The sequence below is a fragment of the Pseudonocardia sp. CA-142604 genome (assembly GCF_050948475.1).
Lineage (GTDB): Bacteria > Actinomycetota > Actinomycetes > Mycobacteriales > Pseudonocardiaceae > Pseudonocardia > Pseudonocardia alaniniphila.
The window spans coordinates 3,684,608-3,798,661 of record NZ_CP192045.1 but is presented as its reverse complement, the minus strand read 5'-3'; the positions used below and the strand labels follow the sequence as shown (position 1 = coordinate 3,798,661).

Below are 114,054 nucleotides of genomic sequence, written 5' to 3'. Positions count from 1 at the left end.
TCTGATGCTCGTCGCGATTCCGTCGGTGTCCCACACGGACAGGCCCTCGGTGACGGCCACCACCCGTCGGGGCGCCAGGACGTGAACCTGTGACCCCGTGGTCCCCGGCGAACGGGGGCAGGCCGTGCCGTCAGCGGCCGAGAGCCTTCCGCAGCACCGCTATCGCCTGCTCGACGGCCGCCGTCACCGCGTTGGTGCTGCGGACGGGGTTGAGCATCATGAAGTCGTGGATGGTCCCGTTGTAGCGAACGCTGGTGGTCGGCACGCCGGCTTCGGTGAGCCGGCGTGCGTAGGCCTCGCCCTCGTCACGCAGCACGTCGTTCTCGTCCACGATCACGAACGCCGGCGGCAGGCCCGCGAGGTCGTCGAGGCTCGCGCGCAGCGGTGACGCGGTGATGTCACCGCGCTTGTCCTTCTCCGGCAGGTAGGCGTCCCAGAACCACGCCATCGACTCGGCGGTCAGGTACGGGCCCTCGGCGAAGGTGCGGTAGCTCGCGGTGTCCTGCCCCGCGTCGGTCACGGGGTAGTACAGCGACTGGTGCAAGAAGGTCACGTCGCCCCGCTGCTTCGCGAGGATCGCGAGCACCGCCGTCATGTTGCCGCCGACCGAGTCACCGGCCACGACGAGATTCGACGCGTCCAGACCCTCCGCGGCGCCCTCGCGGGTGATCCATTGGGCCGTGGCGTAGGCCTGCTCGATCGCCACCGGGTAGCGCACCTCCGGGGACCGGTCGTACTCGACGAACACCACCGCCGCATCGGCACCGACGGCGAGCTCGCGGATCAGCCGGTCGTGCGTTGCGGCGTTGCCCAGGATCCAGCCGCCTCCGTGGACGTAGAGCACGGTCGGCAGGGAACCCGTCGTGCCGACCGGCTTGACGATGCGAACCCGCACGTCGCCGACCTCGGCAGCCACAGTGATCCACTTCTCGTCCACCTCGGGCTTGTCGATCGGCGCCGACTGGATGTCGTCGAGCAGCTTGCGCGCGCCGTCGGGGCAGAGCTCGTGCAGGAACGGCGGCTTCGAGGTGGCGTCGGCGATCTCCTGGGCAGCCGGTTCGAGAACGGGCTTGTTCATGTCGAATCTGTCCCTTCGGTTCTCAGCACATGCCCTGCCGGTGGGGCACGACGGTCCGCCCGCGAGATTCGGCGCTGAAGCAGAGGGCGTACAGATCGGCGAGGAAACGTCTTCCTGACCGAGTGACCCCGGTCTACCGCACCGGGCCACCTCGGGCCGGGCGTTTTCTCGTCACCGGGGAGACATTTCCTCCTCGGGGGTTGCGGGAGCGGATCCGGAGTGGCAGTGCTCGCGGCGCCAGTTGCCGGGCGTCATCCCGTAGTACCGCCGGAACGCCCGCTCGAACGTCCTGCGCTCGACGAACCCCACCGCAGCCGCGATGTCGGTGGTCCCGAGCCAGGCGCACCGCGGATCGGCCAGCATCGCCTGTGCGGCGAGCAGCCGTTGCTCGCGCAGGTACGCAGCGGGCGTGGTCCCGATCCGTTCGAACAGGGTGTACACGTGACTCACGGACACGTTGTGCCGCCGCGCCAGCTCCTCGACCTGCAGGTGCGGGTCGGCCGAGTGCTCACGGAGATGCCTGAGCATCATCTCCAGCAGCACCTCCGCAGAGCCGTCGCAGCCCGGTACCGAGGGGACGACGTCCCGCAGCGCCATGGCAAGCAGGTCGATCGCGGCGTGCCCGGCGTCCAGCCGCTGCGGCGCGGTGAGGCCGTCCGCGATCTTGAACAAATGACCGAGGTAGGCGCCCAGCATGTTCGTGGCCGGGGTTGCAGGGTCCATGATGCGCGCACAGGCCTCGGTGATCTCGGCGGTGCGCAGCGGCAGCAGTTCACGGGAGAACGTCAAGGTCAGCTGCCGGTTCTCGGTGTGGGCGGCCCACCTGTATGCGCTACGCGCCTCGGCCAGCACCGCCGTGCCGGTCGCCAGGTCCGCGAAACGGTCGCGCTGAAGCATGTGGCTCCGGCTGGCCACCTGCACGGTGAAAATCATCCGGCTTTCATCGGACGAGTTCGCTGCCATCTGCTCGGTCCGAGCCGCCGATCTCGGCCCCCAGCGCGTCAACGAGAGTGACAGGCCCTTATCCAGCTCCTGCACCGCCACCCGGCCGCGAAAGTCGGGACCGCTCCGGACGATCACCGGTATGAAGAACTCACCGAGGACGTCTTCGAACTCCGCGCCGGAGAACTCGTGAATCCGCACGGGCTCGAGGCTAACCCGAAGCATTGGCCATAGCAATTATCCGCATTCTGACTGGTGTAAACAGCGACAACGATGGACCGTCAATTACACTCCGTTCGGCCCCCGCGTCCGACGCACCGCGTTCCGCCTCCTGGACGTGCTGACCACCCTCCTTGTCACGGCCGCGATGACCGAGCCGATCGTCGTCGTGCTCCACGGCCCGAACTGGGCCGGCGCGGCTACGCTGGTGTCGCTCGAGTTCGACGACCGGAATGCCTGATTCGAGTTCCTCCGAACATCTGCCGAAATCGTACAGATCTACCGCTACTCCCCCAGTCCTTGCGAAATCCCGATGCAGTCCTCGTTACGAGCCTCGGGTCGCCCCCGTCAGCCGACAATAACCCTCAGGGGGCATCTTCTTCAGCTCCCGAGGCATCGGCTCCGGTGCCGTCTGGGCCATGGAGGACATGGAAGACGCAGCCACTGCCCTCGATGACACGTGAAAAATCGCCCGGCGACCACCGGGCCGACGACGGCGGCGGGCGTCCGTCGTTCCGAGCAGTTATCGACGAGGTCACGCCGGCAATCGAATTACCAGGTGCGCCGATCCCCGGGAAGCGCTCAACTTTCATGGCGGCGAGCACACAATTCAAGCCCACCGCTCGGACCGTTTCTTCAACCCTCGAGGAGGGAGTGCCACGGCGCTCGCAGGGCGGGGGGTCCTGCGAGCGCCGCGGTTCACCCGGACGAGCCGCCTCGCGCGTCGGCGGGGATTGCGGTCGATCGCTTCGCGCACATCGAGCACGATCCGCCACGCCGGACGCGGCGTCCGACGACCTGACCGGGAGTGGTTGCCCTCACCGGTCCAGCCACGTCGTGGCGAAGAAGATGTCGCGGCCGATGGTCCGGTCGATCCCCTTCACCTCCGGTTTCGTGATCGTCGACGCATAGCTGCGGCTGAGGAACAGCAGCCCGATGTCCTCGTTGACCAGCCGCTCGACCTCCTGGTACGCCTTCGTCTTCACGCCAGGGTCGAGAGTGGACGCAGCCTCGTCGAGCAGCCGGTCCACCTCCGGGTTGGAGTACTTCCCGAAGTTGATCGCACCGTTCGTTCCCAGCAGGCGCGCGATGGCCGGGAACGGGTAGTCCACCGGGGCGAGGTTGCTGATCAGCTGGAAGTCACCGCCCTGCAGCACCCGGGACGTGAACTCGGCCAGGTCGAAGAACTCCACGTCGACCTGCATCCCGACGGCGGACAGTTGCGCCTGCACGAACTCGCCGAGCGAGACCTCGCTGCGACTGGTCGTGAACGTGATGTGTGGACTGCCGCCGTCGGCCACGTACTCCTGCACCAGCCGGCGAGCCTGCTCCGGGTCGTACTGCGGCCACAGGTCCGACGCGGCTTCGGTGTGATACGGGCTGCTGGCCTCGAAGAGGCTGTCCGAGCCGACCAGTTGGTTGCCGTACTGGCTCGCGGCCAGGGCCCGTAGGTCGATCGCGCGCACGGCCGCCTCCCGCATGCGCCGGTCGTCGAACGGCTTGCGGGCGAAGTTGAAGGTGAAGAAGAACCCCGCGCTTCCCGGCCCGTAGTAGACGGTGAACTTCGGGTCGGCGTAGGCCCGGACCAGCTCGGTGTTGTAGCCCCCGTAGATCAGGTCCACGTCTCCGTTGACCATCGAGGCGTAACGGGTCTCGGTGTCCGACAGCGGCCGGAACTCCAGCCCGTCCAGGCGCGGCAAGCCCGGCTGCCAGTAGTGCTCGTTGCGGGTGAGCTCCATCCGGTTGTCCCGCTGCCAGCTCGTGACCTTGAACGGGCCGGCCCCGACCGGGTGGTTGCCGATGTCGTCGCCGTACTGCGCGAGCGCGGCAGGCGAGATGATCATGCCCAGTGTCCCGGCGAAGATCGACCCGGTGAACACCACCGGGAAGTCTCCGAGCGGCGCCGCCAGCGTGAACTCGACGGTGAGCGGATCGAGAGCCCTCATCGCGGTGATCTGCTTCGCGTACACGGCCGCGGGCGAGGCAGGCGCGTCGATGTGTCGCTGGGTGTTGACGATCACCGCATTGGCGTCCAACGGCGTCCCGTCGGAGAACAGCACTCCCTCGCGCAGGCCCATCACCCAGGTGCGCCCGTCGTCGGTGGTCTCCATCGACTTGGCGAGGTACGGCTCGACCTTGCCCTCGGGTGTCAGCCGCAGCAGCAGGTCGTACACCGCCATGGCCACCGCGTTGCCGTTCTGCACGGTCGGGTCGAAGCTCACGACTTCGCGGTCGTTGCCGATGACCAGGGTGCCGCCGCGGCGGGGCTCCCCCTCGGTGGCAGGGTCGCCGCCGTAGGGGCGCATGGCCTGTAGTGGAGGCCGACCGTCCGCGCCGCCCTGGTTGGCGCCGACCGCCCCACAGGCGGCAAGGACGACCGCGGCCGCCAGCGCGGCGCACGTCCTCAGCGCACGAGATCTCCAGAGCATCGGGTCCTCCTCGTCGAGTCCACCGCGGATCCGTTCCCGAGCGTCCGCCATCACCGGCCGCCTGCCCCAACGGCTGCGCGCACACTTTCCTGGCGATACGTGCGCCCACCGTCCCGTGTCGCGGGCCGAACCGACGCGAACCTGCGGCGAACCCTGGTCGCGACCCTCGACTGTCCGTGCTGAGCGAGGGGCCGCCCAGCGCGGTCCATCAGCGGTTCCTCGGCCGGCGCGGCCGTGAGCGTCCCACCCGCCGGCCGGCCTCTTGTGATCCCCGTCCAGCGGGCGAGGGCTGCAGCACAGGTGGTTGCGGCGACGCGCGCCGGGACCTGGGCGGCCCGGGGGTGATGGCCTGGTAGAACTGTCCGGCGGCGAGAGGGAGAGATGGGGCCTGTGGCGGATTCATTTGTTCACCTGCATGTGCACACCGAGTACTCGATGCTCGACGGCGCGGCGAAGGTAAATGCGCTGTTCGGCGAGGCCGAGCGGCTCGGCATGCCAGCGGTGGCAATGACCGACCATGGAAACATGTACGGGTCCGCGGAATTCTATCGACGCGCGACGAAGAGCAGCGTCAAGCCGATCATCGGTATCGAGGCGTATCTCGCACCGGCCAGCCGCCACATCAAGAAACCCATATTCTGGGGTCAGGCGTCGCAGCGTGGTTCCGACGAGTTCGGCGAGGGTGGCGACGTCTCGGGCGCGGGCGCATACACGCACATGACGATGCTGGCCCGCAACGCCACGGGTCTGCGGAACCTGTTCAAGCTGTCCAGCCTTGCTTCGTTCGAGGGCTACTACCGCAAGCCGCGCATGGACCGTGAGCTCGTCGCGCAATACGCCGAGGGGATCATCGCGACGACGGGCTGCCCATCCGGGGAGGTACAGACCAGGCTGCGTCTCGGCCAGGAGGAAGCCGCGCTGCAGGCGGCGAGCGACTACCGCGACATCTTCGGGGCCGAGAACTTCTTCCTCGAGCTCATGGACCACGGCCTCCCGATCGAGCGCTCCGTCCGCGAGGGTCTCCTCGGGGTCGCAAAGAAGCTCAACCTGCCGCCGCTCGCCACGAATGACTCGCATTACGTCACACAGGATCAGGCCGAAGCGCATTCCGCTCTGCTCTGCGTACAGTCGGGCAAGACCCTCGATGATCCGAACCGATTCAAGTTCGACGGCGACGGCTACTATCTCAAGAGCGCGGCGGACATGCGCGAATACTGGGACAAAGAAGTTCCTGGCGCGGCCGACAGTACGCTGCTGATCGCTGAGCGCGTCGAATCGTACACCGAGGTCTATGCCGAGATCGACCGGATGCCGAGATTCCCTCTTCAGCCCGGCGAGACGGAAGACGATCTGCTGCGCGCGGACGTCGAGAAGTACACGCCGTCGCGGTTCCCCGACGGGTTGACCGCGGAATACAAGGAACGTATCGAGATCGAACTGAGCGTGATCTCGAAGATGGGGTTCCCTGGCTACTTCCTGGTGGTCGGCGACCTGGTTCGCTGGGCCAAGTCACAGAAGATCGCCGTGGGGCCGGGCCGCGGCTCGGCCACCGGCTCGCTGGTCGCCTACATTCTGCACATCACCGATCTGGACCCGATCGAGCACAAGCTCATCTTCGAGCGGTTCCTCAACCCGGAGCGGGTCAGCCCTCCGGACATCGACCTGGACTTCGACGAACGCCGGCGCGGCGAGGTGATGCGCTACACCGTCGACAAGTGGGGCGAGGAGAACGTCGCCCAGGTCATCACCTTCGGCACGATCAAGACCAAGGCCGCGCTCAAGGACTCCGCCCGAGTTCTGCACGGGCAACCTGGTTTCGCCATCGCGGACCGGATCTCGAAGGCACTGCCGCCGCCGATCGCGGCGAAGGACATCCCGCTTTCCGGCATCTTCGACCCGAGCCACGAGCGTTACGCCGAAGCCGCGGAGGTCCGAACCCTCTCCGAGACCGACCCCGAGGTCGGCAGGATCATGGGCACAGCGCGCGGGCTGGAAGGCCTGGTCCGCAACGCCGGTGTGCACGCCTGCGCGGTGATCCTCTCCTCCGAGCCGCTGCTGGATGTCATCCCGCTGTGGAAGCGCGACGACGGATCGGTCATCACCGGATGGGACTTCCCATCGTGTGAGGACATCGGCCTGCTGAAGATGGACTTCCTCGGGCTGCGCACCCTCACCGTCGTCGACGACGCGGTGAAGGCGGTCGCCGCGAACCACAGCACCGAGATCGACTTGCCGACGCTCAAGCTGGACGACAAGAAGACCTACGAGCTCCTCTCCCGCGGTGACACGCTCGGGGTGTTCCAGCTCGACGGCGGTGGGATGCGGACGCTGCTCAAGGCCATGGCGCCCACGCACTTCGGTGACATCGCCGCGGCGCTCGCGCTGTACCGGCCGGGCCCGATGGCCGCGAACGCGCACATGGACTACGCGGAGCGCTCGAACGGCCGACAGAAGATCACTCCCATCCACCCGGAGCTCCAGGACGCGCTCGACCCGATCCTCGGCGAGACCTATCACCTGCTGGTCTACCAGGAGCAGGTGATGGCCATCGCGCAGCAGCTCGCCGGGTACAGCCTCGGCCAGGCCGACCTGCTGCGGCGCGCGATGGGCAAGAAGAAGAAGGAGATCATCGAGAAGGAGTTCGAGGGGTTCAGCGCCGGCATGACCGGCAAGAGCTTCTCGGAGGAGGCGTGCCAGACGCTCTGGGACGTCATGCTGCCCTTCGCCGGATACGCCTTCAACAAGTCCCACACCGCCGGCTACGGCCTGGTCGCCTACTGGACGGCCTATCTGAAGGCCAACTACCCGGTCGAGTTCATGGCCGCCCAGCTGACGTCGATCGGCGACAACAAGGACAAGTCGGCCGTCTACCTCGCCGAGTGCCGCCGGATGGGCATCAAGGTCCTCCCCCCGGACGTCAACGACTCCGACCTGTGGTTCTCCGCGGTCGGCGGCGACATCCGCTTCGGGCTCGGAGCGGTCCGCAACGTCGGCGCCAACGTCGTCGAAGCCATCATCGAGACCCGCAAGAACAAGGGCCGGTTCACCTCCTTCACCGACTTCCTCGAGAAGGTCAGCCTGGTCTGCTGCAACAAGCGCACCATCGAGTCGCTGATCAAAGCAGGCGCGTTCGACTCGTTCGACCAGCCACGCAAGTCGCTGCTCATGGTCCACGAGGATGCCGTCGACGCCGTCACCAACCTCAAGCGCCACGAGGAGCGAGGCCAGTTCGACCTCTTCGGCGGCATGGGTGACGAACCGGCGCCCGCCGAGCACTCACCCCTCGCGCACCTGAAGATCGACGACGAAGAGTGGCCGCGCAAGCAGATGCTCGCCTACGAGCGCGAGATGCTCGGGCTCTACGTCTCCGCGCATCCCCTCGACGGCACCGAACGGATCCTGCGCAAGCACGCCCCCCGGCCCATCGCCGCGATCCTCGACGACCCGCCCAAGGAGGGCGAGGTCGCCATCGCGGGCATGATCGTCTCCGTCGACCGCCGGGTGAACAAGAAGGGCGAGCCTTGGGCGATCGTCACGATCGAAGACCTCGACGCCGCCATCGAAGTGCTGTTCTTCCCGAAGTCGTACCTGGCGATGCACGAGGACCTCGTCGCCGACTCGGCCGTCGCGGTCAAGGGACGGGTGAACATCCGCGACGAGCAGCGCATGTCGATCTTCGCGTCGGGGATCATCACCCTCGACGTCGCCGCCGCGCAGGCGGGCATGGGAGAGCCACCGCTCGTGCTCAAGGCCGACGCTTTGAAGCTGGACCACTCGGTGGTCTCAGAGCTGAAGTCGGCACTCGTCGCACACGCAGGCAACACTCCCCTCACGCTGGTGCTGTGCTACCGGAACCGGGAGACGCCACTCGCGATCGACGGATTCTCGGTGACGGTCTCCTCCGCTCTGCTGGGGGAGCTCAAACACATCCCGGGGATCGCGGTCGCGTCCTAGTGTCGCCGGAGATCGAGGTCGACGTCGCCGGCGGGCGCTGCTGCCACCGCTGCGACAAGCCCTTGATGCTCGTCGCGCGCACATCGCATCCGCTGACCCTCGCTGACGGCTCCCACGTCGAAGGGACCCGCAGCGTGGGGCTGTGCGCCGGATGCGATCGCGACACTCCGAACGCACAGGGCTTGCTGGCCTTCTTCGCCGTCCACGAAACCGTCACCGACGAGACCGTGACCTCGGTGGCCGCGCTCCTCGCGGAGTGGGTCGACCGCGTCGCCCACCAGCCGATCCCATGCGAGCAGGACACCGGCGACGAGATCGACACCTGACTCACGACGTGATCGTGTTCCGTGCCTCCGACGGACCATAGAGCGCGGCGATGTCCTGGGACTCGGCCCACCGGCCGTACGTGGGCCCCTGCGGCCAGCCGTCAGGCGAGTCCTGCCACACCTCCTGCCGCCCGTACGGCAACAGATCGATCAACGCGAAGCTGTGGCTGAGCTGTTCGGTGCCGCGGCCGTTGGTGTGCCAGGTGCGATAAACAGTATCGCCGTCGCGGAGGAACACGTTGACAGCGAAACCGCCGCCCGGCGGTGCGCCCACGTCGGTACCGAACGCACTGTTCGCCGTCGAATACCAGGTCATGGTGTTCCCGACCAGCCGCTTGTACGCAAGTGCCTCGTCGATCGGACCTTGGGTGACGATGACGAACCGGGCGTCGAAGTTGTTCAAGATGTCCAACCGGGTGAACTGCGCGGTGAACCCCGTGCAGCCCGGGCACTGCCACTTCTCACCCGGGAACCACATGTGGTTGTAGACGATCAGCTGCGATGTCGCGCCGAAGATCTCCGCCAGCCGGACCGGCCCCTCCTCCCCCTCCAGGGTGTAGTCCGGCATCTTGACCATCGGCATACGTCGGCGTTGCGCGGCGATCGCATCGAGCTCTCGGGTCGCGGCCTTCTCCCGGGCGCGCAGCACGTCGAGTTCGCGCTGCCACGTGTCGGCGTCGACGACCGGTGGTAATGCGTTGCTGGTCATGGGCTCCCTCACTGATCACGGCGTCTTCCCGGCTCGAGCTGTGCCGGTATAGACCGCGCCCGGAAGACGAACTCATCGGCCGCGGAGTCAGACTCGTCGAGAGAGATCATCGTGATCCTCCTGGAGCAGGCGGGCCTCCAGCGCAGCCACGGTCACGCCTTGGCCGTAGATCGGGTTGATGCCGCACAGGGCGTCTGCGGTGACGAGATAGCCCTCCGGGAACCGCATCGGCATATGCACGAGACAGTTCGCCGCAAGCCGATTGACCAGATCTGGCGCGTCACGGCCGTGGGCGGTCAGCGGGACTTCGTCCGTCGCGGTGCGCCAACTCGTCAGCGGGCCGGCTCCCTCTGGCCAGCCACCTGCAGGCGTTCGAACCGACCGACCAGTCGGTCCGATCAGTGCCGCCCGCCGTCCAGGACCACGCATCGCTGCGCGGGGCACTTGCCGCGGCGGTCGGCGGACGGCCAGGGCAATCCACGCGCGGGGCCGGGAGATCCCGATCGAACGTTCCGATACTGGAGTTGACGATCCAGAATCGGACGGCTAGAAATGGAGTGAGCGATCCAGTCACGATCAGGGGAGAGCATGGACGAGCTGTGCGGTCTCGGCGCCGTCGTGGGGCGAGCACTTCGGTGATCATGCTCGAACCCAGAGCGTCGCCTGGGCGAATGGTCGAGGGCGATCACCATCAATCTCGTGGACTTGCACGCAATGCGTCGTGGCCCTGACCTGGCCACCGGCTCCGGCGTCACCGTCAACGCCTACCGTTCATCGGCCGTCGAGACCGTGACGTGCAGGCTGAATCCTGAACCAGGAGCCGGCAGAGATCGGCGAGAGCCCGCACCAGCGAATCGTTCACGTATACGCCGAAGGCGCACTCGTCACGCCCGAGGGCTCCCCCTCGTCGCGCACCCGTGCCAGCCCCAACGGCGGCCAGATCTGGAAGCTCCCTCGAAGGAGAAGTCATGACCCTGCTCAAACCCGGCGACAAGTTCCCCTCACTGTCGGTGGAAGTCGCCGGAGGCGGCACGCTGCAGCTTCCCGACGCACTGAGCGGCCGTAACGGCGTCGTCCTCTTCTACCGCGGCTCCTGGTGCCCGTACTGCAACGCCCAGCTACGCGCCTTCGAACGGGCCCACGACAGTCTCGCCGAGGTCGACGCCGCCGTCGTCGCGCTCTCGGTCGACGATGAGGCGACCGCTCTGACCCTGATCGACAAGCACCGGCTTCGTTTCCCGATCGGCCACAGCGCGGACGCCTACGCAATCGCCGCAGCGACCGGTGCGTTCGTCAACGAGGAGCGCGGCCACCTCGAGTCCACGGGCTTCGTGCTCGACCAGACCGGCGCCGTCGTCGTCAGCGTCTATTCCAGCAGCGCCATCGGACGGCTGGTCCCCGAGGACGTCGTCGGGCTTCTCCGCTATCGGCGGGAACACGCGGGACGGTTGTGAGCCTCGGCCCGATGGGACGGCGGCCTCCGCCATCAGCCCGGCAACGACAACGCGTACGGGCATCGACGAACGCCACTCTCGACATCACCCCGGAGGCGTTGCTGACGCGCTGCGACCGCTCACCAGGCGACGTCGATGCCCGGGCCGAGCTACCGCGAACGACGTTGTGCTGATGGCTTCCGTGCTCGGCTAGTCCATACCCACATCCGACCAGCGAGTGACCGACGAGCAGCCGCCATACGTCATCGACCGGTCGCCGCCGTTCTCCGCTCCTCGCGGCGAACATTCGAGAGAGGACATCACATCTAGTGGCCACCGTTGTCGCGTTCGACGTCAACGAGACACTGCTCGATCTCCGAGCCCTCGACCCGCACTTCGAGCGACTGTTCGGGTCTGCGGCACTCCGGGCGCAGTGGTTCGCCCAGATGCTGCAGCTGTCCTTCGTCGGCGGCCTGACCGATCAGTACGTCGACTTCAGCACCGCACAACAGGCGGCCATGCGGATGCTGGCCCAACGGCAGGGTGTCGCGGTCTCCGACGAGGACGTGCGGACAATGGTCGGCCGGATGGAGTCGCTGCCGCCACATCCCGAAGTGCCCGCGGCACTGGCGAAGCTGAAGACGTCCGGCCTGACTGCGGTCGCACTGGTGAACTCCGTCGAATCCGTCGGCGAGGCGCAGCTCGCCAACGCCGGCATCCGGGACTACTTCACAGCCGTGATCTCAGCCGACAGCGTGCGCCGACTCAAGCCCGCCCCCGCGCCTTACAACGCGGTAGCGCGCCGGTTCGGCGTGCCGAACTCCGACGTATGGCTGGTAGCCGCGCACTCCTGGGACGTCTCCGGTGCGCTGGCCGCGCACTGCCGGGCAGCGTTCGTCGCCCGGCCCGGCATGGTCATGAGCCCGATCGGGGAGCAGCCGCAGATCGTCGGCAAGGACATCACTGCAGTGGTGGACGAGATCCTCGCCGCCGAAGATCGACCGGTATCGCAATAGGTCGGCGCGTAGCGCGAAGGCGGTGGACAGCGCCGCCATGCCGCGTAGAACAGGTCAACGCTCGGCGCCCCTCATGTAGCGATCAGCCACCTGCCGATGGCTGCGCGGAAGCGGGGACGCCGACGCGTTCCAAAGGGCCGGGCGGCGATCGATCACGCGGCTACGCGTTCCACTGCCACGAAAGGCTGGCAGCCGTGTGGACGCCGTGGCGGGCGGGCTCATCGAACCGGCAATCAGGAGGAGTATTAGCTTTCGGAGAAATCACCTCGAGCGGTTGCCATGATTATCGGCCTCGGGCCCGGCCCGGTTGTGCCTCGAGGAAGTCCTGGCCAGACGGGCGCCTGATCGTCACGAGCGAAAGCGTTGACCCATGCATGACGGCGTGCCAGCATCCCGGAGATGAATCCACATTCGAACAGTCCGAATATTCGCACTGTCGTTCTCGTCCACGGAGCATGGGCCGACGGGTCGAGCTGGAGTCGAGTTATTTGCGATCTTCAGCAATCGGGAGTCGCCGTCACCGCCGCACCCATCCCGTTGACCTCGCTCGACGACGACGTGAACGCGGTGACGCGTGCCATCGACCGAACCGAAGGACCCGTCGTTCTTGCCGGCCACGCCTACGCGGGCGGCGTCATCGGCGCAACAAGTCACCCGCGCGTTCAGGCCCTGGTCTACGTCGCCGCTTTGGCTCCCGACGAGGGCGAAACCGTCGCCGACGTCTTCTACCGCGACCCCCCGCACCCTCAGGCACCAGAGCTCGAACCCGACAACGATGGCTGGATCTGGCTCCCCACCAGCGCCTTTGCCACAGCGTTCGCACAGCACGCAACTGCCCAAGAACATGCCGTGCTAGCCGCGGTCCAGCGCCCCATCGCCGTCGCGTGCATCCAGGAGCCGGTCCCAAGGCCCAGGTGGAAAGACGTTCCCACATGGTTCCTCATCGCCGACGAAGACCGAATGATCAACCCTGACACCCAGAAGTTCATGGCCGAACGCAGTCACGCTCACACCCGTATCCACGAAGTTGACCACGCACCACTGATCACCCGGCCGGAGGTCGTCACCGAGGTCCTCTCCGAGGCCGCCCAGAGCCTCGGACACTGAGGCGCTCCCGGAATGATCGTTGACAACGACATCGCGAGTTGTGCCACGCAACGTGCTGTGGGGCCGTCCCATGGCTGCGGCCTGGCCCTCGTTCTGGCTGCGGGCGCCCCGGCCCGGCTAAGGTCGCGCGCGGATCGGACAGAGCGGAGGAACCGGTGCGCAACACCGAACTCGAGAAGCTCGATGGGCTCGTCGGCCGATGGACGACCACGTTGTCGGACGCATGGTTCCTCGAACCGCCGGGCACCACGGTGCCGGGTATGACCGCGATCGAGTGGCTCGGGGAGTCATTCCTCGTCGTGCGGTCGGAGTTCGGCGGAGGACAGCACGCGCACTCCGAGATGAGCCTTGTCCTCGGACGCAGCGACCCGAACGACCGGTTCGTCGCCCTCTACCACGACGACCGCGGCGTCTGCCGCCAGTACGCCATGACCTTCGATGGTGGGCACTGGACAATGGCCCGCGAGGACCCCGACTTTCACCAGCGTTTCATCGCCGACGTCGACAAGGACCGGATCGTCGGTCGGTGGGAGGCTTCCGAGGACGCCGGCAAGACATGGCGCAAGGACTTCGACCTCACCTTCGAGCGGACCTGAGCCAGCAGCCCCGAACCCGACGACGGCAACCTCGACATCGGCCTACAGCTGCAACGCGTCGGCAACCGACTCCTGCACCGCGAAACCACACCGGAAGCCTCGCCGGCTGCCTGCCGACGCCCGGCATCTGCATCACCACACTGCGGCACCGCCGAGGACGTCCCAGCGGCGCCTCACCGCGGACGAGTTGCGCGTCCCGCGCGCCGTACTCACGGATGAGAGTCGGTGCCGAAGCCCGCACGTGAACGTGCATGGTCCAGGAGTAACAAAGCCGGTACCCTCCGCATAACACTGGGGGGCGCCTACTATGAGGCTGAGAAGGTCGGCGCGGATAACCGTTGCCGGACTGTTCTTGATGGCTTGCATCGGACTATTCGGAGTCGCCGCCTGCGGCGCCTCTCCATATCCGGCAGACCCCTCTGCACAGCCAAGGTCGGATAGTCGCGCACTGAGTGAATTCGTTGAGCAATGCAGGCAGAATGTCGACAGTTGGCAGCGAGGTCAGGCGCTCTATCCAAAGGAGCTCAGCGTCAAGCTGGACGAATCGGTCAGCTATATTGCCGGAATTGATGTCAGCGGCGGATCTCAGCTTCGCGAGCGTCTCCCCGACGGCGTGCCGTATTCCGACGTCCCGCTGGAGGTGCGATGCGGCCTTGGCGCACGGCTCGTGAGCACGACCAGTTCCGCAGAAGTCGACAAGAGCGACTGGCAGCTGCAGGAGTTCGATGAGACAGGCAAGCTTCAGTGGGCGTGGACGGTCACGGGGAAGCAGCCGGGCGACCATGCCCTGAGGCTTGAGCTTCGGCCCGCGGTCGCGGTTGTCGGCGGCGGCTATGTCCTACCCGCCGGCGAGTCACCCGCGTCCCAGGTGGTCATGCTCGAAACGGACCTTCACGTCACCTCAACGTTCCTGCAGAACGTCTACATCTGGTGGGACACCAACTGGGACAAGATCGCTTTGATCGCGGCGGGACTTGGGGCTGCAGTACTTGCAGTGCGACGTTTCCTGAAGAACTTGCGCGATGGGTCCGAGGACACCCCCACATAGGACGGTCACGGCGCGATCCCGGTTCACCTGAACTCCTCCGGCCCAGCCGGCGCCGAAGCCCGCAATGAGCCTGCACTTGCCGGTGACGGGCGGCCGACGACCTCGACACCCACGCCGCGCGAGGCGACCAGCCGACCTTCTCCGCGCGGGCGCGGGCCGGGCCGCGACGCAGATGGTCCCACTTCGCCACCGAGCACGCCCGGGGCGAAGTGCCTTGTCGCATCCGAACCGAGCCCCCTCGTTGATCAATCTTCCCGCCTCTCGACTAACCTGCATACGTCACTCTCGGGACATCCTGAATTTTCGCTGAGTTTAAGATTTCTTTACCTTTTTATGGTGCTACGGTCCCGGCCGTGCATTTGCGGGCGAGACAGAGCACCAACAAATATCCAGTTCGTCGTGAATCGGATGGACTGCTTCTCACGGATCTCCTGATCGACATCGCGACCGTGAGCACGCACCTGCTCGAGCGCCTGGAGCAGAACCAGATCCTGGATGCTTTCCTGCTCTCCGCTGGTGCCGTCCAGATCGTCGAGGACCACCTGCAGCGGGACACTCTGACGCTGCGGCGCGCGGCCGGCGCGATCGGCGGCACAGGATCGTGGGCGCTGCGTGCCCTGGCCGGTGCGGCAGAGCACTTGCGGCGGCCCCGGGAACATGCAGCCATCTCGTGGTGCACGATGGCGCGGCAGCTGCGAGACGATCTGGCCGGCGCTGTGATGGGCGACGGGCTGAGCGAGAAGCACCGGCGGCACGCGGTGACGATGGCGCGGGCGCTGCGCGAACTGATGCCGGGCTTGCCTGCCCGGCTCCGTCGGGAGCTGCTGCGCATGCCTGGGTGCTTCCGGAGCTTCGACATGCAGCCCGCCGACACTGCGCGCCTGGCGGAGGCCTACGCCCCGAGCGTCTCAGGACGGCCGGTCCTCGTCGTCGGTGTGCGCACCTCCGGCAGCTACCTCGCCCCGCTGGTCGCGGCAGCACTGCACGCTCTGGGCACGGAGGCGGTCACGATCACAGCACGTCCCGGCCATCCGCTGCTGCCGGCCGACCGGGGCGCTCTTCGCAGAGTGCTCGCCGCAGGCGGCACGGTGGCAGTGGTGGACGACCCGCCAGGATCCGGGGCCGCGCTCCGGTCGGTGGTCGACCTCCTGACATCCTCTGGTGCACCTGCCGCGGTGATCACGCTGTTGCTGCCACTGTTCGACGGCGCGGTCCCCGGTCCGCTCGCTGACATCGCCCGCGTGGAGCTGCCGTTCACGAGGTGGGCGGTGCACAGGTTGCTCACTCCGGACGCGATCCTGGAGGCGTTGTCCTGCCTCACGGGTGAGACGTTCACCGACGCCGAGCGCCTTCCCGCTGACACCGTGAACGGCTCCGGGCGCAAACACCTCCGGGCGACGTACCGGGTCCGGACCCTCGACGGCGACCAGCGGCTCATCGGCGTGCTCGGCACGGGAATCGGTTACCTGGGGCGCCACGCGCTGGCGGTGGCCGCCGCCGTACCGGATCACGTTCCGCACATCTACGGCGTACGGAACGGGCTCGTGTTCCGCGAGTGGGTCGGCGAGTCCGACCGCGTCACCGTGGCCGATCCCGCCGACGCCCCCGCTTACGCCGCCTACGTCACCGCACGGGCCGCCGCCCTGCCGGCTGTCGCCGATCGCAGCCTCCAGATGTCCGGGAGACAGCCCGTCTGGGAGATCGCGACCCGGCTCCTGTCGACCGGCTACGGGCGGGCCGGCCTCGCGCTGCGCCTGCCCGTACTGGACCCGGCCGTGCGCAGGCTCTGTCGCGCAACCCGGCCGTCGGTGGTCGACGGGGCGACCGGCTTGGATCACTGGTTCCGCGTCGACGGTGCCCTGCAGAAGATCACGGCCGACGTCCGGGCGTTCTCCAACCAGGACCGCAGCTGCTACGACCCCAGCTTCGACCTCGCCGGTGTGGATCCCGGCGGACGCAACGGCACATTCGTCGCGGCGCTGCAGGCTGCCCACCCGGTCGATCCGGAGCGGTTCCTGCTCTACCAGCTGGTACATCTGCAGGATCCGGATTCAGGGAGGACGAGAAACCAGCGGGCGTCCTCACGGGCCGTGGCCCGTTACCTCGCCGAGCGCCTGCCCGCCCTCGGCCCGCCCGCCGACGGTCCGCTGTGCGCCATTGACATCGACGGAGTGCTCGAGGCCGGCGCGTTCGGCTTCTCCGCGATCACCCCCACCGCGGTCACCGCCCTGCGCGCGCTGGCCGCGCATGGTTATCGGCCGGTGCCGGTGACCGGCCGCAGCCTGGACGAGGTGCGCGAGCGCTGTGAGATCTTCGACCTCGCCGGTGGGGTCGCGGAGTACGGCGCCGTGACCTACACCCACCTGGACCGGCACGTCCGATCCCTGCTGCCCCCGGACGACCAGGAGCTGGTCGACCGGCTGCGTGACCTGTTGCGCTCGGCACCGGACGTCACTGTCGACGACGACTTCAGGTTCAGCGTTCGCGCCTACCGCGCTGGAGCACGCCGCGGTCCGGTGCCGGCGTCCACACTGGACACAGTTCTCACTGCTCTCGGGACGGACCGGCAGCGGCTGCGGATCATCCCGGGACTCGGACAGACCGACATCGTCGCCGCCACCATCGACAAAGCCAGCGGACTGGCGCAGCTGGCACGACTGACCGGTGCCGCCCCCGTGCACCTCGCGGTCGGCGACTCGGCCTCGGACGTCCCCATGTTCGCCCTTGCCCGGCATGCCTGCGCTCCCGCCAACGGCGATGACACCGTCCGTGCCGCGGCGGGCGTGCAGGTGCTGAGGTCTGCGTACGCCGCCGGCCTGGCCGAGGCTGCGGCTCGTGTGCTCGGGCACCGGGTCGGTGCGTGCCCGCAGTGCCGACCCGCACCATCGAGCCGGGAGACTGCGACGCTGCTGGCGATCCTCGACGCGCAGAGCGGCGGACGGAGAGGGCTGCCCGGCGCGGTGCTGCGATCGGCGACGAATGCCATCCGGTCCGCGGGGAGCGGGCACCGGGTGACAGATCCATCTGTTCGGCTGATCATGGCGGCCACCGAGCGATGATCACGTCTCATCGATCCCGGACAGATCCTCCGGCACGTCGAGAACCGTCCAGAGCTGATCGAGCTCGGTCACCTCGAACTCCGGCAACTGCTCGAGCAGACGCAACAGCTCCGGACGGGCGTCCGCCGCGCCGGCGGTACGCAGCAGGGTGGCACGGTTGACCGCCTCCCCCACGAAAGCGTCGGCGACGAAATCGAGAACCTCGATGCGCGTCACGGGGACGCTGGACGGATCCGGCAAACCGGAGAAATCCTTTATCAATCCCAATTCAGCCTCCGTGCGCGAACGGCAGCAAGCCGCGCCCATCAGCACCCCAAGTTGCGACGAGCAGCAGGTACAGACCATATTGGCCGCGTGCTGAACGGACGCTGAGGACGTTTCCGGGGCTGGGTCGGGAACCATCTCGTGACCGTTCGATACACGGACCACATCTCCGCGTGTCACGCGGCCTGTGGAGAGCCCGTCTCGGCCAGTACTCGGGTTTGTCGGCGCCGGGTGAAGATCTGGTAGCACAGGCAGATCACCAGAAGGCCGAGCAGTACTGCGGAGGCACCGTAGGTGCCGATGCCCAGTCCGCCCTGGTCGCGCGCCTTGCTCAGGGTGTTGCCTGCGTTGGCGCCGAGTGGCCGGGTCAGCACATAGGCGGCCCAGAAGATCAGGGTGCCGGAGATCGGCGTGAGGTAGTGGGCGCCGAGCAGAACCAGTAGTGCCGCGCTGATGATGACCGTGCTGGTGATGTACCCGGCGCCGAGGCCGCTGTTGTCGTGGGCCAGGTAGTCGCCGGTTGAGGTGCCGAGGGTGTTGGAGATGAGGGTGGCGATCCAGTAGAGCGACTCGTCCTTGCGGGATTCGATTCGCTCGACCTGCATTGTGTCGCCGGTGAACCGCCACACCACCAGCACCACGACCAGGGCGGCGATCAGGATGAGCGCACCGGTCCCGTAGCCGAGTCCGAGGGTGTCGTTGATGTAGTCGGAGATCTCGGTGCCGACCAGGCTGGTGGCCAGAATGACCGCCCAGAACAGGACCGGGTGGAAGGTACGCACCCGCAGCTGTAGTGCCAGCACGATCACGAGGAAGCCGACGAAGATCCCTATACCTGCCAGGTAGCCCAGGTCGAGGGTCTGCCCGACGACGTCACCACCGGTCTCACCGAGCGTGGTGGCGAGGATCTTCATCACCCAGAAAAGGGCGGTGATGAGCGGTAATTTCGCCACGAACGACTCTGGCCGGCACACGTTGATACCCACGTATTACTCCCATGCTCACCCGTTTTCACTTTTTCGCCCACACGGGACATGACGGCACGTCGTGTTCACTCACCCATATCAGCGGGTCGGACAAACGGTGGCCGCGAGGAACACGTCTCGCAATGACGCCCGGAATCAGTGCGGGCTGACCCGACTGCGATATCGAAGCTAGCGGCCCGACGTTAGGAACAGGCAAGGCAGCAGTATCGGCAGGCTAGATCCACCACAATTCCCGCGCCCGGCGGTCTCGCATATTGTCGACTGGAGGCGAAACCGGCGGGTTGAGCACCGTGCGGACCACCGGGACGAACCGCCGGCAGGATGGCCGTGGCCGGCCACGGCGCAGCCAGAAGTCACGGCTATCGGCCCACGCCAAACGCAGGTAAGCGCTGGGCAAGAAGTTCGGTCGAGTTTCCGAGACGCCCAGGCCTGCGTTTGCCGTGGTTAGCTCGCTGTATGGCACGACTGCTTGTGGTGGAGGACGACGAGATGATCGGCCAGGCACTCCAAAGGAGCCTGACCGCGCACGCCCATGAGGTCAGCCTGATGCCGACCGGGAAAGGGGCGCTGCGCGAAGCCGGGCGGAGCAGCTTCGACCTCGTCCTGCTCGACCTGGGCCTGCCAGACCTGGACGGCCTCGCGGTCTGCAGGGAGCTGCGCACCGCGCAGGCCGACGCCGTCATCGTCATGCTGACCGCGCGCGACGAGGAAATGGACGTGATCATCGGCCTCGAAGCCGGCGCCGACGACTACCTGACCAAACCCGTGCGGCTCGCCGAACTGCACGCCCGTATCCGCGCCCATCTGCGTCGCGGGGAGTCGATCGCACACGCCGACGTGAGCGGACCGACCCGGCTGGGTGATCTCGTCGTCGACCACGCCGGCCGCCGCGTCACCCTCGCCGGCCGCGACCTGCCGCTGCGCGCCAAGGAATTCGAGCTGCTCGCCAGGCTCGCGGCCCAGCCAGGTGTTGCCGTGAGCCGGGACACGCTGATGTCCGACGTCTGGGACGAACATTGGGTGGGCTCCACCAAGACGCTCGACGTGCACATGGCGGCGCTGCGCCGCCACCTGTCGACTGCGCCCGAGGGCGCGGATGTCCCGATGATCGTGACGCTGCGCGGACACGGCTACCGGCTCGACGCCCCGCCCACGTCCTGATCCGGGAACAGCTCTGATTTTGCCGGCTGCTTGCCTGTCTGGAGGGCGACCTGAACCTGCAGGTCAGTAGCGTCTCATTCGTGCAGGTCATCGTGCTGTACGCGATTGCGGCGCCCACGAAGGCGCGGCACGGCCAGGCCGCCGCATGACCGTCCATCCGAGTGGAGACGATCAAAGACAAGCGGCCGAACTCGTACGATGCGCCGTCGACGACGGACGTATCGGGGTCCGGGACGCCGGGCGGCTGCTCTCGACCACCTACCGGGCCCGCACCCGCCGGGAACTGGACGGCGTGGTGGCCCTTCTCACCACGCCGGGCCGTGACGTGTCCGATCGAGCGGCCTACCTGCGCGCCGTAGTGCATATCGTGCTGTTCGCGGCTGCAGCCACTGTGCTGCTGATCGCCGCGCTGCACTCCGTCGACCCGCTGAGTCCGCACTGACCGGGTCTCGCAGGCCCTGTGTGTCACCCCGAACACCCCTGGAGGCCGAACGCCCGTGCGGAAACGGATCATCGTCCTCACCCTCGCCGCAGCAGTACTCGCGATCGCACTGTTCGGGTTGCCCCTGGCCGGGGTCGTCGTCAGCTACCTCGCCGACGATGAGCAAAGCGAGCTGGACCAGGTCGCCACCGTCGCCGCTCTCACCGTCGCCGTGGATCTCGCGCGCGGCAACGCACCTCATCTACCGACCTCGTCGGAGCAGGCGGACGTCGCTCTCTACGACCGTTCCGGCCACCGCATCCTCGGCACCGGACCCACCGTCGCCGACAAGTCCGTCTCCGAGGCCCTCGCCGGCACGAGCGCCGACAACGACGACGGCACCGTCGCCATCCAGGTGATCGGCAACGACCCGCGCGCCGGAGCGATCAGGGTGTACAGCTCACCGAGCGAGGTCTACGGGCAGGTCGCGCTGGTGTGGGGAGCCATGCTCGCTCTCGCCGCGACCGCGGTGGCCACGGTACGGGTGGTGGCGCACCGCCAGGCGGGCCGTCTCGCGGGCCCGCTCGAACAGCTCTCCGCTGCCGCCCGCCGCCTCGGCGACGGCGACTTCACCGCACGCGCACCCCGCGTGGGCATTCAGGAGATCGACTCCGTCGGCGAGGACCTGGACACCACTGCCGACCGGCTCGGCAACCTCGTCGCGCGCGAACGTGCTTTCACCACCGACGCCTCACACCAGCTCCGCACCCCGCTCGCCGGGCTCCGGCTCACCCTCGAGTCCGCGCTCGACGACCCGTGCCAGGACTCCCGTGTCGCGATGACGGACGCCGTGCACGCCGCCGAGGGTCTCCAGCGCACGATCGACGACCTGCTGGCGCTCGCCCGCGACACCAGGACCGACCGCGCCGAGCTCGACCCGGACCAGCTCCTCACCGACCTCGACCGGCACTGGCGGCCTGCGCTGGTCAACACCGGCCGGGACATGCTGGTGAACGTCGAGCCCGCGGTACCGGCCGCCGCCGCGTCGGCCGCAGCGGTCCGCCAGGTTCTCACGGTGTTGATCGACAACGCCGTGCGCCACGGCGACGGCGTGGTCTCGGTCGCCGTCCGCGACGCGGGTGGAGCGGTCGCCTTCGACGTCTCCGACCAGGGCAAGGGCATCGCGGTTCCGATCGCCGAGCTGTTCGAGCGCCGGTCCGGCCGGGCGAGCGGGCACGGCATCGGGCTGGCGCTCGCCCGCAGCCTCGCCGAGGCCGAGGGCGGGCGGCTCGCGCTCACGCAGCCCGCACCGCCGACCTTCACTCTCCTGCTACCCGCCGCCGACCACGATCCCGAGACCCCGCGGTCCTCAGCCGAGCCGTCCTACGGCTGATCCGGCCCGTCACGCAGTGATCTCGCCAGGAGCAACGGCGCGGCGGCAACGGTGGACGGCTCGACCACGTCCGAATCGTCTATCGCGCCCAACCGCTCCGCAGGTAGGCCGGTTACCGAGACGAGGGCCGCGAGTCGTCCGTCCTGTCCTCTACCTTCCTCACCCCGCACACGCGCTGCACCTTCTGTTCCCGGCCGCGGCGAGCCAGGCGCGCCGCCAAGCGGAGCGAGCGGCGGGGTAGCTCGAGCAGGGTGACGAGGGACCGGTAAAGGCCGCCCGGAACGCTGAGCGTCCGCTGCTTTCGCAGGTCGCTGAGGCAGCGGTCGACGACGTCGGCCGGTTCCAGCCACAGCGGTGATCTCGACGAGCCCACCGGCCTTCCGGCTCGGAGGTGCCTGCCCGTGCGTATTCGGCCCGGACAGATCGCGATGGCCCGCACGCCCGTGCCGGGCAACGACGCGGCGACGGAGTCGGTGAAGCTCAACACCCATGCCTTGCTGGCGCTGTAGGCCGAACCGGGTGCTCCCAGGTAACCGGCGAAGCTGCCGACGTTGATGACGACACCGTGGCGGCGTCGAATCATGCCGGGCAGTGCCGCACGTGTCAGCTGCAGCACCGCGGTGATGTTGAGATCGACCTCGGCCTGAAGATCCGCAGGGGACGCCTCGTCGAACAAGTCGTGAGTTCCTACGCCGGCATTGTTGACGAGGATGTCCACCGGCTCGCCCATCGTGCCGTCGAGCCGCTGCTCGACGATCGCGCGCTCGCCAGGCACAGCGAGGTCGGCGGGCAGGACCTCCACCTCCACACCGTGCTCGACGCGAAGCCGTGTGGCCACCGCATTCAGCCTCTCCCGGTCACGCGCGACGAGAACGAGGTTGTGCCCCTGGGACGCCAGATGTTGTGCGAAGGCGGCGCCGAGTCCGGTGTTCCCACCCGTGACGATTGCAGTAGACATGACCGGGAACGCTATTGAGGACTCCTGAAACGACACTGAGAAACTGAAAACAAGCTGAAGATCAGGCGGCACGCTCACAAAAATATGTCGAGACACCCGCTCGCTCGGGAACAGTTGACCCTATCGGGCAAGAAATTCTGGCTCGCCGGTCACGCCTCGGCAGGTCGACGGGCTACGCCGATCGTGCTGAGATCACCTCACTGTCACGCTTCACCGGATAGCGTCGTTAGTCTGATTCTCGCGGGCGCCCGCGCCCGAGATCACTCGATCCGACAGAAACGGAGTGCCGGAGTGGGCCTGCGCGAGCACTGGAGGTTCATCCGCAAGTTCGTCCAGCATGCGGCCGCTACCGGCGAGCAGTGGGCAGTGATCACCAGGGTGGGGCGCCGTGCCGCCGGCATGGTCTCGCTCGACCTGGAGATCCACAGTGGTGGGCGGGAGCCGTTCGCCGTCTCAACCATAACGAGCGTGCCGCGGCACGTCGCCCCACGTGTCGGCCAGCACGTCGCATTCTCCATTCCGCCGAGTAGCGACGACCTGCACATCCACTATGAGGTCGCGTGGGACAGGCCGCCACGTTATGGCACGTCACAGGAGCGCGCCGAGCTGCGCGACCAGGTGGCCGGGCTCGTACAGCCTGCGCCGGGTGAATCAGCGGCCACCCACGCGGAGCGGCAACGGCGCGTCCAAGAACTCTTCGACCGTTTGGGGGCCCGTCCCCGGCGGCCACCCCACTGAATTACAGCCTCGCACCGCGGCGGCGGGGCGCATGCCGCGGCGGGAGAAGCATCGCTCGGGTCGATACATCTGCCGGCTACGGCCAGAGCAGACCGCGCCGCCATCCATCGCCGGCACGGGTGTAGACGAGCCGGACGTGCCTGCGCCGCTCCTCGCCCTGCCAGAACTCCACCTCGTCCGCCTCCAGTCTGTACACCGTCCACCCGGGAGCCACATGTGCCGGCTCGGCGATGGCGAGCTCGGTGGACGCGTCGAGTGCGCGGTCGCGTTCGGCGAGGCTCGCCACCGGCTCGCTCTGGTTGCCGAGCAGGCCGACGCCCCGCGCCCCCGCCGAGCGGGCCATGAAGTCCGCCGCGCTGTCCTCGGCATTCGCCACACTCACGAGGCCACGAACCCGGACCTGCCGACCGAGCGATGGCCAGTAGAACGTCAACGCCGCCCACGGCGTGTTCGCCAACTCCTTGCCCTTGCGGCTCTCCGAGCCCGACGCGAACGCCCAATGCCCCGCGTCCAGGTATTTCAGGATCAGCACACGTGCCGTTGGCCGACCCGACGGATCCACGGTCGACAGCGTCATCGCGTGCGGCTCGACGACTCCCGCATCGACCGCCGCCGCCAACCACTCCGCGAACAGCAGATCCGGATCGGGCGGCGCAGCGTCCGGATCGAACACCGGCAACGGCCCGGCAAGTGAAGGTAGGCGCCGCAAGCTCGCGGCGGACGTCATATCCCCCATGGGCAACGACCCTACTGACGGGACACCACTCTGCGACGCGGTCCGGTTGCGGGCCGGCGATGTCGGCTCCTGCGGTGGAAGCGTGGTTCGATCAGGTCACACCGATCGTGCCCGCGGTCGCGTCAGACGATCTTGTGCTCGAGGAGGCTGCGCGCGCAGTCCACGACGACGTCCGCCGCCGGGCGTGGCTGCCAACCCAGGATCCGGCGGGCCTTCTCCGTGCTGTGCCGGTTGCGCCGGCCGAGGCCCGGCATGATCGGCCGCAGCGACCGGTCCACCACCGCCGCCAACCGGACGGCGACGTCGGGAAGCTGGCGGGTCGGCACCCCCGTCCCGGCGTCGCCGAGCCCGGCCCGCAACGCCGCGGCGATCTCCCGCATCCACATGAACTCACCGGTTCCGAGGAACCGCTCGCCTGCCGCGGCGGGGGCGATCATGGCCCGTAGGTGGAGGTCGGCGACGTCACGGACGTCGACCACCTCCAGCCCGATCCGGGGCACCCCGGGCATGCGCCCCTGCAGGAGCCTTTGCACGATTCGCACCGACCCCAGGTTCGCCGTGCTCAGGAGCGGCCCGAACACCGCACCCGGCAAGACCGTCGCCAGTGTCGTGGGTCCGGCGTGACCGGCCATGAAGTCCCAGGCAGCCCGTTCGGCGAGCGTCTTCGAGCGCCGGTACGCCGGCAGCGACGGATGGTCGAGGGTCCATAGTGTCTCGTCGGTGCACCCGTCCGCCGTGTAGGACGCCGGGCTGGCCGCATTGGCAGCCGACGTCATGACGACCCGCCTCACCCCGGCCGCCGTCGCGGCCCGCAGCACGCGCAGCGCGCCGTCGCGCGCCGGGGCGATCAGTCTGTCCGCGTCGCGCGGATTCTCGTCGCCGAGTGGCGACGCGACGTGCAGCACGTGCTCGCACCCCGCGACCGCGCCGCCCCAGCCCGCGTCGGCGGTCAGGTCGGCGACTGCGAACTCCAGCCGGTCCCCCGGGTCGACGATCGTCGACACCCCGTCGCGGACCGCCTGCTCGCGCGCCGCCGAGCGGACAGTCGTGCGCACCCGGTAGCCCTGCTCCAACAACATGGCGATGCACCAACCGGCCAGATAGCCGGTGCCGCCGGTCACGAGGACCCGCTGCTTGACGTCGTTCATGCTGGTGTCATCCCCTGAAAAGGCCATAATGCGGAGCACTCTCCGCGATATCGAAAACTAGCGGAGAGCTCTCCGCGAGTCAATGCGGACCCAACCGCCGGAGCACGGAAGACCGATGAGCACCCGATGACCAGCGACAGCACGCGCAGCACGTACGCGACCCAGCGCCGGGCGGCGGCCCGCAACCACGCGGCGATCCTCGACGTCGCCCACGACCTGCTCGCCGAGTCGCCGACCGCATCGATGAACGAGATCGCCAAACGGGCCGGCGTGGGAGCGGGCACGCTCTACCGCCACTTCCCCACCCGCGAGGCGCTCATCCTCGCCGTCTACCAGCACGACGTGCAGAAACTCGTCGATGCCGTCGACGAAATGATCGCCACCCGCGCACCCGACGACGCGTTCGTAGCCTGGTTCGAGACCCTTGCCCACTACATCCGGCTCAAGCACGGCCTCGGAGAGGCCCTCCACAACGCAGCGATCCAGGACGCGATCAACGAGACCTATGCCCCGGTCGTCGCCGCGGTCGCCAAGCTCCTGGACGCCTGCGTCGCCGCCGGCACCGTGCGAGCCGGCTTCGACCCCGCCGACGTCCTGCTGATCATGGGCTTCCTCTGGCGCGTCGGCCCGGACGAGGACGGCGAGGAACAAGGCCGACGGCTCGTCCGGATCGTCTTCGACGGCATCCGCGGCCACGATCCGGCCTGAGACCCGCGACCGCACACCCCAGCTCCTACGGAGCCGACGGCGGGCGCTGGTGACACGTTCGCCGACCTGCACTCCGTTAGCGTCGGTCCATGCCGATCGCCACGTACAGCCTCACCGCGCTCGACTGCCCTGACCCACGCGCGCTCGCCGAGTTCTACAGCCGGATCACCGGATGGCCGATCACCCCGCAGAAGCACGCCCACTGGGCCCAGCTCGACACGGGAGGCGCCGGCGCCACGCTTGCGTTCCAGAGGATCGAGGAGGGCGAGTACCGCCCGCCGGAGTGGCCCGGCCAGGATCACCCGCAGCGCGCCCATTTCGACTTCGACGTCCCCGACCTCGACGCCGGTGAGCGCGCCGTGCTGGAGATCGGCGCTCGCAAGCACGACCTGCAGCCGAGGCCGCACTCGTTTCGCGTGTTCCTCGATCCCGTCGGCCATCCGTTCTGCCTGGTCAAGGTCTGACGACACCCGGGAGTGCGTTCAGCGCGGATCGCGGAAGAACGCGTGGACGTCGTCGACGACGAGCGTGTCCGGCGAATTGCCCACCGTCGAGGTAGCGCTGAACTGTCCGAGGCGGCGCCGGACACGTTGCGCCGGGCGGCCTCCATCCATCCCATCACCGCCCTGCAGACCGAATGGTCGCTGTGGGCGCGGCAGATCGAGGACCAGATCGTTCCGGTATGCCAGGAGCTCGGCATCAGCGTGGTGCCGTACAGCCCCCTCGGGCGTGGCGCCCTCACCGGTGGGCTCACCTCGCGCAGCCAGCTCACCGAGGATGACGCCCGCCACAGCATGCCGTGGTTCTCCGAGGAGAACTTCGACCGCAACCTCGCCGTGGTCGAGCTCCTGCGCCGCATCGGTGCGGAGCACGACGCCACGCCCGGGCAGGTTGCGCTGGCCTGGCTGCTGGCCAAGTCGCCCGACATCGTCCCGATCCCCGGCACTCGCCGCCTCGCATTCTTCGAGGAGAACACCCGAGCCGCCGAGCTCACGCTCACCGCGGAACAGATCGCGGAGCTCAACAGCATCACGGTGATCGGGGAGCGCGAGCGCGAGTCCGCGATGCAGGCCCGCAACTGGACCGACGGAGTCACCCCGCCACGGTGACCGCGAGCCGCAGGATCAGTGATCGCTCGTGGCCCTTCATCTGTGATTTCGCAGCTGCGAGCGGAGAACCCCTCGACACGCCCCGCTCGCAGCCTCGCTAGGTACCGCAATTGAATGACTCAATCAGACGAGGCTATCGTTCGGACTACTCACGGCTGGGCGCGTTCCAGCACAGCAAGAAACGTCTCCAACTCGATATTGCGGCCGCACAGTACGGCCGCCACCTTCTTGCCACGGTACTGCGCGGCGGATTGGAGCATTCCGGCCACCGCCACCCCGGCCGAACCCTCGATGATCCAGCGCTCACCTTCGGCCACCATACGCATCGCGTGCGCAATTTCCTCCTCACTGACGGTCACCGTCTCGTCGATCACCTCCTGGCAGACGGCAAAGGCCGTCGAACCGGGTTCCACGGCACCGGCCGAGCTCTCGGAAAGAGTTTCACGCGCCGGGGTCTCGACGATGCGGCCGGCATTCAGCGAATCGAGCATCGACGTTGACGCTTTCGGCCAGACACCGACCACACGAGTTGCGAATCCGAGGGCCTTGAGTGCGGTCCCTACGCCGCCGATGAGACCGCCACCGCCCACGGACATGAACACGGCGTCGAGGTCGGGAGCCTGCTCGACCAGTTCCACGCCCAGAGTGCCCTGCCCAGCGATCGTGTCCAGATCGTTGGAGGGCGCGACGTACGGCTTACCCTGGAGCTCCGACTGCCGGCGTGCTTCCTTCTCCGAGTCGAGCAGAGATCCGTCGACCACGACGAGCTCCGCGCCCAGCGACTCGATCGCGGCCATCTTCGACTTCGTGGCCGTGGTCGGAACGTAGACGGTGACGCCAACGCCTGCCAGGACGCCGGCGCGAGCAACGCCGAGCCCGTGATTGCCCGTGGAGGCCGTGATCACCCCTGACTGCCTCGCGGCTGCACCGAGCATGCGGAGCTTGTTCGCAGAGCCGCGGACCTTGAACGAGCCGGTCGGCATCAGGTGCTCCGCCTTCAGCCAGACGTCGCACCCCGACTCACGGGAGAGAAGTGTGCTCTGCACGAGCATCGTCACCGGAACATCGGGGCGAATACCGCGGTGGGCATCCACGATTCTGTCGAAAAGGGTCACAAGAATCAAACTCCTCCGAGTCGACGAACGGAGCGATCATGACGCGCGAGTAGGCGAGTTTCATGCGGGATCACATTCACGACCGTCCCCACGATCCCCACGCCCAGCTCAGCCCTCGGGAGAAATCGATTCGAGGGACAATCCCGTGGTATCCGGACCGAGGGCTGCGATGTCGATGACCAGCAGGGTCATCGCCACGGCAACCACCAGGAACATAGCGGTGGCGCCATAGGCGTCGAGCACGGGAAGGAGCACGTACGGCATCGCGGCCGTCGCGAGCCGGGAGATCGAATAGGCTGAGCCGGCAGCGGTGGCGCGCAACGACGTGGGGAACAGTTCGGCTTGGTAGGTGTGAAACGTGTTGGCGAAGAAGTTGCTGACCGCGGTGTAGCAGAAGCCGAAGACCACGATCCCGGCCTCCGTTGACGAGCAGCCGAACGCGAGGCCGAACACCGCCATTCCGACAGCGCTTCCGATGATGAGCCGGGGCCGCTGAAAGCGTTCCATCACGGGCAGTGACAGCGCCGAACCCACTGGATAACCCAGGAACGTCAGCGCCGTGAACGTCAGCGACTGGGTCAGGTCGAATCCCTTGGCTGTGAGCACGATCGGGACCAGGGATCCGAAACCGTAGTAGCCGAAGGACTGCAGGATGTGGAACACGTACAGCATGACGGTCCGGGTGCGCCAGGGCCGGCTCAGGAGCGCGCCGACCCTGATTCGCTCGGGGCGATCCGCCCGACGTTCGTCGCGCACGTCGCCGCGTTCCGGTTCGTGCACGCCGGCCGATCGTTCGAACCGGCGAACGATGTTCTCGGCCTCGGCACGACTACCCCGTTCGCTGAGCCAACGTGGCGATTCGGGCAGCCCGGTGCGCAGAATCCACACCGCCAAGGAGCCGATCGCCCCCACGAGGAACAACCACCGCCATCCTTCGAGGCCCAACAGGGTACGGCCCACCAGGCCGCGGGCAAGGAAGCCGGCTATCGGGACGCCACAGAAGCCGATGGTGAACGCCCACGCAGTGGCGCGGCCGCGGACACTCGGCGGCACCAGATCCGCGATATAGGCGTCCACGAGTGGCAGCTCGGCACCGATACCCACTCCGGCGAGGAAGCGGCAGACCACCAGCATCCAGATGTCCGTGCTGAATGCGCCCACGAGCGAGAAGACCGAGTAGAAGGCCAGCGACACCAGCAACGCTTTTCGCCGGCCGATTCGATCACCGAGGCGCCCGATCGTCAGCGCACCGATGGACGCGCCGACGAACGCTGAGGCGAGCAGTGGTTTCAGCTCGCTGGCGGAGGCGCCGAAGTCCCTGACGAGGACCAAACTCACAGTGCTGGCGAGAAAGAGGTCATAGAGGTCGAAAAACGTCGCTACACCAACCACCGCGATGACGTACCTGTGATACGAAGTGACCGGGAGCCGATCGAGACGGTTGGCCAAGTCGCTACCGGCGACTGTCATGAACAAAACTCCCTGACTGAGACATCACTATGACTTCGAACGCGTGTTCTCCGCACGAAGCAGCGCTCGGACGACGCGCTCCGCGATGGATCGGTTCGGCGGATCCCGTGCTGAGAACTGATCACCGTGGGGGGTGTTCCACCGGCCGCGGACCAGCAGTAAGCGCGTCGCCCGGCCGCGACGAACTCGTGGCTGGTGCCGAGACACCAGCGCGAATCAGTTCGGCTCCGCGTTCCGCGATCATGATCGTCGGCACGTTGGTGTTCACCGAGACGATGCGGGGCATGACCGACGCGTCGATCACCCGGACGTTCTCGACACCTCGCACCCGCAGGTCCGGGGTGACCACGGCATCGTCTCCAGACCCCATTGCGCAAGTGCCCACCGGATGGCAATACGTTCCCGTGGCGCGTCGGACGAACTGCTCGAGCTCGTCGGCACCTGTTGTCTCCCCGCCGGGATACAGTTCGGCTCCCCGCCATCCGTCGAAGGCACTGTCGGCAACGATCGCGCGTGCTGTCTCGACGCCGTGGACGAGACGGGTGCGGTCATCAACATCGGTCAGGTACTGCGGGTCGATCAGCGGCGACGGAAGCACAGATCACCGCTCGGTACCGACTCCATCCGCCGGAAATAGGGCAGCACGTCGTCGAACGCCCATCCCGTGGCGCCTTGTCGCGCCCACGTGTCGTAGTCGTTGCGATGCCCACGCAGGTAGACCATCGCATTGATCGCACTGCAGCCGCCGACGGTGCGTCCACGCGGCCACGCGACCCGGGTCCCGTTCATCTCGAATTGCGGGGTCGTGCGGTACGCATAGTCGAGGTCGCCACCCAGCAGTGTCGGCCAGGCGGCTGGCGCGCAGATCTCCCGGCGGACGTCACGTGATCCGCTCTCGAGGAGGAGAACGCTCACGTCCGGCTTCTCGGACAGCCGGGAGGCAAGAACGCATCCCGCCGAGCCGGCGCCGACAATGACGTAGTCGAAGGCCAAGGCCATCAGAGCTCCTGAATCTATGATCGCTGTGGCCGGCCCACGGCGAGGCTCGTGAACACTGGCTCCTCACGAGACATGGATGTCCCGGTAGGCCCGACCGAGGCCGCGGGAGGTGCTTCCTGGCGTCGTCCGGATCGACGTCCGCGCCGGCCGGCGCGGACGTGGCATCGGCAAGCTCACGGTGGCCGATCTGCTCGGCCACACAGCAGTGCGCCGAACAGAGCCCGCGGCCTCCACATCGAGGCAGAACCACTACTTTCCGGGCAAGTCGATCTTCACAATCCCGTACTGTTCCCGTCCCAACACCGCGAATCTGCGATCACGACCGATACGCGAACGATGAGGGGCACAGGCTTTCGGCGTCCATACAGGCTGAGAGCGGGTCACTCCGCAAACGCTATGAGGTCACTTCGCATGCGGCCAACGAGAGTTCGGAATTGCTGGTATGCGTTGTCGTCATGGACTTCGGCAACGTCCCGCTGGTCGCGTTGCGAGTGTTTCGCGAGGTGGCCGAGCGGCGCACGCTCACCGCGGCGGCGGCAGCTCTGGGGTACACGCAGTCGGCCGTGTCGCGGCAGATCGCCTCGCTCGAGCGGGCCGCGGGCACGGTGTTGCTCGAGCGGGGCCACGACGGGGTGCGGCTGACCGGGGCGGGGTACGTCGTGCTTCGCCGGGCCGCTGCTGTGCTCGACGAGATCGACGCCACCGCTCGCGAACTGGCCGGCCTGCCGAGTGAGGGGGGTACGGTGCGGCTGGGGTGGTTTCCCAGCGCCGGTCTCATCCTGGTGCCCCGGGCGCTCGCGGCGTTGCGTCGCATGCACCCCGCCATCTCGGTGACCAGCCGGGAAGCCAGCACGCCCGACCTGGTCCGCGCGGTGCGGGCGGGCAGCATCGATCTCGCCGTCGTGGGCTCGCGGCCGCCGTTTCGGCCGCTCGACACCGAGTCACCCCAGCTGGAGGTCGAGACGCTGACCGAACGCTGCCTGTACCTCGCGGTTCCCGCTACGCATCCGCTCGCCGCGGCCGAGGTCGTGGACGTCGGTGAGCTGCGCGGGCAGCGCTGGATCGCAAGCCCGTCCACCAACGACCAGCCGCGTCTGGGGGTGTGGCCCGGCCTGGACGAGCGGCCCGAGATCGCCCACAGTGTCCGCGACTGGATGGCCAAGCTGAACCTCGTGGCCGCCGGGTGCGGTGTGACGACCCTGCCCCGCTCGCTGCTCGAGGCCGTGCCACCGGGGGTACGGGTGCTCACGGTCCACGGTGGCCCGGACGAGCAACGGCGCATCCTGCTGACGCGCCTGCCCCGCCCACTCACCGAACCCGCGGCCCGGCTCGCCGACGCCCTACGAGCCGCAATAGCCGAGATCGGCCCGTCTTTCCGACCGAGCTGATCGACGTCACAGTGACCTCGCCGAGCGTGCCCCCAGCGCCGCTGCCGATGTCAGGCGAGTACGGGAACAGCCCCGCCGCGGAGCTCAGCTCCGGAACTCCTCGAACATGACTTCGTGGCCGTCCGGGTCCATGCCGTAGAAGATCCAGGCCCACCCGACGTCCTCGGGCTCCAGCGTGACCCGCACGTCCCTCCCGACAGAGACACCGCGGTCCCATCGGCCGTTTCGGTGATCAACCCGGCAGCACCTCACGAACCTCCTCACGCAGCTCCTCGAGTGCCCGCTCCGGAACGAGCGGCAACGCACGTCGGACCGCTGCGATCCCCACCGTGGCGAGCACGCCGGCCGCGATGGCGAAAACGACCGTCGCGATCGTGGCTGCCAACGTCGGGGGGAAAACCTTCTCCAGCATGCGCAGGATCAGCACAGTGGAAGTACCGGCAGCCAACCCACCGAGCACGACGGCGACGCCGAGCACCAGCGCCCCCTCGGACGCCACGCGGAACTTGCCGGCCAGCTCCTCCTGCGCGTTGTGCAGCTCATCTTCGAGCAGGTCGCGCAGGTCCTCGACGAAGTCGCGGATCGCTTCGGCACCGGAGTTCTCCGTGCTGGGGCTCCGGAGTCGACCGGAACCTCCGGCACGGGTGCCCACCGATCCGCGTGACGTCGTCATGGAGATCTCCTCGTTTCATGCTGCGGGTCGCTCCGGGCGGAGCTGCTCTTGCCGCGCATCTGGAGTGCCCGCGTTTGCAGTCGACGAACCTGAATGGGCCGCTCGATCCTGTGGTGTGTCTGCAGCCCTCTGAGCCGGCCGGCCTGCTCAGCGGCGCGGCAGCAGCTCGGCCTGCCGGGAGCGCACCTCGGCGCGGATGGCCGCCATGACGGAGGCCGCCGCAGGCCGGCGCAGCCGCCCCGCGGCCAAGCTGGCGTGGTAGGTGGGGACGACCGCCACCTCGTCGAACAGCACGCGGACCAGCGAGCGGTCCCGCTCGGCGACGAACGCCGGTAACAGTCCGATGCCGGCGCCATGCACGGTGGCCTCCAGCTGGACGTGAACGCTGGTCGAGCCGAACGCCGCGTGGCTGTCGGTGCCGAAGCGATCGAGCACGTCCAGATCCTCCACCCGCAGCAGGCCCTCGATGTAGTAGATCAACGGATGCTCGGCCAGCTCCGAGGTCGAGCGGGGTGTGCCCCGCGCCCGCAGGTACTCCCGCGAGGCGTAGAGGCCGAGCCGATAGTCGGTCAGGGCCTCGGCGCCGGCTCGGTTGCGCACCGGGTCGCCGACGCCGATCTCGATGTCGGCGCCCACCCCGTACGGGCTCGGCCGGGTCTGCGTGATGATCTCGATCTGCAATCCGGGGTTCTCCCGGTGAAGCCGGGCCATCACCGGCGTGACGACGAAGGCGCCGAGCGCCTCACCGGTGGCGATGCGGATCAGCCCGTTCAGCTCACCCGGGCCGGGTTCGGGCAGCCCGCTGAGCATGCGGACCCCGTGCACCGCCGACTCCACCTGCTCGCAGGACTTCAACAGCCGCTGGCCCATCGCGGTGAGCGTGCAGCCCTGCACTCCCCGGTGGACCAGCGGCGACTTCAGCTCCCGCTCCAGTGCGGCGACCCGCCGGGACACCGTCGAATGGTCCAGCCCGAGCGCCGCACCCGCCTTCAGGAAGGAGCCGCAGCGGGCGATCTCCAGCAGCACGATCAGATCGTCGGTTCGCAGCGGTGCCTCCTCGAGTCGCCACCCCTGTGCAGCTTTGCACACCCGGTGCGTTGCATCGTGCCTTCCTGAGGCGCTGATCGCGCGTGAAACTCGTGCCAAGCCGGTTCCGGCGAGCGTGCCGGAGCCGGTGACGGCCCGTTTCATTTCCGAGCAGCTTCAGAACGGTCCCCTCTCTGCTCACGGCCGGGGAACCTTCCACGGGAAACCGGATCACAGGGAGCTCGAGACAGGAGGAGCATTTCGTGGACACCACCTGCACCGCAGCACCGCCCGGCTCCTCACCGCCGTCCCGACCGGGTGCGCCCCGGCCCGGGCGGGTGCCGCTGCGCGCGGCCGCAGCTGGATTGCCGGTTTCCTTCATCTTGATCTGGAGCAGCGGCTACCTGGTCGGCGACATCGGAACCAACTCATTGCCGCCGTTCACGCTGCTGTGGTGGCGGTTCGCGGTCGCCGGCCTGGCCGCGTTGGTCGTCGCGCTGATCGGCCGGGCGCGCTGGCCCCGCCGACCCCGGCAGTGGCTGCACCTGATGATCATCGGCATCCTGCTGCACACGGTGCAGTTCGGCGGGGTGTACGTCGGCATGAGTATCGGCGCGCCCGCCGGCCTTTCCGCGCTGCTGGTCGGCACCAGCCCGCTGGTGATCGCTCTGGTCGGCACCTTCGCGTTCAACGAGCGGATGAGCCGAGTTCAGTGGGTCGGACTACTGCTGGGCGTGGTCGGGGTCGCTGCGGCGGTGCAGTCGCAGCTGGGCGGCGGTGTCCCCACGCTCGCGATCCTCGCGGTGCTGGTCGGGCTGGCCGGCATGATTGCCGGAACCCTCTACCAGAAGCACTACGGGCCACCGGTCGACGTGCGCTGCGGCCTGACCATCCAGATGTTCGCCGCCCTCGTCACGACGACCACCGCCACCGCCGTCAACGGCGGCTTCGAACCACCTTCCGGCACCGAGGAGATCACCACCGTCCTGTGGCTCGCGATCGTCTGCTCCCTGGGCGGTTTCGGCCTGCTCTTCGCCCTGCTACGACGGCGCAGCGGTGGCGCGGCCACCAGCTACCTGTTCCTCGTGCCCCCGGTCACCGCTCTCATCGCCGTCCCGCTCTTGAGCGAGCCAGTGAGCACAGGAATGCTCGTCGGAATTGCAGTCGCCGCCTGCGGCGTAACCCTGGTCACCCGTCAACCCACTCCGACGAAGAACGCGATCCGACACGTCAGGAATTCACGTCGTCACTGAGCGCCATCGGGCGTGACCGTGTTACGCAGCTGCCCTTGCGGCAGCCGACAGTTGCGCAGTAACGCACAGGGGCCGGCCGCGGCGAACGGACGACGGCGATCCCGTCGACCGCGGAGCGCGTCCGGACCGCCGGCATCGCGTTGCTGCGGTGGACGCCGGCGCGTCGCGGGTCATCGCGTTGAACCATGGCGGGTGACAGCTCGACGGGGTAGCGACATGGTCGCGGCGCCGGCTCTGTGTGCAACGCCGTTGTGGATCAGCTCGTGCCTCGGCGGGCCGGGCCCGGCGCATCAACCAGTTCGTGCCCGACGCGGTGCCGGCAGCGCTCGCGTCGCACGGCGTAGCAGCGTTGGTGACTTCGGCCCTACTTCCAGCACATCGGCTATCTCCAAGGATGATTCGGGAGGAGCAACATGGTTACGAGCACGTCCGGTGGCTTCCTCCGCACGAGACGCGCATCACTCATGTTGGAGTCGACGATAAGAGAAGGTGACCCCCGAGCCCTGGGAAGAAGAATCTCACGCAGCTCGGATAACATCACTTCGGCGGCCCAGTCAACGTGGCCGCGGCGATACGCGGTGTAGCCCCGGAATGCGGGATGAACGAATGGAGCCAGGTGCGGCGCCATCCGCAGGGACCCGACGTGGTCGTTGAATGGTCAACCGAGGATTGGCCCAATTGTGCCGATGGGTGATCCGCGGCCCGCGAGCCGAATTTCCGGAGATGTCGACAATCCACAAGGGTGAGTACCTCGATGAGCCCCGACCGAAATCAGATCTCAGAATTCCTTGATCTCGTCGAAGAGGAGGGATATTGCGTGTCCATGAGCGGTCAGGCCTCGCTCTCGCTGCGGTCTCGGCCGTCGGGTTCGGCCTGTCAGGGTCCTTGGGGAAGGCGCTGACGGACGCGGGCTGGTCGGCCAGCGGTGCGGTGTTCGTCCGGCTCGGCGGAGGAGCCGTCATCCTGCTCGGGATTCTGGCGTTCGTCCGCCCTGGTGTGGTGGCGGCGATCCGCGTCGACGGTGGGGCTCTCGCTGTCTACGGCCTGCTCGCCGCGGCCGGTGTGCAGGTGACCTTCTTCAACGCCCTGGTCTACGTGCCCGTGACGATCGCGCTGCTGCTGCAGTATCTCGGGTCAATTCTCGTGATCGCGTGGGTGTGGGTGGTCAGGGGGCAGCCACCGGGCCGCCGCACGGTGCTGGGCGCGGCGGTGGCGTTGACCGGCCTGGCGCTGGTTGTACAGGTCTGGAACGGCGGAGGGCTTCGCTGGGAAGGGATCGTGTGGGGCCTCGCCTCCGCCGTGTGCCAGGCGGCCTACTTCCTGGTGGCCGACCGTCCGGGGAGCCAGACCCCGCTGCTGGTGCTGGCCGGCGTCGGCATGACGATAGGCACGGTCGCGGTCGGCCTGCTCGGGATCGCCGGGGTGCTCCGGGTCGTGATCGACACGTCCGCCACGGGCGTGACGCTGGGCGGCGTCGACATCGGGTGGCCGGTTGCCGCGACGCTGCTCGTGGTCGTGTCCTCGGTGATCCCCTACCTCGCGGGGGCGGCCGCGATCGCTCGTATCGGTGCTACGCGCGGATCCCTCGTGGGGTTGCTGGAAGTGGTGACGTCCGCCGTGGCCTCATGGCTGTTGCTCGGCCAGGTACCAACCGCCCCAGAGGTCCTCGGTGGAGCGCTGATCCTCACAGGGGTGGCATTCAGCAACACCGCCCGGCCAGTGAGTGTGGCTGAGCCGGAGTCCGGCGCGCGCTGAGCGAGGCGCCTTACCTGTCAAAGCCCTTTGGCCGGGCCGATTACTGGTCACGAGCAATCATCACTACCTGTGGACGAATCGATGAGTGTGAACGCATCGCCGGCCCGGCCGCTCGTGAACCCGGCCCGCGAGTCCAGCCACGAAAACGATCATTGACCATGACAATCGGCCGTGTCCCTTCGGCCGCGAGCCGCGAGGAGCGTCGGCAATGGATGTTCACGAAGCGCTGTACACCACACGGATGATGCGGCGTCTGCACCGCGACCCGATCTCGCTGGAGACCCAGGCCCGGATCCTCGACGCCGCAATCCGCGCGCCCAGCGGCGCGAACACCCAGCGGTGGCACTTTCTCGCCGTCGACGATCCGGCCACGAAAGCTGGGCTCGCGACCATATATCGCCACTGCCGAGACCGGCTGTACGCCGACATCGAGGCCGGCCTGCTCGCCAAGCCGGTAAGCGACCCGGAAGCGCACGCCGAGACGATGCGCCGGGTCACGGCTTCCGGGGATTACTTCACCGACCACTTCGCCGAGATTCCCCTGCTGCTGTTCGTGTTCGCGATCGACGACCACGGCGGCGCGAACATCTACCCCGCCATCTGGAGCACGCTTCTCGCTGCCCGCGCGGAAGGGGTCGGCGGCACCATCACAACCATGCTGCGCTACGAGGAAGACCGCGTGATGCAGTTGCTCGAGGTGCCCACCGAGGCGGGCTGGCGCATGACCGCGATGCTCGCGCTCGGCTATCCCCGGGGGCGCTGGGGAGTGGCCGCGAACAGGCGCCCCGTGCACGAGGTCAGCAGCCGCAACCGCTGGGGACGGGACTTCGGTGTCACCGTCCCTGCCCCGCTCTGGCCCAACGGGTCGCCCGGGCCGGCGGCACAGCACGACACGAACGTCAGCAGGCCGGCCACGGGCTGAGATCTTCTGCGCGGCAACCGTACTGAGGTGATCTCATCTCTGGTCACCTCAGTACGCCGGAGTCGACAGCTCGGCCACGGCGAGGGGAGGCGGCAGGCCCCCGTAGGCGTGGGTGGCTCAGAGGATGATCGCCACGTCGTTGGCGGGGCGGAGAGCCGTGAGGTCGAGCTCCACGCGCTTGTGGCGGATCATCAACCGACGCCCGGCGACGACGAGGCGGTAGCGGTAGCGGCCGACGTAGTGCACGGCCTGCCGGTTGCGGAAGCGGAACACGGCGAACGCCGCGGTGACCAGGAGCTCGTCGCCCTCCACTGCGCGTAGCCGGATGTTGCTGACCAGGTGGCGGGTGTTGGAGTGGGGGTACTCGCGGTGGGCTTTGCGGCTCTTGAGCCGCTCCACCCGCGAGCGCAGCCGCAGCCCGTCGTCATCGATCAGCATCAGGTTGCTGTCCGGGTTGCCGTCGCGGTCGTCGGTGGCGGGGACGACGTAGCGCGCGTCCGGGGTGTAGAGGCCCGCCCACTCGTCGAGCGCCCAGTCGTCGAGCAGCTCCGCCTCCAGTACCAGCAGGTCCTCGACGTGGGCGCGGGTCGTCTCGGCGAGCGACGCCACCGCAGGTGCCTCGTCGGGCGAGATCACGAGCGGACTCATCGTGAACCCACCGGTGCCCCACGGCGCTCGACCTGGCTGCTCCATCGCCGCCAGAACGCCCTCATCTGTTCCTCGTCGGTCAGTCGCGCATCGCGGGCCATGCCCCGGGAGATGTCGTTCCACTCCACGCCACCGCTGGCGAAGCCCTGCTGGCAGGACTCGAGGGCCTCGATGTCGTCCGGCGTCGCGAACCCACCCGGACCCAGGAACGTCAGGAAGCTGTCCAGACGACGCCGGCGCAGGTCGGGGTGCTCGTTCAGCGGGGCCAGCTGCCATGCGGTGATCTCGGTGCGGTCCGCTGCCGTCGGCATGAACGTCCGAACGGTGACCGCCATGATGTCGTTGACGATCAAGTTCGGGTAGATGAGCAGGTTCCGGCTGGTGTCGGCCATCCGATGGGCGCGCTCGGCACCGTGCCGTGCAGTGAGGTCGGCCCTGATCCGCTCGATCACGACCTTCGCCTGCTCCCCGAAGATCGGTTCCCAGCGCGCCGTCGGGCGTCCCCACGGCGCCTCGCCCTCGACCACCGCATGACCGTTGCCCAGGTCGCGCCCCCGGCCGGAGCCGGTGAGCCGGGACTCGCTGCCGAGCTCGGCGAGGTACTTGAAGTAGGTGTCGTGCACAGGGACCGCGTGGTAGCCGTCGACGCTGTTCTCCACCAGCAGCTTCCAGTTGGCGTCCATGCCGTACTCGTGCGTGCCGGTGATGATCTCGACCCCGTCGACGGCCGCGTCGATGATCAGGTCGAGGTAGTCGGCGGCCTCACCGAGGTACGTGCGCAGATCGACGGCGTCAGGGTCGTAGCAGAGGAACAGGAATCCTCGGTAGCTCTCCAGCCGTGCGACGTGCGCCAGCCCGAGCTCGTCGAAGTCGAGGCCGCCGCCGTAGGCCTCCCGGTCCGGCACCCCGACCAGCTTCCCGTCCGTGTCGAAGGACCAGGCGTGGTAGAAGCACTGGAACACCTTCGAATTGCCCCGATCGCGCCGGCAGACCACCGCGCCTCGATGCGTGCAGGTGTTGTGGAAAGCGTGGATCTCCCCGGTTCTCGCCGAGCGCACCACGAACACCGGCCTTCCACCCACGGAGCGCCGCACGTAGTCGCCCGGTTCGCGGATCTCCGACTCGTGCCCCAGGTAGAGCCAACAACGACCGAACACCCGCTCGAGCTCGGCGGACAGGACGGCAGGCGAGGTCATCGTGGAACGGTGTACCCGGAAACGGCCCCGGTCGAGGTCCTCCTCGATCAGCACCTTCGACGCCGGTGACTCGAACCCTGCGGTGGGTTCACCGGGCAGCGTCATGGCAGGCCTCTTCGAGCGAGCAAGCGACACAGCCTTGTCCATTCACATACGGGGTGGCGGCGTACTCTCGGGGATGCCGCGACTCCTCGCGCTTGCTCATCACTATCTCCTGACCCACTTATCCTGCAAGGTTTCACAATAAGCGATAAAAACACGTCCGAGGCGTCCCTATTCAGCGCCTAGTGTAGGAGCCGACACAGAGGCCTGCAAGCTCAGCAGAACTCTTCGCGACGAAATCCAGGAATACGACGTCAATTGTCGGCGCAAAGGCGACTATCTCCGACACAAGTGATGCACGTCCCGTTCGGAGGAAACCACTCAATTCATCTCCGGCCACAGCAGTGTTCGAGACCCGCTACACGGAATCGCTGATGCCCTCGTCGACCTGACGGAAGATGGAGCGCTGGTACCGGCCCGGGGTCTGGCCGACGAGCGTGGCGAAGATGTCGATGAACGCGCTCGGGTTGGCCCAGCCGCAGGCCACCGCGGTGTCGATGACCGGAACGCCGTCGGCGAGGAGCAGGAGGGCGCGGTGGATGCGCAACTGCGTGCGCCACTGGGGAAAGCTCATGCCGGTCTCGGCCTGGAACAGGCGGCTGAGTGTCCGTTCGCTCGCGCCGACGCGGCGGCCGAGCTCGGCGAGCGTCGCCGGGCTGGACATGTCGTCCGCGACGAGGTGCGCCACGGCCCGCAGGCGGTCGTCGGCGGGTTCGGGCAGGTGAAGGGGTTGTTCTGGTGCGGCGACGATGTCGTCGATCACCACACGTCGTAACCGCGCCCGTGCGCCGGCCGGGCGCGAGACAGGGCCGGTGAGGCTCAGAACCGCTTGCCGCGCGAGGGGAGTCATCACCAGCACGGCCGGGTGGGCGGGCAGCAGCGCGACCAGGCTGGGAGCCATGAAGACGACGCGCATGTCCGTGGCGCCGTGGGCGCGGTGCTGGTGCGCGAAACCCGGCGGAATCCACACGCTGCGGTTCGGCGGCGCGATCCACGAGCCCGATTTCGTCACGAGCGACAGCACTCCGGTCGCCGGGTAGACGAGGTGTCCGCGCGCGTGCACGTGCAGCGGGGTGCGCTCGTCATGCCCGAGCTGGTGGACCTGTTCGGGCTGCGTCGATTCGTGGCGGGTTTTGGGCATCAGTCGTCAGATTAGCAGTTGTTGGCCACCGGGGTGGGCGAGTGAACTCGAGACGGAGCCGGCCGACGTCCGAGGTGGACAACGGAGTGATCGCGGTCACGGCCGTTCGTCCTACCTCGAAAGGAAGCCGTCATGTCGGACCTCGTCCACCCACCGCTCGAGCGACCGGTCACCGGAGACGGCGCGAGGAACCGGTCGTCCGGTCTCGCCACCGCGGTGCTCGCGACCGGGCTGCTCGTGATCGCGCTCAACCTTCGCATCGGCGTCGCCTCGGTCGGCCCGGTGCTCCCGGACATCCGCGCCGGCCTCGGGCTCTCACCGACCGTCGCCAGCCTGCTCACCACCATCCCCGTGTTCGCGTTCGGCGCTTTCGCGTTCCTCACCCCGGGACTCACCCGCCGGCTGGGGATGCACCGGCTGCTGGGCCTGACGATGTTCGCCCTCGCCGCCGGCATCGTGCTGCGCCTCGAACCGGGCCTCACGAGCCTGTTCGCGGGCACGGTCGTCGTCGGGGCCGCGATCGCGGTCGCGAACGTCGTGATGCCCGCGGCGATCAAGCACGATTTCACGCACCGCGCCGGGCTGATGATGGCCCTGTACTCCACGGCGTTGTTCCTCGGCGCCGCCCTCGCGTCCGGGCTCACCGTGCCGCTGCTCGCCGTGGGCGGGACCTGGCGGCCGACGCTGGCGCTGTGGGCGATCCCGGCCGCGCTCGCGTTCGCGGTCTGGCTCCCGCAGTTCGTGCGGGCGCCAGGCCGCACTCGGGTGTCGCACCAGGTCGCCGACGCGCCGCACGAAGCCGGCGAACCGCCGTTCCGCGCGATGCTCACGGACCCCGTCGCACTCGCGGTGACCGCGCTGATGGGCGTGCAGAGCATGAGCTACTACGCGACCCTGACGTGGGTCCCCGCGATCCTGGAGGACCACGGGATACCCGCGCCGGAGGCCGGGTGGCTGCTGTCCTATTCGGCGTTCCCCGGCATCGTGGCCTCGCTGATCGCGCCGATGCTGGCCAAGCGGATCCGCCCGACGTGGCTCCCGATCGCCGCCTCCGGCGTACTCACCGGCGCCGCCTACCTCGGCCTGGCCGTGAGCCCTGTTGCCGGGGCGTACGCGTGGATGACGCTGCTCGGCCTCGGGCAGGGCACGTCGCTCAGCCTGTCGCTGAGCTACATCGTGTGGCGTTCGCCGGACGCGCACCACACCGGCCACGTCTCGACCATGGCCCAGGGGTTCGGGTACCTGCTCGCGGGCCTCGGCCCGATCGGGCTCGGCGCCGTGTACGCCGCCACCGGTGGCTGGACCGTCCCGCTGGCCGCGCTCGGCGGGCTGCTCGTGGTGCAGGTGGCGACCGGGGTCGCCGCGAGCCGCGAGCGCCACGTCCTCGCCGGTCGGCGCCGGATCGAGGTCGGCTGAGCCGTGTGCCGGGCCACGGCCGGAGCGCTCGCCCGTCGTCCCCGCAGGCGCGGGCACGCTCCCACCGAGCTCCGTCCGCGCGCAGGACCGCGGCCCGGACGCCGTCAGTCCTCGCGAAGCCGGATCCCCGGGCGCCATCCGAGCTGCCGGGAGATTCCCAGTCCGCCGGCCACGACCGATGGGAGCGCCGCCTGGTGCTTCACCGAGCCTGAACGCACCACCACGGACAAGGCCGCCACAACGCGGCCGTTCCCGTCGACGATGCGTGTGGCGACCGAGTCGGCGTCCTCGGTCAGCTCGCCCCGGACCGTGGCCGTGCCGGTCCGTCGGCAAGCGGCGATCTGCGAACGGAGCAGGTCGGGGTCCACCACCGTCCGAGAGGTGTGTCGAGGGAGACGGCCGCCGAGCACGTTCTCGATCAGGTCGGCTCCACTGTGGCTGAGCAGCACCTTGCCCACGCCCGAGCAGTGCAACGGCAGCCGGCCGCCGACCTGCGAGACGAGTCCCACCGCCTTCGGTGCCGACAGCCTCTCGATGACCACAGCCTGCTGACCTTCGAGGACTGCCAGCTGAACGTGCTGGCGCAGTGCGGTGGAGAGATCCTCCATGAAGGGCCGTGCCAGCGTCCGCAGCGACTCGGTCAGCGGGGCCAGGGTCCCGAGTTGCCACAGGCGCAGTCCGACGCTGTACCGCCCGTCGCTCCTGCGCTCGAGCGCACCGGCGCCCACGAGTTCCAGGACCAGCCGACGCACGGTGGCGAGCGGGATCCCGGTCTCGTGGGCGAGCTCGGTCAGGCTGAGGTCGCTCTGCTCGGCCCGGAACGCGAAGAGGATCTCCAGGAGGCGTGAGCTCACGCTCCGACCGGGCTCACTGGTGCGGGGCATGGCGCGCCTCCCTCTCTCGCCGGCGATGTTCATTGAATGACAACAGCCGCTCGGTCGCTCGACGGTGCCGACACGATGGCGTCGGCCGCGCCCAGGAACCCGCGGCCGGAAGCGGAGTACGGACAGATGGTCGCTGCGGCAGCCGAGACACCGGAGATCGCGATCGTCGGCGGCGGGATCGGCGGGCTCGCAGCGGCCGCCTTCCTGCACCGTGCCGGACTCCCGAGCACCGTGTACGAACAGGCCTCGGAGCTGAGGGCGGTGGGCGCGGGCGTGGTGGTGGCCCCCAACGCCGCCCGCCTGCTGCGCCGCCTCGGCGTCCTGGACACCTTCCTGGAGCGGGCCGTGCAGCTCGAGGTCGGCTGGGAGTTCCGGCGGTGGCAGACCGGAACGGTCTTGTCTGCCGAGGACCTCGCGGCCGCCTGCGAGCGGCTCTACGGCGAGCACACCTACACCGCGCACCGTGCCGATCTGCTCGACGCGATCGGCTCGGCCGTGCCGGCCGGAACGGTCCGCCTGGGACGACGCTGCGTCGAACTCGACGCCACCGGCCCACGTCCGGTGCTGCGGTTCGCGGACGGCGAGGTGGTCGAGCCGGACGTCGTGATCGGCGCGGACGGCATCCACTCCATGGTGCGGAGCACGCTCGCCGAGCCCTCCCCCGCGACCTACTCGGGTCTCTGCGCGTTCCGCGCGCTGGTGCCGGCCGAGCGCGCGCCGTCCTTCGCCCGCCGGCCGGCCCAGACGCTGTGGATCGGCCCGGATCACCACCTGGTGCACTACCCGATCGCGGCCGGCAGGCTGGTGAACCTGGCGGCCTTCGCACCCGCCGGTGACTACGCGATCGAGTCGTGGACGGCCACCGCCACGGTCGAGGAGTTCCTCACCGAGTTCGCGGGGTGGGATCCGCGGCTGGTCGATCTGATCAGAGCGGCCGGAACACCCGGACGCTGGGCTCTCCTGGACCGCGCCCCGTTGCGACAGTGGAGCGTCGGGCGCACGACGCTCCTCGGGGACGCCGCGCATCCGATGTTCCCGTTCTTCGCGCAGGGCGCGGCGCAGGCGATCGAGGATGCCGCTGTCCTGGCCGCCTGTCTGGCCGAGGACCGAGCAGACCCGGCGCGCAGCCTGCGCCGCTACGAGGAGTTGCGCCGTCCTCGCACGAGCCGCCTGCAGGAGGTGAGCCACGCGCGCTCGTTCGTCAACCACCTCCCCGACGGGCCCGAGCAGGAGGTGCGCGACACGTCCTTCCGCGACGCCGACCCTCTGGTCGCGAACAGCTGGATCTACGAGTACGACCCCGACGCGGCGATGGCCGCCGCGGTGACGGGGGCAGGCGGGTGATGCGGTTCGCCTCGGGCCACGGACCAGCTCGTCGCCGAGGCGGTGGAGCTCGGGGCCCGCGGAGAGATGGTCATCTCCGCCGAGCCGGAGCGGGAGTCGGCGAGCGCTCGCGGCCCCGGACCCCGAGTGCGCTGTCCCCCTGCTTGGTTTGTCTTACACCACCGGGATGATGCCGCCATCGACGCGGAACTCGGCTCCCGTGAGCCATTTCGCGCGGCCGGACGCGAGGAACGCGATCATCTCTGCCACGTCCTCGGGATCGCCGGGCCGACCCATCGGCACCTTCAAGTGATCCACGAGCTGTTGCCGTACCTCCTCCATGCCGACGCCCTGCCGATCGGCCATCCGCTGAAGGTGCTCGACGGCGCCCTCGGTGACCACGAATCCGGGCAGGACACACACCACGCGTACTCCGTGCTCGCCCACCTCGGTGGCCAGCTCACGGCTGTAGACATTGAGCGCCGCCTTCGCCGCGGCATAGGACGCCTCGGTGCGCTGCGGGAACCGGCTCGCAATCGACGAGACGTGAACAACCACGCCGGAACCCCGCTCGACCATCCCCGGAACCAGGGCCCGGTCGAGCCGGACGGCACTGAGCAGGTTGATCTCCAGGTCCGCACGCCACAACTCGTCGGGCCGCTTCAGCGTCGGCACCGGGGCGCTCGCCGCACCCGCGTTGTTGACCAGGACATCCACCCCGCCCACGCTGTCGATGACCCGTCGGCCGAGCTCCTCCGCTCCGCGACTCGTCGCGAGGTCCGCCGGGATGAAGGTGGCCGGCAGATCCTCCGGAGGCGCGTTGCGTGCGGCGGTCAGCACCGTCGCGCCTGCAGCCGCGAATCGACGGGCAGTCGCCTCACCCAGGCCGCGGCTGCCACCGGTAATCAGCACACGAAGGCCGCTGAGCCCCTCTTCCGGGACCGTCATGGGAGCACTCCTCCACTAACATGAACCTGACTCCGGAAACTCTAACTAACATGAACCAGACTCACCTTATGGAGGCGCTGTTGCCGTCGTCACGTCCGCTGCGCGCTGACGCGCGGCGCAACCGCGAGGCGCTCCTGGCCGCGGCACGGGAGGCGTTCCTCGCCGGCGAGGCCGACGCTCACGTGGAAGAGATCGCCCAGCGAGCCGGAGTGGCGGTCGGGACGCTCTACCGCCACTTCGAGACACGCGAAGCACTCGTCCAGGAGGTCTACCGCCAGGAGGTCGACGAGCTGTGCGCCGCACCCACGGAACTCCTGCACCGGCATGCGCCGGACGAGGCGCTGCGACGCTTCCTGCTGTTGCTCGTGGAGCACGCAGCCGTGAGCAAGGGAATGGCCGTCGCGCTGGAGAGCATCATGGCGACGGATTCACCGATCTTCGATGACGCCCGCACGCAGATGGCGCAGGCTCTCGATCAGCTACTCGAAGCGAGTGCAGCAGCCGGCGCCATCCGTGGCGGCGTCAGCGGACGCACGCTGCTGCGCGCGCTGGGAGGCATCTGCGGAATGCACGCCACGGAGGGCTGGCAGGACGAAGCCGTCCGCATCACCGCGATCCTCTTCGACGGCCTGCGTTTCGGTGCACAGAAGGCAGGCTGAGCTACTCGGCGGTCCTCGCTTTGCGTCCGGGTCATACGTTCTTGCCCATGACGCAAAGTGATGGCGACCTGGACAGCCTCGTACGCAAACGCATCCGTGCCGTGCGCGTGGCACAGGGCTGGTCCCTGGAGGAACTGGCCTCCCGGGCCAACCTCAGCCAGTCCACGCTGTCGCGCATCGAGAACGGCCGGCGCCGCCTCGCACTGGATCAGCTGGTCACCCTCGCCCGCGCCCTGGACACGACCTTGGATCAGCTGGTGGAGACCGCCACCGACGATGTCGTCATCAGCCCGGTGATCGATGCCAGGCACGGGCTCATGCGCTGGCCGATCAAGGGTGTTCCGGGCATGAGCGTCGTGCGTCAGCGAATGACCGAGCCGCCGGACGATCCCGCACGGATGCGCGCGCACTCCGGCCGCGAGTGGCTCGTCGTCCTGTCCGGTACCGCGATCCTCGCGCTCGGCCACCGACGCTTCCGCGTCGAGACCAATCAGGCCGCCGAGTTCACCACCATGCTCCCGCACGCCATCGGCACCGAGAGCGGCCCCTGCGAGATCCTGGGCATCTTCGACCGTGACGCTCGCCGCGGCCATCAGCTCGACGGTCGCGACAAGGGCGCCGGTGAGTCGGACGGCCCCGCCACGTGACCTCCCGCCGCGGCGGACGCTTGCGCGGGCGGCACGTCAGACAGCCACCATCTTGCCGATACGGAAAGAGATCGTGCCGCACGCGCATCGTCGCCATAGCGTGCGCACATGACCCACACACACCCGCACACCGCCCGTCACGGCGCGCACCACGTCCTCCAGCACGCGGCCGAGTCCGGCGGCCAGGCGGAGATCCTCGACCTGGACGCGGAAGTCCTCGCCGAGCACATCGCCGCCATCACCGCATGGCTGCCCATCGAGTCAGCGCCACACGAGATCGTGGACCTGGGCTGCGGGACCGGCGCCGGCACCTTCGCCCTCGTCGACCGCTTCCCCGAGGCACGCGTCACCGCCGTCGACTCCTCGGCCGAGCACCTTCACCGCCTGCGAGAAAAGGCGTACGTCGAGGGGGTGCAGGAGCGCGTGCGCACCGTGCAGGCCGACCTCGACGCCGTCGACTGGCCCGACCTCGGCACGCCGGACCTGGTGTGGGCCTCTGCCTCGATGCACCACTTGGCCGACCCCCACCGCGCCCTGCGCACCGTCCACGACATCCTCACGCCCGGCGGCCTGTTCGCGGTGGTGGAGCTGGCAGGCTTCCCCCGCTTCCTGCCCGAGAACGCCCCGGAGGACCGGCCCGGCCTGGAAGAACGCTGCCACGCCACTGGCGAGCGCTACCACGCCGAACACGTGCCCCACCGCGGCGCCGACTGGGGACCCATGCTGACCGCCGCCGGATTCACCGTTGACGACGAACGCACGGTTACCGTCAACATCCCGGGCGACCGCAGCTCGGCCGTCGGCCGCTACGCACTCGGCGCCCTGCAGCGCCTGCGTCACCGTGCGGCTGACGCACTTTCGACCGACGACCTCGCCGCGCTCGACCGGCTGCTCGACACCGACAGCCCGCACAGCATCTTGCGCCGCGGCGACCTCGCAGTCCGCACCGAGCGCACCGTCTGGGCCGCACGCCGCAACGGCTGAACGTGCGTGCTGCTCGATCTCCCGGTCGTGCAGCCCCGATGATTCGGTACACGCGACACCCCGAGACGGCCAGGCCACCGCCCCACTTCGGGCGGTCGGGGCCAGCTGACCCCACACGCAGCCGAGTGCCGGCTTACGCGGGTGTCTGCAGGGACGCCTCCCCTGGCTGCGGTCCGGTCCTCTCCCGCTCCTTCTCACGCCGGATGATCAGCCCCAGCAGCGGCACCAGCGCGAGGCCGACCAGGGATGCGACCGAGATCGTGTAGTACGGCGCCAACAGGCTGCCGGTGGCGCTCTCGATAAGACCGTAGACAAATGGGCCGACGAACCCGCCGACGATCCCGATCATGTTGATGAAGGCGAGGCCGGCCGCCGCCATCAGACCCGACATGCGCGACATGGCGACAACCCAGAACAGCGGCAGGGTGCCCAGGGCGAAGAAGTTGGCGACATAGATCAGGGTCACGCTCAACCCCACGCTCGTGGAGAGGATGAAGGTCACCAGGATGAGCAGTCCGGCGCCGGCGCACACGCCGATGAGGGCGATCTCGCGGCCGATGCGCCGTTGTAGCCATGGGAAGAACAGCACCCCTGCCAGCCCGGCGATGCCACCGCCACCGGCCACGACTCCGATGAGGAAGGGGCTCTGGATGCCGAGCGACTGCACCAGGGCCGGGAAATTGAACCCGATGCCGGAGCTGATCGCCTGATTGATGAAGTAGATCGCGGCCAGGACGATCACGACCGGGCGACCGAACGCGAAGCGCAGGTTCCCGCGAAGGTGCGTCCGCGACGGTGCGTCATGTCCCACCGCCCGTGCCGTGAGCACGGCGGCCTCATCCTTCGTGAGCCAGCCGGCGTCCGCGGGCCGACCGGGCAGGAGGAACCAGACCAACACACCGACCAAGATCGTGATGATCCCCTCGACGAGGAACATCCACTGCCATCCGTGCAGGCCACCGAAGCCGTCCAGCTCCATCAGCGCCCCGCCCAGGGGCGAGCCGATGAAGATCGCGATGCAGGGCGCGGTATAGATCAGGCCCACCACCATGCCGCGGTGCTTCTGCGAGAACCACAGGGTGACCATGTACATCATGGCCGGGAACAGGCCCGCCTCGGCGGCGCCGAGCAGCACGCGCAGGATGTAGAACGACAGCTCGTTCTGCACGAACATCATCGCGGCGGAGACCGCACCCCACGTGACGGCGATGCGAGTGATCCACAACCGCGCCCCGATCCGGTACAGGACGAGGTTGCTCGGTACCTCGAGCAGGGCATAGCTCACGAAGAACAGGCCTGCGCCCAGCCCGTAGGCAGCCGCGCTGAGCCCGATGTCGGCCTCGAGGGCGGTCTTCGCGAGGGCGACGTTCGTCCGGTCGACGTAGGACATGAAGTACGCGATGGCGAGTACCGGCAGCAGCCGCGCCATCGCTTTCCTCGTCGCGAGTTCGTGCAGCAGGTCCGTCGCGCTCGTCATCTGGTGGCTCCGGCTTCGACGTCGATGTGGGATCCGGGGGCGCACTGCCAGTGCTGCCGGCGCGACCGTCACACGACATGGCCAACCACCAGCAATACTACTGAGTATCACGGTAAGATCGTGATCACGTAGTGTCAACCGTTGCGACAGAGGCATGCGGGGATGCACCCCAGGTGCGGGCAGCGAGGAGGAGCCGGTGGACACGAGCCCCGAGGTCGAAGCCAGCGCGCGGAGCAGGATCCTCGACGCAGCGGCGGAGGCGTTCATGCGCAGCGGGTTCGCCACCACCACGATCGATGACATCGCCCACGAGGTGGGGGCCACGAAGGGCCTTGTCTACTACCACTTCCGGTCGAAGTTCGACATCTTCCTCGCTGTGTACGGGGAGGGCATGCGACGCGTCCGGGATCGGGTCGAGCCGCACGCCGAGGGCTCCGGCGCCGGGCGGGACCGACTCGTCGCCATGTCGATCGCCCACCTGCTCAACCTGATGGAGGACCTCGCCTACCACCACGTCGTCCACCAGGCGGTGCGAGGAGAGGCCTTGACCGCGCTCAAGGCCCGTCAGCGCGACACGTTGCTGGCCCTGAACCGGCTCCGCAAGGACTACGAGCAGATGTTCAACCGCGTCGTGACCGAGGGGATCGACGACGGCTCGTTGCGCAGGGTGGACGCGACCCTCGCCACCAGGACCCTGCTGAGCAATCTCAATGCCGTCGACATGTGGTACCGCCGGATCGAGGGCCAGACCGACGACGAGCTGCACGACCTCGCCGGCCGGATCGTCGACCTGCTCATCGTCGGCCTCGCCGGCTGAACGTCGACCGCTGCATCAACGCGCGGAGGGTCAGCCACGGATGACCGCGCTCGACCGCGCACGGGGCCGTCGCTTGCGGCGAGCCGTGTCTCCAGATCGAACGCGATCATCTCGGCGTTCCCGTTTACGTCCCGAACCCGCGACCTCGAGCCAGCGGGGCCGGCCGTCCATGCTGCAGGAGACCATCTCCCGCGGCCCACGGGACCGGAGCGGCCGCGGCGGATCAGCCCCGGGAGGCCAGCCAGACCCGCTCGTACCAGACACCGGAGGTCATGTACCGGTACACGCCGTTGACCTCCTTGCGCGTGATGTTGGACGAATAGTTTCGGCTGTACCACGCGAGCGCGAGATCCTGCCCGGACAGGAGCTCCACTTGCTGGTAGGCCCGGGTACGGGTGGCCTCGTCGGTGGTCACGGCGGCTTCGTCGAGCAGCCGGTCGACCTCCGGGTTGGAATACTTGCCGTAATTGGCACTCCCGCCCGAGTGCAGCATGTTCGCGACCACCGGGTACGGGGTGTCGATCGAGCCGAGATAGGTCGTGAGCTGAAAGTCGCCACCCTGCATCACAGCCGAAGAGAACTGCGCGAGATCGTACTGCTGCACCTGCATGTTGATCCCGATCGCCGCCATCTGCGCCTGGATGAACTCGGCGAACGCCGTTCGGGTGTTAGTCGTCTTGAACGTGAAGTCCGGATCTCCACCGTCGGCCCGGTAAGCGTCGACGAGCTCGCGCGCCTTGGCCAGGTCGAATGTCGGCCACGCATCGGACGCCGCCTGCGTGTGGTACGGGCTGCTCGAGTCGAACAGGCTGTCAGCGGAGATCATCTGACCGCCGTACTGGCTGACCGACAGCGCCCGCAGGTCGATGGCCCGCACGATCGCCTCGCGCATACGCCGGTCGTCGAACGGGGCTGTCGAGTGGTTGAACTGGAGCCGTTCGCCACCGGAGCCTGGCCCGTAGTAGACCTTCAGGTCCGGGTTCTCCAGCGCTCGGCTCAGCTCCTGGTAGTACCCGCCGTAGATGTAGTCGACGTCGCCGTTGGTGATGGAGGCGAAACGGGTGTCGGTGTCCGGGAGTGGGCGGAACTCGATGCCGTCGAGGTAGGGCAGCCCCTCCTGCCAGTAGTCGTCGTTGCGCACGAACGTGATGTGCGAATCGCGCACCCATTCCTCCAGCTTGAACGGGCCGACACCGACCGGGTGCGCGCCGACATCGTCGCCGTACCGCTGGAGGGCCGCCGGTGACACGACCATTCCGAGGGTCCCGGCCGAGTAGCTCAGGGCGAAAACCGTCGGGAACTCGCCCATCGGCTCTGTCAGCGTGAACTCGACGGTGAGCGGGTCCACGACACGCATCGCGCGGATGCGCTCCGCGAAACGGTGCGCAGGCGATGCGGCCCGGTCGATGTGCCGCTGCACGTTCACCACGACGGCGTTCGCGTCCAGGTCCGTCCCGTCCTGGAACCGCACGCCTGGGCGCAGGCCCATCCGCCAGGTGAGGCCGTTATCCGGGCTCTGCATCGACTGCGCGACAAACGGCTCGGCGCGCCCCTCGGGGGTGAGCCGCATCAGCGAGTCGTAGACGACCGACGCCGCCTGGTTCGCGTTCTGCACCGCCGGGTCGAAGCTGACCGCGTCGCGGTCCATCCCGACCCGCAACGTGCCGCCCCGCACTGGCTGCCCTTCGCTCGCCCGATCGCCGCCGTACGGGTTGACGGCGGTGAGCGCGGGCCGGTCCGCCGGATCGTTTCCAGGGGCCGCCCCGCAGGCGCCGGTCAGTATGAGAGCGACGGCCATCAGCGCCGCCAGTATGCACACCCGTCGATTCCGCATCGTCGATACGCCCCCCATTTATTCCGTACCAGCAGATCGTTGTCCGGCCTTCCGCATGCTGCAGTGCTGATCGCGCGAGGTCCGGCGAACCGTCCCTCGCGCGTCAGGATCTCCAGCTCCGCACACACCGGCGGCCGGCTCACGCCCAGCAGTCACAAAGGCCAACCGCTACCGTGCCAGCCACGCGGTGGCCCACATCTGCGGACCAGTGGGGACGTCCAACACGACACCTTTGACGGATTTGTTGGTCAGTATTCCGGTTGAGGCGCGGCTGTACCATCCGATGGCCAAGTCCTGACCTGCGATGAGCTGAACCTGTTTGTAGTCCTCGATCCGTTTCTCCTGATCGGTCGTGCTGACGGCATCCAGGAGGAGGGAATCGACCTGGGGGTTCGAGTAATCTCCGTAGTTTCCGCTTCCGCCGGTGCGTAGCAGCTGCAGCAGGTTCGGGAAGGGATCGGGCCATCCGGAGACCCACGTCGTCATCTGGAAGTTCCCGCCCTGCACCACCGCCGAACTGAAGGTGGCGAGATCCTGCAGGTCCAACTTCACGTTGATGCCCACCGCAGCCCATTGCGCCTGAACGAACTCGGCGAACTGCGCTCGCGTCGGGTTGTTCGCCGAAGACAACGTGAAATTCGGGTCACCGCCGTCAGCCTTGTACTCGGCGATCAGCTGACGTGCGCGCTCGGGGTCGTACTTCGGGTACTGGTCAGCCGCCTCTTGGCTGAAGTACGAACTGTCCGGCGCAAACGGTGTCTGCGCAGGTTCCATGTAGCCCTGGTAGAGGGTTGCGCTCATGGCCTGCGGGTTCAGGGCGGCCAACACCGCCTCCCGCATCCGCCGATCGTCGAACGGCGCCTTCGTGAAATTGAAGTAGAGGTACTCGCCACCGTTGCCCGGATAGTAGTACGTGACCAGATCGGGATTTTTCGAAGCTCGCACCAATGACGTCTGGTACGAGCAGAAGAGCATGTCGATATCGCCGTTCTCCAGCGACGCGTACGCCGAGTCCGTGTCCGGAAGCGGACGGAACTCGATGCCGTCCAGGTAGGGCAGCCCCTTGTCCTTCTGCCAATAGTTCTCGAACTTCTTGACCACGATCCGCGAGTCGGGCTTCCATTCGACGAACTCGAACGGGCCTGCACCCACTGGATGACGCGCGTAGTCGTCGCCCCACTTCTGGATCGCCGTCGGCGAGGCCATCAGGCCGAGTGACCCGTCGTTCGACCGCAGCGCGAACGCGTTGGCGAACGAGCCGAACGCCTCCTGCAGGACGAACTCGACGGTGAGGTCGTCCACCGCGGTCATGGAGGCGATCTGCTTGGCGTATACGTTGCCCGGCGACCGGACCGTGTCCTGCTGTCGCTTGAGGTTGAAGAGGACGGCATCGGCATCGAGCGGTGTTCCATCCTGGAACTGCACGCCCGGGCGGAGCTTCAAGATCCAGGTCTTGCCCCCGTCCGCGGTCGTCATGGACTCCGCGAGGTACGGCACCAGCTCCCGTTTCTCGTTCACCCGCATCAGGGGGTCGTAGATCGCATAGATGGCCTGTTGCGAACCCGGTACGACGGGATCGAGCGCCACCGGCTCCCGGTCCATCCCGTATCGGAGGATCCCTCCGGGGGTGGGCGTGCCCTCTGCGGAGGGGTCGCCGCCGAAGGGTTGCGACGAGTCGAGCGTGGTTCTGCTCGCTCCCCCCGGCGCCGAACCCGCGGGACCGCCACATGCCACGATCAGGATTCCCACACAGGCGATGAGTGCCCAGGTCAACGAGCGCGTACGAGTACGATTACGAATTCCGCACACAGCGTGCTCCTCGCGTTATCGCGGACTGCGTCGGCCGCGGCCGAGGGGTCGATACGGCAGCATCGCGCTGCCGGAAGAAGTGTCAGCGTACTGACCAGGCGCCGATTTTCGGAGTGCAATCAGATTTGTTCATTGGTGGCGAGCATCGCCTCCCGAACCGTCGGGTCGTCGTCGGTACCGAGAATTCGCCAGTCCTCCCCGGGTTCGAGGATCTTCTCCGCCGAGCGGAAGGACGTGAAGTCGTGCCCCTCGACGCCGGCGAGGGCGGGCGGGGTCGTGCCGTCGGCGGCAAGGGCCTTGGCCGCGTCGAGCAGGATCCGCCGCATGCGGATCACCGCACGGTCCGTGGTTCCCAGGTGCTCCTGCGTGCGGTCGTAGATCGGTCCCATCGACTCGGTAGCCATGAGGTCCTGGCCGTTGAAGTCCGGGATCCCCGTGAAGGTCTCGTTACGCTGGACGTCCCGATCCATCTCGTACTCGTTCTCGGCCGTCCAGCGCCGGTTCCGGATGCCGCCGAACGTGCGTTTGACGTATGGGTAGTTGGTGACGTCGAAGAGTTCGTGCCCGCCGCCGTAGCCGTTCGGGTTCCGCGGCGGCTGGGCAACCGCGTTGATACGCCAGGTGTTCTCGTCGTCGATCGGCACGAACATGGACAAGCGGGACCTGAACGGAATGCTCGCGACGGCCGTCATGTACGGGACGCAGAACCCGGTGATCCGCACGTGGGTGTGGCCATTGGGGGTGGTCCGTATGCCGGCGTACCGGTAGCCGTACCAGGTGTCGTGCACCTCGAGGCGCGGTGCGCGGTCGTGGCGCCAGATCTTCCACGACATGTCCACCGACAGGTATCCCGGCTTGTCACTGCCGTCGTCAGGGATGTCGTCGATCGCGTTGAACTGATGCAGCCAGGAGATGTGCGCACTGTCGAGGTTGCCCTCCATCGCCTGCACCCAATTGCACGGCGAGAAGGTCTTCCCGGCCGACACGTACTCCGGGGGAAGCGTGTCGGTCCCGAAATCCCGGAACGGCGTGAGGGTCTCCGGCGCACCCATGTACGTCCAGATCAGCCCCCCGGATTCGTGGACCGGGTAAGCCTTGGCCTTGACCCGATCCTTGAAGGTGCTGGTCGTCGGCTCGGACGGCATGTCGATGCAGTTGCCGTCTACGTCGAACTGCCAACCGTGGTACGGACACCTCAGGCCGCAGACACCGCGGCCGGGGGCCGAGGGAGCATTCGCCGTTCCCTCGTTCCGGCCGAAATAGAGTGATGCCCCACGGTGCGGGCAGTTCTCCTGGATGAGCCCGACCCGCCCGTTCAGATCACGAAACGCGACGAGATCCTCTCCGAGCAGCCGCACCCGGACCGGGTCTCCACCCGGCGTCGACAGCTCGTTAGCCAGCAACGCCGGGGTCCAGTAGCGCCGCAGGAGATTTCCCATGATCGTCCCTGGCCCGACGCGGGTCAGGACTTCGTTGTCCTCGGCCGACAGCATTGTTGAGACCTCTCTCTCGAACCAGTTTCGGCGTGCCGCCGGCAGCTCGGGATGCCGAGCGCCGCAGCGGATACCCGGATGTTCGGAACGCGTGCGGCGCCGACGCCTACACGCGCAACGGTGCCCGCGGTGCGGGGACCGGCCTGCCTTGCTCGTACAGGTCGGTCACGATCTCGACACGCAGCCGTTCGAGGCGGGTCAGCGCCTCGAACGGCGTGCGCCCCTCGGCGACGCATCCGGGCAGCTCGTCGTAGCCGACCCGGCACATCCACTCGCCGTCCTCGCGCTGGACCGCCCGGACGTCGAGCACGTACGGGATCGCGAGCAGTTCCTCCAGGCTCGCGGTCGTGGTGCTCACGCCCCGCCCGCCAGGCTGGGGTCGAGGTCGGGGTGCGCGACGCCGGCCTTGCGCAGCTCGGCAGTGGCTTCCATCCAGTCCGCGTCCGCCGGAAGCACGATCCCGCCGGAACGCTGCTGGTAAGCCTGCGGCGCGTCGACCGCCGGCGGGACGGTGCCGTCGGCGGCCAGCGCGCGGGCGGCGGCCAGCAGCCGGCGACGGACCCGGATGACCATGACGTCCGAGCTACCCAGGTGCTCGCGCGTTCGATCGAAGATCGGTCCCATGCTCTCGGTGATGGCCTGATCCTCGATGTTCACCCCCGCCAGGCCGGTGTAGCTCCGCCCACTGCGCTGCAGTGCGCGATCGATGAGGTGGTCGTTCTCGACGCGCGCGGTGATCCGGAACCGCCCGAACCAGTCACTGGTGTTGGGCAGGAACTCCGTCGCCGTCGCCTCACGTTCGGTGATGCCCACCTTCTGCGAGGCCGGAGCCGTGTACCGGCGTGCGCCCGGCGCGGAATGGAACGCCATGGTGTGCGTGTCGTCCATCGGAACCCACGCCCGCAACTGCGACTTCGTACCGAGCACCCCAGTCGGAACCATGGTGTAGAAGGGGAACAGAAAATGCGCGAAGCGCCAGTACAAGCTATCTTCGGAACCGGCCGGACGGTATGCGCCATACGTCGCACCGAACTCGGTGTCCAGCACTTTGTAGCGTGGAGCGCGGTCTTCGATCGTGTAGCGCAGGAACGACCCCTCCGGAGCGTCCTCGGGATCCGCGTGACCGACGTGCAGGAAACCGAAATGGCTCGTGTCGATGTCACCCTCCAGCGCCTGCAGCCAGTTGCACTCGCGCTGGAACGCCCAGGCCACGCTCGCGCCCTCGGGGTTGTCGAACCACTCGAAGGACGGCATCGTCGGCGGGGTGTGGCGCGGGCCGATGTAAGCCCAGACCAGGCCGCCGGCCTCCGTCACGGGGTAGGTCGGGAGCCGCACCTTGTCCTTGAAGTTGCTGCCCACCGGCTCGTTCGGCATGTCGACGCATGCGCCGGTCCCATCGAACTTCCACCCGTGGTAAACGCAGCGAATCCCCTCGTTCTCGTTGCGGCCGTACCACATCGAGGCACCACGGTGGGGGCATACCTCGTCCATCAGGACGGGCGTGCCGGAAGTCGTCCTGATGGCCAGGAATCGCTCGCCCAGCAGCATGATCCGGACCGGGTCACAGTCCGGCTCCAGCTCGCTTCCGAGGGCGAACGGCAGCCAGTACTCGCGCATCAGATCACCCATCGGGGTGCCCTTGGACACTCGGCAGATGGTCTCGTTGTCGGCATGACTCAGCATCGCGTCCTCCGCGGGTAGACCGGTTCATCGACCGTCATTGCCGCCAAAGCACGTGAAGCCACGCTTGGTCAGCGCGCTTCGTCGCGCGAGTTCGAGCCGAACGCCCGCCGGCGCTCCGTGGTGGGAAATTGGGCGGCAGTGTCTTCAATCTTGAAGCGGAGATCCAGCCGTGTCAATAGAGGGCCGCGACGATCGGCGCGCTCCCCTTCGGTGATCGAGCTGAGCTCGCGTTACCCGGCGACGCGCCGCTCGTCCGGCCCGGAGGGCATGACGTGGCCTCCGACAGCCACCCCGGACCGGCCGCGCAGCGTCGGCCGCAGGAGTAGCTCCCGCAGCCTGGGCAGATCTCTGGCCCGGAGGACGTCCACGATCACGTGCAGACGCTGTCCCGACCGGCCGGGGTCGGCGCTGACATCGACGCTCAGCGAGCGGTACGCGGCCGTTCGTATCCAGAGCCGCTTCACTTCTTCGACGATCAGCTTCTTGGGTGACAGCTCGTAGATCCCCAGGTAGAACTCGGCGAGCTCCTGAAGGGCGATGTCCGGACGGCCCGACCGAGCGTGTTGCTCGATGTCGTCGGCGACGTTCTCGAGCTCCGCGAGCTGGGCGTCGGTGGGCCACTCGATCTCCCCGAGAGCCTCGCGCTCCAGAAGCAGGCGCATCGTGTAGAGCTGCTCCATCTCGTCCCTGTTGAACTTCGCGACGAAGTAGCCTTGATTGAGCCCGTGGACGAGCAGGCCCTCGTTGGTGAGGATCTCGAGGGCCTCCCGTAGCGGCGGCCGACTGACCCCGGTGCGGTCCGCCCACACCTGCTGACGGATCTGCTCGCCAGGGCTCAGCTCACCGCTCAGGATGGCGGTACGCACCGTCGAGAGCACCAGGGCCGTGGCCCGGCCGGCCGGCTTCGTCACTGAAACCCGCGACATCCCCGCTCCCTTCGATCGTGCAGTCCGCCGCACGTGCACCACGCGGCCCGACCACCCGCCCGGCGCGGCCCCGCACCCGCCGAGCCCCCACTCGATCGTCCCGGGGGGTGCCCCGCATCTGTCCTCACCGCGCGGACTCGCATCACGATACCGTCGGCCTCGTCACCGGCGATCGGCGATCATCCCTCCTTTCGGTTGCTTGCTCATGGCGCCGCAGCGATGCCGTTGGACGTGACCCATCCCCGGTCGCCTCAGTCCGTGGGTGTGTCGACGTTGTCGGTGATTTCCCTCCACGAATCGAGCTCGCTGAGACGGAATTCGAGCGCAGCTTGCATGTCCTGGGCGGCGGTTGAGCCGGTTGCCAGACGCAGCGGGGGCCGGTCGGAGTCGACAGCGGCCATGATGGCGGTAACGACTCTGTCCGGCGCGTTGAAGGCTTCGGGAGGCAGGGTACCGATAGAGGTCTGGACTTTGCGGACGGTGTGGTCGTAGGCAGGATTGGGCTCGGCCACGTCAAGATTGGCCAAGAAGGCGGTGGCGGTGAGGCCCGGCTGGACGAGCGTCACCGTGATTCCGAACGGAGCAACTTCGTCAACGAGGGCGTCCGCGATTCCTTCAACGGCGTATTTGGTGGCAGCGAGCAGGCCGACACCGGCAAAGGCGGTCTGTCCCAGGTACGACGAGCTCTGAAGGATGTGGCCGGAATGCTGCTCGCGCAGAACAGGAAGAGTGGAGCGCAACACGTTGAGGACGCCGAACACATTCGTGTCGAAGACTGCGCGCGCCTCGGCGTCAGTAGCCTCCTCGACGGCTCCGAACAGCCCGAAGCCGGCGTTGTTGGCGACGACGTCGATGCGACCGTAGCGCTCGACGGTTCGTTCGACGGCCGCACGTACCGACTGCTCGTCGCGAACGTCGGTCTCGACGACCAGCACCTGATCGGGCCGCTCTTGCGCGAGTTCACGGACCTGGTCGCCGCAGTGCCGCGCAAGCATGGCGACATTGTCACCGCGCTCAAGGGCGGCGATGGCGAGGGATCGGCCGATTCCGGATGTAGCGCCGGTGATGAGCCACGTACGTCGCGTGGGCGGCCGGTTGACGGCAGAAGCCATGATTGAATCCTTTCTGTGCGTTCGTTCGTCAACACGATCCGCGCTTGACGACGGTCTCCACCAAACCGGTGGTGACGTCGTAGACGAGGCCGGAGACGTGGACGCCGGCGAGGCGGGTTTCGGCGCGCAGCGCGGCGACGTCGTGGGCGACAGCGCCCCGCGGATCACCGAGGGATACGCCGGGGAGGTTCTGCTCGTCGATCCCGAAGTACCGGCTGAGCAGATCCGGCTGGTCCTGGATCAGGGTGATGCCGCACTGTGTGTGCTGCAGGACGGCGATCTCCCAGCCTGGGCCGATGTCGGAGCCGTTGGCCTGTGCCACCTGCCGGAGCATGACCAGTTCCATCAGCGTGTGCGGGGTGATGCGCCCGCCGACGTTGCGGATCACGGCGATCTGGCCCTGCTCCGCGCCGAGGACGACGGCCGGGTCGACGCGCGGGTCGAGGCAGCTGATGACGATCGTGGCGAAGCTCGGCCGCATCCCGAGGCTGTCGCGGAACTGAGTCTCGGCGAACCTCCGGTTGCGGTCGATGAGGGTGTCCACAATGCCCATGCGGATGCTGCTCCTTCAGGTCAGAGGCGCTGCTCGCCTATCGCGATGCGAGAGCCGGGTACAGGGCGGTGAGGGGCTGGGAGAGCGCAGCGTGCACGCGCTTGGTCGTCTCGTCGACGAGCACCTCGTGGTGCCCGGCTTCGAGCGCGTCGAAGACAGCGGCGACGACGTCGGCCGGCTTGTTCATCCCGGCCGCGTTGCTGCCCGCTTGCATCGGCGTGTCGGTCGGGCCCAGGTAGGCCCCGAGCACCTGGACCCCGTCGGGCGACAGCTCGAGCCGGAAGGCGTTCGTCGCCATCCACAGTGCCGCCTTGGAGACACTGTGCGCCTTCCCGACGGCGAACCAGCTGAGTACGGAGCCCACGTTGACCAGCGCACCCTTGGCTGAGCGAAGCGCGGGTGCGAAGGCGCGGGTCAGCCGGATCGGACCCATCAGGTTGGTCTCGATGTTCGCCGTGATGTCGTCGAGCGGGGCGGTCAGCAGATCCCCGCGCGGGAAGACGGCCGCATTGTTCACCAGGATCGTGATGTCGCCGGCCCGGTCCCGGGCCCGGTCGATCGCGTCGGGGTCGCTCACGTCCAGTTGCAGCGGCACGACGCGGTCGTCGGCCCACTCCTTGGGATCACGTGCGGCCGCGTAGACAAGGCGAGCGCCCCGCTCCACGGCGGTCTTGACGAACTCGGTGCCGAGCCCGCCGTTGGCGCCCGTCACGAGAACGGTCGCGTCCTTCAGGGACGTCATCTTCAGTTCCTTTCCTTTGACGCTGGTAGTTCCCGTAGCCGAGTCAGGTCAGGGTCACGGAGTGGATGTTCAGGGTGATGAGCTGCCCACCCGAGGTGGTGTTGTCGGATTCGCGGCGTAGGACGTATCGCCGGGTGGGGAAGGCGAATCCGTCGAACGTGCGGTAGTCGGTGGTGTCCGGCCGGGGCCATGGCAGGATTCCGCCGGCCGAGCCGGTGAACCGCACCTGCGTGAGCTGCTGCCACCGTTCCAACCGGCCGTGCGCGTCATACGCGAGTTCGAGCAGGCCCATCATCACTCCACCCTGTTCAGCAGGTCGGAATGCGCGCGGGCGAATTCGCCGACGGTCATCGATCGCCGGCCTGTGAGCTTCTCGATGTTGTTGTCGGCGCCCGACATGCGACCGTTCTGATAGTCGATCAGTGCGCCGCCGACGTGCTGGACGCCGTACGGGGGGACGCCGACCTTCACCAGGTAGGCGACGAACTCCTCCACGGACGGGCTCTCGTAGACGATCGTGCGACCCAGGGCCTCGGACAGCTCGGCCGCCATCTGCTCCTGGCCCAGCTCGACCGGGCCGGACAGCGGGATGGTCGTGCCGAGTGCGAGGTCGAGCAGATCTGTCATCGAGGGTTCCTCGGCTGGGTCCCGCGCCCTGAAGGTCGCGGCCGTCCGGGCTGCCGGCTCTGCTCGGTCATGACATGGACCCTAACCAGCAAGCTTCACTATTGCAAGCAGACTTCATCATGCGATGTACGCATGGAGACCGAAAGTTTGCTACGTTAAACACGTGAAGCGACGTGAGTTCGGCCAGTACTGCGGTCTCGCCCGAGCGCTGGAGCTGGTCGGCGAGCGCTGGGCCCTGCTGATCGTCCGCGATCTCACGGTGCGTCCGCGCCGCTACACCGATCTGCTCGACGGCCTGCCGGGCATCCCCACCAACGTGCTTTCCACCCGGCTGAAGGAACTCGAGCAGGCGGGCATCGTCGAACGCCAGATCGCTCCGGCACCGCAACGCGGGGTCCTCTACACCCTGACCGCCGCCGGCCATGAACTCGAACCGGCCATCCTCGCCCTCGGACGGTGGGGCGCCACCCAGCTGGGTGAGCCCCGGCCGGGAGAGATCGTCACCCCCGAGTCGGTGACCATGACCTTGCGGGCGGTGTTCAACGAGGAAGCGGCGGCCGGGCTCACCGCTTCCTGGGAGATCCGCGCCCCCGGCATGGTGCTGCACGCCGTGGTCACCGACGGCAAGCTCGACGCCGGCCCCGGCCCCGCCCCGGACGACGCCGACCTCGTCATCACCGTCCCGCTGACCGACGAGCTGCCGTCGTATCAGACCCTCATGCAGGCAATCAAATGTGGACTGGTCGAGCTGGCCGGGCGACGCAAGCTGTTGGACACCTTCACACGCCTGTTCTCCCCGCGGTCCGCGTAGCCCGGAACAGCACCCGACTCGTCGGCGAGCGTTATGCGCACTTTGCGCGCATGCACGGGTCCTCCCCCGGTGCCAGGTCAGCGGCGGCCATACCCATCAGCAGGGGGCCGCGCAGTTCGGTCAGCACCAGTACACGACGGTGGGTGGCCGTGATGCGTCGACGGGACCTCGTCGCGACGCTGGATTCCTGAGGCGGAAACCAGCCACTGACGAGCCGGATACCACGGCCAAGGGGACGCACGCGGAGATCGGAAGCGCCACGCTCGAGTCGGGCGCCGCGTCGTTCGACGGCCGCGATATTCAGCTGGGAAGGAGCAGTCGCACCATGACCACAACGCTCAACCCGTCGTTCGACCACCGCGCCGACCAGCACGGAAGCATCACCAGGGTCACCACACTCAATCCATCGTTCGACCGCCGCCGTAATCAGTACGGCAGCGGCACCAGCACCGTGCCCGCCACACTCAATCCGGCGATCACGACCTCACTGCCCCAGCCGGTAGAGCACGCGACCCCACCTGCCGATCGCGCCGCATAAGCGTTACGAGGGCAGCAACGGCGGGCAGCCAGGTTCGAGGGCGAAGTCTGACGCGCATAACGCCCTCGTCGCCCCGCACCGACAACGCCAACTCCTGAAGATCCACGGCGACGGGCCAGGCCGGCCCTGGCCACAGGACGGCTACACCTTCGACGCCCGTTGGGGCGACCGGCAGACCGCGTGAACACTGTGCGACGAGCATGGCATGGGCCGGGTCTCGCTCCACGGCCCGCGCCACATCTACGTCTCGCTGCGCCTGGCGTTCCGCCACTCACGCGTCGTCACGGAGAGCGTCGGCCATGAACGTCTACGGCCACGTCGACCCCAGCACCCAACACGCCGCTCCCGAGCCAGATCCAGTGCTTCCACAGATAGAAACGCCGATGGGCGGCTCCCCGACGTAGGGAGCCGCCCATCGTGCCGTCTGGACGACGAGTTTTGAACCTGCGGCCTCGTGGATTGAGCTCGGAACCTCCGATGAAACGTCCATTGGAATCCACACCCGTCGGGGCGAAATAGCCGTCGTTGTCACTCACTTGACTCGAGCCCCACCCCCTACCGCGTCGAGCCTTCCGAACAGTCGGCCACGATGCCGCGCCGGCCAGTGGCCACCCAAAGACGATTACGACCGCGACAAGCCGACACACTTGAAGCCCGGCCAGCAGAAATTGCCCCCCAATGATCTCGGAATACCAAGTGTTACAGAATCCTGACGTGTGACGTCGCAAGATGACTCAGCAGGTAGCGTTTCATCCATACAGTGCGCGGATGCGCCAACATCTCAGAACGATGGATCATTCCCGCCGAGCAATTACGTCCGTTTCATCAGAGAGGTCCCATCCCATGCACATGTCGACCAGAGCTTGGCGCTCTGCGCTCCTGACCGCCGGACTCGCAGCGGTGCTCACGCTCGGCCTCGCTCCCGTGGCGAGCGCGTCGGCCGAGGCCGCGACGCCCACGCCGGCGGCCACTGCCGCACCGGCCAAGGCCGCCCCCAAGCCGACGATCGTGCTCGTGCACGGCGCTTGGGCCGACGCGTCCAGCTGGAGCGGAGAGGTCGACCGCCTCCAGCGCGACGGGTACGTCGTGCGCGCCATCGACAATCCTCTACGGGGCCTGTCGAGCGATTCCCAGGAGGTCAAGGACTTCCTGTCTACCCTCAAGGGCCCAATCGTTCTTGTCGGCCACTCCTACGGCGGCGCAGTCATCACCAACGCCGCCGCGGGCAACCCCAACGTCAAAGCTCTGGTCTACGTCGACGCCGCCGCACCCGACGTCGGCGAGACGAACGGACAGCTCAGCGGCAAAACCTCGGCCCTGAGCGCAAACCCGGCGACGCTGTTCGACAGCGCGCCGTACGCCGGAGCCCCCAGCGGCGCCGTGCAGTACTACCTGAAGGAGAACATCTTCCTGCACAACTTCGCCCCTGACCTGCCCGCGCGCACAGCGCAGGAACTCTGGGCGACGCAGCGGCCCGCCGCCATGGCTGCCTTTGACACCCCCTCAGCCGCCGCGGCGTGGAAAACGATCCCATCCTGGTACGTGATCGGGATGAGCGACCAGATCATCACGCCACAGTCGGAACTCTTCATGGCCCACCGAGCGCACTCCCACATCCTGGAGGTGCCCGGCGGCTCACACCTGACGCTCATGTCGCATCCGGTCGCGGTCACCAACCAGATCCTCGCCGCCGCCCGATCCGTCCACTGACCGCACGCCACGATTACGGGCGAACCATGTCCCGTGGCTGGATCGGGCGCGAAGACCTGCCGCCAGAACCGCATCGAACTGGTCGCGTATGCCGCACGGCCTCTTCCCGAACGCGAGCCGGGCTCGGGCCACGACGTGGGCGGCGGTCACCGCCGTAACGCACCACCCGGCCGACTCGGCGAACTCAACGCGCCAGGCGATTTCCTGCCTGGTCACTCGATGAGCATCGGCAGACTCCGCAAGCGCAACTCACCCACCGCACCCCTATAGGTCGGCGTGAAATTTGGATCGTCGATACGCGCTTCCGGAAATCGCGCCAGCAACCGTGTGATCGCAATTCTGATGGTGGTGCGGCCGAGGACGCTGCCGATGCAGTGGTGCGGTCCGGAACCAAAGGACAAGATGCGCTTCGGCTTGCGGTTGATATCAAATCGCGACGGATCAGGAAAGACGCTCGGGTCGTAGTTGGGTGCAAGCGGCGACGGCCGCACCACCATGCCTTTCAGGATGACCGTGCCTCCGAGTTCGGTGTCGCGCGTGGCGATGCGCGGAAAGGTGAAGTAGCCGTTGCTGCCGAGCCGGAGGCATTCCTCGATGGCGTCCGGGATGAGTGGCGGATCCCGGATCAGCTGACGGCGCTGGTCGTCGTGTGTGTAGAGCAGGTACAGCGCACCGCCGGCGGCGCGGCTGGTGGTCGACAGCGCAGCACCGCAGATGCCGAAGATCTGGTCGAACAACTCGCGATCGTTGAGTTTGTCGCCGGCGTCGCGGGCATTGACGAGGTCGCTGATGAAGTCCGACCGCGGGCTCACGCGTCGCTCGTTGATAATGATCTCGACCTCGTCCATGGCTCGATCGAAAGCACGTCGCAGTTCGTCGGGCCACGATTCGCCCGGTTTGACGTACGTGGTGGCGGGTATGAGGTCGTGAAAGGCGACGAAGATCGCCTTGCGCCTCGTGTCCATGCCCACCATCGCCTCCAGCCCAGCAAGCCGTCCACGATCCGGGTGATGCTCTCCCGGAGCTGTTCGATGCGTCGCGACGAGAACGCGGGGATCAACAGGCGACGGACGCGGGCATGCTGCTCACCGTCCATCTGGGTGATGAACTGCGCGTCCATGATCTTGTTGAACTGTTCCCAGCCCGGGCCGCGCGGCATCTCCGATGCGAACGTCGCCGTATCGGAGAACACCTGGAGCACGTCGGCGTAACGGCTCACCACCACCTGAGCCCGGCCGTGGGCCGGCACGTAGAACGGCGGCCGCTGCGCCCATTCGCCCATGTATCGGTGCGCGTTCGCCTTGAACTCGTCACTCCCGAGATCAACATCTACGACGTTGTTCTTGTCCAGGTCCGCCGGTGACGACATCGTTCCTCCGAGAACATACTGCTACATCACTTCGACCGAGGTCCGCACAGCTTCATGCGTCTTTGCGCCATGCCGCTCGACATGCGACCTTTCGACAATCTCAATTGATGTGCCGACCCCGGCGAGCGGGTCGCGGATTCTCATGCCGACCTTGCCACGGCTCCGACCCGGCACGGTGTCTCCATCATCGATCAATGGATCCCGATACCACTTCCGCCGGAAGGCCATGAGTTGTACCCGAGTGCCAACCTGGCGGGACCGGTAGCGCCACCTGGGCTTGTGCAAGACATCCGAGATCGTCGACGCGCCGTGGCGCAGCATCGGCCTTGGCTCCGCGATCCCGTTCGGCGGCCAACTCGCCCAGCGATCCCCCGACGCTCAGGTCCTGGTGACCGGCGCCCTCGGCCCTGACTCCAACCCCCATGTCCCGGCGGGTGGCTGCACCTCGGCCAGGCGCGACGCATCACCGAGGCCGTCGCGCACGCCCGCTCGAACCGGCCCGGTACCTGGTCACCGCAATGGGTGAAGGGTGACGTCGGATGCCCGCACGAAGCCGAGCCGCTGGCCGAACTGGATCTCGTAGTACTTCGTGCCCCTGACCCAGGTCTGCGGCGCTTTGTAGGTCGTGGAGTAGTAGTACTCCCCGGTGACCTTGCCGCCCACGACGTAGCTCTGTCCCGCGGGCAGCCTGTACTGCAGGGTCGTGTCGACCGGAACAGGAATGTCGGTCGGGAAGGTGGAGGCCTCCGGGAAGGCCCCGCCATAAACGGGGATCGACGCCAGGCCACGCCGCGGTGTGGCGACCATGGCCCGCGCTGGGAGCGTCACCCGCCGGCGATGCGGGTCGCGCAACCAGGCCTTGCGGCCCAGGTACCAGATCGCCGTCCACTCGCCCCGTCGCGCAGCCACGACGTACTGCTGACCAGCGGAAACACGGGCGCCGGTGTCGTTGACGTCGGTGGTGCTCTGTCCGTTCGGATGGAGTCCGACGTCGTTGACCAGGGGCGCGCTGTCGCTCGGCGCCATGTGCAGCAGCAGGGCGCTCGATCCGTGTGCTGCGCACGGCTCGTCCCTCGACACACATCCCGTGAACGCCGGCTCGTTGCGGCTGTAGGACGGGTCGATCGTCACCACGCCCGCCCCGGACCCGGCCGTCGCGTGGAACGGCACACCGAGCAGGCGGAAGTAGTGCGCCCAGTCCCAGTACGGGCCGGGGTCGGTGTGCATTCCCGCCACTGCGTCCGGGGTGAGTCCTGGCACGTTGTCGTGGCCGATGATGTGCTGCCGATCCAACGGAATGCGGAAACGGTGCGCCAGATACCGCACGAGACGCGCCGACGAGCGATACATCGCCTCGGTGAACCAGGCGTCGGGATCGGCGAGGAAGGCCTCGTGTTCGATGCCGATCGCCTTCGCGTTGATGTACCAGTTCCCGGCGTGCCAGCCGACGTCCTTTGTCGCCAGGTGCTGAGCAATGGCCCCGTCCGAGGACCGCACGGTGTAGTGCCAGCCCAGATAGGTCGGTTCCTTGACCAGCCTGATCGCATCATCCCATGTGCTTTCGGTGGTGTGGATGACGATGTAAGCGATGGACGACTCCTTGGGCCGCTCGGCGAGGTCGTGATTGCCGTAATCCGTAGGCTCCGGCCCGTACTGCTCGTAGGGGGCTGAAATCCACGTGCACCTCACCGATGACGGGCACTCGGTGTGTTCGGAGTGTCCTGCGGGCAGGTCCAGCGCACGGACCTGTGCGGTCCGCGATGCGACGGCCGGCTGCGCGGCAAGTGCGACGCGCTGCCCACTGTCCGTCGTATGCGCCTCACCGGAGCGGATCACGTCGAACACCTCGTCCGCGAAGTCCGCGGCGGCGGCCTGCGTGCCTGAGCCCGAGTAGCGGGCCACAGCGCCGTACCAGTCTGCGGGATCGCTGGTGAGTGGCTGCCCGAGTGTTTCCTGGTCGGTCGCGAGGAGTGCCGCGCCGCCCGCGATGTTGGCGGCGGGGTCGAGCCGGATGCGGTCCTCGGGCAGCCCGGTCAGCGACGCGGCGAGGGCAGCAGTACGGGAGGGATCCGGCGTCTTTGCCGAGGACCCGGCCGTGTCGTCCCGGTCATCGGCTACCGAGTGGGACTGTGCGAGCGCGGCGCGCAGGTCCGTCAGGTGCATAGGCCCGTATCCGCCGGAGACGCTGGGTCGTCCAGCGTGGGCGTCCCAGCGCGACTCGATGTAGGACACTGCGAGCAGCACGTCAATGGGGACGTGGTATCGCTGCGCGGCGGCAGTGAACGCCTCCTGGAGCACGCCCGGCATCACGACAGCGGGAGTCGCCGCACCCGCAGGTCCGACGAGGACGAACACGGTCAGAGATGCCGATGCCGTTCCAACCGCCAGGGCCGCGCGGAAACTCCCAGCATGAGCCTGCACAGACGAACTCCAAGGTCAGGGAATGACGATTCCCTCGCCTGACGAAGAACTTTTCTCCATGCCGAATACGGAACTCGTCTTCCGCAATTGTGGCAGAGCGGCGAGGAGGCAGGGAACGCCTCCGCGAACGCACCCGACGCCGGCTGGACCGGCGCTCACTCGACGACTACGAGCCCGTCTCGCATCTACGCGACGTCGATCGCGCAGCAACTCACTCCCGAGGCCGGCCCGGCCGACGCAGATAGTCGATCGATTTTTCGCCCGCCTGCTCGGAGGCGGATTTCTGAACGATGCCGTCGATATCCAGAGTCGAACAGAATCGGCCCCACGGTAGGATGTTCGATCACCGTCGCCACAACCGCAACATGGCGGCGGTCATATCGAGGATTCGGACCTACCTGCACAACCGGATCAACGACACCCTCCGGCCCAGCCCGGCATCGCTGCATCGACTCCCCCACGCCGTGCCCGCCTTCGTGCGCAACGCCCGCGATACCCGGCCGACCAGCGCCCGTTGACGCAGGCTGGTCAGCGGGACTCCTCGCGGGGCCGGGGAAGGATGAGCTCGTAGGCGCCGCGGTGGTACAGCAGCGGAGTCCGGGAGTGATCGGCGGCGAGTTCGAGCACACGGCCCAGGACGATCGTGTGGTCGCCGCCGTCGTGCTCACTGTGGAGCCTGCAGTGCACCCACGCGCACGCTCCCTCCAGGACCGGCGCGCCGTATCGGCTGGGCCGCCACCGCACACCGGCGAACTTGTCCACGCCGGACCGGGCGAAACCCGCGCTGTGGTGCTCCTGGTCGGCGGCCAGGATGTTCACGCAGAACGTGCCGACGTCGCGGATCCGGGGCCACGTCGACGACGTGCGGGACGGCGCGAAGCTCACCAGCGGCGGATCCAGCGACAGTGATGTGAACGACTGGCAGGTGAAACCGATCGGGCCGGACGGGCCGCGCGCGGTCACCACGACCACGCCGGAGGCGAAATGCCCGAGTACGTCCCGCATCACGGCCGCGTCGACCACCGGCTCCATGACGTCCGCGGTTTCCGTGGCGCGTACTACCCCCACCGTGCTGCTCATCGGACCTCCGGCCGCGCGGGGTCGCGCTCCCCGGCTTCGACGGCAACCGCCAGGCGGTTCTCCGCGGGAGGAAGCGGGCAGGTCGCGTACGCGGTGAACGCGCACGGCAGGTTGACGGTCCGGTTGAAGTCGATGCGCACCCGGCCCTCCGCATCCGGTTCGAGAGTCTTCAGCACGCGGCCCCCGCCGTATGTGGACGCGCCCGACGTGGCGTCGCGGAAATGCAGCACCAGCCCCTCTGCTTTCCCCCGCAACGCGACCAGTTCGTGGTCACCGCCGTACACGCTGAAATGCACCACCCCGACGGCGGTCGGGAAGTGCTGCAAGCCGTCGACGACGGCGCCCACGGTGATCCGCCGCGGCTGCGGATAGGCCGCGAACCTGCCGTCGACGACCCATCGTGCGTCGACCGGGAAGGTGGGAACGCCCGCGAACTCCGTGCGGGTGATCGCCTCGGGATCACGCACGCGCAACGCGTAGGAGTCGGTGCGGCGCACGACCTCCACTCTGCGCGGGCCGACCTCGACGAGCACGCCGGGCGTGCCGTCGACCGGCTCGAGCCGCGCCGTCGACGTCACCGGCATGTCACCGACCACCAGCCCATCGGCCTCGGCCGCGGTCACCTCCACACCGCCGTCGCCGGTGGCACGCCAGATGCCGGGCAGCCCCTCGAACGAGCGGGGTTCGGCGTCGAGCCAGTACAGGCCCGTGAGGCTGAGCCAACCGTGCGGGGTCCGCAGATCCGCCTCGCGCTCGGCATGCCAGTTCGCCCACTCGTCCCGCAGGTGCTGGTCGCTCGATCGGGAATCGGTGATGCTCATGCGCTCTCCTTGCAGGAACTTCGGCATCGGGAGAATCCACTGTGGACAGGACCTCGGCTGTACCGGCATCGCCGTGATCACCGCTGTGCAGAGCCCTGACGCGACGCGTCGGATCGTCCGTACGCGTCAGCGCAGGGGAACCAGGGTGGCCGGAGGGCCGGGATGGATCAGCGACAAAGAGCGGCCTGTGTGCGGCACAGATCGACGTGCCGACGTTTCGACCAGGTGGAGGTCAACCACGAGGACGACCGGGTGGCCACCCGCTGAGCGTGCGATCGACGCACGACATCTCCCATCGATCCTGGCGTTAGCACCCGGCGCCGTGAGGCACATGGTTGCTGCGGCTTCGACGAGCCAGATCTCTCGGCCGCTCTGGATGGACGACATCGAATGTAGGCGACCACCCGATGGATCTGTCAAGGATGTGACAAAGCCGGGCGTAGGGGACGAGACGCCTGGCCGGATCGTCCGGAGAGAGGGCGAGCCCGAGAGCGGCGCTGTGCCACCCGTTCCCCGGCTACGGCACGGGCTGTGGGGCACCTCCCCGGTGAGCCCGCCGGCGGCAGGCCAGGCAGCGTCAGGAAGGTCGCTGCGCCGCGACACACGTGACTATTCGGATGGTCCAGCCGAAGTAAAACTTCTGACGACCAAATGTCCGGTCGATTCGTCACGGCGCCACAGCAATTCTCACCATTCAAGAAGTAGATGTGCGCGCGACCATAAGAGCCGCCGATGCCTTGCTCTGATCTTGTCGTTCACATACAAAGGTGGACGTGTATGGCTACGTTCAGACCACAGCTGATCGACTGGATCTCGCCTTGCTCGCCGCGAACCAGCTGTGTGTCGACGACCGGCACTGTCGCCAGAGCTGACCGGTATATCCACCACGCTCCTGGTTCGCGTATTTTCGGCGCCCCGCCTTCTCTTTTCGACATTTCGGCGATCATCCTCCGATGCCGCGCCCCAGCCATATCCCTGGAGGAATGCGATGGCTCCCACCGATGTACCGCCTGCGCTCGGCCTGGCGCTCATGGCCGGGCTGGGCCTGTTCATGCTGACCATCGCGTTCGCGGTGCGCCGGATGGCACGCAGCACGCACGACTTCGTCATCGCAGGTCGGCGGATCGGGCTCGGCTTCGGGGTCGGGTCGGTCATCGCCGTCTGGACCTGGTCGATGGCGGTGATGCTGTCGTCGGCCCAGGCCTACACCTGGGGGACCTCCGGACTTCTCTGGTTCATCGTGCCGAACGGGCTCGCGGTCGTCGCCATGGTTCCCTTCGCATTGCGGCTGCGTCGTCAAATGCCTCGTGGGTACACGATCGTCGAGTTCGTCCGCGTCCGTTTCGCGAGCCGGTCCGCGAGCACCGTCATCCTCGTCGCGATGCTTCTCGGACTGCTCGCCGAGATCTTCATCAATCTGTATGGCGTCGTTCTCGTGATGGGCGTGGTGTTCGGGCTCAACACGACGACCGTGCTGCTCGTGACGCTCGCGATCGTCATGGTCTACTCCTATTTCGGTGGTCTCTGGACATCAGCCGTCACGGCCACCTTCACCACCTTGCTCATCACCGTTCCCGCAGCGATCGTCGTGTTGTACGTGCTGGCGAAAGCCGGCGGCGCCGACCTCGTGTTCGCGAGGGTCGGAGAGGCCGGCCCGACCCGGCTGAGCGTGTTCGACCCGGCCGCCGCTGCCGGTTTCGGCATCTCGCTGGCGCTCGGGCTGCTCGCCTCGACGATGGCCGACCAGACGTTCTGGCAGAAGGTCTGGGCGATGAAACCGGCGAACCTCAATCGCACGTTCCTGTGGGCAGGCCTGTGGTTCTACCCGATCCCGTTGACGCTGGGCCTGCTCGGGCTCGTCGGCACGTCGATGGGAGTCCCGCTCGAGGCGCTCGGCGACTTCGGCGCCGGCGGCATCGGCCCGTACGTCGTGTCGCACCTGGGCCTGCCCCTGGTGCTCATCGCCCTGTATGTGCTGATCATCTGCAACGCCTGCTACTCCTCGATGGACGGAGCGTTCTCCGCCCTGTCCTCGCTCGTCGCCGTCGACATCGTCAAGCGGATCCGCCCGGACATCCCCGACACGCGACTGATCCGGTGGACGAAGCTGTCGATCCTGGTGGCCGGGGTCGTCGGAGGCGTGATCGTCAGCTCCGGGGTCGACTACGTCGAGCTGGTCAACCTCGTCTTCTTCGTCAAGGCCGCGCTGATCTTCCCGCTGGCACTGGCCATCTTCTGGCCGCGGATGACCGCCCCGGCCTTCGTCTCCAGCCTCGTGCTGAGCATCGCCGTCGGGCTGCCGCTGCGCGAGCTCGGCCACGAACTCGGCGGGATCGTCGCGCTGGAGGCCGTCTCGCTCGTCGTGGCCGTGGGCGTGAGCCTGCTGCGCCGCGAGCGCTTCGACTATGCCGCTCTCGACCGGTCCGGCGGCGGGCTCGAGACGAAGCCCGGGGCCGTGCGCCCCGTTTCCGCCGACCAGACCGCCTGACCCACCGAACGGAGCGATCATGACCATCTTCGCCATCGGACTTGCGGCGGGCCTGCTCACCGCGATCGTGTACGTGGTCGTCGCCGGGCGCGCCTTCCTGCGGATCCGCACCGAGATCCTCGCGGGCGTCGACTCGTCCGGCACCGACGCTCCCGACTACGAGCGGCAGGGTCGCAACTTCGGCTGGAAGGCTGCCGGCGGCGTGGTCGTCTCGACGTTGTTGCTGGCGCTGGTCAGCACGGTCGGCTGGACCTGGTACCTGCTGCCTTTCCTGGCGATCGGCACGTCCGTCACCGTGATCGTCGCGTTCCTCCTCGACCGCCCGAGCTCGACCGACGGTTCCTGACAGCGAGGAGGACGTCATGACCAAGAAGAAGGCCCACCTGCTCGGCTTCGTGCAGCACGGCGTGATGAACCACGCCTCGACGATGTGGGCACATCCCCAGGACAAGGTCGGTTACTCGTTCGCGCGACCCGAGTACTGGCGCGACCTCGGCCGCATCATGGAGCGCGGGCTGTTCGACGCGATGTTCATCGCCGACGAGCTCGCTCCCTACACCACCTATCAGGGCTCCAGCGACGCCGTCGTGAGGTACGCGGCGCAGTTCCCGGTGCACGACCCGGCCGCTGTCGTGCCGATCGTCGGGGCGTTCACCAAGCACCTCGGCATCGGCATCACCCTGTCCACCTCCTTCATCCGCCCGTACCAGATGGTCCGTCAACTATCCACATTGGACCATCTGACCGGCGGCCGGGTCGGCTGGAACATCGTCACGTCCTACTCGAAGAGCGAGTTCCAGGCGATGGGCCTGGAGAACCTCACCCCGCGCGACAAGCGCTACGAGGTCGTCGAGGAGTACATGCAGCTGTGCTATCAGCTGTGGGACTCCTGGGACGACGACGCGATCAGCTACGACCGCTCGACGGGTGTGTTCGCCGACCCGTCGAAGGTGCGCGAGGTCGATTTCCAGGGCCGGTACTTTCGCTCCCGGGGCCGCTCGTTCGTCATGCCCTCCCCACAGCGGCGGCCCGTGCTGTGGCAGGCAGGCTCCTCCGAGCAGGGCCGCGACTTCGCCGCCACACACGCCGAGTCGGTCTTCGGCGTCTTCCCCACGGTCACGACCATGCGCGCCTACGCCGACGACATCCGCGCCCGCGCCGACCGCGCCGGCCGTGACCCGTCGCAGCTCAAGCTGATCTTCGGGTTGCAGACGGTGGTCGACCGCAGCCGCGACCGCGCGGTCGAGAAATACGAGGAGTTCCGCTCACTGATCCGGATCGAGAGCGCGCTCGCGATCATGTCCGGGCACACCGGCGTGGACTTCTCCACACTCGACCTCGACGACGACGTCGCTGACGTCGACGCACAAGGCATCCGCGGACTGTTCGACGCGATTCTGCAGAAGAACGACGGCAAGCCCGTCACCGTGCGGGAGGCCGCGGAGCTCTACGGCATGGCGATGGGTGCGCCGACCGCGGTCGGCACGCCCGCCGACGTCGCCGACGAGATGGAGCACTATCTCGACGAGGGCGGTTGCGACGGCTTCATGCTGCTCGCCACGAACGTGCCCGGCTGCTTCGTCGACATCGCCGAGCTCGTCGTCCCCGAACTGCAACGACGCGGCCGGTACCGGCAGCGCTACCCCGGCACCACGCTGCGCGAAAGCCTGCAGGAGTACTGACAACAGCAGCCGGTGGCCGTCCGGAACGGGCCGAGGCTGCCATCGACCTCGTCAGCCGGCGGGCCGGCGCGGCAGGCCCGGAGGGTTGATCTGGGACGTCGAGACCGCTTCCGCGCGGAGGTTCCAGCGATCGAGGACCTCCTTGTACCTCCCGTCCGTGATCACCTCGTTCAGGGCGGCGCTCAGCGCACCGACCAGCTGGTTGTTCTTCTTCGTCATCGCCGCGATGTCGGCCTGCACGTCGCCACCGCCGTTGATGGTGCCGACGATCGTGGTCTTCCCGCCGGTGGCTACGTGGTAGGACGCGGTGGGGTTCGGCCCCAGGTAGAGGTCGAGCCGCCCGGACTCCAACGCGAGGTAGAAGTCGCCCTGGTTCTGGTAGTACTGGATGTTCACCGGTGGCAGGCCCGCCGCGCGGTTCTGCTCGTCCCAGCGCACCAGGATCTGCTCCTGGTTGGTGCCGGGTCCCACCCCGATGGTCAGCCCGGCGACGTCCGAAGGCTTCTCGATCTTCTGCACCTTGCCACCTGTTCGACCCTCGAACGCGATGGTGTCGACCCGGTACGTCGCGAAGTCGTACTTGTCCTTGCGTTCCTCGGTCACGGTGATGTTCGAGAAGCCGACGTCGTACTGCCCCGACTCGACCGCGAGGAACAGGTTCTCCCACGACGTGGGCTGCAGTTCGAGCCTCAGCCCCAACACGTCCGCCACGAGCTGCGCGATGTCGGGTTCGACGCCGATCACGGTGATGTCGTCGTCGGCGCGGAACGACAGGGGTGGGTTCCCGCTGCCGGTGGTGCCGACCACGAGCGTGCCGCGGTCACGGATCGACTGCGGCACCTGCGCGGCGATCGCCTCCACCTTCTCCGCACGCACCCGGTTCTGCTCGGGGCTCGTGTTGACCTTGGCACCGGACGCGGATGCCGGCGCCGGAGCGGCCGCCTGGTCCGGGTCGGGGCCCGCACAAGCCACGGCGGCCAGCACCGCGAGTGCGAGCAGAACGGCGGCCAGCCGTAGCCGTCTCAGGGACCTCGACACGGTGTTTCCTCCAGATACCCACGCAGCGGACGCCGGCGTGATGGCGACCCGGCCGGTGATCCGCGGCCGGGAGTCTGATCAGTGCAGGACCTTGCTCAGGAAGGCGCGGGTGCGCTCCTCGCGCGGCGCGTCGAGCACCTGCGACGGCGGCCCCTGCTCGACGATCCGGCCGCCGTCGAGGAAGACCACGGTGTCGGCGGCCTCCCTGGCGAAGCCGATCTCGTGGGTGACGACGACCATGGTGGTTCCGCTGCGGGCGAGGTCACGCATGACGTCGAGGACCTCGCCGACGAGTTCGGGATCCAGCGCGGACGTCGGCTCGTCGAAGAGCACGAGCTTCGGGCGCAGGGCGAGAGCGCGAGCGATCGCGACCCGCTGCTGCTGTCCCCCCGACAACCGTCGCGGGTACTCCCCCGCCTTGTCCCGCAGCCCGACCCGGCCCAGCAGCTCCTCGGCCTCTCCCACCACGTCGGCCCGGAGCCGGCCCTGCGCGGAGATCGGGGCCTCCACGACGTTCTCCAGCACGGTGAGGTGTCCGAACAGGTTGAAGCTCTGGAAGACGAACCCGATGTGCGTGCGCTGGCGCAGGATGTGGCGCTCGGAGAGCTCGTGCAGCCGGTTGCCCACCCGCCGGTAGCCCATCAGCTCCCCGTCGACGCGCACGAACCCGCGATCGACCTTCTCCAGGTGGTTGATCGCCCGCAGCAGGGTCGACTTGCCCGACCCTGACGGCCCGAGCAGGACCGTCACCTCGCCTGCGCGCACTGTCAGGTCGATGCCGCGCAGCACCTCGAGCGCGCCGAAGCTCTTGTGCACCCCACGCAGGTCGACCATGGGAGGGGCAGCCGTGACAGCGGCCGGGGCCGTCATGCCGGCACCCGCTTGCGCAGGAGGGCGATTCCGGTGCGCGCCGCCGCCCGGAACCGCTGAACGGGCGTCGGTGGCACGGTTCGCAGCGCCCCCCGGGCGTAATAACGCTCGATGTAGAACTGACCGATCGACATCACCGTGGTGAGCACCAGGTACCAGATCGCCGCCACGAGCAGCAGCGGAATGACTCGCCCGTTGCGCGTGTAGATCACCTGTACCTGGTAGAAGAGCTCCGACAGGGCCATGATGTAGACGACCGACGTGCCCTTGACCAGCCCGATCAGCTCGTTGCCCGCGGTCGGCAGGATCGTCCGCATCGCCTGCGGGAGCTGGATCCGGCGGAACTGACGCAGCTTCGGGATGCCGAGCGCCGCTGCCGCCTCGAGCTGCCCCTGGTCCACCGAGAGGAAGCCCGAACGCACCACTTCGGCGGCGTAGGCGGCCTGGTGCAGCGCGAGCCCCAGCACCGCGGCCGTGACGGGGCTGACGAGGTCCATCGTGCCGACCGAGAAGAAGGCGGGCCCGAACGGGATTCCGAAGCTGATCGCGCGGTAGAGCAGCGCCAGGTTGTACCAGAACAGCAGCTGCAGGATCAGCGGCACGGACCGGAAGATCCAGATGTAGGTCCAGCTGACGGAGCGCAGCAGCGGATTCGGCGAGAGCCGCATGAGCGCGAGCAGCGTGCCGAGGACGAAACCGATGACGATCCCGAGCACCGTCAGCTGCAGAGTCAGCGCGACCGCCCGCAGGATCGACGGCGCGAAGAGGAACTGCCCGACGGTGGGCCAGTCCCACGCGGGGTTGGTGACGAGCGCGTTGATCGCCATCGCGAGCAGCACCGCGACGACGACCGTGGCCGCCCAGCGCCACGGGTGCCGGGCCGGCACCACGACGAGCCGTTCGTCGAGGTCCTCGGCGCCCCTCGGTCGGCCGTTCGTGATCACGGTTGCGGTGTCGGGAGCTGCGCTCATCGAGAGCTCACTTCCTTCTCGAAGGGGTGCTTGCCGATCTGCTCGGCCGGCAACCCCGGGTCGTAGAGCGGCGAGTAGCCCGTGGCCAGGTAGAGGCCCTTGGCCTCCGGCTGCCGCGGTCCGGTGGTCAGGTAGATCCGCCGGTACCCGCGTGCAGCGATCTCCCGCTCGAGCTCGCTGAGCACCCGTCGGGCCAGACCCCGGCGGCGGTGCGCGGAGTGCGTCCAGATCCGCTTGAGCTCTGCCGTGCGGTCGTCGAAGCGGCGGAAGGCGCCACCCGCCACCGGATCGCCGCCGGCGAGCAGGAGGATCAGCCCGCCGTCCGGTGCGCCGAACTCCTGCGGTCGACGGCGCATCTCCTCGCCGATGTCGCCGAGCGAGTGTCCGTAGCGGGTCGTGTACTCGTGATCCAGCTCGGTGAGCATCGGGACCACGAGCGGATCGGTGTAGGCGACGTGACGGACCTCCAGCGCCGGAGAGCTCATCGAGCGGCCGCCGCAGGGGCGCGGTCCATCGCGCCGGTGGAGAGGTCGGCGAGCACTCGCCCCAGCGCCGGAGCGAACGCGAAGCCGTGGCTCGAGAACCCCGCGCCGACGACGAGAGGGCCAGCCGTGTCCAGCACGAATCTCTCGTCCGGCGTGGAGGTGCGGGTACAGCCGAGCGGTTGGGGCACCCGGTGGTCAAGGCCCGGCAGGAAGGCGGCCACGTACTCCTGCAGTCTGCGCAGCTGCGCCGGGTCCGGCGCGAACGACGGCCGGTCCGGATGCATCTCCGGCCCCACGCCGCGGAACCCGAGCTTCACACAGCCCTCGGCAGTGGCCGTGCCGTGGACGCTCCCGGGCCAGCCGTCCTCCGGAGCAACGTGATGGACGAACGTCGGCCATGCGACCTGGCGCGCAGGAAACGAACCGGCGCCGCCCCATAGCGGAAAGTTCGTGGGCTGCTCCTGCGTCACCCGGAGCCTGGGCAGCTCGACGAGCCCGTCCAGCAATTCCGCGGTGCGGGCTCCGACCGCCACCACCGCCCGGCGAGCGCGAACAGGACCACGTGGCGTCGCGACCTCGACGAGATCGTCGCCGCGCACCGCGATCGCCGTCGCCGGTGTGGAACGCTTGACCACCGCCCCATGCGCGACGGCGGCGGCGGTCAGAGCGGCGACGGCCTGGCCTGCATGAATGCGGCCGGTGCGGTCCGGCTGGTACAGCACCGGGCCGCTGAACACCATCCCCGGCCACCGGGCCGATGCCTCGTCGGGATCGAGCCACTCGTGGGCGATGCCGTGCTTGGCAAGGGATTCGGCAAGCACTCTCGTGCCTCGCGGGTCGCCGTGGTCGACACCCCCGGTGATCTGCAGCAGCGCGGCGCCCGTCTGGGCTTCCACCTCCCGCCACAGCGGCAGAGCCTCAGCGGCGAGCCGCACGTACCGCGCCGAGGAATAGGTCTGCCGGTAGATCTCCGCCGACCCGTACGGAACACCACGCACCCGGCCGGTCTCGAGTTGATCGAGCAGCACCACGTCGCGATCGCGACCGGCGAGCTGCCATGCAGCCGCCGCACCGACCACACCGCCGCCGATGACCACGACATCGACCACGCCGGTGCGTGCCGATCTCGACGAGCGGCGCTGCACCGGGATATGCGGGAATGCCGGCATGACCGTCCTCCTACGACAGCAGGGAGCGCGAGCAATAGAGAGTCCACTGTGGACGCACGGCTCGTCCGGCACCGCCGGAACCACCGTTCACGAAGATCTGACGCGACGCGCCGGAAACCGCCCCTACGCGTCAGCGCACGGGACGCGGGTTGGCCCGGAGGCCGGGGTCAATCAGCGACAAAGATCGGCCTGCGTGCGGCACAGATCAACATGCCGACGCTTCGACCATGTGGACGTCAACCACGTCGACGAGCGGATGACCGCCGGCCGGGCGTGCGATCGACGCACGATGTCTCCCATCGATCCTGGCGTTAGCACCCGGCGCCGTAAGGCACATGGTTGCTGCGGCTTCGACGAGCCAGATCTCTCGGCCGCTCTGGATGGACGACAGCAAATGTAGGCGACGACCCGATGGATCTGTCAAGGATGTGACGAACACGCGCGTATCCGACGCGTGACGACCGGCTGCCGTGACCGGATCCGACGGGGCGCGGGTGAGCGATGGCAGAAATCGTGCTGCCAGCGCGACCACCACCAGCGACGCGCGTACCACGGTCCCCGTGACGCCGAGCAACCTCGACACCAGCGGATCCGGCCTCGAGGAGGATTGCTCGTGCAGGCGCAGTACAAGCGAGCCGACACCCCGCACAAGCAGTCCGACAGTCGCCGATCGTCTCGACCTACCCCTGCCTCCGGGCTCCACAGCCTGCAGCGCATGGCGGGCAACGCCGCCGTGACGCACGTCTTCCAGGCCCGACGGCAAGAACTGGCCCACAGCGAGCATGTTCGGCGACCTGCGGTGCAGAACGTCCTGCCTTCTCCCGCCCGGGCCCTGGTGACGACGCTGGGCGCCGGCATGGAGACCCGGTTCGCGATGGAGAGCGGCGGCGCGATGGAAAACAATTGCGCGGCAGCGGAAGGCAACTCCATCGAGGTACGTCCGGTGCAGCGAGTACCCGACAGGGCCGATCCCGGGACCGTACGCGACGAATCCGTCGATGCTCCCCGGGCAAAGGGCGCCGCCAGGTTGCCGAGATACAGGCAGAAGAACCCGAACACGACCAGTCCTCACCCAGCAGGACTGCGGATGACGGACAGGATCGCTCGGATCGTGTACGACGCCGTCGCCCACACGAACACGCCGCATGTAGCGGCCAGCGACGTCGCCGGTGCCGGCATGCTGCTCGCCGCCAACTCGGGCAAAAGGGGACTGAGCGAAGAGGCGCAGACTGCAGGAATAGACCACCTGCTGGACGTCGGAACTCGGGGGGAATCACAGCTCACGTATGGCCGGAAAAGCGAACATCAGCTCTGGGATCAGACGAAGTATCGAGCTCTGCTCACGGGGGATTACCAACGAGCGCATCCCGACCACGCAGAGGAGCTGGGGAGGATCGCCGCCGCGGTGACGCAAGGGCCGAGGTGGGAGGACGGACCCGAGGACGAAGCGAACGGTTCCGTACACGGTGAGATGACCCTGGCAGGGGAACAGATCGAGAGCTGGCGCCGGAACCGCTGGCCACTGGGCGAGGGGAAGATCAAGGAAGTTGCGATGGGCGGGGTCAAGAGCGCGTGTGGGGCGTGCCAGTGGACCATCGACGCCGTCAACGAGCACATCGGAAAGGAGTTGGGGTACGAACTGGTCGCATCTGGTTCTCACGGACAGTTGTTCAGTGGATGGACGCTGCCCGCGTGGCTGCAAGGCGATGCGCGGGATGAGGTGATGCAGAAGGCGCAGGACGTGGGGTGGGACTGGAACGGCGATGTTCTGGTGCGGACGGGCGATGCGCTGGAGCTGGGGATCGGCAGTTCTCAGCAGCCCGACTACTCGGACTCCGAGTGGGAGGAGATCGACTCGGAGGAGAACGAGATGGACTCGTCGTGGGCGGCCACACCGGCGGGCGGATCCCGCGCGACCGTTCCACCACAACCGGCCGACGTACGTCCGAAGCGACAGCGTGACGACGAGAACGAGGCGGACGAAGCTGACTCCGACCCACGCGCGAAGCGCCCGCGCCCTGACAGCAACCAGCTTCGCGGAGCCGCGTACCCATGACCCGCACGCATCTCGGCCGGCTACCGACTCGGCGACCTGCTTCCGCGCCGCCGCCTGCCCGAGGCTTGTGAATCGGCGGCGACGAGCTTCGGTTCCGTTCTTCCTATCTCCGTTTTTCGGGGCCCCACGCCAGCGGCAGCGCCCGTGGACCCCGGACGCGGGCGCCCGTGCGCCACTGCACGTCCTCGGGCGCAACGGCAAGGCGCAGGTCCGGGAACTCGCGCAGCAGACCTGCCAGGACCTCCTGCAGCTCCATGCGGGCCAGCATCGCACCGGGGCAGTGGTGGGCTCCGTATCCGAAAGTGACGTGGTGGTTCGCTGCCCGGTCCAGCAGCAGCGTCTCGGCATCGTCGAACAGCTCGGGCTCGCGGTTGGCGGCGGCGAGCGACACCACGACGGTCTCCCCCGCGCGCACCGTCACACCTGCCAGCTCCACATCCTCCGTCGCGACGCGCGGGAACCCACCGGCCGCAAGGATCGGGGTGTATCGCAGCAGCTCCTCCACGCCGCGCACGACCGCCTCGTGTCCCCCCTGCCGCAGCGCCGCCCACCGGTCGGAACGGGCCAGCAGGGTGTATGTCATGTTGCCGATCTGGCTCATCGTCGTCTCGTGACCGGCGACGAGGATGCCGATGCCGAGGTCGATCAGCTCGCCCTCGGAGGGCGGGTTGCCATCATCCTGGGCGGAGCCGAGCGCGCCGAGCAGGTCGTCGGCCGGGGTGATCCGGCGCTGCGCCAGCATCCCTGCCATGTACGCCTCGAGGTCGGCGTGGGCTGCGCGTCGCTCCTGTGGGGTCATCGTGGACATCGACATGATGGCGTCGGACGCCGAGCGGAAGATGGGCCGGTCCGCGGCGGGCACACCGAGCAGCTCGCAGATGATCATGAGCGGAAGCGGCATCGACACGTGCTCGACGAGGTCGGCACCGGGCCCGGCCGCGCGCATGCCGGCGAGCAGCTCGGTGGTCAGCTCGGCAGCGCGGGGGCGCAGGGCCTCCACCCGCCGAGTGGTGAACGCCCCGGCCAGGAGCTTGCGCGGCCGCGTGTGGTCGGGAGGGTCCATGTTCATGATCGAGTTGGTGTTCCCCTCGACCTCCGGCCGGACCCGCGGCATGTCCCGTCCGACCACGGCGGCGCGGCTGAAGCGCGGGTCGCTCAGCACGGTGCGGACGTCGGCGTGCCGGACGGCGAGCCAGGCCTCCCCGCCGTAGGGCAGCACCACGCGGGAGACCGGCTCGTCGCGGCGCAACTTCTGGTAGGTCGGGTCGAGCTCGAGCCGATCGGCCTCGTTGAAGGGGTAGGGCCGGGACATGTGAACTCCGATCCAGTCGACGTGATCAGGCCTCGCACTGAGCCGCTCGGGATCGGCATCCAGCGCGAAGGAGGGCCGCCTTCTCGATCACCGTTGGCAGAAGAGTTTCGGCAATTCGGATACCGCGTTGCACGCACAGCAGCTGGCCATGCGCCCTAATTGCTCCGGCACGGCTGATAGGTCCATCAGGATCCGGGCTGGGCGGATTGCGCCGGATCACCTCGATCTCGGGATCCGCGTTTGCGGGGCATGTCATCCCATCCGAGAAGTCGCTGTGTCGAGCCAGTCGACCACACCAGCCCCTCAGCAGGGCACAGGGATTCCTTCTCAGCCTGGTGGCATTTCCTGCTTCACAGCTGCGGGGCGGATCCGGAGGGGAGGTGCTCCCGGCGCCAGCCGCCCGGCGTCATCCCGTACTCCCGCCGAAACGCACGGTCGAACGACCCGCGGTCGAGGAACCCGACCGCAGCCGCAACGCTTGATATCCCCAGCCGGGCGTACCTCGGATCGGACAGCATCGCCCGCGCAGCGAGCAACCGCTGCCCACGCAGGTACGCACCAGGCGTCGTCCCGATCCGTTCGAACACGGAGTACGCACGGCGGATCGAAACGTGATGCCTCCGCGCCAGCTCGACAACCCCCAGCCGCGGATCGGCCAGGTGGTCGCGCACGTGTGTCCGCATCATGTCGAGCAGCACACCAACGGCGCCGTCCCCGCCCGGCACAGAAGGTGCGACATCCCGCAACGCCATCGCGAGCAGATCGATCGCGGCGCGCCCCGCGTCGAGCCGCTGCTCGGCGGTGAGCCGGTCGGCGACGTCGAGAAGTTGACTCAGATAGCCGGACAGCATCTGCATGCTCGGGGCCACCGGATCGATGCTGCGGGCACAGCTTTCGGTGATCTCTGCCGTGCGGAGCGGGAGCAGCTCGCGGGAGAAGCACAGGATCAGGCACTGGCTCTCCGTCGGGCACATGATCTCCCACGGGCTACGCGCCTCGCTCAGCACTCCGGTACCGACCGCCAGCTCGGCGAAGCGGTCGCGCTGATGAACGCGGGTCTGACCCGCCACATGAACGATGAAGACCATCACGTTGTCGCCCGACGTCCTCGCGGCCAACCGCTCGGTCCGGACGTTCCGATGCGGGCCTCCCGAGTACGCCCGCGAGAGCGTGACGGCCTCCCCCATTTCCTGCAGCGCCATCCGCACGCGGAAGTCAGGACGCGCCCGGAAGACCACCGGTACGAAGCTCTCGCGGGACATCTGTTCGAGCCCCTCGCCGGAGAACTCATGGATCCGCACATCCCGAGCATCCGCGCCCGCGGAGGCGTCCGCCCGCCGGCTGTGATGAAGCCCGCGGCCTCGCGACATCACGGAGCGAACCGGTCGGGATGGCACTTTCGACCACGAAAAGGCCCTCCGCGACGCAACGGAGACGATGATTCCGGAGCGTCGCTCGATCAAGGACGATTGCGCAGGAACGTGCCCGTCACGCGAATATTCCTCGGAGATCGAATCTGAAAAGTTGACGCGCCGCCGGTATTGTGCGACTGATCGGGATCGGCGATCCGGGTATCTATCGATGGGCGTTGATCGACGAAATGACAGCCGGACCGGTGATCCGATGACGCCACGCGTTCGCGGGCGGGACGCAGAGCTCGACGCGATCGATGCGCGGTTGCGTGCTCTGCGGAGCGGTACAGGCGGGATCGTCGTCGTCACCGGCGCCCCAGGAGCCGGCAAGTCCACCCTGCTCAACGAGGTGTTGCGGCGGGCCGAGCCGATGGGCATCGAGGTGTACAGCGGGGTGGCGGACCCGGCAGCGCAGATCATTCCGCTGAACCCGTTGCTCGGCGCGCTCCTGCACCATCCGCGTTCGCCGCTCGACGCGGGCGGGGTCCGCAGGTTGTCGCAGCTGCCCGACCAGCGGTTCTGGCTGCTGCAGGAGCTGCAGGACCGGTTGGAGACGGCAGCGATATCGGGTCCGCTGCTCGTCTCGATCGACGATCTGCAGTGGGCCGACCCGGCCACACTCGCCGCGGTCGGTGTGCTTCCGCCCCGGCTCGCCACCCACGCCGTCCTGTGGGTGTTCACCGCGCGGCACACCGACACCTCACCCATGACCCGCCGCACCGTCGACCGGCTCTGCAAGGCGGGCGCCGAACATCTGGTGCTCGGCGCGCTCGACGACGCCGCGGTCGTCGAGGTCACACGGGACATGCTGGCCGCCACACCAGGGGAGGACGTCCTGCACGTCGTCCGACGTGCCCACGGCCAGCCGTTCCTCCTGGTGGAGCTCCTGAGCGGGCTGCGGGACGAAGGCCTCATGAGCTGTGCCAACGGCGTGGTCAGGCTCAACAGCACGGAGCTGCCACAGCGGTTTCGCGACTCGATCACCGGGCAGCTCGACCGCCTGAGCGATCCCGCGCGGGACCTCGTGGAGATGGCATCGGTGCTGGGCCGCGGCTTCTCCGTCGAACAGCTCGCCGAGCTCCTCCAGACCCCCGTGCCCGAGCTCGTTGCGCCGCTCCGTGAGACGTTGCAGGCAGACCTGCTGGTCGAAGCCGGTTCGGCGCTCCGGTTCCGGCACGATCTCATCCGGGAAGCCGTCGACGCGAACCTCCCGACCGCGCTCGGCCACGCGCTGCGACGCCGAGCCGTCAACGCAATGCTCGCGCACGGGGCGCCTCCGGCCGAGGTGGCGGCGTTGGTCCTCATGATCGCCCGCACGGGCGACCTTGCGTCCGCCGATCTGCTGGCCCGGGCGTCGGCAGAGCTCGCGCACGCCGCTCCGGCCGACGCCGCCCGGCTGGCGGACCGAGCGCTGACGCTCACGCCCTACGGCAGACCGGAACGACCCGCGAGAATCGTCTCCGCGATATCGCTCTTCGTGGGAGCCGGAGCGGTACAGGACGCGCGACACCTCGCCGACACCGTGCTGAACGGCGTCGTCGAGCCGGTCGACGAAGCCCGCGCACGCCTCAGCCTCGCGTGGCTGTCGCTGCAGTACTCCGGGCCCGACGTCGTCGAGCAGACCCAGCGCGCGCTCACGCAGCCAGATCTCCCGACCGCACTACGCATCGAACTCTCGGCACTGCAGTCGCACGGGTACGCCATGAGCGGGGATCCGCGGGGAGGTAGCGCTCCGGCCGAGCGGGCATTGCACGACTCCGCACGTTTCCGGGACCCCGACAGCCGAGTCGCTGCTCTGACCGCCGCTACGGGCGACGCTCTGGTGCACGGCCGGCGGGTGGACGCGTTGCGGCTCAGTGAGGAGGCCGTCGCGCTCCGGCCGGTCCAGCGCTCCGCGCGGGGCGTGTGGGTGCCGGACTGCTGGCGTTCGCTGCTCCTGGCGTGTCTCGCACGGATCGACGAGGCGATCGAGCTCTCGGATGCGGGGCTCCGCGAGTCACGGCGCGAGGGACCCGCCATCAACGTGCGGGTCTGGATGATGTGCCGCGCCCGATACCTGTGGGCAGCGGGCAGGCTCGACGAGGCCCAGGCCGAGGCCGAGGCCGTCCTCGAGATGACCGACGACCTGGGGCCCGGCGGGTACGTCACCGAGATAGCCCACTACCTGCTCGGACGCATCGGCCTGCGCACCGGTGATCGGCTCCTGCTCGCGAGGGCTGCGCGTGAGGCCCGCACGATGGCCTCGGAGAAATCGGGCCTCCTGCGCCGGCACGGGCTCTGGCTCTCCGCCCTGGTCACCGATGCCAACTCGGCAGATTCGGCCGGTGCGCCGGCGGTCGAGCTCGCGGCGGAGGCCTTCGCTCCGTTCGGGAGCGACCGGCCACAACTCGTGAGCGCGCGCCAGCACGACGACGTCGTGGCGTTCGCTCGGCTCGCCGTGGCCGACGGCCGCCCGGAGGCCGCCGAGCCGGTCGTGGGCCGAATGACGCAGCACGCTGCGGACGACCCCGACTTCCCGTACCTCGCCGCAGCCGTGCGGCACTCCCGCGCTCTCCTCGAGGGTGACGTCCCGGGCATGCGCGACGCACTGGCCCTCTACGCGGGCACTCCCTACGTCCTGCCGCAGGCGGACGCGTACGCCGACGCCGCGCGCATGGTCGCGTCCACGCACCCGGCCGACGCCGTCCAGTACCTGGAACGTGCCCTGTCCGCCTACTCCGCGGCCGGCGCGGAGCGTGATGCCGCCCGGACCCGGAAGTCGCTCGGCGACCTCGGAGTTCGTCGCCGGCGCACCAGCCCGCCGCGGCAGGGCTGGTTGGGGCTGACGTCGTCCGAGCTCAAGGTCGTCCGGTTGGTCGCGGCGGGGGCGACCAACCGCGAGGCGGCCGACGAGCTCTTCCTGTCGCCGCACACGGTGAGCTCACATCTGCGGCACGCGTTCACCAAGCTGCGAATCCGGTCGCGTGTCGAGCTCGCCCGGGTGGTCGCGGAGCAGGACGGAGCGAGTCGGGCCGACGCACCGCGTCGCTCGGGCCCGAGTGTGCTCTGACGCCGCGCTGCGAACGATCGGACGTCCAGCGCGGCCGTCAGACGCCGCGGCCGGCCTTAGACCTCACATGCCGATGAGGCGCGGACGCATTCACGACGTCCATCCATGCGATGCGCTCATGTGGTGCCGCGAGACACCATTTCCCCGCGACTGAGACGCAGCGGAGTGAGGTGCGCCGACCACACCTGCACGTCGATCAATTCGTACGTTTGCGATCGGGGTTGTCGAGCATGTGTGGAATATGTGGATGGGTGTCCTACGACCGTGATCTGGGCGAGCCGGACGCTCGTCGAGAGCTGGCCGGAATGACCGCGACCATGGCCTGCCGAGGCCCGGACGACGAGGGCATGTGGGTCGACGGGCCGGTCGGGTTGGGGCATCGCCGGCTGGCGGTCATCGACATCGAGGGCGGCCGACAGCCGATGACCCTGACCCAGGACAGCCACACCGCGCTGGCACTGGTCTACAGCGGAGAGACCTACAACTACCGCGAACTGCGAGAACGCCTCGCCACCACCGGCCGGCACTTCGAAACCAGCAGCGACACCGAAGTACTGCTGCAAGCCCACCACACGTGGGGCCGACGCGACCCGCGCGATGCGGTACGGGAACTGAACGGGATGTTCGCCTACGCACTCTGGGACACCACGACGCGCGAGCTGACCCTGGTACGCGACCGGCTGGGCATCAAACCGCTCTACTACTACCCCACCGAACACGGCGTGCTGTTCGGCTCCGAACCCAAAGCGATCCTGACCAACACCACCACCGAACGCGTGATAGACCTCGACGGGCTCCGACGCATACTCGGATTCGTCGCCGACCCACACAACGCCGTGTTCCGCGGCATGCGCGAAGTACCACCCGGCCATGTCGTACGCGTGAACCGCAACGGCATCCAGCAACTGCGCTACTGGCAACTCGCCGACACCGGACACACCGACGACGTGCCCACCACCGTGCAACACGTACGCGAACTGCTCGACGACACCATCCAGCGACAACTGATCTCCGACGTTCCGCTGTGCACACTCCTGTCGGGCGGCCTGGACTCCTCCGCCATGACCGCGCTGGCCGCCCGGTTCGACACCGACCGCATCCACTCGTTCGCGGTGGACTTCGTCGGCTACACCGCCAACTTCACACCCGACGCGATGCGTGCCACGCCCGATGGCCCGTACGTGCAGGAGGTGGCGAAGTTCGTCGACACCGACCACAGCGACATCACCCTGTCCTCCAGCGAGCTCATGGATCCGGGCGTGCGCGCGGCGGTCCGCCGTGCCTGTGACCTGCCAATATGCTTCGGAGAGGTCTACAGCTCGCTCTATCTGTTGTTCCGGGCGATCCGGGAGCGCTCGACGGTGGGCCTGTCCGGAGAGTCAGCCGACGAGGTCTTCGGCGGCTACCGCTGGTTCCACGACCCCGCGTCCGTCTACGCCGGCACCTTCCCCTGGCTGCGCGGCCCGCGCATCGAGATGACCGAACGGGTGCTCGACCCCGCGCTGGTCGGCAAGCTCGACCTCGCCGGCTATCTCGACGACCTGTACCGCACCGCACTGGCCGAGGTGCCCGAGCTGACCGGCCCGGCCGCGGACGACCCGCATGAGCGGCGCATGCGCGAGATCTGCCACCTGTTCCTGACCCGCTTCCTGCCCAACCTGCTCGACCGCAAGGACCGGATGAGCATGGCCGTCGGGCTCGAAGTACGGGTGCCCTTCTGCGACCACCGCCTCGTCGAGTACGTCTTCGGCACACCCTGGGCACACAAGACCTTCGACGGTCGCGAGAAGAGCCTGCTGCGGGCCGCCACCGCGGACGTGCTGCCCCCGTCGGTCGTGCAGCGGGCCAAGAGCCCCTACCCGAACACGCAGGACCCCGACTACGACCGAATGCTGCGCGCCGAGTTCACCGCACTGCTGCACAACCACGACGCGGCGCTGGCACCGCTGCTGGACACCGACGCAGCCGAAGCGGCCCTCGACACGCCCGAGGCCACCAACGGCGGCGTGCTCGGCGGCCGGTGGGCTCTGGAGCAGATCCTCACGCTCGACGCCTTCCTGACCAACTACGGCGTGAGCATCTCCATCTGAGCGCGGGAATCCTGCCGCCGGCCCGGGAGAAGCTCTATTCTGACGCGGATACCGCGCTTTCCCGGGCCTGGCCCGCCGTCACGCGCCATTGTCATCGAACCCGCCGGGCAATTGCCGGACTACACGCGACAGGCCCCGGCAGGTTTCACCGGTCAATGTCCGGACCCTGATGCGAATTACACAACCGCACCACAATAGCAAGCAGCGCACCACAGACTGCTGGTTTGTCCTTCACCAGTTCGAGAGAAAGAGAGCCATGGCTGCGGCGGACGTGACGACGGACCGGACGGTCGAGACGGCGGCGCGTACGGCCATGTGGCGGCTACTGCCGTTGCTGAGCCTGTGTTATCTGCTGAACTACGTGGACCGGGTGAACGTCGGGTTCGCGGCGCTGACGATGAACGCCGACCTCGGGTTGTCCTCGGCGGCGTACGGGTTCGGGGCCGGGCTGTTCTTCGTGGGGTATTTCTTCTTCGAAGTGCCGAGCAACGTCATCCTGCACCGGGTCGGTGCCCGCATCTGGATCGCCCGGATCATGATCTCGTGGGGGCTGATCGCCTCCACCACGGCGTTCGTGCACGGCGAGATCGGCTTCTCCGTGCTGCGCTTCCTGCTCGGCGTCGCCGAGGCCGGTTTCCTCCCGGGCGTCATCCTGTACCTGACCTACTGGTTCCCGCGGGCGCGGCGGGCGAAGGTCGTGGCGCTGTTCTTCCTGGCCGTGCCGCTGTCGTCGGTGCTCGGGGCGCCGATCTCCACGCTGCTCATCCAGAACGGCGACGGGGTGCTCGGGTTCGACGCCGGATGGCGGTTCATGTTCTTCGTCGAGGGCATCCCGGCGCTGCTCGTGGGTGCGCTGGTCCTCCTGCTGCTGCCGGACCGGCCGAGCCGCGCGCGCTGGCTCACCGCAACCCAGCAACACGCCCTGGAACAGCGGATCACGCAGGAGGACAGCACCCAGGTGCCGCAGCAGACCGGGCTGCGCGCCGGCCTGCGCGACCCGCGGGTCATCGCGCTGTCGGTCATCTACTTCGGCGCCGCGTTCGGGCTCTACGTGCTCGCGTTCTTCCTGCCCCAGGTGGTGTCGGGGCTGCAGGAGCGGTTCGGCGTCCGGTTCTCGCTCCTCGACATCGGGCTGATCACGGCCGTGCCGTACGTCGTCGCGTCGGTGGTGATGCTTCTGAACGCCCGCCACTCCGACCACACCGGCGAGCGGCGGCTGCACATCGCGGTGCCTGCGTCGATCGGAGCGGTGAGCGTCGCGGTAGCGCTCTACCTCGACTCGCCCTACCTCGTCATGGCCGCGATGACGCTCTGCGCAGCGGGAGTCTTCGCGGTGACCCCCGTGATCTGGCAGCTCCCGAGCCAGTTCCTCACCGGGGTCGGGGCGGCGGCGGGGATCGCGCTGATCAACTCGTTCGGCAATCTCAGCGGTTTCGTCGGGCCGTATCTCACCGGCTGGCTGCAGGACCTCACCGGGAGCTTCCGGGCGGGCATGTTCGTGGTGGCCGGGTTGATGCTGCTGGCCGCGGTGACCGTCCTGCTGCTACGACCCGAGCGCGCCCCGGTCGAGGCCACCTCCGATCCGGGTGGGACACCCGAGGGCAACGGATGACGACGTCCGACGGCCCCTGAGCCGCCGGCGGTCAGCGCAGGACGGCCTCCTGCGGGTACCTGGCGTCGTCGACGGGCGGTGCGGGCATCCGTCCGGAGCCATCGGGCACCGGCACCGCCGCCAGCAGCGCTTGGGTGTACGGGTGCTGCGGGTCGCTCCAGATCTCCTGGGCCGGGCCCGACTCGACGACCCGCCCCCGGTACATGACGACGAGCCGGTCGGCGATCAGCCGCACCACCGACAGGTCGTGGGAGATGAACAGCAGCCCGGCTCCGCTGTCCACCGCGAGGTCGCGCATCAGCGCCGCCACGACCGCCTGCGTCGACGCATCCAGCGCCGAGATCGGCTCGTCGCCGATGAGCAGGTCCGGCCGCGCCGCCAGCGCCCGGGCGATCGCGATGCGTTGGCGCTGGCCGCCGGAGAACTCGTGGGGGTAGCGCCGGGCGGCGTCGGGGTCCAGCCCGACCCGCCGCAGCCACTCCGCCGGCTCGGAGGGCGCCGCACCCCGGGTGACGGCTGCGCGCACCCCGTCGCCGATCTGCACTCCGATCGCCCGCCGGGGGTGCAGCGAGGCGTATGGGTCCTGGAACACCATCTGGACGCGGGTGAGCGCGGCCGGGCGGCGGCGCAGCCCGAGCGGTGTGACGGGCGTGCCGTCGAAGGTCACGGTGCCTCCCGCCGGCTTCACCAGCCCGCAGACGGCGCGGGCGATGGTGGACTTGCCGCACCCCGACTCCCCCACCAGGCCCACGACCTGGCCGGCCTCCACCGCGAGGTCGACGCCGTCGACGGCCCGCACCGGCGGGCGGCCGCGGTAGGTCACGCGCAGCCCCGTCACGTCGAGCAGCCTGCTCACGTCGCCTCCTCGCTGACGCTCGTCGGCCACGTTCGCGGAGCTGCCGTGTCTGATGGCTCGCTCGCAAGCTCGCTCACATCGCCTCCTCGCTGACGCCCGTCGGCCACGTTCGCGGAGCTGCCGTGTCTGATGGCTCGCTCGCAAGCTCGCTCACATCGCCTCCTCGCTGACGCCCGTCGGCCACGTTCGCGGAGCTGCTGTGCCTGATGGCTCGCTCGCAAGCTCGCTCACATCGCCTCCAGCGCGCGCACGTCGTCGAGGCTCTGCACGCCGCCTGCGGCGCCGGGCAGGCTCGCCAGCAGCGACGCGGTGTAAGGGTGTGCCGGGGCGGTGAACACCTGATGGCGTTCGCCGTCCTCCACGACCTCGCCGTGCCGCATCACCGCAACCCGGTCGGCTACCGCGCTCATGACGCCCAGGTCGTGCGTCACGAGCAGCACGGCCAGACCCATCTCCGACGCCAGGTCGCGCAGCAGGTGCAGCACCCCGGCCTGCACGGTGACGTCGAGCGCGGTGGTGGGCTCGTCGGCGATGAGGACCCTGGGCGAGCAGGCCAGCGCGATGGCGATCGCGATGCGCTGGCGCTGACCGCCCGAGAACTGGTGGGGGTAGCGCCGCAGCGCACCCGCCGGATCGGGGATGCGCACCCTGGAAAGCAGCTCGACAGCCCGCTCGCGCGCGGCTGCCCGGCCGAGCCGGAGGTGGTGGCGCAGGTGGTCGGTGGTCTGCGCGCCGACGCTGAGCATCGGATGCAGGCTCGTGGACGGGTCCTGGAACACCATGGCGATCTCGTTGCCACGCAGGGCGTTGCGCCGGCCCGGGGAAAGCGCGAGGAGTTCCTGGTCGCCGTAGGTGATGCGTCCCGTGGCCTGCGCCCCGGAGGGAAGCAGTCCCATGACCGCGAGCCCCGTCATCGTCTTGCCCGACCCGGACTCCCCGGCCAGCCCCTGGATCCGGCCCCCCTCCAGGCGCAGGTCCACGCCGCGCAGGATCTCGTTCCCGCCGATGGAGAGCGTGAGACGAGCGATGTCCAGCACCGTCATCGAGTCGCCGCCGTCATCGAGTCTCGGCCTTTCCGAGGACGCCCGCGGTGCGCGGGTCCAGGGCGTCACGCAGCGCGTCGCCGAGGAAGTTGAACGCCATCACGACGGTGAGGATGGCCAGGCCGGGGAACACGCCGAGCCACCACGAGTCGAAGTTCTGGACCGCGGTGGAGACCATGGAGCCCCACTCGGCGGTGGGCGGCTTCGCTCCGAGACCGAGGAACGACAGGCCCGAGAGCAGCAGTGTCGCGGTGCCGATGTCCAGGGTCGCGAGGATCAGCACAGGCCCCACCACCATCGGGACGATGTCGGTGCGCAGCGACCGCAGGGCGGAGAAGCCGAGCAGCCGGTCGGCCAGCACGTAGTCGGCGGTCCGGACACCCACCACGAGCCCTCGCGTCACGCGGGCGTACGCGGGCCAGGACACGACGAGGGCGGCCAGCACCGCGTTGACCAGGCTCGCTCCGAGCGCCGCGGCCACCACCATGGCGAGGATGACGATGGGGAACGCCATCACCAGGTCGGTCAGCCGCATCACGGTCTCATCGACCCAGCGCCCGAAGAACCCCGCGGCCAGTCCGAGGATGCCGCCGACCACCACCGACAGTCCGACGAGCAGCAGCGCGAGCGGCACGGTCACCTGCGCGCCGGCCAGCACGCGGGTGAACACGTCGCGGCCGAGCTCGTCGGTGCCGAACCAGTGCGCGCCGCTGGGCGCCTCCAGGCGGGGGAAGTCCTGGGCCAGGGGGCCGTAGGGCCACAGGACGGGCCCGAGGACGGCCACGAGGATCCACAGCACCGCCACCGCCGCGCCGGTGATCCCCAGCGGGGTGCGCCAGGCCTGGGGGATCCGCTTGGCGAACCGCGCCCGCAGGCGGCTCGAGCGCAGCGGTTCCGTGCCGATCGCGGCTGCGTCCGACGACGAGCTCATGTGACCCGCACCCGGGGATCGATCACGCCGTAGAGCAGGTCGACCACCAGGTTGATCACGACGTAGATCACGCCGACGACCAGCCCCACCCCCATCACTCCCGGCAGGTCGAGATGTGACGCCGCCTGGTAGGCGTAGGAGCCCATACCGGGCCACGAGAAGATCTGTTCCACCAGCACCGTGCCCGACAGTAGAGCGCCGAACGCCAGGCCGACCACCGTCAGGATCGGCACCAGCGCCGCGCGCAGGACGTAGCGACCGAGCACCGTGCGTCCCGGCAACCCCTTCGCCCGGGCCGAGCGGACGTAGTCCTGGTCGAGCACCTCCAGCACGGCCGAGCGGGTGAACCGGGTGAGCAGCCCCACTGTGTAGAGCGTCAGCACCAGTGTCGGCAGCATCAGGTGCGCAACGGCGTCGCCGAACGTGACCCACTGCCCGGCGAGAAGCGAGTCCACCGTGTACAGGCCGGTCACGTCCGGCGGCGCGGTGGTGGCCGGGGAGAGCCGGCCCGATCCGGGGGCGATGTCGAGCTGGTAGGAGAAGACGTAGAACGCCACCATCGCCAGCCAGAACGTCGGCACGGAGATGCCCACCAACGACACCAGCCGCAGCGCGCTGTCGGTCAGGTGCCCGCGCCGCACCGCGGCCACCACCCCGAGTCCGACACCGATCAGGATCGACAGCACGATCGCGCCGATCGCGATCTCCAACGTGGCGGGCACGGCGGCCGACAGGTCGGCCACGACCGACCGGTGGGTCTGCTGCGACTCCCCGAGGTCGCCGCGCACCAGGTTCCCGAGGTAGGTCACGTACTGCTCCGGCAGCGGCCTGTCGAGCCCGTAGTGGGCGCGGTAGGCCGCCACGATCGTCGGGTCCTCGGCCGCTTGCTGCCCCAAGTTGGCCGCGACGGTGTCGCCGGGCACGAGGTTCGTCAGCACGAACGTCACCAGCGTCACGCCGACGACGAGCAGCGCCGACACCCCGATACGGCGCAGCACGTACCGGGCCAGCGGGTGACCGGCCCGGTTGGTCTTCGTGTCCGTGCCCTCGACCGGACTACTTGGCTCCGATGGCACCGAGATCGACCGTCCAGATCGGGTTGTACGCAGCTCCCGTCACCGACGTCGCCGTGACGATGTTGGACGGCGGCTGCACGAGCGGGATGAACGGGCCGGAGGCGTTGAGGCTCTCCTGGAACTGCTGGTAGACGGCGTCGCGCTGCGCGGTGTCGACCGTCGTCCCCGCCGTGGTGGCCACCGTGTCGATGTCCGGCGCCGCGGTGGCGAGCCAGTTCGCGCGCTTGCCGATCAGGCCGCCGGGAGCGAAGGCGAGGTAGTTGGAGGGGTCCGGGAAGTCCGGGCCCCAGTACCAGAGCCCCATCTGCTCCTTGCCGTTGCGATAGTTGTCCAGCTCGGTGGCCACGGGGGCGGGCGCCAGGTCGACCGCGATGCCGGCGGCGGCGAGCTGGGACTGCAGCCTCTCGGCGAGTGTCTGGAAGCTCAGGCCGCCGAGCGTGAGGTCGCTCGGGTAGGCGAGCTTGGGCTTCTGGCCCGCCATCCCGCTCGCGGCGAGATCGGCCTTGGCCCCCTCCACGTCCTGCTTGAGGGCGTCGGCAGCGGGCAGCGTCCCCGCGATCATCGACGGGATGACGCCCGCGGGCTGCACGGAGCCCGTGCCGGCCACGCCCAGCAACCCGGCGTAGTCGATGGCCTTCTTCACCGCCGATACGTACTGGGGGTTGCTGGTGGCGGGCGACACCTCGGCGCTCTGGTTGAGCAGCAGGAAGATCGTGTACGCGGACGCGCCGCTGGTGACGGTGACCTTGCCCGTGTCGAGGCCCTTCACCTGGTCGCCCGAGAGGTCGAGCGCGACCTGGGAGTCGCCCTTCTGGACGTTGAGGGCCTGGGTGGCCGCCTTGACGTTGCGGATCACGACGGTGTCGTAAGCGGGCTTGTCCGGGCCGTTGTACGCCGTGTTCCGGGTCAGCACGGCCTGACTGGCCACATCGAGCGACTTGAGCACGTACGGGCCGGATCCCGCGGATGCGCCGTTGAGGTACCCCTCGGCGGTGTCCTTGTCGTCGGTGGTGCCGCCGTGCGCCGTGATGACCTTCGAGTTGACGATCGACAGCGCCGGGTTGGGCAGGATGAACGGCAGGGCCGGGTTCGGCTTCGCGCTGGTGAGCACCACCGTGGTGGCGTCCTTCTTGGCCACGGTGACGCCGTCGAGCAGGAACGACGGGTTGCCCTTCAAGCCGATGAGGCGCTGCAGGGAGAACACCACGTCGTCGGCGGTGATCGGGGTGCCGTCGGAGAAGACGCGCCCCTGTGCCAGCGGCAGGGTCAGCGTCGTGGCGTCCGGCGAGAGCTCATAGGACGTCGCGAGTTCGCCGACCGGTTTGGTCAGGTCGTTGTTCGCGAAGGTCAGCAGCGTCTCGTACATGCCCTTGGTGAGCATCTGGCCGGTCAGCTCGTACTCGCGGCCAGGGTCGATCGTCTTGAGGTCGAAGCTCGCGTCGACGACGAGCGTGCCACCGCCCGAAACACCGCCGGCGTCCGACGATCCGGACCCGCAGGCGGCAACGGTCACGGCCACGAGCGCGGCGGCCGCAGCCAGCGCCATCGAGCGGCCGCGGCCGCGGAAGGACATCGGACCGATCATGTGTACCTCCGCGCACACGCTTGTCGCGGCTCGACGGATTGCGCCCGCAGACAGCGTCAACTAGACGATTCGGCAGCATCATGCTGCACTGGTCACAGCTCGTCCAGTAACGATCGATCACGTCGGATGAACGTGATCAGATGCGGCCAGAGAGGGCAAGAATGTCCAGAGGCAAGGATGCCGCCACCCCGTCAGCTGGACGATCCGCTGCCCCACTGGACGACGTCGACCAACGGATCCTCGCCGGACTACGGAGCGACGGCCGGATCTCGATGTCGGCGCTCGCCGATCAGGTAGGGGTCTCCCGCGCCACGGCCTACACACGCGTCGAGAACCTGGTCACCTCCGGCGTGATCAGCGGCTTCAGCGCCCGGGTCGACCCGCGCAAGGTCGGGTTCGGGATCTGCACCCTCGTCTTCGTCACGGTGAGCCCGCAGACGTGGGCCTCGTTCCGGCGCCGGGTGACGGAGATGAGCCAGGTCGAGTACTGCGCCGTCACCACCGGCCAGCACGATGCGATGCTGCTCGTCCGCGCCCGGGACGTGGCCGAGGTGCACCATTTCGTCACCGACGTGCTGTCGGTGCTGCCCGAGATTCGCGCGGTGGAGTCGGTGCTCGTGATGGACGAGGTGGTCCGGCGGCCCTACCTGCTGCCACAGGACGTCCCGACTTCTCCGCCCCCGACGCAGCAGGTAGGCATGACGCGGTTCATCCGGGCGGGCGAGGACCACGCCGGGCTGGACTAGGCCCGGATTTCCGTGCAGACGCTGACCTGATCGCCATCGGCCGTGCGGAAGTCCTCCACCAGCCGCAGGCCCTCGTCGTGCAATTCGATCCGGCTCTCCGCCGCACCGCCCACCACCTCACCCGTGGCATCGACGACGTGCGTGAAGCTGATCGAGATGCGCCGCTCCACACGCGTGCCGACGAAGCGGCCGATACGCACGGTGTCGCCTTCGTACTCTCCCCACACCATGCCGTCGCGCTCGTGGTACTCGAAGACCGTGGGCGAGGACGGATCGACCTCGCTCGCCGTCGACGACACCATGGCGAACCGAAGCCCGTCCAGGTCGATGTCGGACGCGGGTTGACTGATGGCCATATGAGGATCATGGACCATCTGTCTCGTTCGTCATCGCCGCGATGAATCGCCGATCTCTGCAGCGAGCAGCCGGGTCGCCGCCTGCTCGACAGGGTCCATCGCCCCCGACCATCCCGCGACGCGAACGCCTGCGGCGGCAACCTGCCGGGGCGACTCAGGGACGGCGAGGCCGTCGGCGCGCAGGTTGACGATCGACTCGACGAGCCGGAAGGCCAGGTCGCCCGCCGGTGACGGGCCTCCCGTGAGCGCCTCGGCCGCCGCGACGTAGCAGCTACGCAGCCGCTCGCGGGCGGCCTGGAACGGCAGGAACCGGGGGCGGCGCAGCTCCGGTGCCAGGTACAGGACGCCGACGTTCCACGGCGCAGTGGCGAGCTGCCCGCCGTCGTGCAGCGCCAGTGCGAAGAGCCGGGCCGCGGCCTGGTCAGGTGTGATCACCTCGTGACGCAGCAGCGCGTCGGCCACGGGCAGCACGGGGATCACGGTGCTCGACAGCAGCGCGTCGAGGATGTCGTCCTTCGTCGCGAAGTGGTGGTACAGCGACGCCTGCCGGATACCGACGGCCTCGGCGATGGCGCGCGTGGACGTGTACGCGAAGCCCTGCACCGTGAACAGCTCGGCCGCGGCGTCGAGGATCTGCTCGCGCCCGGTGCTGCCCGGGCGCAGCGGCCGGGTGTGCCGGGGACGGCCGGGTCCGGAGGTCACGGGCCGATCCTGCCACGCGTCATCTCCCTGTCACATGACAGTTATCCGGCAACGACGACGTAACCCGTCGGTCATCGGAAGCGGCTGGATCACGTCGAAAACTGTCGTCCAACAGGTATCCGACTCCGACTGGGGTTCCGATGACGGCGACGCTCCCGCAGACCACCCTTACCGACGACGACGATCTCAGCGGGCTGGGTTACCGGCCCACGCTCCACCGCAAGCTCGGCCGGTACGCATCCTTCGCGGCGGGCTTCTCCTTCGTCTCCATCCTCACGACGATCTTCCAGCTGTTCGCGTTCGGCTACTCGTTCGGCGGTCCGGCGTTCTTCTGGACGTGGCCGCTCGTGCTGGGCGGTCAGTTGCTCGTGGCGCTGGTGTTCGCCGAACTCGCGGCGCAGCTGCCGCTCTCGGGCGCGGTCTACCAGTGGTCGCGGCGCGTCGGCGGGGAGACCGTCGGCTGGTTCGCCGGCTGGTACATGGCGCTCGCGCAGGTCGTGACGGCTGCTGCGGCGGCGATCGCGCTGCAGGTGGTGCTCCCCCAGCTGTGGGACGGCTTCCAGCTGGTCGGCGGCGACCCCGCGCTGACGTCCGTGACCGGTGCGACCAACGCGGTGGTGCTCGGCGCGCTGCTGCTCACCGCCACCACGGTGATCAACTCGATCGGGGTCGGCATCATGTCGCGGATCAACTCGATCGGCGTGACCTGCGAGATCGTCGGCGTCATCGCGGTCGTACTGGCGCTGGCGACGGCTGCCCGTCGCGGACCCGAGGTCGTCACCGACACCTCGGTGCTCACCGCCTCCGATCTCGGCGCGACCGGAGCGTTCCTGGTGTCGGCGCTGATGGCGGCGTACGTGATGGTCGGGTTCAACTCGGCGGGAGAGCTGTCGGAGGAGACCCGCGACCCGCGCCGGACGGCCCCCCGCACGATCCTGTCGGCGCTGCTCGTCTCAGGTATCGGCGGCGCGTTGATGCTGCTCACGGCGTTGATGGCCGCGCCGAGCCTCACCGACGGCCGGCTCGCCACCGAGGGCCTCCCCTACGTCATGACGGCGGTGCTCGGCACGTTCTGGGGCAAGGTGCTGCTGGTCGACGTCGCGATCGCGATCGTCGTCTGCACGCTCGCCATCCAGACCGCGGGCTCCCGGCTGGTGTTCTCGATGGCCCGTGACGGGCAGCTCCCTGCGGCGACGCGCCTGGCGCACGTGGACCCGCGCCGCGGTACGCCGGTGTGGCCTTCGGTGGTGATCGGGGCGCTGGCGGTCGGGCTGCTCGCGATCAACATCGGCAACGCGGCGCTGTTCACGACGCTGAGCAGCGTCTGCATCGTGATGATCTACCTGGCGTACCTGCTGGTGTCGGTACCGACGTTGATCGCCCGCCTGCGTGGCCGGTTCACGGCGAACGAGCCGGGGCTGTTCTCGCTGGGCCGCTGGGGGGTGCCGATCAACATCATCGCGGTGCTCTACGGCGCCGCGATGGTCGTCAACCTGTCGTGGCCGCGTTCGGAGGTCTACGACCCGACCGGGGAGCACCCGTGGCTGACGTTCTCCGCACCCGCCGTCGTGGTCGGTGTCCTGCTGCTGGGCCTGCTCGCGCGGCGGTCGCGGAAGGCGTCGGCATGACCACCGCGACGACGGCGGGCGCCCGGTCCCACGCCCGCGCCCAGCACGGACGAACGGTGCCGACGATGCGGCACGTGCCCCCGCCCAGCGGGCTGACCTGGTCGGAGACCGTCGCGTTCGGCCGCTACACGACGATGGCGCTGGCCCGCGGCACCCGGCTGCGCCTCACCGACACCGACGGCGACGCGTGCGTGTCGATGCTGCTGCACCGCACCGGCGCGCTGCACGAGCGGCTCAACGTGGCCGACACCGTGAAGGTGCCGTGGCAGGTCTACCTCGGCACCGGGCACCCGCTGCTCAGCGACGCCGGCCGGCTCATGGCCACGATCGTCACCGACAGCTCCGGCCACCACGACGCGCTCACCGGGACCACAACGCGCGCCGGCAACACCGAGCGCTACGGCGCGGGCGCCGCGCAGTCGGCATCGCCCGCCGGCCGCGAACTGCTGCTGCTCGGCGTTCTCAAGCACGGCCTCGGACCGCGGGACGTGCCGCCGTCGATCTCCTTCTTCCAGGGCGTGCGGGTCGAACCGGGCGGCGCGCTCACATTCACCGGTAGCGCCGGGCCGGGCACCGCCGTCGACCTGCTGCTGCAGATGGACCTGGTCGTCACGCTCGCCAACACCGCGCACCCCCTGGACCCGCGCGCCGAGTTCACCGGCAGCGCCGTGGACGTCCACGCCTGGTACGCGCCCGACGAACTGGCCGCGCTCGCCGCCGGCGAGCTGGGTCCCGAGCACCGGCGGGCGCTGGAGAACACCGAACACGACCTGATGGCGAGGAACCCCCGATGACAGTCGTGCTCGAGGAGACGGTGGCCGCTCGCGCGCCGTGGTCGGCCGTGGTGGCCGCAGGCGATGTACTCACGATCATCGACCTGCACGGCAACCAGGCCGTCGACTGCCTGCTCTACTCGGCAGCCGACACGGCCGTGCGCTACTCCGCTGCCGAGACGATCCGGCGGCAGCGTTCGATCGTGCTCACCACCGGCTCGGTGCTGCGCGCCGACACCGGCGCGGCGCTGATGACCGTGGTGGCCGACGAGGTGGGCATGCACGACACGCTCGGCGGCGCCTGCTCGCAGGAGTCCAACACCCTGCGCTACGGCGAGCACACCCGCCAGCAGCACGCCTGCGTCGAGAACTTCCTGCTCGAGGGCGCGCGGTGGGGGCTGGGCAAGCGCGACCTGGTCAGCAACATCAACTGGTTCATGAACGTGCCGGTCGATCCGGACGGCGCATTGGGCATCGTCGACGGGCTGTCCGGGCCGGGGAAGCGGGTGTCGCTGCGCGCGGAGATCGACACGCTCGTGCTGGTGTCGAACTGCCCGCAGGTGAACAACCCCTGCAACGGCTTCGACCCGACGCCGGTGTCGATGGTGGTGACCCGATGATCGTCCTGGTCGCCAACCGCGGGGAGATCGCCTGCCGGATCCTCCGCTCGGCCCGCGAGCTGGGCATGGGCACCGTGGCGGTGTTCTCCGACGCCGACCGCGGCGCCCCGCACCTCCGCCTGGCCGACGTGGCGGTGCGGATCGGACCGGCACCTGCCCGGGAGTCGTACCTGCGCGCGGACGCGATCCTCGACGCGGCCGCGTCGACCGGGGCCGGCGTGATCCACCCCGGTTACGGCTTCCTCTCCGAGGACGCCGCGTTCGCCGCCGCTGTCGAGGCGGCTGGGCTGGTGTTCGCCGGCCCGACGCCCGAGCAGCTACGTGTGTTCGGCACCAAGCACACCGCCCGGGCGGCTGCGCGGGCAGCGGGCGTTCCCATGATCGCCGGGTCGGACCTGCTGCCCGATCTGGCGGCCGCTCGCTCTGCTGCCGCTGACATCGGCTTCCCGGTGATGCTCAAGGCAACCGGCGGCGGTGGCGGCATCGGCATGACCGTGTGCCGCACGCCCGCCGAGCTGCCCGCGGGCTACGAGCGCGTCGCACGGCTGGCCGCGTCGAGCTTCGCCACCGCCGGCGTGTTCGCCGAGCGGTACGTGGAGCGCGCGCGCCACGTCGAGGTGCAGGTGTTCGGAGACGGCACCGGCCGGGTCGTCAGCCTGGGCGACCGGGACTGCTCGCTGCAACGCCGCCACCAGAAGGTCGTGGAGGAGGCACCCGCGCCGGGGCTGCCCGACGAGATGCGCGCGGAGCTGCACCGCAGCTCCCGCGCGCTGTGCGCGGCGGTCGGCTACCGCAGCGCCGGCACGGTCGAGTTCGTCTACGACGCGGAGCGCGGCGCGGCCTCGTTCCTCGAGGTCAACGCGCGGCTGCAGGTGGAGCACCCGGTGACGGAGGCCGTCACCGGCGTCGACCTGGTCGCGTGGATGCTGCGGCTGGCGATGGGCGAACGGGACGTGCTGGCCGGCGTGCCCGACGCCGTTCCCGTTCGTGGATCTGCGGTGGAGGCCCGTGTCTACGCCGAGGACCCGGCGCGCGAGTACCAGCCCAGCGCCGGCACGCTGACGAACGTCCGGTACCCGGGAGGCGTACGCGTCGACGCGTGGGCGGAGACCGGCAGCGAGGTATCGACGGCCTACGACCCGATGCTGGCGAAGATCATCGCCGCGGCACCGGACCGTGGAGGCGCGTTCACCCGGCTCGCCGCGGCGCTCGCCGACACCCGCATCGACGGCATCGAGACCAACCTCGGTCTGCTGCGCGCGGCCGTCGTCGAGCAGGAGGTGCTCGCCGCCCGCCACCACACCGGCACCCTCGACGGGATCGGCGACTCCGAGCCGCGGATCACCGTGGAGCGGCCCGGGATGCTCACGACCGTGCAGGACTGGCCCGGCCGGGTCGGGTTGTGGCAGGTGGGCGTGCCGCCGAGCGGACCGATGGACGACCTGTCGTTCCGGCTGGGCAACGTCGCACTGGGCAACCCGGAGGGTGCGCCGGGCCTGGAGGCCACGGTGAGCGGGCCCGCCCTGCGATTCGCGCACCCGACGTACGTGTGCGTCACCGGCGCCCCGGTGCGCGTGACGGTGAACGGTGCCGACGTGCCGTGCTGGACGCCGGTGCTCGTCCCGGCCGGTGGGCAGCTCGACGTCGGCACCGCCGAAGGGCCGGGACTGCGCACTTACGTGCTGGTCGCAGGCGGGCTGGACGTGCCGGCGTACCTCGGCAGCGCGTCGACGTTCACGCTGGGCCGCTTCGGCGGTCACGCCGGCCGGGCTCTGCGCACCGGCGACGTGCTGCGCACAGGAGTGGCCTCGACACCCGTCGGGCCGGTGAAGCACCGCCCGGCGATGAGGCGCGACTGGGAACTGGCGGTCACCGAGGGCCCGCACGGCGCTCCGGAGTTCTTCACCCGCGCCGACATCGACCAGCTGCACGCCACCGCGTACGAGGTGCACTTCAACTCGGCGCGCACCGGCGTCCGGCTGGTCGGGCCGCGACCGGCCTGGGCGCGACCGGACGGCGGCGAGGCCGGGCTTCACCCGTCCAACATCCACGACACGGCGTACTCGGTCGGGGCGCTGGACTTCACCGGAGACACCCCGATCCTGCTCGGCCCCGACGGACCCAGCCTCGGCGGTTTCGTCTGTCCGGTCACGGTGGTGACCGCGGAGCGCTGGAAGCTCGGCCAGCTGCGACCCGGCGACACGGTCCGGTTCGTGCCGGTCCGGGCCGTCGACGCACCGTCGCGAGCAGCGCTTCCGCCGCGCCGCCCGGCCCGCACGGGCGGCGACGGCGACGACGGCGTGCTGCGGCGTGGAGACGGTGTCACCTACCGCCGCTCCGGAGACGACAACGTGCTCGTCGAGTACGGCGAGATGGTGCTCGACCTCGGTCTGCGCGCCCGCGTCCACGCCCTGCACGAGCGGCTCGCCGAGCTGGACCTGCCCGGTGTGGTCGACCTGACGCCCGGGATCCGGTCGCTCCAGGTCCACGTCGACCCCGACGTGCAGCCGGTGCCGAAGCTGCTGGATGCGCTGGTGGAGATCGAGGCCGACCTACCGCCGACGTCGGCGCTGGTGGTCCCGAGCCGGACGGTGCGATTGCCACTGTCCTGGGACGACCCGGCCACCCGGGAGGCGACTCACCGCTACATGGCAGGCGTGCGCGCCGACGCGCCGTGGTGCCCGTGGAACATCGAGTTCATCCGGCGGGTCAACGGCCTGGGATCGGTCGACGACGTCCACCGGACCGTGTTCGACGCCTCCTACCTGATCCTCGGCCTCGGCGACGTCTACCTCGGCGCGCCCGTCGCAACGCCACTCGACCCGCGACACCGGCTGGTCACCACGAAGTACAACCCGGCGCGGACGTGGACACCGGAGAACGCCGTCGGGATCGGCGGCGCCTACCTGTGCATCTACGGGATGGAGGGGCCAGGCGGCTACCAGTTCGTCGGCCGGACCACCCAGGTGTGGTCCCGGTTCCGCCCGTTCGACGCGGGGCACCCGTGGTTGCTGCGGTTCTTCGACCGGATCCAGTGGTACCCGGTGAGCGCGGCGGAGCTGCTGGATCTGCGAGCCGACATGGCCGCCGGGCGCGGGCACGTCGAGATCACCGACGGCGAGTTCTCACTCGCCGAGCACGAGGCGTTCCTGGCCCGCGAGGCCGGACCGATCGCCGCATTCCAGGCACGGCAAGCAGCGGCGTTCGCGACCGAGCGGGCGGCCTGGGCGGCCGCGGGCGAGTTCGACCGCACCGACGTACCATCGGCACCGGTCGTGGACGCCGCGGCGATCACGGTCCCGCCGGGCGGAACGGTCGTCGAAGCCCCGTTCGTCGCGAACGTGTGGCGCGTCGATGTGCAGCCCGGGCAGCACGTGGAGGCCGGGCAGGCGCTGCTGGCACTGGAGTCGATGAAGATGGAGACGGCCGTCGTCGCGCCGTGCGCCGGGGTGGTCGACCAGGTGCTGGTCCGCGCAGGTTCGCAAGTGGACGCGGGCGAGGCACTGGTCGTGCTCGCCGGAGCGCGGGCGGAGGCGGCATGACCCCCGGCGAACGAGTACGGGCCGCCTACCGCGCGATCGCGGCGGTCGACCGACCGGAGATCTGGATCTCCCTGCGGCCGGAGGCGGACGCGCTCGCCGACGCCGCAACCGTCGACCCCGCGTCGCCGCTCGCCGGCACGGTCGTCGCCGTGAAGGACAACGTCGCGGTACGCGGCCTGCGCACCACCGCGGGCTGCCCCACCTTCGGCACGGTCGCGACGGCCGACGCACCCGCGGTCGCCCGGCTGCGGGCAGCAGGGGCGGTGGTCATCGGCACCACTAACCTCGATCAGTTCGCCACCGGACTGGTCGGCACCCGCAGCCCGCACGGCCCGGTACGCGACGCCCGGCGCCCCGACCGGATCTCCGGCGGCTCCAGCTCCGGTTCGGCCGTCGCGGTCGCGCTCGGGCTCGTCGACATCGCAGTCGGCACCGACACCGCCGGATCCGGACGGGTCCCGGCCGCGTTGCAAGGGATCGTCGGGATCAAGCCCACACCCGGCGTCGTGCCCACCGAGGGTGTGGTGCCGGCGTGCCGGTCATGGGACTGCCTGACCGTCATGGCCAGGGATCTGCCCACAGCCGAAGCAGCGATGGGTGTCATGGCCGGCGGTGCGCGTAGCTGGCCCGCCGACACCCCGCTGGCCGCGCCGCCGGTCCCACGCGTCGCGGTCCCGCACGGGCTACCGAGCCTGCCAACCGCATGGGATGCCGTGATCGGGTCGCTCGACGCCGCCCGGATCGAGGCCGTACCGATCGACATCGGCCCGTTCCTGGAGGCAGCGCGACTGCTCTACGACGGTGGCCTCGTCGCCGAGCGGCACGCCGCCGTCGGTGGGTTCGTCGACACACACCCCCACGATGTCGACCCGGTTGTGGCCGCGATCATCGGGTCGGCAGGCGGCATACCCGCCTCGCGGTACGTGACCGACATCGCGAGGCTCGCAGAGCTGCGGGCGGCCGCGATGGCGGCCCTCGCCGGCCTCGACGCGCTGCTGCTGCCCACCGTGATCGAGCACCCGACGATCGCGGAGGTCGCCGCCGACCCGGTGGGCGTCAACACGCGACTGGGCACCTACACGAACTTCTGCAACCTCTTCGACCTCAGCGCGGTGGCCGTGCCGGCGGGAACGATGGGCGACGCGCAGTTCGGAGTGACCGTGCTCGGCCGCCCGTTCGCCGACGCCGTCGTCGCCGACATCGCTCGGCGGATCATGATCCCGACGACGCCCCCGCGGCTGCAGGCCGGCGGGCTGCCCGAGCCCGTCACAACCGCCGTGCCCTGGCCGATCACCGCCGGCGCGGCCGCCGTGCCGCTCGTCGTCGTGGGCGCCCACCGCAGAGGGCAGCCGCTCGCGGCCGAGCTGGAGCGCCGCGGTGCATGCTGGGACGGCATGGTCCGCACCGCGCCCACGTACCGGCTGCTCGCGCTCGACACCGTGCCGCCGAAACCGGGCCTGGTCCGCGCTCCCGACGGCGCAGCGATCGTCGGGGAGCGTTGGATGATCTCCCCCGCCGGGCTCGGCACGCTGCTCGCCGAGCTGCCGCCACCGATGCTCCTCGGGCCCGTGGAACTGGCCGACGGAACATGGAACGTGGGCTTCGGCTGCGCCGCGGACGTCACCGGCGAAGACATCACCTCCGCGGGAGACTGGCTGGCGACGCTGCGCCCGGGTTGATGTCCCCGACCAGCGGGAGCCGGACCGGGTCAGGAATATCCGCGGACGTGCCGTCACCTGTCGGGCACACACTTCTCATGCCGCCGGCCGTCCGGCTCCTAATTCCCGTGTCGCGCGCCGACCGCCACCGTCAGAGACGCATCGACGGCGCGGCCTCCGCGAGCTCTTGCAATGGCGAGCTTGGCACCGTAAGCAGGATTCTCGGGCGCCCACTGCGCCGCGGCCGCATATTCCTGTGTCGCCTCGGTGTAGCGACCGAGGCGAAAGAGACACAGGCCGCGAGCATCATGTGAGAATTCGTGTATCAACTGCTCGTCGTAGGAGGGTCCGAGGTCCGGCAGCTGGGCCGGGTCGAACGCGAGAATGCGATCCAGCGGTACAAGAGCCTCTTCGTAAGCGCCTCGACGGATCAGCGCGCGGCTGTGCAGCCACAGCAGCACGCAGTTGTCGCCGTATAGTTCGAGACCCTCGGCGAGCAGAGCTTCCCCATACCCATGGTCGCCATCGTGCTCGCGCATCCGTACAAGATCGGCGTAAAGCAGAACCGCAAGGGGATCCCGCCATGGCTTGGCGCGGGCGACTTGCAGTCCGCGCTCCAGCACGCGTTCGGCCTCACTCGCATCGCCGAGGCCTTCCAGAACACGGGACAGGTGATGCCAGACGAACAGGTTGTCGGGGTCCACCTCCAACTGGCGGCGCAGCAACGGCAGGTTGCGCAGGTGCTTGCGGGTCTGGTCACCCTCGTAACCGAAGTGGACGAGCTCCAGGTCGCAGGGCAGTATCCCGCGGCCGTCCGAGTCAGCGACCGCATGGATCGCCGGCACCACCTTCTCGTGGATCACCCCGTCGAACCGGATCCGCGGATCGTTGCGCCACAGCCGGTACTCCCGATATGGCGTCGCGCGAGGCGAAGGACGCAGCAACAGGCGAAACGCCAACGCGTCCGTCCGGCGCAGCAGGGCCTCGACAGCTGTCCGCTCGACCGGTTGCAACTGTTCGTCGGCGTCGATGTAGAGGATCCATTCACCGCTCGCTGCGTCGAGCGCGGCGTTACGCGCAGCGGCGAAGTCATCGCACCACTGGAAGTGGCGAACAACCGCGCCATGAGCTGCCGCGATCGCCGGCGTCTCATCGGTTGATCCGGTGTCGACGACGATCACCTCATCGGCGATCGACTGCAGCGACCGCAAACAGTCACCAAGGAATTTCGCCTCATTGCGGACGATCATCGCCGCACTGATCAAGGGACGGGCTACCACAGCGATGTCCTGGCCCCGCTAGTCGCCGCACCGCTCGTGGGCGACCTTCTTGTGGTCGGCCCACTTGTGGTCGCCCTTATCGTGACCGGCCGGTCGCGTCTGGTTGGGGAAGGACTGCTTGGTGACCTGGTTGGGAAAGGTCTGGTTGGGAAACGCCTGGTTGGGGAATGCCTGATTAGGGAACGTCTGGTTGGGGAAAGTCTGATTGGGAAAGGTCTGATTGGGGAAGGCCTGGTTGGGCAAGGCCTGACCGGGGCACGTGCGGCTTGGTGCGGCGAGCGCAACGGAGTTCATGCTGAAGGCGCCGACCACCGGCACCATGAAGGCGGCGGCGGCCATCTTCTTGATGAAGGCACGTCGATTCTGTGAAACCGACTCCAGAAAGTCAGCTCGAAGCGGATCCTGACCTTGCACGGGTCCTCCCTGCCATGTCGTCCGAACCGGAAGCCGCAGTGTTCCGCCCAGATGGCGGGTTCGTCCATATCGGTCACACGGTGGTGGTGGTGGTGGTGGACGAATCGTCACCGGGTGTCGACGGCGATCATTGCTGCGCCGAGCAGGAGACAAAGGCGATCTTGCGAGGGAGAGGAACCGACCGGAGAAGATCAGAGCCACGTGGATTTGATCTCAGGTAAGGGATCTCCCCGCCATCTCACCCGAACGGGAAAAGGGGCACCGTTGCGATCAGGTGGCACGAGGATCATACTTCGCCACTTGTTGGATACGACGCGCCGACCACCTGTAGTGGTCCTGACCCCGATCACGCCCCAACTCACCGGGAATGGGTTGGCGATGCGTGTTGCCCGTGTCGTCGAGTCCGCCGCCGAGGACCGTGAAGTGGTCGTCGTCGTCGTTCCCGTGGCGGGCGAGCCGCTTGGCAATACGACGATTCCCGGAGTGCAGCGGGTGATCCGTATACCGCCCGGGGCCGGGGCCAACCCGCGGCCTGCTCTGATCAGGATGCTTGCCCAACCGGTATGGCGAGATCGGCTGCGGGTGTCGGGCATTCTCCCTCGGGCAGCGCGCGCAGCACCCCCGATGCTTGCCGACGACATCTTCTCAGCACTCGGCCGTCCGACCGGGTGGGCCGTGCACGTCGCACGGGCCGGCCTGGCCCCGCTCGGGGTCGCGCTAGCCGAGTTGCTCGACGCCCCGTTCGCGACATTGGACCTGGATGACGACGACGAGACGCTCCTTCGACGCCTCGGCGAGGATGCCGAGGCGCACGCCCACCGGAGGTTGCTGTACGCCTTCGCCGGATGCTTCTCCGGGATATGGCTTGCGGCCCCGCAGGAGGCGGCGGCCGTTGCAGCCCGGCACGGGGTCCCGACGGCGGTCCTCCCCAACGCCATTCGCATCCCGACGAGCCCGCAGCGTATGCCGTCGAGTCCGCCGGACCTGTTGTTCGTCGGAAACCTGTCGTACCAGCCGAACGTCGACGCGGCGACCGCCCTGGTGGAGCAGGTGCAGCCCAGCGTCCGAGAACGCACAGGACTACCGATCACGGTGTCGGTGGTCGGCCATCACGGCGGCGACCCACGAGTCCTGTCACTCAGCCGGCACCCCGGGGTGATGATTCGAGGATTCGTGAGTGACCTGACGGAACTGTATGCGCGAGCGTGCGTCGTCGTGGCTCCCCTGACGGATGCCGCGGGCACGCGGATCAAGCTCCTCGAGGCCTTCGCGCACACGGTTCCGGTTGTCGCGACACCCGCGGCCGCCGCCGGTCTCGCCGTCCAGGACGGCACCCACCTGTCCGTGGGCCGGACTTTCGCGGAGCTCGCCTCGCACGTCGCCATGGTGCTGGCCGACCCACAGGCGGGCGCCCGAATGGCCGACGAGGCTCGGCGGTACGTCGAGGGCAACCACTCCCCGCAGATCGTCGCCGCGCAGGTGCACACCCTGCTGCGTAGGGCGGCAGAAGCGGCGGAAAAGGCCCGCTCTGCCGGGCCCACGCGGACCACAGGACGCATTCCGGTCAGCCAGGCGGCCAACGCCGAGACCGAGTCACCTGACTGATACGTCTTGGCGCAAATCGCCGGTACTTCTCGGGCGAGCCCGGCTACTTCGATCCGGAACAGGGCGCACTCGGACTCAGCTCACCAGCCCCTGCCGGCTCAGCGCCTCCAAGCAGCCCATCGTCGCTTCCAGCGGCGGATCGGTCAGCCCGAAGGCGGCCGCCACGAACCCGGCGATCGCGTCCGCGTCATGTGTGCCGTCGCAGAACTGGAGAACTACGGCGGCGGAGTGGTTGAGGTGATGGACCGTGTCCGTGGACTCGGAGAAGACAACCATCCCGTCGTCGAGCTCGTTGAGGTCAAGCCCTTCGACCATCTTGGGCTGGACTGAAAACATGATCACTCCTGGCAGCTTCGACCGGAAGCCCGGCTCGTCGGAGCGCCGAATATAGCCCATTACCTGGACGGCACGGCGCTACGACGAGCCGTTGCCCCTAATGAATTACCTCACCGTCGAGTCTGCGACGATGAGCGGCATTACCTCACCACCAACCCCACACCGCCGTCGAATTCTGTCCAGTTGAAGCGGCACGCAATGGGCGGCCGGGTGACCGTCGGCGGTCGACGGCGGCCCGTTGTCCGGCAATCCGCCCGAGGCGCAGCGGGAGTCGACATCAGCCTGTCGGCGTGATGCCTCAAGCACCTGCAAGAGCTTCGAGGGCCGAGGTGAAGCACGGCATCGAGGCCCGGACCTTCCCGATCCCGACCATCCCGATTCCGGCCTCCTTGTGCATGACGGCCGTGGTGATCAAGGGAGCGATTCCCGTCGACACGACCTTGCGGATGTCGATTCCCACAGGCACTCCTTTGAAATCCCAGTTCGGGATCGGCATGTTCGGGTTGTCGGCGACCACGATCTCCGACTGCTCCTCGCTGGTTGCGAGAGCCTCGGCGAAGCCGCCCTCACCCGTTCCGACCAGTTGCTGCACTGCTGGAGCCGCGACCGCTACCAGGCCGCCGAAGCCGTAGGCCTCCACGATGGCGCTGTCACCGCAGTCCGGGCATGCATCCGCGTCGGTGAATCCGGGGAAGTACAGCGTGTCCAGTTCCTCCTCGGGCCCGGTGAACCATCTGTCGCCGAGTCCGCTCACCCGGATGGCGAACTCTCGGCCGTTTCGCGTCATGCAGGTGACGACGCTGCCCGCATTGACGGTGGCTGCGGCGTCCAGCGTCGCTTTTCCGGCCGCCATCCCGAGCGTGAGGAAGAAGTTGACGTTTCCGGCGAGGAACTCCAACACCGACTCGATTTGTTCTTGAGGCATCCCGACCCGCACGAGCTTCGGTGCGAGCTCTCTGAACATCAGACTCGATGCGGCCATGATGCGCACGTGGAAGTCATCACCCATGGTGACCGCCTGGGCCAGAATGGGGTTCACCGCCAGTCCGCCGCCGGGGAGCAGCTTCAGTGCTTCCGAGAGGCCGGCGCCGAGGACGTCGCGCATCCACACCAGGTGGTCGCCAACGGACTCGTCGTAAACGCCGAAGCGCAGGACCTTGCCCTCGCCCTCGTGCATGCTCGTGTAGGCGCGGTTACCCTGCGTGGTGTTTTCGACCACGAACACGGGGATGCTTCCGGTCAGTATGCCGCCCATCGCCCCAACCGCGTGGAAGTCATTATTGGGGGCGAACTGAACCTCTTCGGAGCACACCCGACGCGCCGCGGCCTCGTCCTGCGCCCAGCCTTCGAACAACGCTGCTCCGATGGCTGCGCCCTGCACCGGGCCCGGCATGTCCTCGAATGCGATCGGCGGACCAGCGTGCAGAAGGAGCCTCTCATCCAATGCGGGAATGACAGTCTTCGCAGGTACCACGTCCACGAGTCGTGGTTGAGCGTCGATGATCTTCTGCGCGACCGCCGCATTCGCCTCGTCGACTGAACTGTATGTCGCCATGATGGTTTCCTCCGTTCACTTCAGGGCGTCGATGAGCGCCTGGAGCTTGCGATCGCCACCCGCGACGGGCCTCCAGTCGTAGTGGACGACCTGCGCGCCCAGGTGGAGCAGGGGCTCGGCGAACTCACGCAGACCGATGTTGATGATCCGCAGCGGTTCCGAGAGCAACCGCCGTATCGGCTCGGGTGAGGCCGGTGAGACCGTCCGTGCATCCCGTCTCTGCAGGATCGCCACAGCGTGGCGAACCGCAGCGGCATTGCTGGGCAGTACGGCGACGCCTGCCTGTTCGAGGATCAGCGTCTGCGCACTCACGGACTGCGGGTCTCGTTCGGTGCCACACACCGAGGCCACCACGGCGAGATCCCGGCCATCCGCGTGGAGCTTGGCCAGACCGTCGACGATGGCAGCGGCGAGCGGTCCGGCCGGATTCGAGTTGGCACCGTGACCGAGCACCACGTCCAGGAGGAGGACCGCGTTCTCCGGATCGTCGAAAACGGCGGCGATGCGCTCGGCGCGCAACGACGGGTCGATCATCGGATGCAGCCGGCCACAGGTGTACTTGTCGTCGCCGAGGTCGATCACCTCGTGGCCAGGGTCGGTACTCGTGGTCGGGCCGATCAAGTCCTCGAGCAACATGGCGGCCTCCGCCGCCAAGGTCCCTCCGGTGTAGAGAGCCTTGATCCGTCGCTGCTCGGGACCGAGCGCGACCATGCGGAAGGCTCGCATGCCCGCCAGCTCCACGGCCACTCTCGCCGTCTCCTCCAGCGTCCGCGCGTAGTGAACGTTTCCCTCGACTCCCCCAGCGCGTTCGCCCAGCAGATTCGCGACGACCGGCTTGGACAGCTCGCCGGCGACACCGATCACCTCGTCCCGCACGCTCGCAGCGGGAGGCTTGCTGATCAGTACGACGACATCGGTCGCCGCATCGGCATCCAATGCCCGCAATGCCTGCAGGCACATGGTTCCGCCGACCTCGGCGCTGAGATCGCGCCCGCCGAGGCCGATGGCGTGGGATACCCCCGAACCCAGACGATCGATATGCACCATGACCTCTTGCAGTCCGGTTCCGGAGGCTCCGACGAGCCCGATCGACCCGTCTCGGACAACGTTGGCAAAACCCAGCGGAAGCCCGCCGATGCGCCCTGTCCCACAATCGGGCCCCATCACGAGAAGTCCGCCTTCGCGCGCCTTTCTCTTGAGCTCGACCTCGTCGGAAACACTCACGTTGTCACTGAAGATCACGGTGTGGATTTTCCGGTCCAGGAGCCGATGCACCTCGGGTGTCACGTACTGCCCGGGGATGGAGACGATGGCGAGGTCCACCCGGCCGAGGATGCCCGCCGCCCGTTCGAGGGAGCGAACCGAACGCAAACCCGACCGGCCGGACATCGACGCCCGGTAGCACAAGAATTCGTCTACCTTGGCCAGCAGCGAGTCGCCGACCGAAGCGTCTGCGACATCGGCCGCGATGACGAGGTCCGTCGGCTCGGCACCATCCAGATCAGGGGTGTCGAGCCCGGCATTCCGCAGGATCTTCTTGTTGGCCGATGTGCCCATCATGATCGACACTCGGTTCACGCCATCAGTGCCGTTGAGCGTGTTGCTCAACTGCATGAGCCTCAACGAATCCTGATAGGTGTTCGACTTGACGATCGAGTAGAGCATGCCACGCTGCTCCTTCACCGTTCGGCAAATGGATACACGGGCGAATCTGCCCGCCCAGGATCTCACGGATCGAAACTCCGGGCGAGATGATCTAGGGCCTGTCCACCTCGTGAGGTCTGCAATGAGCGCGGCGAGACTCCGGACGCTGCCGGCAAACCACGGTCACGACGCTGCTCACGTCCGGGGTGGGGGGTCAGCCGCTGGTCCGGTGGCTGGTGATGGACGTCGCCGTGACGGTGCCGTCAGCAGCGGTCGTGCCGGCAACCGACACCGTCACGCCCGCGAGGAGCCCACCGAGCCCGTCGGTCGTGACGGTTGCGGTCGGCGGCACCGTCACGGTCACCACCTTCCCCGCGACGTCGGTGAGGGTGAGCGTGGAGCCCGAGATCGACTTCACGGTGCCGATCGCGACCGGCGCGGCAGCCCCGCGGGCGCCGCCCGTCGCTGTGCCGTCCGCCGCCGGCCCGCCCAGGGTGCCGGCTCCGCGGCCGCGACTGGCGGCCGATGCGGCCACCAGCCCCTTGTCGTGGGCCTTCTGCACCGCAACTCCCCCAGCGAACGTCAGCGCGGCCACGATCAGTGCGACCAGCACGGCAGTCAGCCGGTTCGTTCGCCTGGGCGTGTCCCAGTTCTCGGCGAACAGGTCGTCGTCGACGGGGTCGAGGTCGTCCGTGGGCTCGGGGTCGTCGGCGGGCTTGGGGCGCAGCGCGACCGTCTCGTCGTGGGGCCATCCGGCGGGCGGCATCGGCGTCCGGTCGTCGGCAGGTGAGGACACCATTCGTTCCTCCGTCACTCGTATTTCAGGGCGTCGATCGGGCGCAGCGACGCGGCACGGTTGGCGGGATAGATGCCGAAGAACAGCCCGATCGACACCGAGACGCCGAACGCGAGCACCACCGAGTACGGCGCGACGATCAGATGGAACGTGCCGAAGCTCAACTGCCCGACACCGACGCCGATGAGCACACCGATCAGGCCGCCGAACACCGAGAGAAGCACTGCCTCGAGCAGGAACTGCCCGACGATGTCGTCCTTCTGCGCGCCGATGGCCTTGCGGATGCCGATCTCGCGGGTCCGCTCGGTAACCGTCACCAGCATGATGTTCATGACGCCGATGCCACCGACCAGCAGCGAGATCCCCGCGACCCCGCCGAGCAGGATCGTGAAGATCCCGGTGATCGAGCCCAGCGTCGCAAGGATCGAGCTCGGGTTGAAGACCGAGAAATCCTCGTTGGCCGCCGTCACGTGGTGGCGGGTGTTGAGGATGTCGGTGACCTCGGCCTGCGCAGCACCGACGACGTCGGCCGAAGCGGCTTTCACCGTGATGCTGCTGACCGTGCCGTAGCCGGTCAGGGTGTCCTGGACGGCGGTCAGCGGGGCGATCACGCGGTCGTCCTGGTCCTGCGGGCCGCTGCTGCCTTTTGCCGTCAGGATCCCGACGACCTGGTAGGCGCTCCCGTTGAACTGGACGGTCTGCCCGACGATGGACAGGCCGTCGCCGCCGACGAGGTCGGTGGCCACCGTGGTGCCGAGCAGCGC

General features: G+C 68.4%; 102 protein-coding genes, 1 pseudogene and 2 riboswitches (1 of these 105 running past the window's edge). Of the genes and pseudogenes, 44 read left to right on the top strand and 59 right to left on the bottom strand.

Features of this window, described 5'->3' with window-relative positions:
* Positions 1-130: 130 nt before the first annotated feature.
* Together ACQPZQ_RS17325 and ACQPZQ_RS17320 are read right to left on the bottom strand one after the other, a co-directional pair.
* A complete protein-coding gene (locus ACQPZQ_RS17325; RefSeq protein WP_433296943.1) occupies positions 131-1,078 on the bottom strand; it encodes an alpha/beta hydrolase in 948 nt (315 codons plus the stop codon).
* A 171-nt stretch (positions 1,079-1,249) separates the two neighbouring features.
* Positions 1,250-2,221 (bottom strand): helix-turn-helix domain-containing protein, encoded by a 972-nt coding sequence (locus ACQPZQ_RS17320; protein WP_433296941.1) that lies wholly within the window; start codon positions 2,219-2,221, stop codon positions 1,250-1,252.
* Positions 2,222-2,357: 136 nt separating this feature from the next.
* Between ACQPZQ_RS17320 and ACQPZQ_RS17315 the strand changes: the two genes are divergently transcribed.
* Complete coding sequence (locus ACQPZQ_RS17315; protein ID WP_433296938.1) at positions 2,358-2,480, top strand: hypothetical protein; 123 nt, start codon at positions 2,358-2,360, stop codon at positions 2,478-2,480.
* A 577-nt stretch (positions 2,481-3,057) separates the two neighbouring features.
* On the opposite strand, the gene ACQPZQ_RS17310 is transcribed toward ACQPZQ_RS17315, so the two are convergent.
* A complete protein-coding gene (locus ACQPZQ_RS17310) occupies positions 3,058-4,668 on the bottom strand; it encodes an ABC transporter substrate-binding protein (RefSeq protein WP_433296936.1) in 1,611 nt (536 codons plus the stop codon).
* Between the two features lie 390 nt (positions 4,669-5,058).
* Between ACQPZQ_RS17310 and dnaE the strand changes: the two genes are divergently transcribed.
* Both dnaE and ACQPZQ_RS17300 read left to right on the top strand, forming a co-directional pair.
* Positions 5,059-8,622 (top strand): DNA polymerase III subunit alpha, encoded by a 3,564-nt coding sequence (gene dnaE / locus ACQPZQ_RS17305; protein ID WP_433296934.1) that lies wholly within the window; start codon positions 5,059-5,061, stop codon positions 8,620-8,622.
* Positions 8,622-8,948 carry a DUF6300 family protein gene (locus tag ACQPZQ_RS17300; protein WP_433296932.1) on the top strand — a complete coding sequence of 109 codons (327 nt, stop codon included), beginning with the start codon at positions 8,622-8,624 and terminating at the stop codon, positions 8,946-8,948. The genes dnaE and ACQPZQ_RS17300 overlap by 1 nt, the downstream gene beginning before the upstream one ends.
* 1 nt (position 8,949) lies before the next feature.
* Here the strand turns inward: ACQPZQ_RS17300 and ACQPZQ_RS17295 are convergent, their stop codons facing one another.
* Positions 8,950-9,657: a DUF899 domain-containing protein gene (locus ACQPZQ_RS17295; RefSeq protein WP_433296930.1), complete on the bottom strand. Its 708-nt coding sequence runs from the start codon at positions 9,655-9,657 to the stop codon at positions 8,950-8,952.
* 87 nt (positions 9,658-9,744) lie between these two features.
* Positions 9,745-9,885, bottom strand: coding sequence for a hypothetical protein (locus ACQPZQ_RS17290; RefSeq protein ID WP_433296928.1), 141 nt, complete (start codon positions 9,883-9,885; stop codon positions 9,745-9,747).
* 740 nt (positions 9,886-10,625) lie between these two features.
* Here ACQPZQ_RS17290 and ACQPZQ_RS17285 point away from each other — a divergent pair.
* The 6 genes from ACQPZQ_RS17285 to ACQPZQ_RS17260 all read left to right on the top strand — a co-directional run bounded on the left by ACQPZQ_RS17285 (position 10,626) and on the right by ACQPZQ_RS17260 (position 17,916).
* A complete protein-coding gene (locus ACQPZQ_RS17285; RefSeq protein ID WP_433296925.1) occupies positions 10,626-11,111 on the top strand; it encodes a peroxiredoxin family protein in 486 nt (161 codons plus the stop codon).
* A 308-nt stretch (positions 11,112-11,419) separates the two neighbouring features.
* Positions 11,420-12,106 (top strand): haloacid dehalogenase type II, encoded by a 687-nt coding sequence (locus ACQPZQ_RS17280; RefSeq protein WP_433296922.1) that lies wholly within the window; start codon positions 11,420-11,422, stop codon positions 12,104-12,106.
* A gap of 399 nt (positions 12,107-12,505) precedes the next feature.
* Complete coding sequence (locus ACQPZQ_RS17275) at positions 12,506-13,213, top strand: alpha/beta fold hydrolase (RefSeq protein WP_433296920.1); 708 nt, start codon at positions 12,506-12,508, stop codon at positions 13,211-13,213.
* Between the two features lie 155 nt (positions 13,214-13,368).
* Entirely contained in the window at positions 13,369-13,809 is a 441-nt protein-coding gene (locus ACQPZQ_RS17270) for a hypothetical protein (RefSeq protein ID WP_433296918.1), read from the top strand.
* 355 nt (positions 13,810-14,164) lie between these two features.
* Positions 14,165-14,857: a hypothetical protein gene (locus tag ACQPZQ_RS17265; RefSeq protein WP_433296916.1), complete on the top strand. Its 693-nt coding sequence runs from the start codon at positions 14,165-14,167 to the stop codon at positions 14,855-14,857.
* Positions 14,858-15,306: 449 nt separating this feature from the next.
* Entirely contained in the window at positions 15,307-17,916 is a 2,610-nt protein-coding gene (locus ACQPZQ_RS17260; RefSeq protein ID WP_433296914.1) for an HAD hydrolase family protein, read from the top strand.
* Here ACQPZQ_RS17260 and ACQPZQ_RS17255 read toward each other — a convergent pair whose 3' ends face one another.
* Complete coding sequence (locus ACQPZQ_RS17255) at positions 17,917-18,318, bottom strand: hypothetical protein (protein WP_433296912.1); 402 nt, start codon at positions 18,316-18,318, stop codon at positions 17,917-17,919.
* A gap of 38 nt (positions 18,319-18,356) precedes the next feature.
* A complete protein-coding gene (locus tag ACQPZQ_RS17250; protein WP_433296910.1) occupies positions 18,357-19,166 on the bottom strand; it encodes a COG4705 family protein in 810 nt (269 codons plus the stop codon).
* Between the two features lie 456 nt (positions 19,167-19,622).
* On the opposite strand from ACQPZQ_RS17250, the gene ACQPZQ_RS17245 reads away from it, so the two are divergent.
* From ACQPZQ_RS17245 to ACQPZQ_RS17235, 3 genes are all read left to right on the top strand, one after another.
* The gene (locus tag ACQPZQ_RS17245; RefSeq protein ID WP_433299253.1) at positions 19,623-20,327 is read left to right on the top strand and encodes a response regulator transcription factor; all 705 of its coding nucleotides are present in this window, start codon (positions 19,623-19,625) and stop codon (positions 20,325-20,327) included.
* A gap of 145 nt (positions 20,328-20,472) precedes the next feature.
* Positions 20,473-20,769, top strand: a complete 297-nt coding sequence (locus ACQPZQ_RS17240) for a hypothetical protein (protein WP_433296908.1) — start codon at positions 20,473-20,475, stop codon at positions 20,767-20,769.
* A gap of 55 nt (positions 20,770-20,824) precedes the next feature.
* A complete protein-coding gene (locus tag ACQPZQ_RS17235) occupies positions 20,825-22,141 on the top strand; it encodes an ATP-binding protein (RefSeq protein WP_433296906.1) in 1,317 nt (438 codons plus the stop codon).
* 112 nt (positions 22,142-22,253) lie between these two features.
* Here ACQPZQ_RS17235 and ACQPZQ_RS17230 read toward each other — a convergent pair whose 3' ends face one another.
* Complete coding sequence (locus ACQPZQ_RS17230) at positions 22,254-23,099, bottom strand: SDR family NAD(P)-dependent oxidoreductase (RefSeq protein ID WP_433296904.1); 846 nt, start codon at positions 23,097-23,099, stop codon at positions 22,254-22,256.
* Positions 23,100-23,390: 291 nt separating this feature from the next.
* Here ACQPZQ_RS17230 and ACQPZQ_RS17225 point away from each other — a divergent pair, with 291 nt between their 5' ends.
* The gene (locus ACQPZQ_RS17225; RefSeq protein WP_433296902.1) at positions 23,391-23,837 is read left to right on the top strand and encodes a hypothetical protein; all 447 of its coding nucleotides are present in this window, start codon (positions 23,391-23,393) and stop codon (positions 23,835-23,837) included.
* Between the two features lie 76 nt (positions 23,838-23,913).
* Here ACQPZQ_RS17225 and ACQPZQ_RS17220 read toward each other — a convergent pair whose 3' ends face one another.
* A complete protein-coding gene (locus ACQPZQ_RS17220) occupies positions 23,914-24,573 on the bottom strand; it encodes a pyridoxine/pyridoxamine 5'-phosphate oxidase (protein WP_433296900.1) in 660 nt (219 codons plus the stop codon).
* A 122-nt stretch (positions 24,574-24,695) separates the two neighbouring features.
* Positions 24,696-25,721, bottom strand: coding sequence for an NAD-dependent epimerase/dehydratase family protein (locus ACQPZQ_RS17215; protein ID WP_433296898.1), 1,026 nt, complete (start codon positions 25,719-25,721; stop codon positions 24,696-24,698).
* 126 nt (positions 25,722-25,847) lie between these two features.
* Here ACQPZQ_RS17215 and ACQPZQ_RS17210 point away from each other — a divergent pair, with 126 nt between their 5' ends.
* From ACQPZQ_RS17210 to ACQPZQ_RS17200, 3 genes are all read left to right on the top strand, one after another.
* Complete coding sequence (locus ACQPZQ_RS17210) at positions 25,848-26,429, top strand: TetR/AcrR family transcriptional regulator (protein ID WP_433296896.1); 582 nt, start codon at positions 25,848-25,850, stop codon at positions 26,427-26,429.
* Positions 26,430-26,518: 89 nt separating this feature from the next.
* Positions 26,519-26,893 (top strand): VOC family protein, encoded by a 375-nt coding sequence (locus tag ACQPZQ_RS17205; RefSeq protein WP_433296894.1) that lies wholly within the window; start codon positions 26,519-26,521, stop codon positions 26,891-26,893.
* 42 nt (positions 26,894-26,935) lie between these two features.
* Complete coding sequence (locus ACQPZQ_RS17200; protein ID WP_433296892.1) at positions 26,936-27,538, top strand: aldo/keto reductase; 603 nt, start codon at positions 26,936-26,938, stop codon at positions 27,536-27,538.
* A gap of 149 nt (positions 27,539-27,687) precedes the next feature.
* Here ACQPZQ_RS17200 and ACQPZQ_RS17195 read toward each other — a convergent pair whose 3' ends face one another.
* The 4 genes from ACQPZQ_RS17195 to ACQPZQ_RS17180 all read right to left on the bottom strand — a co-directional run bounded on the left by ACQPZQ_RS17195 (position 27,688) and on the right by ACQPZQ_RS17180 (position 31,122).
* Entirely contained in the window at positions 27,688-28,653 is a 966-nt protein-coding gene (locus tag ACQPZQ_RS17195; RefSeq protein ID WP_433296890.1) for a threonine/serine dehydratase, read from the bottom strand.
* A gap of 108 nt (positions 28,654-28,761) precedes the next feature.
* A complete protein-coding gene (locus ACQPZQ_RS17190; RefSeq protein ID WP_433296888.1) occupies positions 28,762-30,123 on the bottom strand; it encodes an MFS transporter in 1,362 nt (453 codons plus the stop codon).
* A 121-nt stretch (positions 30,124-30,244) separates the two neighbouring features.
* Positions 30,245-30,721, bottom strand: coding sequence for a GMC oxidoreductase (locus ACQPZQ_RS17185; RefSeq protein ID WP_433296886.1), 477 nt, complete (start codon positions 30,719-30,721; stop codon positions 30,245-30,247).
* On the bottom strand, positions 30,703-31,122 hold the full coding sequence (locus ACQPZQ_RS17180; protein WP_433296884.1) for a GMC family oxidoreductase N-terminal domain-containing protein: 420 nt from the start codon (positions 31,120-31,122) through the stop codon (positions 30,703-30,705). Before ACQPZQ_RS17180 ends, ACQPZQ_RS17185 begins: the two co-directional genes overlap by 19 nt.
* Positions 31,123-31,577: 455 nt before the next feature.
* On the opposite strand from ACQPZQ_RS17180, the gene ACQPZQ_RS17175 reads away from it, so the two are divergent.
* On the top strand, positions 31,578-32,510 hold the full coding sequence (locus tag ACQPZQ_RS17175) for a LysR family transcriptional regulator (RefSeq protein ID WP_433296882.1): 933 nt from the start codon (positions 31,578-31,580) through the stop codon (positions 32,508-32,510).
* A gap of 232 nt (positions 32,511-32,742) precedes the next feature.
* Here the strand turns inward: ACQPZQ_RS17175 and ACQPZQ_RS17170 are convergent, their stop codons facing one another.
* Positions 32,743-33,183 carry a phage holin family protein gene (locus ACQPZQ_RS17170; RefSeq protein ID WP_433296880.1) on the bottom strand — a complete coding sequence of 147 codons (441 nt, stop codon included), beginning with the start codon at positions 33,181-33,183 and terminating at the stop codon, positions 32,743-32,745.
* Positions 33,184-33,330: 147 nt separating this feature from the next.
* Positions 33,331-34,209, bottom strand: a complete 879-nt coding sequence (locus ACQPZQ_RS17165) for a LysR family transcriptional regulator (RefSeq protein WP_433296878.1) — start codon at positions 34,207-34,209, stop codon at positions 33,331-33,333.
* Between the two features lie 263 nt (positions 34,210-34,472).
* Between ACQPZQ_RS17165 and ACQPZQ_RS17160 the strand changes: the two genes are divergently transcribed.
* From ACQPZQ_RS17160 to ACQPZQ_RS17150, 3 genes are all read left to right on the top strand, one after another.
* The gene (locus tag ACQPZQ_RS17160; RefSeq protein ID WP_433296875.1) at positions 34,473-35,462 is read left to right on the top strand and encodes a DMT family transporter; all 990 of its coding nucleotides are present in this window, start codon (positions 34,473-34,475) and stop codon (positions 35,460-35,462) included.
* 813 nt (positions 35,463-36,275) lie between these two features.
* Positions 36,276-37,217: an EamA family transporter gene (locus ACQPZQ_RS17155; RefSeq protein WP_433296873.1), complete on the top strand. Its 942-nt coding sequence runs from the start codon at positions 36,276-36,278 to the stop codon at positions 37,215-37,217.
* Positions 37,218-37,425: 208 nt separating this feature from the next.
* A complete protein-coding gene (locus tag ACQPZQ_RS17150) occupies positions 37,426-38,139 on the top strand; it encodes a nitroreductase family protein (protein ID WP_433296871.1) in 714 nt (237 codons plus the stop codon).
* 117 nt (positions 38,140-38,256) lie between these two features.
* On the opposite strand, the gene ACQPZQ_RS17145 is transcribed toward ACQPZQ_RS17150, so the two are convergent.
* From ACQPZQ_RS17145 to ACQPZQ_RS17135, 3 genes are all read right to left on the bottom strand, one after another.
* Complete coding sequence (locus ACQPZQ_RS17145) at positions 38,257-38,787, bottom strand: aromatic-ring-hydroxylating dioxygenase subunit beta (protein WP_433296869.1); 531 nt, start codon at positions 38,785-38,787, stop codon at positions 38,257-38,259.
* Positions 38,784-40,088, bottom strand: coding sequence for an aromatic ring-hydroxylating oxygenase subunit alpha (locus ACQPZQ_RS17140; RefSeq protein ID WP_433296866.1), 1,305 nt, complete (start codon positions 40,086-40,088; stop codon positions 38,784-38,786). Before ACQPZQ_RS17140 ends, ACQPZQ_RS17145 begins: the two co-directional genes overlap by 4 nt.
* A gap of 355 nt (positions 40,089-40,443) precedes the next feature.
* Positions 40,444-41,226, bottom strand: coding sequence for an AraC family transcriptional regulator (locus ACQPZQ_RS17135; RefSeq protein ID WP_433296864.1), 783 nt, complete (start codon positions 41,224-41,226; stop codon positions 40,444-40,446).
* 132 nt (positions 41,227-41,358) lie between these two features.
* On the opposite strand from ACQPZQ_RS17135, the gene ACQPZQ_RS17130 reads away from it, so the two are divergent.
* Complete coding sequence (locus ACQPZQ_RS17130; protein WP_433296862.1) at positions 41,359-42,642, top strand: CynX/NimT family MFS transporter; 1,284 nt, start codon at positions 41,359-41,361, stop codon at positions 42,640-42,642.
* A gap of 104 nt (positions 42,643-42,746) precedes the next feature.
* Here the strand turns inward: ACQPZQ_RS17130 and ACQPZQ_RS17125 are convergent, their stop codons facing one another.
* Positions 42,747-43,526: an IclR family transcriptional regulator gene (locus ACQPZQ_RS17125; RefSeq protein WP_433296860.1), complete on the bottom strand. Its 780-nt coding sequence runs from the start codon at positions 43,524-43,526 to the stop codon at positions 42,747-42,749.
* Positions 43,527-43,562: 36 nt separating this feature from the next.
* Here ACQPZQ_RS17125 and ACQPZQ_RS17120 point away from each other — a divergent pair, with 36 nt between their 5' ends.
* A complete protein-coding gene (locus ACQPZQ_RS17120; protein ID WP_433296858.1) occupies positions 43,563-44,870 on the top strand; it encodes an FAD-dependent monooxygenase in 1,308 nt (435 codons plus the stop codon).
* A 153-nt stretch (positions 44,871-45,023) separates the two neighbouring features.
* Here the strand turns inward: ACQPZQ_RS17120 and ACQPZQ_RS17115 are convergent, their stop codons facing one another.
* The gene (locus ACQPZQ_RS17115) at positions 45,024-45,797 is read right to left on the bottom strand and encodes an oxidoreductase (RefSeq protein ID WP_433296856.1); all 774 of its coding nucleotides are present in this window, start codon (positions 45,795-45,797) and stop codon (positions 45,024-45,026) included.
* Positions 45,798-45,865: 68 nt separating this feature from the next.
* On the opposite strand from ACQPZQ_RS17115, the gene ACQPZQ_RS17110 reads away from it, so the two are divergent.
* The 3 genes from ACQPZQ_RS17110 (at position 45,866) to ACQPZQ_RS17100 (ending at position 48,087) form a co-directional block, all read left to right on the top strand.
* Positions 45,866-46,456 (top strand): TetR/AcrR family transcriptional regulator, encoded by a 591-nt coding sequence (locus ACQPZQ_RS17110; protein WP_433296854.1) that lies wholly within the window; start codon positions 45,866-45,868, stop codon positions 46,454-46,456.
* Between the two features lie 47 nt (positions 46,457-46,503).
* The gene (locus ACQPZQ_RS17105) at positions 46,504-47,103 is read left to right on the top strand and encodes a helix-turn-helix domain-containing protein (RefSeq protein WP_433296852.1); all 600 of its coding nucleotides are present in this window, start codon (positions 46,504-46,506) and stop codon (positions 47,101-47,103) included.
* 108 nt (positions 47,104-47,211) lie between these two features.
* Positions 47,212-48,087 (top strand): class I SAM-dependent methyltransferase, encoded by an 876-nt coding sequence (locus ACQPZQ_RS17100; RefSeq protein ID WP_433296850.1) that lies wholly within the window; start codon positions 47,212-47,214, stop codon positions 48,085-48,087.
* Between the two features lie 133 nt (positions 48,088-48,220).
* On the opposite strand, the gene ACQPZQ_RS17095 is transcribed toward ACQPZQ_RS17100, so the two are convergent.
* Positions 48,221-49,564 carry an MFS transporter gene (locus tag ACQPZQ_RS17095; RefSeq protein WP_433296848.1) on the bottom strand — a complete coding sequence of 448 codons (1,344 nt, stop codon included), beginning with the start codon at positions 49,562-49,564 and terminating at the stop codon, positions 48,221-48,223.
* Positions 49,565-49,760: 196 nt separating this feature from the next.
* Here ACQPZQ_RS17095 and ACQPZQ_RS17090 point away from each other — a divergent pair, with 196 nt between their 5' ends.
* Complete coding sequence (locus ACQPZQ_RS17090) at positions 49,761-50,381, top strand: TetR family transcriptional regulator (protein ID WP_433296846.1); 621 nt, start codon at positions 49,761-49,763, stop codon at positions 50,379-50,381.
* Positions 50,382-50,604: 223 nt separating this feature from the next.
* Here the strand turns inward: ACQPZQ_RS17090 and ACQPZQ_RS17085 are convergent, their stop codons facing one another.
* The 11 genes from ACQPZQ_RS17085 to ACQPZQ_RS17035 form a co-directional block, all read right to left on the bottom strand.
* On the bottom strand, positions 50,605-52,179 hold the full coding sequence (locus ACQPZQ_RS17085) for an ABC transporter substrate-binding protein (protein ID WP_433296844.1): 1,575 nt from the start codon (positions 52,177-52,179) through the stop codon (positions 50,605-50,607).
* A 204-nt stretch (positions 52,180-52,383) separates the two neighbouring features.
* Positions 52,384-53,817, bottom strand: a complete 1,434-nt coding sequence (locus ACQPZQ_RS17080; RefSeq protein ID WP_433296842.1) for an ABC transporter substrate-binding protein — start codon at positions 53,815-53,817, stop codon at positions 52,384-52,386.
* 326 nt (positions 53,818-54,143) lie between these two features.
* Positions 54,144-55,517 (bottom strand): Rieske 2Fe-2S domain-containing protein, encoded by a 1,374-nt coding sequence (locus ACQPZQ_RS17075; protein WP_433296840.1) that lies wholly within the window; start codon positions 55,515-55,517, stop codon positions 54,144-54,146.
* Positions 55,518-55,623: 106 nt separating this feature from the next.
* Positions 55,624-55,875, bottom strand: coding sequence for a type II toxin-antitoxin system HicB family antitoxin (locus ACQPZQ_RS17070; protein ID WP_433296838.1), 252 nt, complete (start codon positions 55,873-55,875; stop codon positions 55,624-55,626).
* Positions 55,872-57,200 carry a Rieske 2Fe-2S domain-containing protein gene (locus ACQPZQ_RS17065; protein ID WP_433296836.1) on the bottom strand — a complete coding sequence of 443 codons (1,329 nt, stop codon included), beginning with the start codon at positions 57,198-57,200 and terminating at the stop codon, positions 55,872-55,874. The genes ACQPZQ_RS17070 and ACQPZQ_RS17065 overlap by 4 nt, the downstream gene beginning before the upstream one ends.
* 230 nt (positions 57,201-57,430) lie before the next feature.
* Positions 57,431-58,126, bottom strand: coding sequence for a GntR family transcriptional regulator (locus tag ACQPZQ_RS17060; RefSeq protein ID WP_433296834.1), 696 nt, complete (start codon positions 58,124-58,126; stop codon positions 57,431-57,433).
* A gap of 251 nt (positions 58,127-58,377) precedes the next feature.
* Complete coding sequence (locus ACQPZQ_RS17055) at positions 58,378-59,238, bottom strand: SDR family NAD(P)-dependent oxidoreductase (protein WP_433296832.1); 861 nt, start codon at positions 59,236-59,238, stop codon at positions 58,378-58,380.
* A 28-nt stretch (positions 59,239-59,266) separates the two neighbouring features.
* Positions 59,267-59,791 carry a carbonic anhydrase gene (locus ACQPZQ_RS17050; RefSeq protein WP_433296829.1) on the bottom strand — a complete coding sequence of 175 codons (525 nt, stop codon included), beginning with the start codon at positions 59,789-59,791 and terminating at the stop codon, positions 59,267-59,269.
* 37 nt (positions 59,792-59,828) lie between these two features.
* The gene (locus ACQPZQ_RS17045) at positions 59,829-60,533 is read right to left on the bottom strand and encodes an SDR family oxidoreductase (RefSeq protein WP_433296827.1); all 705 of its coding nucleotides are present in this window, start codon (positions 60,531-60,533) and stop codon (positions 59,829-59,831) included.
* Positions 60,534-60,576: 43 nt separating this feature from the next.
* Positions 60,577-60,828: a hypothetical protein gene (locus ACQPZQ_RS17040; protein WP_433296825.1), complete on the bottom strand. Its 252-nt coding sequence runs from the start codon at positions 60,826-60,828 to the stop codon at positions 60,577-60,579.
* Positions 60,828-61,160, bottom strand: a complete 333-nt coding sequence (locus ACQPZQ_RS17035) for a hypothetical protein (RefSeq protein WP_433296823.1) — start codon at positions 61,158-61,160, stop codon at positions 60,828-60,830. The genes ACQPZQ_RS17040 and ACQPZQ_RS17035 overlap by 1 nt, the downstream gene beginning before the upstream one ends.
* Positions 61,161-61,323: 163 nt before the next feature.
* Here ACQPZQ_RS17035 and ACQPZQ_RS17030 point away from each other — a divergent pair, with 163 nt between their 5' ends.
* From ACQPZQ_RS17030 to ACQPZQ_RS17020, 3 genes are all read left to right on the top strand, one after another.
* Complete coding sequence (locus tag ACQPZQ_RS17030) at positions 61,324-61,971, top strand: winged helix-turn-helix transcriptional regulator (protein ID WP_433296821.1); 648 nt, start codon at positions 61,324-61,326, stop codon at positions 61,969-61,971.
* 325 nt (positions 61,972-62,296) lie between these two features.
* The gene (locus tag ACQPZQ_RS17025) at positions 62,297-62,509 is read left to right on the top strand and encodes a hypothetical protein (RefSeq protein ID WP_433296819.1); all 213 of its coding nucleotides are present in this window, start codon (positions 62,297-62,299) and stop codon (positions 62,507-62,509) included.
* Positions 62,510-63,409: 900 nt separating this feature from the next.
* Positions 63,410-64,219, top strand: coding sequence for an alpha/beta fold hydrolase (locus ACQPZQ_RS17020; protein ID WP_433296817.1), 810 nt, complete (start codon positions 63,410-63,412; stop codon positions 64,217-64,219).
* Positions 64,220-64,431: 212 nt separating this feature from the next.
* On the opposite strand, the gene ACQPZQ_RS17015 is transcribed toward ACQPZQ_RS17020, so the two are convergent.
* Together ACQPZQ_RS17015 and ACQPZQ_RS17010 are read right to left on the bottom strand one after the other, a co-directional pair.
* A complete protein-coding gene (locus tag ACQPZQ_RS17015; protein ID WP_433296815.1) occupies positions 64,432-65,067 on the bottom strand; it encodes a cytochrome P450 in 636 nt (211 codons plus the stop codon).
* Positions 65,028-65,588, bottom strand: a complete 561-nt coding sequence (locus ACQPZQ_RS17010) for a cytochrome P450 (RefSeq protein ID WP_433296813.1) — start codon at positions 65,586-65,588, stop codon at positions 65,028-65,030. The genes ACQPZQ_RS17015 and ACQPZQ_RS17010 overlap by 40 nt, the downstream gene beginning before the upstream one ends.
* Before the next feature lie 298 nt (positions 65,589-65,886).
* Here ACQPZQ_RS17010 and ACQPZQ_RS17005 point away from each other — a divergent pair.
* A pseudogene (locus ACQPZQ_RS17005) lies at positions 65,887-66,071 on the top strand (peptidase M20); the annotation flags it as partial.
* A gap of 27 nt (positions 66,072-66,098) precedes the next feature.
* On the opposite strand, the gene ACQPZQ_RS17000 reads toward ACQPZQ_RS17005, so the two are convergent.
* The 3 genes from ACQPZQ_RS17000 to ACQPZQ_RS16990 form a co-directional block, all read right to left on the bottom strand.
* The gene (locus ACQPZQ_RS17000) at positions 66,099-67,943 is read right to left on the bottom strand and encodes an N-acetylmuramoyl-L-alanine amidase (protein ID WP_433296811.1); all 1,845 of its coding nucleotides are present in this window, start codon (positions 67,941-67,943) and stop codon (positions 66,099-66,101) included.
* Between the two features lie 594 nt (positions 67,944-68,537).
* Positions 68,538-69,089, bottom strand: coding sequence for a flavin reductase family protein (locus ACQPZQ_RS16995; RefSeq protein WP_433296809.1), 552 nt, complete (start codon positions 69,087-69,089; stop codon positions 68,538-68,540).
* Positions 69,086-69,910 (bottom strand): DUF1684 domain-containing protein, encoded by an 825-nt coding sequence (locus ACQPZQ_RS16990; protein ID WP_433296807.1) that lies wholly within the window; start codon positions 69,908-69,910, stop codon positions 69,086-69,088. Before ACQPZQ_RS16990 ends, ACQPZQ_RS16995 begins: the two co-directional genes overlap by 4 nt.
* A gap of 289 nt (positions 69,911-70,199) precedes the next feature.
* A riboswitch (SAM riboswitch) is annotated at positions 70,200-70,293 on the bottom strand.
* Positions 70,294-70,898: 605 nt separating this feature from the next.
* Between ACQPZQ_RS16990 and ACQPZQ_RS16985 the strand changes: the two genes are divergently transcribed.
* The 3 genes from ACQPZQ_RS16985 to ACQPZQ_RS16975 are packed head-to-tail and all read left to right on the top strand — an operon-like array spanning position 70,899 to position 74,080.
* The gene (locus ACQPZQ_RS16985) at positions 70,899-72,398 is read left to right on the top strand and encodes a sodium:solute symporter family protein (protein WP_433296805.1); all 1,500 of its coding nucleotides are present in this window, start codon (positions 70,899-70,901) and stop codon (positions 72,396-72,398) included.
* Positions 72,399-72,417: 19 nt separating this feature from the next.
* Positions 72,418-72,744 carry a hypothetical protein gene (locus tag ACQPZQ_RS16980; protein WP_433296803.1) on the top strand — a complete coding sequence of 109 codons (327 nt, stop codon included), beginning with the start codon at positions 72,418-72,420 and terminating at the stop codon, positions 72,742-72,744.
* Between the two features lie 16 nt (positions 72,745-72,760).
* Positions 72,761-74,080, top strand: a complete 1,320-nt coding sequence (locus ACQPZQ_RS16975) for an NtaA/DmoA family FMN-dependent monooxygenase (protein ID WP_433296801.1) — start codon at positions 72,761-72,763, stop codon at positions 74,078-74,080.
* Positions 74,081-74,131: 51 nt separating this feature from the next.
* On the opposite strand, the gene ACQPZQ_RS16970 is transcribed toward ACQPZQ_RS16975, so the two are convergent.
* The 5 genes from ACQPZQ_RS16970 to ACQPZQ_RS16950 form a co-directional block, all read right to left on the bottom strand.
* Positions 74,132-75,118 (bottom strand): ABC transporter substrate-binding protein, encoded by a 987-nt coding sequence (locus tag ACQPZQ_RS16970; protein ID WP_433296799.1) that lies wholly within the window; start codon positions 75,116-75,118, stop codon positions 74,132-74,134.
* A 78-nt stretch (positions 75,119-75,196) separates the two neighbouring features.
* Positions 75,197-75,988, bottom strand: coding sequence for an amino acid ABC transporter ATP-binding protein (locus tag ACQPZQ_RS16965; protein ID WP_433296797.1), 792 nt, complete (start codon positions 75,986-75,988; stop codon positions 75,197-75,199).
* Entirely contained in the window at positions 75,985-76,959 is a 975-nt protein-coding gene (locus tag ACQPZQ_RS16960; RefSeq protein WP_433296795.1) for an amino acid ABC transporter permease, read from the bottom strand. The genes ACQPZQ_RS16965 and ACQPZQ_RS16960 overlap by 4 nt, the downstream gene beginning before the upstream one ends.
* Positions 76,956-77,444, bottom strand: a complete 489-nt coding sequence (locus tag ACQPZQ_RS16955) for a GNAT family N-acetyltransferase (protein ID WP_433296793.1) — start codon at positions 77,442-77,444, stop codon at positions 76,956-76,958. Before ACQPZQ_RS16955 ends, ACQPZQ_RS16960 begins: the two co-directional genes overlap by 4 nt.
* Positions 77,441-78,613: an FAD-dependent oxidoreductase gene (locus tag ACQPZQ_RS16950; protein WP_433296791.1), complete on the bottom strand. Its 1,173-nt coding sequence runs from the start codon at positions 78,611-78,613 to the stop codon at positions 77,441-77,443. Before ACQPZQ_RS16950 ends, ACQPZQ_RS16955 begins: the two co-directional genes overlap by 4 nt.
* 293 nt (positions 78,614-78,906) lie before the next feature.
* Positions 78,907-79,000, bottom strand: a riboswitch (SAM riboswitch).
* Positions 79,001-79,328: 328 nt separating this feature from the next.
* Here ACQPZQ_RS16950 and ACQPZQ_RS16945 point away from each other — a divergent pair.
* Positions 79,329-80,669 carry a hypothetical protein gene (locus ACQPZQ_RS16945; RefSeq protein WP_433296789.1) on the top strand — a complete coding sequence of 447 codons (1,341 nt, stop codon included), beginning with the start codon at positions 79,329-79,331 and terminating at the stop codon, positions 80,667-80,669.
* 103 nt (positions 80,670-80,772) lie between these two features.
* Here the strand turns inward: ACQPZQ_RS16945 and ACQPZQ_RS16940 are convergent, their stop codons facing one another.
* The gene (locus ACQPZQ_RS16940; RefSeq protein ID WP_433296786.1) at positions 80,773-81,981 is read right to left on the bottom strand and encodes a cytochrome P450; all 1,209 of its coding nucleotides are present in this window, start codon (positions 81,979-81,981) and stop codon (positions 80,773-80,775) included.
* A gap of 350 nt (positions 81,982-82,331) precedes the next feature.
* Positions 82,332-83,282, bottom strand: a complete 951-nt coding sequence (locus tag ACQPZQ_RS16935) for a helix-turn-helix domain-containing protein (RefSeq protein WP_433296784.1) — start codon at positions 83,280-83,282, stop codon at positions 82,332-82,334.
* Positions 83,283-83,604: 322 nt separating this feature from the next.
* Here ACQPZQ_RS16935 and ACQPZQ_RS16930 point away from each other — a divergent pair, with 322 nt between their 5' ends.
* The 3 genes from ACQPZQ_RS16930 (at position 83,605) to ACQPZQ_RS16920 (ending at position 90,144) form a co-directional block, all read left to right on the top strand.
* Positions 83,605-86,442 carry a helix-turn-helix transcriptional regulator gene (locus ACQPZQ_RS16930; RefSeq protein ID WP_433296782.1) on the top strand — a complete coding sequence of 946 codons (2,838 nt, stop codon included), beginning with the start codon at positions 83,605-83,607 and terminating at the stop codon, positions 86,440-86,442.
* A 230-nt stretch (positions 86,443-86,672) separates the two neighbouring features.
* Positions 86,673-88,532 (top strand): asparagine synthase (glutamine-hydrolyzing), encoded by a 1,860-nt coding sequence (gene asnB / locus ACQPZQ_RS16925; protein WP_433296780.1) that lies wholly within the window; start codon positions 86,673-86,675, stop codon positions 88,530-88,532.
* Positions 88,533-88,788: 256 nt separating this feature from the next.
* A complete protein-coding gene (locus ACQPZQ_RS16920; protein WP_433296778.1) occupies positions 88,789-90,144 on the top strand; it encodes an MFS transporter in 1,356 nt (451 codons plus the stop codon).
* A gap of 31 nt (positions 90,145-90,175) precedes the next feature.
* Here the strand turns inward: ACQPZQ_RS16920 and ACQPZQ_RS16915 are convergent, their stop codons facing one another.
* The 5 genes from ACQPZQ_RS16915 to ACQPZQ_RS16895 all read right to left on the bottom strand — a co-directional run bounded on the left by ACQPZQ_RS16915 (position 90,176) and on the right by ACQPZQ_RS16895 (position 95,635).
* Positions 90,176-91,000, bottom strand: coding sequence for an ABC transporter ATP-binding protein (locus ACQPZQ_RS16915; protein ID WP_433296776.1), 825 nt, complete (start codon positions 90,998-91,000; stop codon positions 90,176-90,178).
* A 227-nt stretch (positions 91,001-91,227) separates the two neighbouring features.
* On the bottom strand, positions 91,228-92,043 hold the full coding sequence (locus ACQPZQ_RS16910; protein WP_433296774.1) for an ABC transporter ATP-binding protein: 816 nt from the start codon (positions 92,041-92,043) through the stop codon (positions 91,228-91,230).
* A gap of 13 nt (positions 92,044-92,056) precedes the next feature.
* The gene (locus ACQPZQ_RS16905; RefSeq protein ID WP_433296772.1) at positions 92,057-92,974 is read right to left on the bottom strand and encodes an ABC transporter permease; all 918 of its coding nucleotides are present in this window, start codon (positions 92,972-92,974) and stop codon (positions 92,057-92,059) included.
* Positions 92,971-94,050: an ABC transporter permease gene (locus ACQPZQ_RS16900; RefSeq protein ID WP_433296770.1), complete on the bottom strand. Its 1,080-nt coding sequence runs from the start codon at positions 94,048-94,050 to the stop codon at positions 92,971-92,973. Before ACQPZQ_RS16900 ends, ACQPZQ_RS16905 begins: the two co-directional genes overlap by 4 nt.
* Complete coding sequence (locus ACQPZQ_RS16895; RefSeq protein WP_433296768.1) at positions 94,031-95,635, bottom strand: ABC transporter substrate-binding protein; 1,605 nt, start codon at positions 95,633-95,635, stop codon at positions 94,031-94,033. Before ACQPZQ_RS16895 ends, ACQPZQ_RS16900 begins: the two co-directional genes overlap by 20 nt.
* A gap of 161 nt (positions 95,636-95,796) precedes the next feature.
* Between ACQPZQ_RS16895 and ACQPZQ_RS16890 the strand changes: the two genes are divergently transcribed.
* Positions 95,797-96,381 (top strand): Lrp/AsnC family transcriptional regulator, encoded by a 585-nt coding sequence (locus ACQPZQ_RS16890; RefSeq protein ID WP_433296766.1) that lies wholly within the window; start codon positions 95,797-95,799, stop codon positions 96,379-96,381.
* On the opposite strand, the gene ACQPZQ_RS16885 is transcribed toward ACQPZQ_RS16890, so the two are convergent.
* Positions 96,378-96,737: a hypothetical protein gene (locus ACQPZQ_RS16885; protein ID WP_433296763.1), complete on the bottom strand. Its 360-nt coding sequence runs from the start codon at positions 96,735-96,737 to the stop codon at positions 96,378-96,380. The two genes, ACQPZQ_RS16890 and ACQPZQ_RS16885, sit on opposite strands and share 4 nt — an antisense overlap.
* Before the next feature lie 30 nt (positions 96,738-96,767).
* The gene (locus ACQPZQ_RS16880; protein WP_433296760.1) at positions 96,768-97,439 is read right to left on the bottom strand and encodes a helix-turn-helix domain-containing protein; all 672 of its coding nucleotides are present in this window, start codon (positions 97,437-97,439) and stop codon (positions 96,768-96,770) included.
* A 140-nt stretch (positions 97,440-97,579) separates the two neighbouring features.
* Here ACQPZQ_RS16880 and ACQPZQ_RS16875 point away from each other — a divergent pair, with 140 nt between their 5' ends.
* The 5 genes from ACQPZQ_RS16875 to atzF are packed head-to-tail and all read left to right on the top strand — an operon-like array spanning position 97,580 to position 105,681.
* Positions 97,580-99,067 carry an amino acid permease gene (locus tag ACQPZQ_RS16875; protein ID WP_433296758.1) on the top strand — a complete coding sequence of 496 codons (1,488 nt, stop codon included), beginning with the start codon at positions 97,580-97,582 and terminating at the stop codon, positions 99,065-99,067.
* Positions 99,064-99,861, top strand: coding sequence for an urea amidolyase associated protein UAAP1 (locus ACQPZQ_RS16870; protein ID WP_433296756.1), 798 nt, complete (start codon positions 99,064-99,066; stop codon positions 99,859-99,861). Before ACQPZQ_RS16875 ends, ACQPZQ_RS16870 begins: the two co-directional genes overlap by 4 nt.
* Positions 99,858-100,460, top strand: coding sequence for an urea amidolyase associated protein UAAP2 (locus tag ACQPZQ_RS16865; protein WP_433296754.1), 603 nt, complete (start codon positions 99,858-99,860; stop codon positions 100,458-100,460). Before ACQPZQ_RS16870 ends, ACQPZQ_RS16865 begins: the two co-directional genes overlap by 4 nt.
* Positions 100,457-104,002, top strand: coding sequence for an urea carboxylase (gene uca / locus ACQPZQ_RS16860; RefSeq protein ID WP_433296752.1), 3,546 nt, complete (start codon positions 100,457-100,459; stop codon positions 104,000-104,002). The genes ACQPZQ_RS16865 and uca overlap by 4 nt, the downstream gene beginning before the upstream one ends.
* Positions 103,999-105,681 (top strand): allophanate hydrolase, encoded by a 1,683-nt coding sequence (gene atzF, locus ACQPZQ_RS16855; protein ID WP_433296750.1) that lies wholly within the window; start codon positions 103,999-104,001, stop codon positions 105,679-105,681. Before uca ends, atzF begins: the two co-directional genes overlap by 4 nt.
* A gap of 98 nt (positions 105,682-105,779) precedes the next feature.
* Here the strand turns inward: atzF and ACQPZQ_RS16850 are convergent, their stop codons facing one another.
* Together ACQPZQ_RS16850 and ACQPZQ_RS16845 are read right to left on the bottom strand one after the other, a co-directional pair.
* Positions 105,780-106,910 (bottom strand): glycosyltransferase, encoded by a 1,131-nt coding sequence (locus ACQPZQ_RS16850; protein ID WP_433296748.1) that lies wholly within the window; start codon positions 106,908-106,910, stop codon positions 105,780-105,782.
* 48 nt (positions 106,911-106,958) lie between these two features.
* A complete protein-coding gene (locus ACQPZQ_RS16845) occupies positions 106,959-107,354 on the bottom strand; it encodes a hypothetical protein (RefSeq protein ID WP_433296746.1) in 396 nt (131 codons plus the stop codon).
* A gap of 378 nt (positions 107,355-107,732) precedes the next feature.
* On the opposite strand from ACQPZQ_RS16845, the gene ACQPZQ_RS16840 reads away from it, so the two are divergent.
* Positions 107,733-108,959, top strand: a complete 1,227-nt coding sequence (locus ACQPZQ_RS16840) for a glycosyltransferase (RefSeq protein ID WP_433296744.1) — start codon at positions 107,733-107,735, stop codon at positions 108,957-108,959.
* Between the two features lie 75 nt (positions 108,960-109,034).
* Here the strand turns inward: ACQPZQ_RS16840 and ACQPZQ_RS16835 are convergent, their stop codons facing one another.
* From ACQPZQ_RS16835 to ACQPZQ_RS16815, 5 genes are all read right to left on the bottom strand, one after another.
* Complete coding sequence (locus ACQPZQ_RS16835) at positions 109,035-109,295, bottom strand: PqqD family protein (RefSeq protein WP_433296742.1); 261 nt, start codon at positions 109,293-109,295, stop codon at positions 109,035-109,037.
* A 298-nt stretch (positions 109,296-109,593) separates the two neighbouring features.
* Entirely contained in the window at positions 109,594-110,850 is a 1,257-nt protein-coding gene (locus ACQPZQ_RS16830) for a DUF1116 domain-containing protein (RefSeq protein WP_433296740.1), read from the bottom strand.
* Between the two features lie 15 nt (positions 110,851-110,865).
* Positions 110,866-112,515, bottom strand: coding sequence for an acyl-CoA synthetase FdrA (gene fdrA / locus ACQPZQ_RS16825; RefSeq protein WP_433296738.1), 1,650 nt, complete (start codon positions 112,513-112,515; stop codon positions 110,866-110,868).
* Between the two features lie 193 nt (positions 112,516-112,708).
* Entirely contained in the window at positions 112,709-113,293 is a 585-nt protein-coding gene (locus ACQPZQ_RS16820) for a hypothetical protein (RefSeq protein WP_433296735.1), read from the bottom strand.
* Positions 113,294-113,304: 11 nt separating this feature from the next.
* Positions 113,305-114,054, bottom strand: the 3' portion of a protein-coding gene (locus tag ACQPZQ_RS16815; protein ID WP_433296733.1) for an ABC transporter permease. It continues 594 nt past the right edge of the window; only the last 750 of its 1,344 coding nucleotides appear in the window; its start codon lies beyond the right edge, outside the window; it ends in the stop codon at positions 113,305-113,307.

Excerpts from the sequence above, each read along its gene's own strand:
- ACQPZQ_RS17175 (WP_433296882.1), top strand. The coding sequence starts at position 31,578 with ATGGACTTCGGCAACGTCCCGCTGGTCGCGTTGCGAGTGTTTCGCGAG.
- ACQPZQ_RS17060 (WP_433296834.1), bottom strand. The coding sequence starts at position 58,126 with ATGTCGCGGGTTTCAGTGACGAAGCCGGCCGGCCGGGCCACGGCCCTG.
- ACQPZQ_RS16980 (WP_433296803.1), top strand. The coding sequence starts at position 72,418 with ATGACCATCTTCGCCATCGGACTTGCGGCGGGCCTGCTCACCGCGATC.
- ACQPZQ_RS16965 (WP_433296797.1), bottom strand. The coding sequence starts at position 75,988 with ATGACGGCCCCGGCCGCTGTCACGGCTGCCCCTCCCATGGTCGACCTG.
- ACQPZQ_RS16830 (WP_433296740.1), bottom strand. The coding sequence starts at position 110,850 with ATGGCGACATACAGTTCAGTCGACGAGGCGAATGCGGCGGTCGCGCAG.
- ACQPZQ_RS16885 (WP_433296763.1), bottom strand. The coding sequence starts at position 96,737 with ATGGCCATCAGTCAACCCGCGTCCGACATCGACCTGGACGGGCTTCGG.
- ACQPZQ_RS17125 (WP_433296860.1), bottom strand. The coding sequence starts at position 43,526 with ATGCCCCGCACCAGTGAGCCCGGTCGGAGCGTGAGCTCACGCCTCCTG.
- ACQPZQ_RS17100 (WP_433296850.1), top strand. The coding sequence starts at position 47,212 with ATGACCCACACACACCCGCACACCGCCCGTCACGGCGCGCACCACGTC.
- uca (WP_433296752.1), top strand. The coding sequence starts at position 100,457 with ATGATCGTCCTGGTCGCCAACCGCGGGGAGATCGCCTGCCGGATCCTC.
- ACQPZQ_RS16865 (WP_433296754.1), top strand. The coding sequence starts at position 99,858 with ATGACAGTCGTGCTCGAGGAGACGGTGGCCGCTCGCGCGCCGTGGTCG.
- ACQPZQ_RS17310 (WP_433296936.1), bottom strand. The coding sequence starts at position 4,668 with ATGCTCTGGAGATCTCGTGCGCTGAGGACGTGCGCCGCGCTGGCGGCC.
- ACQPZQ_RS16840 (WP_433296744.1), top strand. The coding sequence starts at position 107,733 with ATGCGTGTTGCCCGTGTCGTCGAGTCCGCCGCCGAGGACCGTGAAGTG.
- ACQPZQ_RS17180 (WP_433296884.1), bottom strand. The coding sequence starts at position 31,122 with ATGGCCTTGGCCTTCGACTACGTCATTGTCGGCGCCGGCTCGGCGGGA.
- ACQPZQ_RS17085 (WP_433296844.1), bottom strand. The coding sequence starts at position 52,179 with ATGGCCGTCGCTCTCATACTGACCGGCGCCTGCGGGGCGGCCCCTGGA.
- ACQPZQ_RS16870 (WP_433296756.1), top strand. The coding sequence starts at position 99,064 with ATGACCACCGCGACGACGGCGGGCGCCCGGTCCCACGCCCGCGCCCAG.
- ACQPZQ_RS16945 (WP_433296789.1), top strand. The coding sequence starts at position 79,329 with ATGGCGGGCAACGCCGCCGTGACGCACGTCTTCCAGGCCCGACGGCAA.
- ACQPZQ_RS17130 (WP_433296862.1), top strand. The coding sequence starts at position 41,359 with ATGTCGGACCTCGTCCACCCACCGCTCGAGCGACCGGTCACCGGAGAC.
- ACQPZQ_RS16835 (WP_433296742.1), bottom strand. The coding sequence starts at position 109,295 with ATGTTTTCAGTCCAGCCCAAGATGGTCGAAGGGCTTGACCTCAACGAG.
- ACQPZQ_RS17230 (WP_433296904.1), bottom strand. The coding sequence starts at position 23,099 with ATGTCTACTGCAATCGTCACGGGTGGGAACACCGGACTCGGCGCCGCC.
- ACQPZQ_RS17135 (WP_433296864.1), bottom strand. The coding sequence starts at position 41,226 with ATGCCCAAAACCCGCCACGAATCGACGCAGCCCGAACAGGTCCACCAG.
- ACQPZQ_RS17035 (WP_433296823.1), bottom strand. The coding sequence starts at position 61,160 with ATGACAGATCTGCTCGACCTCGCACTCGGCACGACCATCCCGCTGTCC.
- ACQPZQ_RS17015 (WP_433296815.1), bottom strand. The coding sequence starts at position 65,067 with ATGGACGAGGTCGAGATCATTATCAACGAGCGACGCGTGAGCCCGCGG.
- ACQPZQ_RS17215 (WP_433296898.1), bottom strand. The coding sequence starts at position 25,721 with ATGAACGACGTCAAGCAGCGGGTCCTCGTGACCGGCGGCACCGGCTAT.
- ACQPZQ_RS17290 (WP_433296928.1), bottom strand. The coding sequence starts at position 9,885 with ATGCGGTTCCCGGAGGGCTATCTCGTCACCGCAGACGCCCTGTGCGGC.
- ACQPZQ_RS16990 (WP_433296807.1), bottom strand. The coding sequence starts at position 69,910 with ATGAGCATCACCGATTCCCGATCGAGCGACCAGCACCTGCGGGACGAG.
- ACQPZQ_RS17170 (WP_433296880.1), bottom strand. The coding sequence starts at position 33,183 with ATGACGACGTCACGCGGATCGGTGGGCACCCGTGCCGGAGGTTCCGGT.
- ACQPZQ_RS17285 (WP_433296925.1), top strand. The coding sequence starts at position 10,626 with ATGACCCTGCTCAAACCCGGCGACAAGTTCCCCTCACTGTCGGTGGAA.
- ACQPZQ_RS16890 (WP_433296766.1), top strand. The coding sequence starts at position 95,797 with ATGTCCAGAGGCAAGGATGCCGCCACCCCGTCAGCTGGACGATCCGCT.
- ACQPZQ_RS17040 (WP_433296825.1), bottom strand. The coding sequence starts at position 60,828 with ATGATGGGCCTGCTCGAACTCGCGTATGACGCGCACGGCCGGTTGGAA.
- ACQPZQ_RS17190 (WP_433296888.1), bottom strand. The coding sequence starts at position 30,123 with ATGACAGTCGCCGGTAGCGACTTGGCCAACCGTCTCGATCGGCTCCCG.
- ACQPZQ_RS16875 (WP_433296758.1), top strand. The coding sequence starts at position 97,580 with ATGACGGCGACGCTCCCGCAGACCACCCTTACCGACGACGACGATCTC.
- ACQPZQ_RS16950 (WP_433296791.1), bottom strand. The coding sequence starts at position 78,613 with ATGCCGGCATTCCCGCATATCCCGGTGCAGCGCCGCTCGTCGAGATCG.
- ACQPZQ_RS16955 (WP_433296793.1), bottom strand. The coding sequence starts at position 77,444 with ATGAGCTCTCCGGCGCTGGAGGTCCGTCACGTCGCCTACACCGATCCG.
- ACQPZQ_RS17150 (WP_433296871.1), top strand. The coding sequence starts at position 37,426 with ATGGATGTTCACGAAGCGCTGTACACCACACGGATGATGCGGCGTCTG.
- ACQPZQ_RS16940 (WP_433296786.1), bottom strand. The coding sequence starts at position 81,981 with ATGTCCCGGCCCTACCCCTTCAACGAGGCCGATCGGCTCGAGCTCGAC.
- ACQPZQ_RS17245 (WP_433299253.1), top strand. The coding sequence starts at position 19,623 with ATGGCACGACTGCTTGTGGTGGAGGACGACGAGATGATCGGCCAGGCA.
- ACQPZQ_RS17205 (WP_433296894.1), top strand. The coding sequence starts at position 26,519 with ATGCCGATCGCCACGTACAGCCTCACCGCGCTCGACTGCCCTGACCCA.
- ACQPZQ_RS17095 (WP_433296848.1), bottom strand. The coding sequence starts at position 49,564 with ATGACGAGCGCGACGGACCTGCTGCACGAACTCGCGACGAGGAAAGCG.
- ACQPZQ_RS16820 (WP_433296735.1), bottom strand. The coding sequence starts at position 113,293 with ATGGTGTCCTCACCTGCCGACGACCGGACGCCGATGCCGCCCGCCGGA.
- ACQPZQ_RS17220 (WP_433296900.1), bottom strand. The coding sequence starts at position 24,573 with ATGGGGGATATGACGTCCGCCGCGAGCTTGCGGCGCCTACCTTCACTT.
- ACQPZQ_RS17140 (WP_433296866.1), bottom strand. The coding sequence starts at position 40,088 with ATGACGCTGCCCGGTGAACCCACCGCAGGGTTCGAGTCACCGGCGTCG.
- ACQPZQ_RS17275 (WP_433296920.1), top strand. The coding sequence starts at position 12,506 with ATGAATCCACATTCGAACAGTCCGAATATTCGCACTGTCGTTCTCGTC.
- ACQPZQ_RS16930 (WP_433296782.1), top strand. The coding sequence starts at position 83,605 with ATGACGCCACGCGTTCGCGGGCGGGACGCAGAGCTCGACGCGATCGAT.
- ACQPZQ_RS16985 (WP_433296805.1), top strand. The coding sequence starts at position 70,899 with ATGGCTCCCACCGATGTACCGCCTGCGCTCGGCCTGGCGCTCATGGCC.
- ACQPZQ_RS16905 (WP_433296772.1), bottom strand. The coding sequence starts at position 92,974 with ATGAGCTCGTCGTCGGACGCAGCCGCGATCGGCACGGAACCGCTGCGC.
- ACQPZQ_RS16850 (WP_433296748.1), bottom strand. The coding sequence starts at position 106,910 with ATGATCGTCCGCAATGAGGCGAAATTCCTTGGTGACTGTTTGCGGTCG.
- ACQPZQ_RS17115 (WP_433296856.1), bottom strand. The coding sequence starts at position 45,797 with ATGACGGTCCCGGAAGAGGGGCTCAGCGGCCTTCGTGTGCTGATTACC.
- ACQPZQ_RS17210 (WP_433296896.1), top strand. The coding sequence starts at position 25,848 with ATGACCAGCGACAGCACGCGCAGCACGTACGCGACCCAGCGCCGGGCG.
- ACQPZQ_RS17075 (WP_433296840.1), bottom strand. The coding sequence starts at position 55,517 with ATGCTGTCGGCCGAGGACAACGAAGTCCTGACCCGCGTCGGGCCAGGG.
- asnB (WP_433296780.1), top strand. The coding sequence starts at position 86,673 with ATGTGTGGAATATGTGGATGGGTGTCCTACGACCGTGATCTGGGCGAG.
- ACQPZQ_RS17010 (WP_433296813.1), bottom strand. The coding sequence starts at position 65,588 with ATGTCGTCACCGGCGGACCTGGACAAGAACAACGTCGTAGATGTTGAT.
- ACQPZQ_RS17110 (WP_433296854.1), top strand. The coding sequence starts at position 45,866 with ATGGAGGCGCTGTTGCCGTCGTCACGTCCGCTGCGCGCTGACGCGCGG.
- ACQPZQ_RS17265 (WP_433296916.1), top strand. The coding sequence starts at position 14,165 with ATGGCTTGCATCGGACTATTCGGAGTCGCCGCCTGCGGCGCCTCTCCA.
- ACQPZQ_RS17080 (WP_433296842.1), bottom strand. The coding sequence starts at position 53,817 with ATGGACCGGGAGCCGGTGGCGCTCGATCCCGTCGTACCGGGTTCGCAA.
- fdrA (WP_433296738.1), bottom strand. The coding sequence starts at position 112,515 with ATGCTCTACTCGATCGTCAAGTCGAACACCTATCAGGATTCGTTGAGG.
- ACQPZQ_RS16975 (WP_433296801.1), top strand. The coding sequence starts at position 72,761 with ATGACCAAGAAGAAGGCCCACCTGCTCGGCTTCGTGCAGCACGGCGTG.
- ACQPZQ_RS17025 (WP_433296819.1), top strand. The coding sequence starts at position 62,297 with ATGACCACAACGCTCAACCCGTCGTTCGACCACCGCGCCGACCAGCAC.
- ACQPZQ_RS16910 (WP_433296774.1), bottom strand. The coding sequence starts at position 92,043 with ATGACGGTGCTGGACATCGCTCGTCTCACGCTCTCCATCGGCGGGAAC.
- ACQPZQ_RS17045 (WP_433296827.1), bottom strand. The coding sequence starts at position 60,533 with ATGACGTCCCTGAAGGACGCGACCGTTCTCGTGACGGGCGCCAACGGC.
- ACQPZQ_RS16960 (WP_433296795.1), bottom strand. The coding sequence starts at position 76,959 with ATGAGCGCAGCTCCCGACACCGCAACCGTGATCACGAACGGCCGACCG.
- ACQPZQ_RS17065 (WP_433296836.1), bottom strand. The coding sequence starts at position 57,200 with ATGCTGAGTCATGCCGACAACGAGACCATCTGCCGAGTGTCCAAGGGC.
- ACQPZQ_RS17145 (WP_433296869.1), bottom strand. The coding sequence starts at position 38,787 with ATGAGTCCGCTCGTGATCTCGCCCGACGAGGCACCTGCGGTGGCGTCG.
- ACQPZQ_RS17105 (WP_433296852.1), top strand. The coding sequence starts at position 46,504 with ATGACGCAAAGTGATGGCGACCTGGACAGCCTCGTACGCAAACGCATC.
- atzF (WP_433296750.1), top strand. The coding sequence starts at position 103,999 with ATGACCCCCGGCGAACGAGTACGGGCCGCCTACCGCGCGATCGCGGCG.
- ACQPZQ_RS16895 (WP_433296768.1), bottom strand. The coding sequence starts at position 95,635 with ATGATCGGTCCGATGTCCTTCCGCGGCCGCGGCCGCTCGATGGCGCTG.
- ACQPZQ_RS17050 (WP_433296829.1), bottom strand. The coding sequence starts at position 59,791 with ATGGGCATTGTGGACACCCTCATCGACCGCAACCGGAGGTTCGCCGAG.
- ACQPZQ_RS17120 (WP_433296858.1), top strand. The coding sequence starts at position 43,563 with ATGACAACAGCCGCTCGGTCGCTCGACGGTGCCGACACGATGGCGTCG.
- ACQPZQ_RS17295 (WP_433296930.1), bottom strand. The coding sequence starts at position 9,657 with ATGACCAGCAACGCATTACCACCGGTCGTCGACGCCGACACGTGGCAG.
- ACQPZQ_RS17240 (WP_433296908.1), top strand. The coding sequence starts at position 20,473 with ATGACCGTCCATCCGAGTGGAGACGATCAAAGACAAGCGGCCGAACTC.
- ACQPZQ_RS16920 (WP_433296778.1), top strand. The coding sequence starts at position 88,789 with ATGGCTGCGGCGGACGTGACGACGGACCGGACGGTCGAGACGGCGGCG.
- ACQPZQ_RS17325 (WP_433296943.1), bottom strand. The coding sequence starts at position 1,078 with ATGAACAAGCCCGTTCTCGAACCGGCTGCCCAGGAGATCGCCGACGCC.
- ACQPZQ_RS16995 (WP_433296809.1), bottom strand. The coding sequence starts at position 69,089 with ATGAGCAGCACGGTGGGGGTAGTACGCGCCACGGAAACCGCGGACGTC.
- ACQPZQ_RS17255 (WP_433296912.1), bottom strand. The coding sequence starts at position 18,318 with ATGGTTCCCGACCCAGCCCCGGAAACGTCCTCAGCGTCCGTTCAGCAC.
- ACQPZQ_RS17055 (WP_433296832.1), bottom strand. The coding sequence starts at position 59,238 with ATGGCTTCTGCCGTCAACCGGCCGCCCACGCGACGTACGTGGCTCATC.